94 protein-coding genes and 1 tRNA gene (2 of these 95 cut by a window edge) are annotated in these 115,343 nt (G+C 72.4%); 43 read left to right on the forward strand and 52 right to left on the reverse strand.

What is annotated here, in order from left to right; all coding sequences use genetic code 11:
• The 3 genes in view from AC54T1_RS00270 to AC54T1_RS00280 are tightly spaced (at most 26 nt apart) and all read left to right on the forward strand, a layout consistent with a single transcriptional unit that may run on beyond the window.
• On the forward strand, positions 1-644 hold the 3' portion of the coding sequence (locus tag AC54T1_RS00270) for a maleylpyruvate isomerase N-terminal domain-containing protein (protein WP_496910604.1). 88 nt of this gene lie to the left of the window's left edge; the window shows 644 of its 732 coding nt (coding positions 89-732); its start codon lies beyond the left edge, outside the window; its stop codon occupies positions 642-644.
• 26 nt (positions 645-670) lie between these two features.
• Positions 671-1,630, forward strand: a complete 960-nt coding sequence (locus tag AC54T1_RS00275; protein ID WP_496910605.1) for a zinc-binding dehydrogenase — start codon at positions 671-673, stop codon at positions 1,628-1,630.
• Positions 1,627-2,601, forward strand: a complete 975-nt coding sequence (locus tag AC54T1_RS00280; protein WP_484343331.1) for an alpha/beta hydrolase — start codon at positions 1,627-1,629, stop codon at positions 2,599-2,601. The genes AC54T1_RS00275 and AC54T1_RS00280 overlap by 4 nt, the downstream gene beginning before the upstream one ends.
• On the opposite strand, the gene AC54T1_RS00285 is transcribed toward AC54T1_RS00280, so the two are convergent.
• The 3 genes from AC54T1_RS00285 to AC54T1_RS00295 are packed head-to-tail and all read right to left on the reverse strand — an operon-like array spanning position 2,580 to position 6,600.
• Positions 2,580-2,915, reverse strand: a complete 336-nt coding sequence (locus AC54T1_RS00285) for an MTH1187 family thiamine-binding protein (protein WP_496910606.1) — start codon at positions 2,913-2,915, stop codon at positions 2,580-2,582. The genes AC54T1_RS00280 and AC54T1_RS00285 overlap by 22 nt on opposite strands.
• A gap of 55 nt (positions 2,916-2,970) precedes the next feature.
• Positions 2,971-3,621, reverse strand: a complete 651-nt coding sequence (locus tag AC54T1_RS00290; RefSeq protein WP_496910607.1) for an NAD(P)-dependent oxidoreductase — start codon at positions 3,619-3,621, stop codon at positions 2,971-2,973.
• Positions 3,622-3,663: 42 nt separating this feature from the next.
• Entirely contained in the window at positions 3,664-6,600 is a 2,937-nt protein-coding gene (locus tag AC54T1_RS00295; protein WP_496910608.1) for an FAD-binding and (Fe-S)-binding domain-containing protein, read from the reverse strand.
• A gap of 108 nt (positions 6,601-6,708) precedes the next feature.
• Between AC54T1_RS00295 and AC54T1_RS00300 the strand changes: the two genes are divergently transcribed.
• The 9 genes from AC54T1_RS00300 to AC54T1_RS00340 all read left to right on the forward strand — a co-directional run bounded on the left by AC54T1_RS00300 (position 6,709) and on the right by AC54T1_RS00340 (position 19,396).
• Positions 6,709-7,953, forward strand: a complete 1,245-nt coding sequence (locus AC54T1_RS00300) for an SWIM zinc finger family protein (RefSeq protein WP_496910609.1) — start codon at positions 6,709-6,711, stop codon at positions 7,951-7,953.
• Positions 7,950-10,814 carry a hypothetical protein gene (locus tag AC54T1_RS00305; RefSeq protein ID WP_496910610.1) on the forward strand — a complete coding sequence of 955 codons (2,865 nt, stop codon included), beginning with the start codon at positions 7,950-7,952 and terminating at the stop codon, positions 10,812-10,814. The genes AC54T1_RS00300 and AC54T1_RS00305 overlap by 4 nt, the downstream gene beginning before the upstream one ends.
• Before the next feature lie 31 nt (positions 10,815-10,845).
• A complete protein-coding gene (gene pnuC, locus AC54T1_RS00310; protein ID WP_496910611.1) occupies positions 10,846-11,499 on the forward strand; it encodes a nicotinamide riboside transporter PnuC in 654 nt (217 codons plus the stop codon).
• Positions 11,496-12,590 carry an AAA family ATPase gene (locus AC54T1_RS00315; RefSeq protein ID WP_496910612.1) on the forward strand — a complete coding sequence of 365 codons (1,095 nt, stop codon included), beginning with the start codon at positions 11,496-11,498 and terminating at the stop codon, positions 12,588-12,590. Before pnuC ends, AC54T1_RS00315 begins: the two co-directional genes overlap by 4 nt.
• Positions 12,591-12,687: 97 nt before the next feature.
• A complete protein-coding gene (locus AC54T1_RS00320) occupies positions 12,688-14,355 on the forward strand; it encodes a MoxR family ATPase (protein ID WP_484343337.1) in 1,668 nt (555 codons plus the stop codon).
• On the forward strand, positions 14,352-15,362 hold the full coding sequence (locus AC54T1_RS00325) for a hypothetical protein (protein WP_496910613.1): 1,011 nt from the start codon (positions 14,352-14,354) through the stop codon (positions 15,360-15,362). Before AC54T1_RS00320 ends, AC54T1_RS00325 begins: the two co-directional genes overlap by 4 nt.
• Entirely contained in the window at positions 15,359-17,125 is a 1,767-nt protein-coding gene (locus AC54T1_RS00330) for a hypothetical protein (RefSeq protein ID WP_496910614.1), read from the forward strand. The genes AC54T1_RS00325 and AC54T1_RS00330 overlap by 4 nt, the downstream gene beginning before the upstream one ends.
• Complete coding sequence (locus AC54T1_RS00335) at positions 17,122-17,799, forward strand: hypothetical protein (RefSeq protein ID WP_496910615.1); 678 nt, start codon at positions 17,122-17,124, stop codon at positions 17,797-17,799. Before AC54T1_RS00330 ends, AC54T1_RS00335 begins: the two co-directional genes overlap by 4 nt.
• Positions 17,792-19,396: an AMP-binding protein gene (locus AC54T1_RS00340; RefSeq protein ID WP_496910616.1), complete on the forward strand. Its 1,605-nt coding sequence runs from the start codon at positions 17,792-17,794 to the stop codon at positions 19,394-19,396. The genes AC54T1_RS00335 and AC54T1_RS00340 overlap by 8 nt, the downstream gene beginning before the upstream one ends.
• A gap of 60 nt (positions 19,397-19,456) precedes the next feature.
• Here the strand turns inward: AC54T1_RS00340 and AC54T1_RS00345 are convergent, their stop codons facing one another.
• Positions 19,457-19,726, reverse strand: coding sequence for a hypothetical protein (locus tag AC54T1_RS00345; protein WP_496910617.1), 270 nt, complete (start codon positions 19,724-19,726; stop codon positions 19,457-19,459).
• 191 nt (positions 19,727-19,917) lie between these two features.
• Between AC54T1_RS00345 and AC54T1_RS00350 the strand changes: the two genes are divergently transcribed.
• From AC54T1_RS00350 to AC54T1_RS00365, 4 genes are all read left to right on the forward strand, one after another.
• A complete protein-coding gene (locus AC54T1_RS00350; protein WP_484343343.1) occupies positions 19,918-20,727 on the forward strand; it encodes an ABC transporter ATP-binding protein in 810 nt (269 codons plus the stop codon).
• A complete protein-coding gene (locus AC54T1_RS00355) occupies positions 20,727-23,318 on the forward strand; it encodes an ABC transporter permease (protein ID WP_496910618.1) in 2,592 nt (863 codons plus the stop codon). The genes AC54T1_RS00350 and AC54T1_RS00355 overlap by 1 nt, the downstream gene beginning before the upstream one ends.
• Positions 23,319-23,589: 271 nt before the next feature.
• Positions 23,590-24,402, forward strand: a complete 813-nt coding sequence (locus AC54T1_RS00360; RefSeq protein ID WP_496910619.1) for an ABC transporter ATP-binding protein — start codon at positions 23,590-23,592, stop codon at positions 24,400-24,402.
• Positions 24,402-26,990 (forward strand): ABC transporter permease, encoded by a 2,589-nt coding sequence (locus AC54T1_RS00365; RefSeq protein WP_496910620.1) that lies wholly within the window; start codon positions 24,402-24,404, stop codon positions 26,988-26,990. The genes AC54T1_RS00360 and AC54T1_RS00365 overlap by 1 nt, the downstream gene beginning before the upstream one ends.
• 89 nt (positions 26,991-27,079) lie before the next feature.
• Here AC54T1_RS00365 and AC54T1_RS00370 read toward each other — a convergent pair whose 3' ends face one another.
• Entirely contained in the window at positions 27,080-27,520 is a 441-nt protein-coding gene (locus AC54T1_RS00370; protein ID WP_484343347.1) for an OsmC family peroxiredoxin, read from the reverse strand.
• A 109-nt stretch (positions 27,521-27,629) separates the two neighbouring features.
• On the opposite strand from AC54T1_RS00370, the gene AC54T1_RS00375 reads away from it, so the two are divergent.
• Positions 27,630-28,148, forward strand: coding sequence for a DUF3806 domain-containing protein (locus AC54T1_RS00375; protein ID WP_484343348.1), 519 nt, complete (start codon positions 27,630-27,632; stop codon positions 28,146-28,148).
• A gap of 71 nt (positions 28,149-28,219) precedes the next feature.
• Here the strand turns inward: AC54T1_RS00375 and AC54T1_RS00380 are convergent, their stop codons facing one another.
• Positions 28,220-29,542, reverse strand: a complete 1,323-nt coding sequence (locus AC54T1_RS00380) for a hypothetical protein (RefSeq protein ID WP_496910621.1) — start codon at positions 29,540-29,542, stop codon at positions 28,220-28,222.
• A 36-nt stretch (positions 29,543-29,578) separates the two neighbouring features.
• The gene (locus AC54T1_RS00385; RefSeq protein WP_496910622.1) at positions 29,579-30,148 is read right to left on the reverse strand and encodes an RNA polymerase sigma factor; all 570 of its coding nucleotides are present in this window, start codon (positions 30,146-30,148) and stop codon (positions 29,579-29,581) included.
• Between the two features lie 220 nt (positions 30,149-30,368).
• Between AC54T1_RS00385 and AC54T1_RS00390 the strand changes: the two genes are divergently transcribed.
• Complete coding sequence (locus AC54T1_RS00390) at positions 30,369-31,547, forward strand: MFS transporter (RefSeq protein WP_484344227.1); 1,179 nt, start codon at positions 30,369-30,371, stop codon at positions 31,545-31,547.
• A 30-nt stretch (positions 31,548-31,577) separates the two neighbouring features.
• On the opposite strand, the gene AC54T1_RS00395 is transcribed toward AC54T1_RS00390, so the two are convergent.
• Positions 31,578-31,871: a hypothetical protein gene (locus tag AC54T1_RS00395; RefSeq protein WP_484343351.1), complete on the reverse strand. Its 294-nt coding sequence runs from the start codon at positions 31,869-31,871 to the stop codon at positions 31,578-31,580.
• A 182-nt stretch (positions 31,872-32,053) separates the two neighbouring features.
• Between AC54T1_RS00395 and AC54T1_RS00400 the strand changes: the two genes are divergently transcribed.
• Positions 32,054-33,034, forward strand: a complete 981-nt coding sequence (locus AC54T1_RS00400; protein WP_484343352.1) for a TIGR03557 family F420-dependent LLM class oxidoreductase — start codon at positions 32,054-32,056, stop codon at positions 33,032-33,034.
• Positions 33,035-33,065: 31 nt separating this feature from the next.
• On the opposite strand, the gene AC54T1_RS00405 is transcribed toward AC54T1_RS00400, so the two are convergent.
• From AC54T1_RS00405 to AC54T1_RS00415, 3 genes are read right to left on the reverse strand one after another with little or no spacing between them, the layout of a single operon-like run.
• Positions 33,066-35,336, reverse strand: coding sequence for a GNAT family N-acetyltransferase (locus AC54T1_RS00405; protein WP_496910623.1), 2,271 nt, complete (start codon positions 35,334-35,336; stop codon positions 33,066-33,068).
• On the reverse strand, positions 35,333-36,232 hold the full coding sequence (locus AC54T1_RS00410) for a hypothetical protein (protein ID WP_496910624.1): 900 nt from the start codon (positions 36,230-36,232) through the stop codon (positions 35,333-35,335). The genes AC54T1_RS00405 and AC54T1_RS00410 overlap by 4 nt, the downstream gene beginning before the upstream one ends.
• Complete coding sequence (locus AC54T1_RS00415; RefSeq protein WP_496910625.1) at positions 36,232-37,941, reverse strand: phenylacetate--CoA ligase family protein; 1,710 nt, start codon at positions 37,939-37,941, stop codon at positions 36,232-36,234. Before AC54T1_RS00415 ends, AC54T1_RS00410 begins: the two co-directional genes overlap by 1 nt.
• A 99-nt stretch (positions 37,942-38,040) precedes the next feature.
• Between AC54T1_RS00415 and AC54T1_RS00420 the strand changes: the two genes are divergently transcribed.
• The 4 genes from AC54T1_RS00420 (at position 38,041) to dapA (ending at position 44,855) form a co-directional block, all read left to right on the forward strand.
• Entirely contained in the window at positions 38,041-39,105 is a 1,065-nt protein-coding gene (locus AC54T1_RS00420; protein WP_496910626.1) for a LacI family DNA-binding transcriptional regulator, read from the forward strand.
• Between the two features lie 125 nt (positions 39,106-39,230).
• The gene (locus AC54T1_RS00425) at positions 39,231-43,169 is read left to right on the forward strand and encodes a glycoside hydrolase (RefSeq protein ID WP_496910627.1); all 3,939 of its coding nucleotides are present in this window, start codon (positions 39,231-39,233) and stop codon (positions 43,167-43,169) included.
• A gap of 151 nt (positions 43,170-43,320) precedes the next feature.
• A complete protein-coding gene (locus AC54T1_RS00430; RefSeq protein ID WP_484343358.1) occupies positions 43,321-43,830 on the forward strand; it encodes a mycothiol transferase in 510 nt (169 codons plus the stop codon).
• Positions 43,831-43,958: 128 nt separating this feature from the next.
• Positions 43,959-44,855 (forward strand): 4-hydroxy-tetrahydrodipicolinate synthase, encoded by an 897-nt coding sequence (dapA, locus tag AC54T1_RS00435; RefSeq protein ID WP_496910628.1) that lies wholly within the window; start codon positions 43,959-43,961, stop codon positions 44,853-44,855.
• A gap of 1 nt (position 44,856) precedes the next feature.
• Here dapA and AC54T1_RS00440 read toward each other — a convergent pair whose 3' ends face one another.
• The 6 genes from AC54T1_RS00440 to tmk form a co-directional block, all read right to left on the reverse strand.
• Positions 44,857-45,219: a VOC family protein gene (locus tag AC54T1_RS00440; protein ID WP_496910629.1), complete on the reverse strand. Its 363-nt coding sequence runs from the start codon at positions 45,217-45,219 to the stop codon at positions 44,857-44,859.
• Between the two features lie 324 nt (positions 45,220-45,543).
• Positions 45,544-46,011 (reverse strand): hypothetical protein, encoded by a 468-nt coding sequence (locus AC54T1_RS00445; RefSeq protein ID WP_496910630.1) that lies wholly within the window; start codon positions 46,009-46,011, stop codon positions 45,544-45,546.
• A 704-nt stretch (positions 46,012-46,715) separates the two neighbouring features.
• A tRNA-Thr gene (locus AC54T1_RS00450) sits at positions 46,716-46,791 on the reverse strand.
• Between the two features lie 112 nt (positions 46,792-46,903).
• On the reverse strand, positions 46,904-48,550 hold the full coding sequence (locus AC54T1_RS00455; protein WP_496910631.1) for an alpha/beta hydrolase: 1,647 nt from the start codon (positions 48,548-48,550) through the stop codon (positions 46,904-46,906).
• A gap of 57 nt (positions 48,551-48,607) precedes the next feature.
• A complete protein-coding gene (locus tag AC54T1_RS00460) occupies positions 48,608-49,744 on the reverse strand; it encodes a DNA polymerase III subunit delta' (protein ID WP_496910632.1) in 1,137 nt (378 codons plus the stop codon).
• Positions 49,741-50,388 (reverse strand): dTMP kinase, encoded by a 648-nt coding sequence (gene tmk, locus AC54T1_RS00465; RefSeq protein WP_496910633.1) that lies wholly within the window; start codon positions 50,386-50,388, stop codon positions 49,741-49,743. The genes AC54T1_RS00460 and tmk overlap by 4 nt, the downstream gene beginning before the upstream one ends.
• Before the next feature lie 53 nt (positions 50,389-50,441).
• On the opposite strand from tmk, the gene AC54T1_RS00470 reads away from it, so the two are divergent.
• Positions 50,442-51,155 carry an HAD-IA family hydrolase gene (locus tag AC54T1_RS00470; RefSeq protein ID WP_484343366.1) on the forward strand — a complete coding sequence of 238 codons (714 nt, stop codon included), beginning with the start codon at positions 50,442-50,444 and terminating at the stop codon, positions 51,153-51,155.
• A gap of 62 nt (positions 51,156-51,217) precedes the next feature.
• Positions 51,218-51,442, forward strand: a complete 225-nt coding sequence (locus tag AC54T1_RS00475; RefSeq protein WP_484343367.1) for a hypothetical protein — start codon at positions 51,218-51,220, stop codon at positions 51,440-51,442.
• 15 nt (positions 51,443-51,457) lie between these two features.
• Here the strand turns inward: AC54T1_RS00475 and AC54T1_RS00480 are convergent, their stop codons facing one another.
• The 5 genes from AC54T1_RS00480 to AC54T1_RS00500 all read right to left on the reverse strand — a co-directional run bounded on the left by AC54T1_RS00480 (position 51,458) and on the right by AC54T1_RS00500 (position 58,127).
• A complete protein-coding gene (locus AC54T1_RS00480) occupies positions 51,458-52,540 on the reverse strand; it encodes a Gfo/Idh/MocA family protein (RefSeq protein WP_484343368.1) in 1,083 nt (360 codons plus the stop codon).
• Positions 52,537-53,547: a Gfo/Idh/MocA family protein gene (locus tag AC54T1_RS00485; protein ID WP_484344228.1), complete on the reverse strand. Its 1,011-nt coding sequence runs from the start codon at positions 53,545-53,547 to the stop codon at positions 52,537-52,539. Before AC54T1_RS00485 ends, AC54T1_RS00480 begins: the two co-directional genes overlap by 4 nt.
• A gap of 171 nt (positions 53,548-53,718) precedes the next feature.
• The gene (gene topA, locus AC54T1_RS00490) at positions 53,719-56,532 is read right to left on the reverse strand and encodes a type I DNA topoisomerase (protein WP_484343369.1); all 2,814 of its coding nucleotides are present in this window, start codon (positions 56,530-56,532) and stop codon (positions 53,719-53,721) included.
• A gap of 139 nt (positions 56,533-56,671) precedes the next feature.
• A complete protein-coding gene (locus tag AC54T1_RS00495; protein WP_496910634.1) occupies positions 56,672-57,607 on the reverse strand; it encodes a phosphatase PAP2 family protein in 936 nt (311 codons plus the stop codon).
• Positions 57,608-57,653: 46 nt separating this feature from the next.
• Entirely contained in the window at positions 57,654-58,127 is a 474-nt protein-coding gene (locus AC54T1_RS00500; protein ID WP_496910635.1) for a DUF2867 domain-containing protein, read from the reverse strand.
• A gap of 68 nt (positions 58,128-58,195) precedes the next feature.
• Between AC54T1_RS00500 and AC54T1_RS00505 the strand changes: the two genes are divergently transcribed.
• Complete coding sequence (locus tag AC54T1_RS00505; RefSeq protein ID WP_496910636.1) at positions 58,196-58,780, forward strand: TetR/AcrR family transcriptional regulator; 585 nt, start codon at positions 58,196-58,198, stop codon at positions 58,778-58,780.
• Here the strand turns inward: AC54T1_RS00505 and AC54T1_RS00510 are convergent.
• The 4 genes from AC54T1_RS00510 to AC54T1_RS00525 all read right to left on the reverse strand — a co-directional run bounded on the left by AC54T1_RS00510 (position 58,767) and on the right by AC54T1_RS00525 (position 64,003).
• Positions 58,767-60,326 (reverse strand): DUF7059 domain-containing protein, encoded by a 1,560-nt coding sequence (locus tag AC54T1_RS00510; protein WP_496910637.1) that lies wholly within the window; start codon positions 60,324-60,326, stop codon positions 58,767-58,769. The genes AC54T1_RS00505 and AC54T1_RS00510 overlap by 14 nt on opposite strands.
• A gap of 72 nt (positions 60,327-60,398) precedes the next feature.
• Complete coding sequence (locus AC54T1_RS00515) at positions 60,399-60,824, reverse strand: hypothetical protein (RefSeq protein ID WP_484343374.1); 426 nt, start codon at positions 60,822-60,824, stop codon at positions 60,399-60,401.
• Between the two features lie 78 nt (positions 60,825-60,902).
• The gene (locus AC54T1_RS00520; protein WP_496910638.1) at positions 60,903-61,637 is read right to left on the reverse strand and encodes an endonuclease/exonuclease/phosphatase family protein; all 735 of its coding nucleotides are present in this window, start codon (positions 61,635-61,637) and stop codon (positions 60,903-60,905) included.
• A gap of 68 nt (positions 61,638-61,705) precedes the next feature.
• Positions 61,706-64,003: a sodium-translocating pyrophosphatase gene (locus tag AC54T1_RS00525; RefSeq protein ID WP_496910639.1), complete on the reverse strand. Its 2,298-nt coding sequence runs from the start codon at positions 64,001-64,003 to the stop codon at positions 61,706-61,708.
• A gap of 172 nt (positions 64,004-64,175) precedes the next feature.
• Between AC54T1_RS00525 and AC54T1_RS00530 the strand changes: the two genes are divergently transcribed.
• Together AC54T1_RS00530 and AC54T1_RS00535 are read left to right on the forward strand one after the other, a co-directional pair.
• On the forward strand, positions 64,176-64,718 hold the full coding sequence (locus AC54T1_RS00530) for a sigma-70 family RNA polymerase sigma factor (protein ID WP_496910640.1): 543 nt from the start codon (positions 64,176-64,178) through the stop codon (positions 64,716-64,718).
• Positions 64,715-65,878 carry a hypothetical protein gene (locus AC54T1_RS00535; protein WP_496910641.1) on the forward strand — a complete coding sequence of 388 codons (1,164 nt, stop codon included), beginning with the start codon at positions 64,715-64,717 and terminating at the stop codon, positions 65,876-65,878. Before AC54T1_RS00530 ends, AC54T1_RS00535 begins: the two co-directional genes overlap by 4 nt.
• On the opposite strand, the gene AC54T1_RS00540 is transcribed toward AC54T1_RS00535, so the two are convergent.
• The 5 genes from AC54T1_RS00540 to AC54T1_RS00560 form a co-directional block, all read right to left on the reverse strand.
• Entirely contained in the window at positions 65,821-66,585 is a 765-nt protein-coding gene (locus tag AC54T1_RS00540) for an anaerobic ribonucleoside-triphosphate reductase activating protein (protein ID WP_496910642.1), read from the reverse strand. The two genes, AC54T1_RS00535 and AC54T1_RS00540, sit on opposite strands and share 58 nt — an antisense overlap.
• Entirely contained in the window at positions 66,582-68,471 is a 1,890-nt protein-coding gene (locus tag AC54T1_RS00545) for a ribonucleoside triphosphate reductase (protein WP_496910643.1), read from the reverse strand. Before AC54T1_RS00545 ends, AC54T1_RS00540 begins: the two co-directional genes overlap by 4 nt.
• A 98-nt stretch (positions 68,472-68,569) precedes the next feature.
• Positions 68,570-69,802, reverse strand: coding sequence for a galactokinase (gene galK, locus AC54T1_RS00550; RefSeq protein WP_496910644.1), 1,233 nt, complete (start codon positions 69,800-69,802; stop codon positions 68,570-68,572).
• Positions 69,799-71,010 carry a galactose-1-phosphate uridylyltransferase gene (gene galT, locus AC54T1_RS00555; RefSeq protein ID WP_484343380.1) on the reverse strand — a complete coding sequence of 404 codons (1,212 nt, stop codon included), beginning with the start codon at positions 71,008-71,010 and terminating at the stop codon, positions 69,799-69,801. The genes galK and galT overlap by 4 nt, the downstream gene beginning before the upstream one ends.
• A gap of 22 nt (positions 71,011-71,032) precedes the next feature.
• Positions 71,033-73,279, reverse strand: coding sequence for an alpha-galactosidase (locus AC54T1_RS00560; protein WP_496910645.1), 2,247 nt, complete (start codon positions 73,277-73,279; stop codon positions 71,033-71,035).
• 88 nt (positions 73,280-73,367) lie between these two features.
• Between AC54T1_RS00560 and AC54T1_RS00565 the strand changes: the two genes are divergently transcribed.
• The 3 genes from AC54T1_RS00565 (at position 73,368) to AC54T1_RS00575 (ending at position 80,060) form a co-directional block, all read left to right on the forward strand.
• Positions 73,368-74,540, forward strand: coding sequence for an ROK family transcriptional regulator (locus AC54T1_RS00565; protein WP_496910646.1), 1,173 nt, complete (start codon positions 73,368-73,370; stop codon positions 74,538-74,540).
• 73 nt (positions 74,541-74,613) lie between these two features.
• On the forward strand, positions 74,614-77,103 hold the full coding sequence (locus AC54T1_RS00570) for a DEAD/DEAH box helicase (protein ID WP_496910647.1): 2,490 nt from the start codon (positions 74,614-74,616) through the stop codon (positions 77,101-77,103).
• 83 nt (positions 77,104-77,186) lie between these two features.
• A complete protein-coding gene (locus tag AC54T1_RS00575) occupies positions 77,187-80,060 on the forward strand; it encodes a putative bifunctional diguanylate cyclase/phosphodiesterase (protein WP_496910648.1) in 2,874 nt (957 codons plus the stop codon).
• A gap of 73 nt (positions 80,061-80,133) precedes the next feature.
• Here the strand turns inward: AC54T1_RS00575 and AC54T1_RS00580 are convergent, their stop codons facing one another.
• The 15 genes from AC54T1_RS00580 to AC54T1_RS00650 form a co-directional block, all read right to left on the reverse strand.
• Positions 80,134-81,423 carry an aspartate aminotransferase type Ic gene (locus tag AC54T1_RS00580; protein ID WP_496910649.1) on the reverse strand — a complete coding sequence of 430 codons (1,290 nt, stop codon included), beginning with the start codon at positions 81,421-81,423 and terminating at the stop codon, positions 80,134-80,136.
• Positions 81,424-81,646: 223 nt separating this feature from the next.
• Positions 81,647-81,820 (reverse strand): CsbD family protein, encoded by a 174-nt coding sequence (locus AC54T1_RS00585; protein ID WP_484344229.1) that lies wholly within the window; start codon positions 81,818-81,820, stop codon positions 81,647-81,649.
• Between the two features lie 230 nt (positions 81,821-82,050).
• Positions 82,051-82,404 carry an Rv3654c family TadE-like protein gene (locus AC54T1_RS00590; RefSeq protein ID WP_496910650.1) on the reverse strand — a complete coding sequence of 118 codons (354 nt, stop codon included), beginning with the start codon at positions 82,402-82,404 and terminating at the stop codon, positions 82,051-82,053.
• Complete coding sequence (locus AC54T1_RS00595) at positions 82,401-82,817, reverse strand: TadE family type IV pilus minor pilin (RefSeq protein WP_496910651.1); 417 nt, start codon at positions 82,815-82,817, stop codon at positions 82,401-82,403. Before AC54T1_RS00595 ends, AC54T1_RS00590 begins: the two co-directional genes overlap by 4 nt.
• On the reverse strand, positions 82,817-83,041 hold the full coding sequence (locus tag AC54T1_RS00600) for a DUF4244 domain-containing protein (protein ID WP_484343388.1): 225 nt from the start codon (positions 83,039-83,041) through the stop codon (positions 82,817-82,819). Before AC54T1_RS00600 ends, AC54T1_RS00595 begins: the two co-directional genes overlap by 1 nt.
• Positions 83,042-83,243: 202 nt before the next feature.
• Entirely contained in the window at positions 83,244-83,849 is a 606-nt protein-coding gene (locus AC54T1_RS00605) for a type II secretion system F family protein (RefSeq protein ID WP_496910652.1), read from the reverse strand.
• On the reverse strand, positions 83,846-84,574 hold the full coding sequence (locus AC54T1_RS00610; protein ID WP_496910653.1) for a hypothetical protein: 729 nt from the start codon (positions 84,572-84,574) through the stop codon (positions 83,846-83,848). Before AC54T1_RS00610 ends, AC54T1_RS00605 begins: the two co-directional genes overlap by 4 nt.
• A gap of 16 nt (positions 84,575-84,590) precedes the next feature.
• Positions 84,591-85,757, reverse strand: a complete 1,167-nt coding sequence (locus AC54T1_RS00615; protein WP_484343391.1) for a TadA family conjugal transfer-associated ATPase — start codon at positions 85,755-85,757, stop codon at positions 84,591-84,593.
• Positions 85,754-86,566 carry a septum site-determining protein Ssd gene (gene ssd / locus AC54T1_RS00620; RefSeq protein WP_496910654.1) on the reverse strand — a complete coding sequence of 271 codons (813 nt, stop codon included), beginning with the start codon at positions 86,564-86,566 and terminating at the stop codon, positions 85,754-85,756. The genes AC54T1_RS00615 and ssd overlap by 4 nt, the downstream gene beginning before the upstream one ends.
• A gap of 168 nt (positions 86,567-86,734) precedes the next feature.
• Positions 86,735-87,421: an ABC transporter ATP-binding protein gene (locus AC54T1_RS00625; protein WP_496910655.1), complete on the reverse strand. Its 687-nt coding sequence runs from the start codon at positions 87,419-87,421 to the stop codon at positions 86,735-86,737.
• Positions 87,418-88,356, reverse strand: coding sequence for an oligopeptide/dipeptide ABC transporter ATP-binding protein (locus tag AC54T1_RS00630; RefSeq protein WP_496910656.1), 939 nt, complete (start codon positions 88,354-88,356; stop codon positions 87,418-87,420). The genes AC54T1_RS00625 and AC54T1_RS00630 overlap by 4 nt, the downstream gene beginning before the upstream one ends.
• Positions 88,353-89,174, reverse strand: a complete 822-nt coding sequence (locus AC54T1_RS00635) for an ABC transporter permease (protein ID WP_484343400.1) — start codon at positions 89,172-89,174, stop codon at positions 88,353-88,355. The genes AC54T1_RS00630 and AC54T1_RS00635 overlap by 4 nt, the downstream gene beginning before the upstream one ends.
• Positions 89,167-90,240: an ABC transporter permease gene (locus tag AC54T1_RS00640; protein ID WP_496910657.1), complete on the reverse strand. Its 1,074-nt coding sequence runs from the start codon at positions 90,238-90,240 to the stop codon at positions 89,167-89,169. The genes AC54T1_RS00635 and AC54T1_RS00640 overlap by 8 nt, the downstream gene beginning before the upstream one ends.
• On the reverse strand, positions 90,237-91,874 hold the full coding sequence (locus AC54T1_RS00645) for an ABC transporter substrate-binding protein (RefSeq protein ID WP_496910658.1): 1,638 nt from the start codon (positions 91,872-91,874) through the stop codon (positions 90,237-90,239). The genes AC54T1_RS00640 and AC54T1_RS00645 overlap by 4 nt, the downstream gene beginning before the upstream one ends.
• Positions 91,875-92,024: 150 nt before the next feature.
• The gene (locus AC54T1_RS00650; RefSeq protein WP_496910659.1) at positions 92,025-93,572 is read right to left on the reverse strand and encodes a GAF domain-containing protein; all 1,548 of its coding nucleotides are present in this window, start codon (positions 93,570-93,572) and stop codon (positions 92,025-92,027) included.
• Positions 93,573-93,717: 145 nt separating this feature from the next.
• On the opposite strand from AC54T1_RS00650, the gene AC54T1_RS00655 reads away from it, so the two are divergent.
• Positions 93,718-94,545: an HAD family hydrolase gene (locus AC54T1_RS00655; RefSeq protein WP_496910660.1), complete on the forward strand. Its 828-nt coding sequence runs from the start codon at positions 93,718-93,720 to the stop codon at positions 94,543-94,545.
• A 33-nt stretch (positions 94,546-94,578) separates the two neighbouring features.
• Here AC54T1_RS00655 and AC54T1_RS00660 read toward each other — a convergent pair whose 3' ends face one another.
• Positions 94,579-95,733 carry a glycosyltransferase gene (locus AC54T1_RS00660; protein ID WP_496910661.1) on the reverse strand — a complete coding sequence of 385 codons (1,155 nt, stop codon included), beginning with the start codon at positions 95,731-95,733 and terminating at the stop codon, positions 94,579-94,581.
• A 485-nt stretch (positions 95,734-96,218) separates the two neighbouring features.
• Here AC54T1_RS00660 and AC54T1_RS00665 point away from each other — a divergent pair, with 485 nt between their 5' ends.
• Positions 96,219-97,616 (forward strand): NAD-dependent malic enzyme, encoded by a 1,398-nt coding sequence (locus tag AC54T1_RS00665; RefSeq protein WP_496910662.1) that lies wholly within the window; start codon positions 96,219-96,221, stop codon positions 97,614-97,616.
• A gap of 3 nt (positions 97,617-97,619) precedes the next feature.
• On the opposite strand, the gene AC54T1_RS00670 is transcribed toward AC54T1_RS00665, so the two are convergent.
• Positions 97,620-98,702 (reverse strand): NADH:flavin oxidoreductase/NADH oxidase, encoded by a 1,083-nt coding sequence (locus AC54T1_RS00670; RefSeq protein ID WP_496910663.1) that lies wholly within the window; start codon positions 98,700-98,702, stop codon positions 97,620-97,622.
• 159 nt (positions 98,703-98,861) lie between these two features.
• Between AC54T1_RS00670 and AC54T1_RS00675 the strand changes: the two genes are divergently transcribed.
• The 7 genes from AC54T1_RS00675 (at position 98,862) to AC54T1_RS00705 (ending at position 108,508) form a co-directional block, all read left to right on the forward strand.
• Positions 98,862-99,695 carry a formate/nitrite transporter family protein gene (locus AC54T1_RS00675; RefSeq protein WP_484343408.1) on the forward strand — a complete coding sequence of 278 codons (834 nt, stop codon included), beginning with the start codon at positions 98,862-98,864 and terminating at the stop codon, positions 99,693-99,695.
• Between the two features lie 64 nt (positions 99,696-99,759).
• The gene (gene acs, locus AC54T1_RS00680; protein ID WP_484343409.1) at positions 99,760-101,754 is read left to right on the forward strand and encodes an acetate--CoA ligase; all 1,995 of its coding nucleotides are present in this window, start codon (positions 99,760-99,762) and stop codon (positions 101,752-101,754) included.
• A gap of 7 nt (positions 101,755-101,761) precedes the next feature.
• A complete protein-coding gene (locus AC54T1_RS00685; protein ID WP_496910664.1) occupies positions 101,762-102,655 on the forward strand; it encodes a hypothetical protein in 894 nt (297 codons plus the stop codon).
• Between the two features lie 87 nt (positions 102,656-102,742).
• Complete coding sequence (locus AC54T1_RS00690) at positions 102,743-104,143, forward strand: outer membrane protein assembly factor BamB family protein (protein WP_496910665.1); 1,401 nt, start codon at positions 102,743-102,745, stop codon at positions 104,141-104,143.
• Positions 104,144-104,188: 45 nt separating this feature from the next.
• A complete protein-coding gene (mshD, locus tag AC54T1_RS00695) occupies positions 104,189-105,112 on the forward strand; it encodes a mycothiol synthase (protein ID WP_496910666.1) in 924 nt (307 codons plus the stop codon).
• Between the two features lie 73 nt (positions 105,113-105,185).
• The gene (locus tag AC54T1_RS00700) at positions 105,186-107,480 is read left to right on the forward strand and encodes an RNA degradosome polyphosphate kinase (RefSeq protein WP_484343413.1); all 2,295 of its coding nucleotides are present in this window, start codon (positions 105,186-105,188) and stop codon (positions 107,478-107,480) included.
• Positions 107,477-108,508, forward strand: a complete 1,032-nt coding sequence (locus AC54T1_RS00705; protein ID WP_496910667.1) for an NUDIX domain-containing protein — start codon at positions 107,477-107,479, stop codon at positions 108,506-108,508. Before AC54T1_RS00700 ends, AC54T1_RS00705 begins: the two co-directional genes overlap by 4 nt.
• A 79-nt stretch (positions 108,509-108,587) precedes the next feature.
• On the opposite strand, the gene AC54T1_RS00710 is transcribed toward AC54T1_RS00705, so the two are convergent.
• The 3 genes from AC54T1_RS00710 to AC54T1_RS00720 all read right to left on the reverse strand — a co-directional run bounded on the left by AC54T1_RS00710 (position 108,588) and on the right by AC54T1_RS00720 (position 111,200).
• Positions 108,588-109,592 (reverse strand): inorganic phosphate transporter, encoded by a 1,005-nt coding sequence (locus tag AC54T1_RS00710; RefSeq protein WP_484343415.1) that lies wholly within the window; start codon positions 109,590-109,592, stop codon positions 108,588-108,590.
• A 6-nt stretch (positions 109,593-109,598) separates the two neighbouring features.
• A complete protein-coding gene (locus AC54T1_RS00715) occupies positions 109,599-110,219 on the reverse strand; it encodes a DUF47 domain-containing protein (protein ID WP_484343416.1) in 621 nt (206 codons plus the stop codon).
• Positions 110,220-110,600: 381 nt separating this feature from the next.
• Complete coding sequence (locus AC54T1_RS00720) at positions 110,601-111,200, reverse strand: hypothetical protein (protein WP_484344230.1); 600 nt, start codon at positions 111,198-111,200, stop codon at positions 110,601-110,603.
• Positions 111,201-111,369: 169 nt separating this feature from the next.
• Between AC54T1_RS00720 and AC54T1_RS00725 the strand changes: the two genes are divergently transcribed.
• The 3 genes from AC54T1_RS00725 to AC54T1_RS00735 all read left to right on the forward strand — a co-directional run bounded on the left by AC54T1_RS00725 (position 111,370) and on the right by AC54T1_RS00735 (position 115,091).
• A complete protein-coding gene (locus AC54T1_RS00725; RefSeq protein ID WP_496910668.1) occupies positions 111,370-112,851 on the forward strand; it encodes a sugar porter family MFS transporter in 1,482 nt (493 codons plus the stop codon).
• A 144-nt stretch (positions 112,852-112,995) separates the two neighbouring features.
• Complete coding sequence (locus tag AC54T1_RS00730) at positions 112,996-113,466, forward strand: MarR family winged helix-turn-helix transcriptional regulator (protein WP_496910669.1); 471 nt, start codon at positions 112,996-112,998, stop codon at positions 113,464-113,466.
• Complete coding sequence (locus tag AC54T1_RS00735; protein WP_484343419.1) at positions 113,466-115,091, forward strand: MDR family MFS transporter; 1,626 nt, start codon at positions 113,466-113,468, stop codon at positions 115,089-115,091. The genes AC54T1_RS00730 and AC54T1_RS00735 overlap by 1 nt, the downstream gene beginning before the upstream one ends.
• Before the next feature lie 90 nt (positions 115,092-115,181).
• Here AC54T1_RS00735 and AC54T1_RS00740 read toward each other — a convergent pair whose 3' ends face one another.
• Positions 115,182-115,343, reverse strand: the final stretch of a protein-coding gene (locus AC54T1_RS00740; protein ID WP_496910670.1) for an NUDIX domain-containing protein. The gene runs 381 nt beyond the window's last position; 162 of the gene's 543 nt are visible here — the last part of the coding sequence; the start codon falls outside the window, past its right edge; it ends in the stop codon at positions 115,182-115,184.

Consider the following 115,343-nt stretch of genomic DNA (forward strand, 5'->3'; position numbering starts at 1 on the left):
TGCTCGGCACCCGGGACCACCCCAGCAGCTGCGCGGGCTGGACCAACGGGGAGCTCGTCGCGCACCTCGCCCGGGCGATGTCGGCCCTCGCCGCGTGCACGCCCGCCCCGACCGGCACGGCCCCGTTCACCCTCGCGGAGTACCTCGGGACGTACCCCGAGCGCGCGCAGGACATCGCGGAGTCGACGCGCGCGCTCGCCGTCGAGCTCGCGGACTCCCCCCTGGACGAGGTCACCGCGACCGCGACCGCCGCACTCGCCCGCCTCGCCGACCTCGGCCGCGACAGCACGCTCGTCGTCCAGGCCCGGCGCGCACCGATCTCCCTGCGGGACATGGCCGTGTCCCGGCTCATCGAGCTCGTCGTGCACGCCCGCGACCTCGCGGACTCCCTCGCCCCGGTCACCGCCACGACGGGCGCGTACGACCCGGTCGACCGGGCCGCCCAGGCGATCGTCGCCGACGAGCTCCTGCGGATCGTCGTCATGCGGGGTGGTGGCGACCTCGAGGTGCGCGACGCGCCGCTGTGGATCCGGCTCGCGACGGGGCGCACCCCGTACGACGTCGACGACCTCGCCCGCGCGTTGACGACCACGTACACCGCCGGCGGCGTCCCCGACCTCGGCCGGATGCTTCCCCTGCTGTAGGCCCCGGCCGGGCGTACGTTAGGCAGATGTTCGCCGCCTACGCCGACCACCTGGACGCCCAGCAGCCCCTCGCCGGTCTCGCGACCGGCGACCGACCCGAACCGGAACGACGCGAGCACTGGACCACGGTCACCGTGCACGCCGCGAGCCTCAACCACCACGACCTGTGGTCGCTGCGGGGCGTGGGGCTGCGCGCGGAGCAGCTGCCGATGATCCTCGGCACCGATGCGGCGGGCGTCACCGACGACGGACGCGAGGTCGTCGTGCACGCCGTCGTCGGGGCTGACGGGCACGGCGTGGGGCCGACCGAGACGCGGACCCTGCTCACCGAGAAGTACCCGGGCACGCTCGCGGAGCGGACGTCCGTGCCGACGCACAACCTTGTCGACAAGCCCGCCGAGCTGTCCTTCGAGGAGGCCGCGTGCCTGCCCACCGCGTGGCTCACGGCGTACCGGATGCTCTTCCGCTCGGCCGCTCTGCGCCCGGGGCAGAGCGTCCTCGTGCAGGGCGCGGGCGGCGGGCTCGCGACCGCGGCGATCACGCTCGCAGCGGCTGCGGGGCTCGAGGTGTTCGCGACGTCCCGGTCCGCGTTCAAGCGCGAGAGAGCCCTCGCGCTCGGGGCTGCGGCTGCCGTCGAGCCGGGCGGCCGGCTCCCCCGGCGGGTCGACGCCGTCGTCGAGTCCGTGGGTGCGGCCACGTGGTCGCACTCGGTGCGTTCCGTGCGTCCCGGCGGGACGATCGTCGTGGCCGGCGCCACGACCGGCGACCCCTCTGCCATGGAGATCAGCCGGGTCTTCTTCAACGAGATCACCGTGTGCGGGGCGACCATGGGCTCGCGGGACGAGCTCGTGGACCTCCTCGCGTTCCTCGCACGCACCGACGTGCGGCCGGTCATCGACTCCACGTACACCTTGGCGCACGCACCAGCGGCCTTCGCGCGCCTCGCCTCGGGTGAGCACGTCGGCAAGATCGTCCTGCGCCCGTGACCGCAGCCGCGCGGTGGCGCGAGGACGTCCTCGGCCCCGGGTACGAGGCCTGCGACCTCGAGCTGGAGCCCGACGAGGAGGGCGACGTCTGCGCGACCCTCGTCCGGTACGCCCCGCGCGGCACGCCCCGGACGGCCCGGGCCGTGCTGTACATCCACGGCTGGTCCGACTACTTCTTCCAGACCGAGACGGCGGAGTTCTGGCACGAGCAGGGTGTCGCGTTCTACGCGCTCGACCTGCGCAAGTACGGCCGGAGCCTGCGCCCGTGGCAGACGCCCGGGTACACGAGCACCCTGCGGACGTACGACGAGGACCTCGAGGCCGCGCTCGCCGGCATCCGCGCAGGCCAGGGGCACCACACGCGCGTCATGCTCATGGCCCACTCGACCGGTGGGCTCATCGCGTCCCTGTGGGCGGACCGCCACCCGGGCCGCACGTCAGGCCTCGTGCTCAACAGCCCGTGGCTCGAGCTCCAGGGGTCCGCCGTCCTGCGCACCGTCTCCGCGCCGGCCATCACCCGGATCGCCCGCTTCCAGCCGAAGACCCCGCTGCCCAACATCGACCCGGGGTTCTACGGCCGGACGTTCCGCAAGGTCGACGGCGGCGAGTGGGACACCATCGACGCCTGGCACCCGCAGCCCTCGTTCCCCGTGCGCGCGGGATGGCTCAGCGCCGTCATGGAGGGCCACGCCCAGGTCGCCCACGGCCTGCACGTCCGGCAACCGGTGATCGTCCTCGCCTCGTCCCGCAGCCTCATCTCCCCGTTGTGGAGCGAGGACATGCGCGCCGCTGACATCGTGCTCGACGTCGAGCTCACGGCCCGGCGCGCGGTGCAGCTCGGTCCGACCGTGACGGTCTGCAGGATCGCCCGCGGCATGCACGACCTCGCTCTCTCCCCGAAGCCGGTCCGGGCGCGCTACTACGCGGCGATCCTCCGCTGGGTGCTGGCCTACGGCTGGTCCGACGCCTGATCGACCGCACGGTCACCGGCGACGCCGGCCAGCTGTGCCTCGACGCGCTCCACCTTGCCGTCGAGCTCCCCCGTGCGCCCGGGGCGGATGTCTGCCTTGAGCACGAGCGACACCCGGTGTCCTCCGGCTCCCACCGCTTCCGTCGCGCGCTTGATGACGTCCATGCACTCGTCCCACTCACCCTCGATCGTGGTGAACATGGAGTCGGTGCGGTTCGGCAGCCCGGACTCCCGGACGATACGGACGGCCTCGGCGACGGGCCCGGTGACGGACTCGCCCGCACCGAGCGGGGCGACGGAGAAGGCGAAGAGCACGACGTACCTCGGTTCTGTGGGAGTGGTGTGTCTGCAGGTCTCGTCGCCGGGGATCTCAGAGCGCGTTGAGCGCGTCCTCGATCGGCGTCGGCCCGGAGTTGAACTCGATGAACTTCCGGATGGTGCCGGGCTTGCGGATGCAGGCGGCCGCGACCGCCGCGACGTCGGCACGCGGCACCTCGCCGGTCTCGAGGTCCGCGCCGACCTCGATGCGCCCGGTGCCGGGGTCGAGTGTGAGGGCGCTCGGCCCGAGGATCGTCCAGTCGAGGTCGGACTGGCGCAGGTACTCGTCGGCGGCAGCCTTCGCCTCCGCGTACGCGAAGAACGAGTTGTCCTCCGGCACCCCGTGGTCGGTGCGCGCCCCCTTGTACGACACCTGGATGTAGCGCCGGACCTTCGCGTCGCGCGCCGCGTCGATCGCGCGGATGGCTGCGTCGCGGTCGACGGCGTAGGTGCGTTCCGAGCTGCCGCCACCCGCCCCCGCGGTCCACACCACGACGTCGTGCATCTCGAGGATGTCCATGAGGGCCCGCGTGTCGAGGTGCTCGATGTCGGCGACGACGGGGCGGGCGCCCGTCGCGGCGACCTCGGCCTCGTGCTCGGGGTTGCGGAACACGGACGTGACCTCGTGGCCGTCGGCGACGAGGATCGGCGCGAGGAGCAGCGCGACCTTTCCGTGCCCTCCCAGGATGGCGATGCGTGACATGGTCCCTCTTTCGCTCGGCGTGCGGCGGGCCGCTCGGTCCGGCTACAGCCTCTCCGCGATCAGCTCCGCGAGCGCCTTGCCCTTGACGCCGGCGAGGTCGTCGGCCTGGGTGCGGCAGGAGAAGCCGTCGGCGAGGAAGATGTCGCCGTCCTCAGCCTCTCTCAGGGCGGGCAGGAGCGCATTCTCGGCGACCTTGACGGACACGTCGTAGTGGCCCTTCTCCATACCGAAGTTCCCGGCGAGCCCGCAGCACCCGGCGAGCGTGCGGATCTGCGCCCCGGCCCCGCGCAGGAGCGCCTCGTCCGTCCTGTACCCCATGACGGAGTAGTGGTGGCAGTGCGGCTGCACGACGGCGGTGACGTCGCTGAGGTCCGGCATCGCCCAGCCCGAGTCCGCGGCAGGCGCGGTGAGGGGGTCCGTGAGGAGCTCGGCGAGCGTCCGGGTCGCCGTCGAGACGGCCTGGGCCCGGGGGTCGTCGGGGAAGAGGTCGGTGAGGTCGGAGCGCAGGACCGCGGTGCAGGACGGCTCGAGCCCGACGATGGGGATGCCGTTGACCGCGAACGGGCCGAGCACCCCGAGGAGGCCGGAGAGCTTCTTCTTGGCTCCGTCGAGCTGGCCGGTGCTGATCCACGTGAGTCCGCAGCAGGCCTCGTCCTCCGGGACGACGACGTCGTACCCGGCGGCGAGCAGCACCTTCACGGCGGCCTCGGGGACCGTGGGCGCCAGGGTGTCGCTGAAGGAGTCGGTCCACAGGACGACCTTGGGCTTGCGCGCGGCAGTCTCGCCGGTCGACGTGCCCCCCGCGGCGAGAGAGCGACCCTCCCGCTTCCACCACGTCCGGAACGGGACCTCGGCGAACGCGGGGATCGAGCGGCGGGTGTCCATGCCACCGAGGGCGAGGACGGTCTTCGCGAGCGGCCTGATGCTCAGGGCGAGGTTCGCGAGCTTCGGCACGTAGCTGGCCAGGCGCGCCCAGCGCGGCAACCAGCCCAGGGCGTAGTGGTTCATCGGCCGCAGGCGGCCCTTGTACGTGCGGTGCAGGACCTCGGCCTTGTACTGGGCCATGTCGACGCCGGCCGGGCAGTCGCTCGAGCACGCCTTGCAGCTCAGGCACAGGTCGAGCGCCTCGTGCACTGCGGGCGAGCGCCAGCCACCGGTGACGAGCGTGCCGTTCGCCATCTCCTGCAGGGCACGCGCCCGGCCGCGCGTCGAGTCCTTCTCGTCCTTCGTCGCGAGGTACGACGGGCACATGAACCCGCCCGCCGCGGTGGAGTCCGCGCGGCACTTCCCGACGCCGACGCAGCGGTGTGCGGCCTTGGTGAAGTCGCCGTCGTCGTGCACGAAGCTGAAGCCGGTCGTGGCGAGGATCGGCTTGGCCTGCGGGCGGCGCAGGTGCGCGTCGACCGCGTCGGGGCGGACGAGGACGCCGGGGTTGAGCAGGTCGCGGGGGTCGAACAGTGCCTTGAACTGCTCGAACACGCTGATGGCCTCGGCCGAGTACATGGCGGGCAGGAGCTCGGAGCGGGCGCGCCCGTCGCCGTGCTCCCCGGACAGCGAGCCGCCGTACTTGCCGACGAGCGCCGCGGCGTCGGTCATGAACCGGCGCAGGATGTCGCCCGACTCCTCGAGGGGGATGTCGATGCGCAGGTGGACGCAGCCGTCGCCGAAGTGACCGTAGGGCAGGCCGTCGACGCCGTACTGCGCCATGAGTGCGTCGAGGTCGCGCAGGTAGGGGCCGAGCTTCGCGGGCGGGACCGCGGAGTCCTCCCAGCCGGGCCACGCCTGGTCGCCCGACGCCGTGCGGCCGGCGAGGCCGGCGCCGTCGGCCCGGATCTGCCACATCGCGGTGGCCTCGGGGCCCGCGGGCAGGATGCGGCTCGCGGCAGTGCCGGAGTCCGCGACGATCGCACGCGCGTTGTCGAGGGCCTCGGCCTGCGTCGCGCCGCCGACCTCGACCATGAGCCACCCGCCGCCCGGCGGGAGGGCGGGGACGGAGTCGGCCCCCTTGGCTCGGCGGACGACGTCGACGAGGCGCGCGTCGAGGCCCTCGACGGCGAGCGGGCTGTGCGCGAGGAGGGCGGGGACGGCGTCGGCGGCCGCGGGCATGTCGGGGTAGCCGAGCACGACGAGGGTGGGGGCGCCGGCGATGGGCACGAGGTTGACGGTCGCGCCGAGGATCGACATGACGGTGCCCTCGGTGCCGACGAGGGCCTTCGCCAGGTCGGTGCCGTTCTCCGGCAGCAGGTGCTCGAGCGAGTACCCGGACACCTGGCGGCCGAAGCGGCCGAGCTCGGTGCGCAGGAGGGAGAGGTTCGCGGAGACGAGCTCGCCCAGGCCGGGGATGCGGTCGACGCCCTGCCCGTCCGCGCCGGCGAGGAAGCGACGCCCGGTGCCGTCGACGACGTCGAGCTCGACGACGTTGTCCGACGTCCGCCCGTAGGCCACGGCGTGCGGGCCGCACGCGTTGTTGCCGATCATCCCGCCGAGGGTCGCGCGGTTCTGCGTCGACGGGTCGGGGCCGAAGCGCAGGCCGTGCGGCGCGGCGGCCTTCTGCAGCGAGGACATGATGACGCCCGGGTCGACGCGCGCGGTGCGGGCCTCGGGGTCGATGTGGTGGATGGTGTGCACGTGCCGGGAGAAGTCGATGACGACGCCGGGCCCGATCGAGTTGCCGGCGCACGAGGTTCCCGCGCCACGCGTGGTGAGCGGGACGCCCGCCTCGCGTGTGACGGTGATGGCCGCGAGCGCGTCGTCGACGTCCTTGGGGCGCACGACGACCTGCGGCACGACCCGGTAGTTCGACGCGTCGGACGAGTACTCGCCGCGGGTGAGCGCGGAGTCGGAGACGTCACCGTCCACCGCAGCGCGCAGGGCGGCGACGAGGTCCGCGCGGGACGCGTCGTCGCTGCGGCTCGTGGTCGCTCCCGCGGGGGGGCGGCCATCGGGCCCGGTGATCTCGACATCCACAGCGTTGGTCACGACGGACATTCTCCCACCGCGGGGCGGTGCCCAGCGTGTGATGTCCCCGGACGACGTCGGGGGCGACATATCGCTCAACCCGCCAACGCCGCGTGCCGATGACGAGGTGTGCCCGACACCACCGTGACGTACGCCTACGCCGCCCGCTCAGGCGCCCTGACGGAGGACGGCAGCACCCGCCTCGGCCTCGCGACCACCGGCCCGGAGGCGTTCCTCACAGGCACGGTGGAGCGCGGTGACGTGCTCGCAGCCAGCCTGCTCCGCATCGGCGAGATCGCCGGCACCCGGTTCTACTCCTTCCTCACCCAGAAGGAGCTCGCTCTCCTGGCCGACCCGATCATCTCGACCGGTGACGGTGTCACCCGCTTCGAGAGCCTCTCCGCATGCTGCGGGGTGGCAGCCCGCCTCGACCTCCTCCCGGGGTCGATGGAGCTCGACACCGAGCGGCCCGGGACGACGAACGTCGACGTGGGGCCGCACCTGCGGCAGCTGCTCACCCAGGTGAGGCGACGCGAACCTGTAGCCCTCGCCGTCGGTCCGGGCGGCCTGGACGTGCGGACGCTCGACGGCCAGGTGTTCGAGCGGACCGTGGCCCTGCCCGAGCGGTGGGTGCGGTCCCTCGCCGAGCTCCAGGTCCTCGCGAGCCGCATGACCCCGCAGTTCTCGCTGGACGTCCGCCAGGCGCGGGCGTTCCTCGCGGGACTCCCCCGGTCGACCTCACCGCGGACCGGCTTCTGGCTGCACCGCGTCCCGGGCGGACTGCGGCTCGGTGCGGCACGGCGCCCGGGTGCCGTCGCAGTCGGTGGCCCGGAGCGGCTGCGGGTGCTCGAGGGCCTCGTGCGGCACGCGAGCGCCCTCCGGGTCTACGCGCCCGAGCAGACCGACGGACCGGCGGTGACGTGGTGGGAGCTGGACCTGCCGGGCGGGCGGTTCGGCCTCGGTCTCAGCCCCCTGAGCGCCCGGGGGTTCTCGGGCGAGGGTGCCCTGCTCGCCGGTCTCGCCGCCGACGAGCCCCAGGCGCACCTCGCCGCGCAGGGGTCGCTCGGCTACGACCTCGCCGAGGGGCGCTTCTTCACCCGCACCCTGCCGTTCGCCCGAGACGTGCTGCAGAGCAACCCGCGGCTCGCGAAGGCTCGTCGTCTCGTCGCCGACGGACGCGTGCGCCAGGACGGCGACCGCCTCCTCGTCGGGGGCTCACGCACGGAGCACGTCGTCGAGATCTCCGCCGACGGGACCGGCGACCGGTGCACCTGCGCCTGGTACGCCGACCACCGTGGGAGCCGGGGACCGTGCGCTCACGTGCTCGCGGGACGCATCGTCACCCGCCCGACCGACCCGGAGGACCACGCATGACGGACCCGACCCTCGTCGCGGCCGCAGACGCCGCGATGGCCGATCCCCACGTGCTGCCCCGGCTCACCGCCCTCGCCGCGGCGGTCCGGACCCTGGACCGGGACGCCGTCCTGCAGGCTGTCCGCGCCGTCCCCGCGAAGGAGCGTCCGGCCCTCGGGCACGGCTTCGAGCTGTGGTCCCAGGAGTGGTTCCGGAAGGAGGCCGCCGAGCGCGCCGACGCCTTCGCGGTGTACGCCTTCGCCGTCGTCGGGATCGCTGCGCGTCCCGCCGATGCCGCCCGCCTCGTGGGCGCCGGTGACCGGTGGTCACCCGTGAGCCGGGTCGAGCGTGCGAGGCAGGTCGCCGAGCTCGTGCGGGACCGTGGGCGTCCGTGGCTCACCCGGTTCGTCGGGTCGGCGCTCGGGAACCGGAACCGCGACGCGCGCCTCACCTGGCACCTCGCCCGGATGCTCGCGCACGACGGTCTCATCGACACCCCGACCCACCAGAACTACCGCTCGGACGTCCTGTGGGCCCATCCGTGGCGGGACCTGCCCGGCCTGGTCGCCGACGACCGCGCGTTACGGGACGCGATCGACGACCTCCTCACGACCCCCGACGTGGGCCACGCACTCGGCGCGACGTCCTCGCGCGACCTCCAGCCGGGCACCCGCCGCCGGTCGGGCACCGCGCCTGCGCGCAGCGTGCACACGGACGAGGACTGGGCGGGCCTCCTCGGCGCGTGGGGCGTCGACGACCCGGCCCGGCGTCGCGGTCTCATCGACGCGTGCCTGGCTGCGCTGTCGGGTGGCGTCCTCGACCGCGACGCGTCCGGCTTCCGCGCGATCCACGCGCGCCTCGGGCTCACGCTCGAGGAGGTCGCCGGCAGACAGAGCGCTTATACGTCCCTGCTGCTCGCGCCCGGGACCGCGACCGTGGCGCTGGCCCGCGACCAGCTGCACCGGCTGCTCGCCGCCGGCCTGCTCGACGCCGACATGCTCCTCGACGTCACGCCCGACGTCCTCGCCCGGCAGGAGAAGGTCGTCGTCCGTGAGCACCTCGCGCTGCTCACGGCCGCGCTCGCGGGAGGTGCGACCGACCCGGGTTCGTGCGCTCGCGCCGTCGCCGCCGGGCTCGACGCGGACCGCACGGACCTCGCCCTGCTCGGCGCGCGGCTCCTGCGACGCTGCCTCACGGCCGCGCCCGCCGTCCAGGGAGAGCTCGCGAGCGCCGTCGCGGCGGTCGTCCCCGACCCGACACCCGAGCTCCGCGACGCGCTCGGGCCGCTGGCGCCCATGCCCTGGTCCCCCATGGAGGAGAGCGAGCGACGCCCGCCCGCGCCGCTGCCCGTCGACCTCCCCGAAGCCGGCCAGGTCGAGCCGGTGCGCACCCTCGACGAGCTGCGGGTCCTGCTCGACGAGATGCACGTCGTCCCGACGACGGCGCTCCACGTCGAGCGTGCGCTCGACGGACTCGTCCGGCTGCGGACCGACCGGGGGACGGCGCAGGCCCTGCTCGACGAGCTGTGGCGTCGGCCCCGCGGTGTCCCACCCCTGGAGAACGTCCTGCGGGCGTGGGCGGGTCACGACGTCCCCGTCCCGTCGAGCACCGTGACCCGGAGCGGTCGCGTGCTCGACCCCGCCCAGGCCCCGCCCGGGGCGGAGCTCGTCGAGCACCGCAGCACCACGACCGGATTCCCCCACCCGGAGACCGGGATCGTCAGGAAACCGATCGAGGCCGTCGTCTGGGAGTGGCGGCTCCGGCTGCCCGCGTGGACGCCGCGGCACCTCCTGGCGTCGCGGCTCGACGAGATCGCACGACGACACCTGCAGCGCCCCCCGGGTCCGCTCCTCGCCACCCCGACGCACGACGACGGGACGCTCACCGCGGACGTGCTCATCGCCCGGCTGGCCGAGCGGGCCGCCGCAGGACTCAGCGCGGAGCCGCACGACCTCGGCACCGCCCTGCTGCGCCTGCGTCCCGAGGACCGCGGCGTGCTCCGCGACGCACGCGTCCTCGACCCCGCGGACGCCGAGCGCCTCGCACTGCTCGACGCCCCGACGACCTGGCGCCGCTCAGTGGTCGCCCCTGCCGCCAGGTTCTCGCCAGGGGTGGGACCGAAGATCTCGCTCTGGCAGGCGGCGGGCTCCCCCACGGGCTCACCCGACGACCCGGTCCGGGCGTGGCTCGACTCGGACCAGCTGGGGCCCATGTGGTGGGACCTCGCAGGCGACCTCTCGGACCGCCGCGAGAACGACCTGCTGAGCATCAGGCTGTGGGCGGCGACGCTGCCCTCACAGCCCGAGGTGCTCGCTGCGCACCTGCAACGTGCCATCGCGGACAGCATCGACCACGCGGACCTCGACGTCTCGGTGGCGATGCAGCTGCTCGGGGCATACCGGTGCCCGCTCGGGGTCCCCGCCGTCCACGCGCTCGTCGTCGGTGGCGCCTCCCGGTCCGACCACGGGCGCGCCGCCGCCGCGGAAGCGCTCGCCGCGGCAGCCAGCGCCGGCCTTGTCCCGGCGACGACGCTCGCCGAGGCCGTGCGTGCGGCACTCGACCCCGCTGCCGCGCCGCACGCGACGGACGGGTTCGTCGTCGAGGTCAGGCCGAAGGCGAACCGGGTGGTCCGCACGCTCGCGGACGCAGCGAGGATCGACGACATGACAGGGCGCGTCGTGCTCGACGCGCTCGTGCCGGAGCTCGCATGGCTGGCCGACCTCCGCGGCGGCGTGGCCTTCGTCGAGCTCGGCGCGCAGCTCGCTGAACGGTTCCGGGCTCGTGTGGAGCTGCCCCCGTCGCTCGCCGCCCTGGCCGCAGGACGGGCACGCTCGCGGACCGCTCAGGAGGCCCGTCGTCTCGCCGCTGCGGGTGGCGGCTGAGGAGCGGTGAAGGTCTGGGATCCTTGTCGCCATGTCGGTCGAGGAGATCATCGGGTTCGTCACGGGTGCACTGTGCGTGTGGTTGGCGGTGCGCCAGAACGTGTGGACGTTCCCCATCGGGATCGTCAACAACGCCGTGTACGTCGTGCTGTTCGGGTCCTCGGGGCTGTACGCGGGCGCCGGCCTGCAGGTGGTCTACCTCGTGCTCGGGGCGCTCGGGTGGTACTGGTGGTTGCGGGGTGGGACCGACGGCGGCGCGTTGGTGCCACGTGAAACGCCGCGGTGGGTGTGGCCTGCCGGGGCGGCGCTCGCGGTCGTTCTGGCGCTCGTGCTCGTCGGGGTGCTCGCGACGTGGACCGACTCGTCCGCTCCTGTCATGGACTCCCTCACGACGTCCCTGAGCCTCGTCGCGCAGCTCATGCTCAACCGCAAGTGGATCGGGACGTGGTGGGTCTGGATCACGGCAGACGTCCTCTTCGTCGGCATGTACGTCTCGCTCGGCCTCTACCTCACCGCCGCGCTGTACGTCGGGTTCATCGGGCTGTGCGCGCTGGGGCTGCGGGACTGGCGGCGGGACATGCGGGCCACCGTCCCCGGCGACGTCCCGGCCGACGCGGCTCCCGCCGAGCCGCAACCGGCAGCCGCGCACGCAGAGCCGGCGCACGCAGAGCCGGACGCCCGGTGACGCGGTTCTCCCACGGCCTCGTCATCGGCAAGTTCTACCCGGTGCACGCCGGCCACCTCAACCTCGTGCGCACCGCCCTGTCGCGGTGCGAGAACGTCACGGTCCAGGTGCTGTACGCCTCCCAGGAGTCGATCCCCGCCGGGCTGCGCGCGCAGTGGTTGCGCGACGAGCTGCCCGGCGCGCACGTCGTCACGGGGCTCGACGACGCCCCGGTCGACTACGCGAGCGACGCCGCCTGGGACACGCACATCCGCACGATGCAGGACCTGCTCGCCGCGCAGCCCGGCACCGACCGCGCCGGCCAGACGTTCGGTCCGGTGGACGCGGTGTTCACGTCGGACACGTACGGCGCCGAGATGGAGCGCCGGTTCGGCGCGACCTGGGTCCAGGTGGACCCAGGGCGCGCCGCGGTGAGCGTGTCCGGGTCCGCGATCCGCGCCGATCCCGGGGCCCACTGGTGGGCCCTGCCCCCGGCGGTCCGGGCGTGGTTCGCCCGACGCGTCGTCGTGCTGGGCGCGGAGTCGACGGGCACGACGACGCTCGCTGAGGACCTCCAGGCGCACTACGGGCTCCCACCGGTGCCCGAGTACGGGCGGGAGTGGTCCGAGATCCGGCCCGGCGGTCTCGAGGCGCCCTGGCACACGGCGGAGTTCGACCTCATCGCCCGCGAGCAGTGCCGCACCGAGGACGCCGCCGCTGCACGCACCCCGGTCCCGCTCGTCGTCGCGGACACCGACGCCTTCGCGACGACGCTCTGGCACGAGCGGTACATGGGTGCGCCGTCGGCGAGCGTCCAAGCGGTCGCCGCCGCGCGCGTCCCTGATCTCTACCTGCTCACCGGCGACGAGATCCCGTTCGTCCAGGACGGGCTGCGCGACGGCGAGCACATCCGGCACGCGATGCAGGAGCGGTTCCGGGAGGCCCTGGCGGCACAGACGGCGGACGGTGCCCCGTGGGTCGAGCTGCGCGGCTCGCGGGAGGAGCGCCTCGCGGCGGCCGTGGCGCTCGTGGACCCGCTGCTCGCGCAGCCGCGGTGGGTGGCCGATCCCATGGACCAGCGCGGGCAGGACGCCGTCGTCGTCGCTCGCTGACGAGGTCAGCCGGTACCCGCCCCGTCCCGGTCCCGCGTCCGCCACGACGTGTCCGTGCTCCGCTGCCCGCGCACCCGGAAGTGGCACACTCGGGCACGTGACCCCGAGCATCGCTGACGACCCCGGACACCCGCACGACACCGCCCGTCCAGCGCGCGACCACGCGTCGCTCGGGCACGTCTCGGACGCACCGACCCGCCCGCACCCCCGCGCCGACGCGTACGGGCCGGGCGCCGACCCGTTCGACCTCGACGTCGCGGACCTCTTCCCCGGCGGAGCCAGCACGAGCGGGCAGGGCCCGGCCCCGCAGGTCGACCTCGCGGAGAAGCTCCGCCAGGCGTACTTCTGGGTGGTCAACCACGCGATCATCTCCCCCCACTACGACGTCGAGTTCTCCGCCGGACCGGGAACGCCCGAGACGAGCTACGCCCTCGGCGACTCCAAGGCGCGCCTCACGCTGCCGTCCGACCAGTCGTACTCGAGCTTCGTCCTCCTGCCCCTGCTCACCTTCGCGGTGCGCGGTCGCTGCCTGCTCGTCGGCGGCCCGGGCCGCGGGAAGACCGCGAGTGCCGTCCTCATGGGTGTGCTCGCCGGGTACCCCGTCAAGGACGTGCGCCGCGCGATGCAGCACGGTCACCCGCAGCTGACCGTCAGCGACCTGTTCGGCACCCCGCTGCCCAAGGACCTCGTCCAGGCGGGCTCGCTGGCCGAGGTCGACGTCGCGTGGCGTTCCTGGCTGGGCATGCGGGTGAAGATCATCGACGAGTACAACCGCATCCCCACCCGCACCCAGTCGGCGCTGCTCACCGTGCTCGCGGACGGGTACGTCGAGGTGTTCGACCAGTTCTACGAGACGGGCGAGTCCGCGTGGTACCTCACCGCGAACGACGACGCCGGCGGCGGCACCTACCAGGTGGTCGAGGCCCTCAAGGACCGCATCGACGTCGTCGTGCACGCACTGCCCTTCAACAACCGGTTCCTCGGTGAGCTCGTCGAGCGCGCCGAGCAGGGCATCCGCCCGGAGCAGGCCGTCCCCGAGGGGATCGTGTTCGACGACGCGGAGCACGAGCGCCTGCACCGCGAGATCCAGACCGTACGGATCGACGCGCCCGTGCGCCGTCGCCTCGAGTTCTTCGCGAGCCAGCTCGAGCTCCTCGAGGGCTCGGCGTGGCAGTTCGAGTACCGCACCAAGGACACCGCGCGCCTCGCGGGAATCGACCCCCACCTGCTGGCCCGCAACGACTCCGGTCGCGACCGGCTGAGCGACATCGGCTCCCAGACCCTCAACGGCCTGTCCGTGCGGGCACTGCAGTCGCTCGTCGCGTACGCGAAGGCCATGGCGTACTTCCGGGGGCGCCCGGTCGTCGGGCTCGACGACCTGCGTGCCGTCCTGCCGTTCGTGCTGCACGACAAGCTCGTGCCCGACCAGCAGTCCCCCGTGTTCGACGACCCGGCCCGCGAGCCGTTGCGGTCCGACCGCGTCTCGTGGATCCGCGCGATGTTCGACGACGCGTGCAGCCAGTACGACTCCTACGGGCTGGACGCGTCCGACCCCGTGGGCGACGTGCTCGCCGAGGTCTCAGCGGGCCTCGACGGGCTCGCCGAGGACGTCGTCCTGTCCCGGATGGCCCGGATCGAGGGGATCCTCGACGGCTGGGAGGACGGCCGCAAGCTCTACGGGCACCTCTACGAGGACGCCCTCGTGCTCAAGTACGCCCACCAGCGCTACACCAACTACCTGTCCTGGTTGCGATGGAACCAGTGACCAGCGACCCAGCCGTCGCGAACCGGGGCGAGCCGTGCGCCGGTCAGCAGGGCGCGTGGCAGGCCCAGCTCGCCACGCAGCGGGAGACGTTCAACGCCTCCCTCGGTCGTGCGCGCGCCTCCGGTGCCCCGCGCGACGTCCTCGAACGCGCCCTCCGGGAGCTCGGACCCACCGTGACCGCACTCGCGGCGTCACTGCCCGCGCCGGCGCTCGACGAGGTCTGCCGTGCTCTCGTGGACGTCGTCGGGGACCTCGCCGTCCGCCGCCTCTGGCACGACCGGTCCGCCGAGCGGCGCGTCGTCCTCGAGGTCCTCCCCCTGCTCCCCGAGCCGCTCGCCCGGTCTCCGCGGGCGACCCTCGCGCTCGTCGTCAGCGGTGCGTCGCGCATCGGCCGGGGCGCCGATCTCGCCGCGTGGGGCCGGCGTCTCGCGGCCGCCTGCCCGCACCTGGACAGCGACGACGCGCTGCGGGCCGCGGGGACCGTGGCAGCGTGGCGCTCCGGCCTCGTGCGGGCACGACGCGCCGCCCTCGCGGTCGCCCCCGGCGTGCCCGACGCCGCCCTGGCGCACCTGCTCGATCTCACCCGTTCGGAGGTCAGCCCGCGGGACGCCCTCGCAGCGAACACCGCCGACCCCTTCACGTGGCCCGGCGCGCCGGGATCGGGCACCGTCGCGCGCTACGGAGCGTTCCGGGGGTTCGGCGGCTCCTGGGTCGCCCCGGCGGTCGTCACGGGTGTCGTCCCCGCGCAGACCCCGACGTGGGCCGTCGAGGCGGACGGCAGCCGCTGGCTCGTGCTCGCTGACGCCCACGGGCACGCGGTGCTGCGAGACCCTGGAACGACGCCGCAGTCACTCCCGTCCCGCGGGGTCGACGTCGCCAGCACCACGCAGGTCCTGCGGATGCTCGAGTGGGAGGACGAGATCACCGGGCTCGCCTCGGTGGGACGCGCCACGCTCGTCAGCCGAGCCACGTCGTTCCACCTCGACCTCGTCCTCGTGCCCGCATGACGGGTCTCGACGCCAGAGGTGCCCGCACGACGGGGCTCGACGCGCTGCGCGACCGATGGCTCGCCGCGTGGCCTGACGCGCTCGCCGCCTGGGGGCGCTTCACGCGGCTGCACCCACCGGCGCTGCGGGACGCCGGCGAGCAACCCACCGGCGTGGGAAGCTTCGCGTGGTTCAGCCTGGGCGCGGTCGAGGTGAACATCGACGTCCTGCTCGCCGAGAAGCACCACCTCACCGACCACGCCGTGGCGGTCCTCGCGCACGAGATCGGCCACCACGTGCTCTCCCCGGGAGACCTCCTCACCGCGGGCCGGCTCACGGCCCAGGCCCGGCTCGGTCTCCTCGACCGTGACGACGCGATCCCCCTCGTGACGAACCTGTGGTCGGACCTCCTCATCAACGACCGCCTCCAGTCCAGGGCCGGCGTCGACATGGTCGCGGTGTGGCGCGCCCTCGGACCGCCCGCACGGGACGACGCCGTCATGCGTCTCGTGCTGCGCGCCGACGAGATCCTCTGGTCGGTCCCGGCCGGTGAGCTCAGCGGTCCCGGACCGCACGACGAGGGCCAGGCGCAGCTGCTCGCCCGGCTCGTGCGGACGTACGCCGACGACCCGGTCGGCGGCGTCGGCGGGTTCGCGATGCTCGTCCGGTCCCTCCTGCGGGCACCCGGCGCAGAGCCGCGCGGCACGGACGGGCGACGCGGCAACGGCACGTGGTGCGACCAGCACGAGAGCCCCGGCACCGCGATCCCCGGGCTCGCCACCGACCCCGGTGCGACCCGCGCACCGCAGCACCCCGCGCTCGACCGCCGCGTCGTGGGGGACCTCGGCGAGACGAGCGGGAGCAGCACCACCGACGCACCGCCGCAGGACCAGGCGGGTCCGCAGTCGACGAGCAACTCCCTCAGCCCGGCCGACTACGCGGCAGCGCTGCAGGCGCTCGGCGCGGTGGCCGACCCGCGGGACGCGGCGATCGCCTGGTACCGCGAGCACGCCGCACAGCACCTCGTGCCGTTCCCCGTCCGCCGTCAGCAGCGGGCACCCGAGCCCCTCCTCGGTGGGCACGACGTGTGGGACACGGGCGACGACCTCGCCGACGTCGACTGGACCGCGACGACGCTCGCCTCACCCGTCGTCATCCCCGGCATGACGACCCGTCGGCGCCACTACGAGACCGAGTCGGCGGCCGACGTCGCCCTCCTGCCCGTGGACCTCGACCTCTACCTCGACTCCTCGGGGTCCATGCCCGACCCGCGACGCGACGGTGCCCCCGTCGCCCTCGCCGGGGCGATCCTCGCCCTGTCCGCGCTGCGCACCGGCGCCCGCGTCCAGGCCACGACATGGAGCGGCCCGCACCAGATCGCCGGGACCGAGGGGTTCACACATGACACCGACGCGGTCCTCGGCGCGATCGTCGCGCACTTCGGAGGAGGCACCTCCTTCCCCGTGCAGCTGCTCGAGCGCACACACCTCGAGACGCCCGGCGGACGGCCGTGCCACGTGGCTGTCATCTCGGACGACGGCGTCGTGACGATGTTCACCGACGGGCACGGGAAGCTCCCCGAGGACTACGACGCGCACGCCACCGTCGCCGCGCGCGCCGTGCGCGCCGCCGGGGGTGGCGGGACCCTCGTGCTCAACACCCGCTCCCCCGCGCGGTACGCCGCGATGGCCCCGGGGTACGACGTGTACGGAGTGAGCAGCTGGGACGAGATGATCACCTTCGCGCGCGACTTCGCGCGCCGGTTGTGGGGACAGGACGCATGACGACAGGACGGCACTCCCAGGACGGTCTCCTCGACCCGGCACGCGGCACGCAGCCCGGCCCGCCGCTGCGCGACGTCATGCAACGCCTCACCCTCGCTCCGGCGGACTGCGTCCCCGCGCCCGGGTCCGTGCGCCCCGCGGCGGCACCGGCGATCGTGGCCGACGCCGCGGCCATGATCGCGCCGGGAGCGACGCTCAGCCGCGGGGACCTGCGGTACCTGCGTGCGTTCTTCATCGAGACCGACCCGGCGGTCGCCGACCTCCGGGCCCGCTCGGCCGCGCTCACGTCGTGGGTGCTGCTCGACCCGGCGGTGCACGCCGCCCATGACGGCTCCGGCGTGCCGTACGTCGCGCCGGAGCAGCGCGCGAGGTGGGCCGTGTCAGCCGTGTACACGATCGGGTCCGCCCTCGCCCCTGCGCTCGACCCGCACGCGTGGCCGACGACGACCGCGACCCGGGAGGAAGCCGCCCGCGGGATCCTGCGGGCCGTCGGCCTGCACCCCGCCGGCGAGACCGCCGCCGCCGCCGACGCGCGCTGGCAGACCGTGAGCACCGCGATCCAACGCCACGTCCTGGCCCAGATGGCCGAGGAGGCCCGCCGCTCGGCCGAGCTCGCCGAGCAGCTGCGGCAGCAGCGGGCACGGGAGGCCGCGGCACAGGTGAGCAATGTCTGAGCCGTCGCCAGCACCCGCGGCGCCGGCACAGCCCGGAGCATCAGCACAGAACGGGGCGTCAGCACAGCCCGGAGCGTCAGCACAGGGGGCCGACGAGGCCGCCCTCCCTCGTGGCGTTCCGGACCCGGCGCTCACCGAGTACGCGCCCCGGGCGTCCGTCGCTCTCACGCCCGGCGAACGGTGGCCGACCCTCTCACCGGCCGGGCACGCTCGTCTCGGGGAGGTCACGCACCACCCGCGCGCGCCCGACTGGGTCCACGAGTGCGGGGACCGCCTCACCACGGACGACCTCGTCGAGCTCCAGCGGATCGCCGAGCGGCTCGGGGCGGGCGAGCACCTGCCCCGCTCCGCCCCGGCGTCAGGCCCGGATGCGCCGCGCGCCCCGCACGCACCGGAACCGGGTTGGCTGCCCGCGTTCCTCGACCGGGTCCAGCGCACGGTGCCCCGGTACCGGGCGCTCGCCCGGCGCGACGGGCCGGTGCCCGCGGAGCTCGCCGCGTTCCGGCCGGTCACCCGCGCCGACCTCATGTCCGACGTCGCGTCCTTCGTCCCGGTCGACGTCCCGCTCGAGCGGGCGTTCGAGGGGTCAAGCTCCGGCAGCAGCGGCGCCTCCCTCGTCGTTCCCCTGCACCCCCTGTCCACGGCGACGGAGGTGGTGCTGTTCCGGCAGATGGCGGCGCGCGTCGGTGTCCGCTGGGAGCCGGTGCCCGACCGGCTCGGCCTCGTCAACGTCGTCGACCAACGGGCTGCCTTCACCTATGCGTCGGCCCTCACCGCGCACTCCGAGGCGCTCATGGCACGCATCAACCTGCACCCGACCGCGTGGCGGGACCCCGCGGACCGCTCGGCCTTCCTCGGGCGGACGAACCCGCAGGTCATCAGCACGGCGCCGACCGCGCTGCTCAGCCTGCTGGCCCTGCCGGGCCTCGACCTCAGCCCGCTCGTCGTGTTCTCCGGCGCGGCGCACCTCACGCCCGCCGCGCGCGCGGGCGCGGTGGACCGGTGGAGCGTGCCGGTCATCGACGTGTACGGGACCCGCGAGGCGGGGCTCCTCGCGTGGGACCCCACCGGCGCCGACGGTCCGGGAGCACCGACGGAGCACCTCGTCCTGCCGCGGCGCCTCCACGTCGAGGTCCTCGACGACGCAGGCGAACCCACGCCGGACGGCGAGCGCGGCGAGGTCGTCGTCACGGTCGACGACAACCCCTACCTGCCGCTCGTGCGCTACCGCACCGGCGACCAGGCGGCGCTGCGCCGTGACCAGCAGCCGGACGGCACCTGGACGACGACGCTGCTCGGTCTCGAGGGCCGCTCGCCGGTGCGGTACCGCACGAGCACGGGCGCGTGGGTGCCGTCCGTCGACGCGACCCAGCTGCTCCAGGCCTACGGCCTCGCCGCCTGGCACCTGCACCAGGACAGCGCGGGGAGCGTGCACCTCGCCGGTCTCCCCGCGACGGGAGCCGCGACGGACGTCGTCGCGGCAGCGTCCGCCCTGCAGCGCCTCCTGGGGCGCGACGTCACGCACACGGTCGTCGCCGACCCGCACGAGCTCGCCGCCGGCTCCAAGCGCCGGTTCACGAGCGATCTCGACACCTGAGCCGAGCACGAGCCCGCTGCCGCACCCCGGGCCGTGGGCGGCCCGCGCATCCGCCAGCCGTCAGAGCCCTGAGTCGGGCCCCGTCAGCCACTCGACCAGCCGTCCGCGTGCCCGTGGCGTGAGGCGGCCGCCCCAGAGGCGGTCGAGGACGACCGTCATCTCGTCGACCGCGGCCTCCACACCTCGGCGGGCGCCCCACGCGTCGCCGAGCGCGTCCGCGAGCGGGTCGTAGAGGTCGACCGGGGTCTGCGGGGGGTCACCCTGGCCCCAGTATTCGTTGAACCTCCGGCGAAACGCGGCGCGCTGCGGGTCGTTCTCGGCGCTCGTCACCGGCACATCCTCTCAGGTGGTCCGGGGGAAAACCTCAGGGTGCGTTCAGGGGACTCCCCTATCGCCACAGACCGGGCGATCCGACCAGGATGGACATAGCGGCGGAGCGCACCGGATGTCCGGCTTCCGACAGTCGTACGCCACTCCGCTTCCTCACACATCCCGCACCTGCCTCCAGAGATGAGTTCCCCATGTCCAGTTCCTCCGCATCTGCACCCTCCGTGACGAGGGCCGCGGCCACCGGCCGGGGCACCACTCCCGCCGGAGGCGCCATCGCCACCGCCCGCGGCCTCGTCAAGACGTACGGCAAGGGCTCGACCGCCGTCCAGGCGCTCGCCGGCGTCGACGTCGACTTCGCTCGCGGTGAGTTCACCGCGATCATGGGCCCCTCGGGCTCCGGCAAGTCGACCCTCATGCACTGCATGGCCGGCCTGGACACCCCGACATCCGGTGAGGTCGTCGTCGACGGCCTCACGGTGAGCAGCATGAACCAGAGCCAGCTCACCAAGTTGCGCCGCACCCAGCTCGGGTTCATCTTCCAGGCCTTCAACCTCGTCCCGACGCTCACCGCCGCCGAGAACATCACGCTCCCGCTCGACATCGCCCGCAAGCCCGTCGACCGCGCCCACTTCGACACCGTCGTCCAGGCCGTCGGGCTCGGCAACCGCCTCACCCACCGCCCCGGCGAGCTCTCCGGCGGACAGCAGCAACGCGTCGCGTGCGCCCGCGCCCTCGTCTCACGACCCTCCGTCGTCTTCGCGGACGAGCCCACCGGAAACCTCGACTCCACCGCCTCGCGGGAGGTCCTCACCTTCCTCCGCCGCTCGGTCGACGAGCTCGGCCAGAGCGTCGTCATGGTCACCCACGACCCGGTCGCCGCCTCGTACGCACACCGCGTCCTGTTCCTCGCGGACGGACGCATCGTCGCCGAGGTCCTGCACCCGACGCCGGAGTCGGTCCTCGAGGTCCTCACCGGTCTCACACGCAAGGCGGCCCTCTGATGCTCAAGGTCGCCCTGCGCAACGTGCGCGCGCACCTCGTGCGCCTCACCCTCTCCATCCTCGCCGTCGTCCTCGGGGTGTCTTTCGTCGCCGGGACCTTGTCGCTCCGCGAGATGCTCACGACGACCTTCGACGGCATCGTCGACGCCGGCAACACCGGTGACGTCTACGTCCGCGGCATCGACCAGGCCGCAGCCGGCGACCAGGACGGCGCCGCAGGCGCCGAGACCCGGGCACCGATCCCTGCAGAGCTTGCCGCCGTGGCCGCGAAGGTCGACGGCGTCGAGCACGCCGCCGCCGACTACTCCGGCCCCGTGGTGCTCGTCGGGTCCGACGACACGGCGGTCGTCAGCAGCAGCGGCGCGCCGAGTCGCGCCCTCGCCTTCGACGAGGCCGACCCGACCTACGCGATCACCGACGGCACAGCCCCCACCGGGCCGACCGAGTTCGCCCTCGAGGCCGCCACGGCGGAATCCTCCGGGCTGACGATCGGCGACACCACGACGATCGTGCTCGGCGGTGTCCTCACGGACGCCACGTTCACCGGCACGGTGGACCTCGGCGACTCGACGACGGGCTCCACGCTCGTCTACCTGGACGAGGCGACCGCAGCGGCGACGTTCGCACCGGAGGGCCTCGTCGAGACCCTCACGATCTACGCCGAGGACGGCACCGACCCGGTCGCTCTCGCGAGCGCGGTCGAGGCCGCGACCGCCACGAGCCCGGGCGGCGGCTCAGCTCTCGACGTCCTCACGGGCGACACCCTCCGCGCCGAGGCAGGTGAGCAGATCCGGTCCCAGATCGGCTTCATCGAGACCTTCCTGCTCGTCTTCGCGGGGATCTCGCTGTTCGTCGGTGGGTTCATCATCTCCAACACGTTCGCCATGACGGTTCGGCAGCGGCAGCGGGAGTTCGCGCTCCTACGGGCCGTCGGCGCCTCGCCGCGCCAGGTGTTCGCCTCGATCCTCGTCCAGGCCGGCGCCGTCGGCGCACTGGGCGGCGCCCTCGGCATCCTCGGCGGGCTCGGCATCGTCACCGGCCTCAAGGGCCTCTTCACCACCATGGGGATGGAGCTCACGGGGTCCATCCCCGTCACCTCCACCATGGTCGTCGTCTCGCTCGTCGTCGGTATCGGCGTGAGCATCGCGTCGGCGGCCCTGCCCGCGCGGCGGGCGGCGCTCGTCGCCCCGGTGGAGGCCATGCGTGACGACAGCCCGGGTCAGTCGGCATCCCTGCGACTGCGCGGCATCGTCGGTCTCGTGCTCCTCGGAGGCGGGACGGGAGCGGTGGTGGCCTCGCTCGCACAGGCCGCAGCCGACGAGGACGCCCGCACAGGCTCGCTCTTCGGTCTCGGCGCCGTCGGTGTCGTCATCGGCGTGCTGCTGCTCGCGCCGGTCCTGGCGAGCGCGGCGATGCGGGTCATGGCAGCTCCGTTCGTCGCCGCCGTCCGGCCGCTCGGTTCGCTGGCCCGGGGCAACGTCATCCGTAACCCACGACGGACGGCGAGCACCGCGAGCGCCCTCATGATCGGCATGGCGCTGGTCGGTGGAGCATCCGTCGCGGCAGCCTCGATGCAGGCCTCCGTGCGCGGGGTCGTGGAGACCGAGGTCCTCGCCGACGTGCTCGTCCAGTCCGCGACGTTCACGGTGCCCTCCGGCGCGGTGGAGGACGTCACCCGGCTCCCTGCGGTCGACGCGGTCGACGCGATGACCGGGGGCACGGCGTTCGTGGCCGACTCGGGGACTCCCGCCGGCGAGGCGGGTGACTCGCACATGATCGTCGGGATGCCTGCCGACGCCTTCGGCGGGACCTTCACCACCAAGGCGTTGTCCGGCGACATCGGGAGCCTGGACACGGGCTCGGTGGCCGTCCGCAAGGCCGAGGCGGACGAGAACGGCTGGAAGGTCGGCGACGAGCTGACCCTGAGCACGCCGGCCGGAGAGGTCACCCTCCCTGTCGGGGCCGTCGTCAACTCCCAGGCACTCACCGGGGCCGTCGTCATCCCGGACGACGAGATCACGGCGATCCAGCCTGATGCGGCAGAGCACGTCGAGATGCTGCTGGTCTCCGGCGCCGCCGGTGTGAGCCTCACCGAGCTGCAGGACGCAGTCACCGACGCCGTGGGCCCGTACAAGGTCCTCACGGTCCTCGACACGGAGGAGTTCGTCGACCAGCTCGCCGGCCAGGTGGACCAGCTGCTCGTGATCCTCTACGCCCTGCTCGGACTGTCGATCGTCATCGCGATCCTCGGCATCGTCAACACCCTGGCCCTGTCCGTCATCGAGCGGACCCGGGAGATCGGGCTCATGCGCGCGGTGGGCCTCGGCCGGGCCCAGCTGGCAGGGACGATCACCATCGAATCGGTGCTCACCGCGGTGTTCGGCACCGTCGTGGGACTCGGGGTCGGTGTCCTCCTCGCAGCCGGGATCCCGACCGTCTTCGCGAGCTCGGGCATCTCCACCCTCCTCATCCCCTGGGACAGGCTGGGTCTCATGCTCGTGATCGCTGTGGTGGTGGGCGCGCTCGCGGCCGCGTGGCCCGCGATCCGCGCGGCCCGCCTGCCGGTCCTGGAGGCCGTCACGGTCGACTGACCCCCACCCCACACACGGTGTCAGACCCTGGTGCACGGACACGTGCACCAGGGTCTGACACCGTAGGGCCCCGACGCTCATCGTGCGCACACCCTCCCAGGGCGGTCGGGGGACAACCTCAGGGTGAGTTCAGGGGGGTCCCCTATCGCCACGGACCTCACGGTGCGGCCAGTATGGAATCAACGACGCGGCACGGCTGCCGGTCTCCGGACGAGCAGCAGCCCCGCGCACCTTTCCAGCTCTACGCCGCTCCCGAGAGATGAGTTCGCCGATGTCCGCTTCCTCCGCTCCCGTCCGTTCTGGCCCAGGTGCCGGTGCGGCACCAGTCGGCGCTCCCGGCGACGCCACGGGCGCCATCGCGACAGCCCGCGGGCTCGTCAAGACCTACGGCAAGGGTTCGACAGCGGTCCACGCCCTGGCGAGCGTCGACGTCGACTTCGAGCGCGGCAGATTCACCGCGATCATGGGCCCCTCGGGCTCCGGCAAGTCCACGCTCATGCACTGCATGGCCGGCCTGGACACCCCGACGTCAGGCACGGTCGTCGTCGACGGGCTCACCGTGAGCAGCATGAACCAGCGCCAGCTCACCAAGCTGCGCCGCACCCAGCTCGGGTTCATCTTCCAGGCCTTCAACCTCGTCCCGACGCTCACCGCCGCCGAGAACATCACCCTGCCGCTCGACATCGCCCGCAAGCCCGTCGACCGCGCCCACCTCGACGCCGTCGTCCAGGCCGTCGGGCTCGGCAACCGCCTCACCCACCGCCCCGGCGAGCTCTCCGGCGGACAGCAGCAACGCGTCGCGTGCGCCCGCGCCCTCGTCTCACGACCCTCCGTCGTCTTCGCCGACGAGCCCACCGGCAACCTCGACTCGACATCGTCGCGCCAGGTCCTGTCGTTCCTGCGCAGCTCCGTCGACGACCTCGGCCAGAGCGTCGTCATGGTCACCCACGACCCGGTCGCCGCGTCCTACGCGCACCGCGTCCTGTTCCTCGCAGACGGCCGGATCGTCGACGAGATCACCGAGCCCACGCCGGACGCGATCCTCCAGGTCCTCGGCAGCCTGACCCGCGAGGTGGCCGTCTGATGCTCAAGGTCGCCCTGCGCAACGTGCGCGCGCACCTCGTTCGTCTTGCCCTGTCCATCCTCGCCGTCGTCCTCGGCGTGTCCTTCGTCGCGGGGACCTTCGCGCTGCGCGAGATGCTCTCCACGACGTTCGACGGGATCGTCGACGCCGGCTACGCCGGAGACGTGTACATCCGCGGCGCCGACGAGGCCGCCCAGCTCACCTCGGCCGGCGCGGCACCCGGGGAGGTCCGGACTCTCGTCCCGGCCGACCTCGCCGCGACCGTCGCCGAGGTCGACGGAGTCCGGCATGCGTTCGCCGACTACACCGGGCCCGTCGTGCTCGTCGGTGCCGACGACACCGCTGTCGTCTCGGGCGCCGGATCCCCGAGCTTCGCCCTCGCCTTCGACGCTGCGGACCCCAGCTACACCCTGGCTGACGGCGCCGCGCCCACGGCCTCCGACGAGTTCGTCCTCGAGGCCGTGACCGCCGAGAGCTCCGGCCTCGAGATCGGCGACACGACGACGATCGTCCTCGGAGGGACGCTCCAGGAGGCCACGTTCACCGGGATCGTCGACCTCGGCGCCTCGATGGCTGGTGCGACGATCGTCTTCCTCGACCAGGCGACCGCCGCCGCGACGTTCGCGCCCGAAGGGCTCGTCGCCAACATCGTCGTCTACGGCGAGGACGGCACCGACCCGTCGGCTCTCACGAGAGCGGTCGAGGCCGCGACTGCCGGCACGGCGAGCGCCGTGCCCGTCGAGGTCCTCAGCGGCGACACGCTCCGCGCCGAGGCGGGCGCCGACGTCGAGTCCCAGCTCGGCTTCATCGAGACGTTCCTGCTCATCTTCGCGGGGATCTCGCTGTTCGTCGGCGGGTTCATCATCTCCAACACGTTCGCCATGACCGTCCGGCAGCGGCAGCGGGAGTTCGCGCTCCTGCGTGCGGTCGGTGCGTCCCCCGGTCAGGTGTTCGCATCGATCCTCGTGCAGGCCGCTGTCGTCGGTGCACTCGGCGGAGTCATCGGCATCGGGGGCGGGCTCGGGCTCGTCACGGTTGTCAAAGCGCTCTTCGAGTCGATGGGCATGGACCTCGCCGGGGACGTGCCGCTCACCACCGAGATGGTCGTCATCTCGCTCGTCGTCGGGATCGTCGTCAGTGTCGCGTCAGCGGCAGTGCCGGCCCGCAGGGCCGCGCTCATCGCGCCGGTCGAGGCGATGCGCGACGACACTCCCGACCAGGCTGCCTCCCTGCGCCTCCGCGGGATCGCCGGCCTCGCGCTCCTCGGTGGTGGGACGGGAGCGGTCGTGGCCGCGGTCGCTCAGGCCGCGGCCGACGCCGACGCCGGGACCGGCTCGCTCCTCGGGTACGGCGCGGTCGGCGTCGTCATCGGCGTGCTGCTGCTCTCCCCCGTGCTCGCCCGCGCGGTGCTCGGCGTCATGGCAGCGCCCTTCGTCGTCGCGCTGCGACCGCTGGGGATGCTCGCTCGCGGGAACGTCACGCGCAACCCCCGGCGCACCGCCAGCACGGCGAGCGCACTGATGATCGGCATGGCGCTCGTCGGCGGGGCGTCCGTCCTCGCGGCCTCGACGCAGGCCTCCATGCGGTCCGTCGTCGAGACGGAGGCGCTCTCCGACCTCCTCGTGCAGTCGGCGACGTTCACGATCCCGTCGGGCGCCGTCGATGCCGTCTCCGAGCTCCCCGAGGTCGGCCTCGTCGACTCCATGACGGGTGGCATGGCGTTCATCACCGACGACGAGACGCCCGCTGGCGACCAGGGCGAGTCCCTGTTCGTGCTGGGCATGCCTGCCGAGTCGTTCGGGCGCAGCTTCACCACCGAGGCGCTCTCCGGCAGCCTCGACAGCCTGGCCACCGGTGCGGTGGCCGTGAACAAGGCGGACGCCGAGGCACGTGGCTGGGCCGTCGGCGACGAGCTGACGTTCCGCACCGAGGCCGGGGAGCTCACGCTCCCGGTCGGCGCGATCATCAGCTCCCCCGCCCTGTCGGTGCCCGTCGTCATGCCCGCGGACCAGGTGCCGACGATCCAGCCGGACGTCGCCGAGCACGTCGAGACGCTCATGGTCTCGGCTGCCGGCGGAGTCAGCGTGGCCGAGCTGCAGGATGCCGTCACCGAGGCCGTCGGGCCGTACAAGATCCTCACGGTGCTCGACAAGGAGGAGTTCGTCAGCCAGCTCGCCAGCCAGGTGGACCAGATCCTCGTGATCCTCTACGCCCTGCTCGGCCTGTCGATCGTCATCGCGATCCTCGGCATCGTCAACACCCTCGCCCTGTCCGTCATCGAGCGGACCCGGGAGATCGGGCTCATGCGTGCCGTCGGGCTGGGCAGGATGCAGCTCGCCGGGACGATCACGATCGAGTCGGTCCTCACCGCGGTCTTCGGAACGGTCGTCGGGCTCACGGTGGGTGTGCTCCTCGCCGCAGGGATGCCGACGGTGTTCGCGAGCGCTGGGTTCACGACGCTCGTGGTGCCGTGGAGCCAGCTGGGGATCATGCTCGCGATCGCCGTCGTGGTCGGCGTCCTTGCCGCCGTGTGGCCCGCGGTCCGGGCGGCGCGCCTGCCGGTCCTCCAGGCCGTCACGATCGACTGACCCACCGCCCGCACGGTGCCAGGCTCTCCGGGCACGTCGTCGTGCACCAGAGCCTGACACCGTGCGGGCGTCACCTCTCTAGCGGGGCCTCACCTCTCGAGCGCGGCGTCCAGCGTGATGGTCGTGCCCGTGAGCGCCTTCGACACGGGGCACGTCGCCTTCGCGTTCTCCGCAGCCTCGAGGAACCCGGCCTCGTCGAGGCCCTCGACCTCGCCGCGGACCGTGAGCGCGATGCTCGTGATGTGGAAGCCACCCGCGGGATCCGGCTCGAGCGTCACGTCGGCGCCGACCTCGAGGGCGACCGGCGTACCGCCCGCCTCACCGATGACCGCGGAGAGCTGCATCGCGTAGCAGGACGAGTGCGCCGCAGCGATGAGCTCCTCGGGGCTCGTCGTCCCCCCGGCGTCGTCCGCGGCACGCTTGGGGAACGACACGTCGTACGTGCCGACCTTGGAGCTCGACAGCTCGACCTGGCCGCCACCGTCCTGGAGGGTGCCGTTCCAGGCGGTCCGAGCGGTACGAGTAGGCATGGAGTCCTCTTTCCGTGGGTTCGGGGCGTGACCTCACCACCGTAGCCGCACGAGGGTGAAGTGTCGCGATTCGGCTAAGCGGCTCGACCGCGTGGCCGATGAGGAGCGCATGAAGCTGCCGCTGCGCACGCCGAGCGGTGGACCGGTCGACCCGACCGTCGCCACCGGTCGCCCCGCTGCGTCGACCGACGAGCACGTCGAGCTCCGTGTCCCCTCGCCCGTCGAGCTCGTGTGGATGGAGGAGCTGCGGCTCCACCTGCGCGCACCCGACGTCGACATCACGTCGCTGCACGTCATCTCCGAGCTGTTCGACACGTACGCCAGCGCGTGGCACGCCGCCGAGGAGGGCAACCGGTGGAACCCCAACCACGTCATCACGGCCCTCGGCATCGCCCTGGGTGACGTCCTCGTCGCCCGCTCGATGAGCGCGCACTGGATGGTCGCGGCGGACAACCGGATCACGACGGTGGCCGTGCGGGACGACCTGTGCCGTGGCACGGTCTTCCCCGTCGACGCCGTCGCCCGGCGCTGGATCGCCGGTGAGCGCGACTGGATGACGACGTTCATCGACCAGACACGCGTGACGCTGCAGCGCACGATGTCCCGCCGGGTCGCCGAACGCGCCTGACGCACGTCAGGCGCGGCGCAGCGGGCGGGAGCCCTGAAGGAGCGCCGGCTCTCCCCACCGAGCGGGTCGCGTCAGCGGACCGACGAGAAGTCGAGGTGCGCGTCCGCGACCGCGACGACGGTCCACGAGCTGCCGTCGTCCGAGGTCAGCTCGTAGCTCGGAAGCAGCACGCTCGCCCCGTCCGGCATCGTGTGCATGCCGAGCGTGAGGGTCGCACCCGTGATGGTCACGAGGTCGACCGGCCACGCGAACGTCCCACCCGGTGCCGGCGGCACGGGGGGCGTCGCAGGAGCACCGTCCTCGAGCGGCTCCGGCCCGACGAGCGTGCTGCTCGACGCCGAACCGTCGGCAGGCTCGACCATCCCGCCCACGTCGTTGCGTGCGTACGCGGTGATGCCGCCCGCGCCGAAGCGCGGATCGCCCAGGCGTGCGACGGCGTCCTGCGGGCTCACGAGGTCGTACTCACCGAGGTCCACCGGGGAGGCGAGCTGGCCGTAGGCGGTAGCGATCCCGTCTGCGGTGACCATGACCTCCCAGGTGAGGGGGGTCTGCTGCCCGTCGACGAGCCGGACGGCCCGGACGACGGTGGCGGCGATGTCGTAGCCGGCGTCGACGCTGATCTCGTACCCCGCCGGGTCGACGCCGAGCGTGGTCATGAGGTCGACGAGCTCCGCCGTCGCGACATCGTCGGGCGGGGCGGCCGACGCACCCTCCGCCCACGGGTCGAGGGTCGTGTCGGTGAAGGAGAACGACCCGAGGGAGTCGGCGGTGAGGTCGACGAACGCCCCGGTCCAGTCCGCGGGTCCGACGTGCCACTGGCCGTAGAGCGGTGTCGGGGTGTCGGTCAGCCCGAACGCCGCGGCGACACGCGCCGCCGCCTCCGCGGAGGAGAGCGCCTGGCCGTCGAACGCCCATGCGCGAGCGGACGCTGCCTGCGTGGACAGCCCTGCCGAGTCGAACACGGTGCGGCCGCCGTACCAGGCCATGTCCGCCATGCTTGCTCCCGCGTCCGGGCCGGCGAGGTGCCGCTCGTCCGCGGCCCCCGGCTGCGCTGCTCCGGACGCGATCTCGTCCTCCGGTCCTGGCCGGTCGGGGCTCTGCTCGCCCGCAGCGACGGTCGGCTCGGCTTCCTGGTTCCCCACCGCGTAGCCACCGAGACCGATCGCGAGCACACCGGCCGACGCCGCGGCGACCTGCAACCACCGGGCCGGACGCCGACGTCCGGTGAGCGGCACGACAGCCGCGGGAGCGTGCTCGGACGCATCGATGCGCGCCCGGACGCGCGCGAGGTCAGGGTCGACGTCGCGCGCGGGGTCGGCGCCCGCCAACCGGTCGAAGGCGCTCTCCTCCCCGGGCGTCACGGGGCGGGACGCGGCTGGGTCGGTGCTGCTCATGAGAACCTCCGGGGTGTCAGGTGGGGTGGGTGTCCACTACCGGGTCTGTGTCGTCACCCCGTGCGGTCTTGCTGCTGGCGGCGCCACGTCCACGCGACGCTCGTCGTCGACCGGTGCCCGCCATGCGTCCTCCAGCCGGCTGCGTGCCCGCGACAGGGCCGCGTCGGCCCCGCCCCGCGAGATCCCGAGCGCGCCCGCGAGCTCTTCACCCCGCAGCCCCTCCCACGCAGCGAGGAGGAGGATCTGCTGGTCACGCGGGCGGAGGGTCGCGAACGCCCTGCGGACGTCGAGGTCCTCGATGACCACGTGCTCCGTGACCTCCGGCGCCGCCTCCTCCGGGACCTCCTCGACCGGCACGGGCCGACCCTTGCGGTGATGGTTCGCCACGACGAACCCCGCCGTCCGGTAGAGCCACTGCAGCTCGAATCCCTCGGGCACCTCCTCGCGTCGGCGCCAGGCGACGACGAACACCTCGGCCGTGAGGTCGTCGGCGTCGTCGCGGGCCGCACGGCGGACGACGAACCGGAAGACGGCTCCTGCGTGCGCGCGGAAGAGGTCGTCGAACCACGCCTTCTCCCTGGCCGGCGTCCCGGTGCTCAGCGTCATCGTCGGCTCCCCGCATCGGTGGCTGCCGGGGCAACCAGGAGCACGCCGAGGGCCATTCCTCGTCGTGCTGCATCTCACGTCGTGTCACTGCTCTGTGTGCCGGGCACGCCCGATCTTGCACCCGCCCGGTGGCGTACCCTGACGAGTCGTCGTCGCCCTGGAAGGACCCATCATTCCTGACCCTTCCCGGGCGCTGCGCAGCCCCGCAGCGGCGGGCCTGCTGCTCGCCGCCGTCCTCGTCTACGCGCTCAACCTCCGTGGACCGTTCGTGGCGCTCGCGCCCATCGTCGACGAGGTCGCCCGCGGGCTCGACGTCACCCGCGAGACCGTCGGGCTCCTCACCGGCATCCCGGTGCTGTGCTTCGCGCTCGTCGCCCCGTTGGCGTCCCTCCTGGCGGGCAGGGTGGGGCTCGAGAAGGCGATCTCGTTGTCGTTGGCCGTCGTGTTCCTCGGGACCGTCGTGCGTTCCTCCGGCGGGTTCGGGACGGCCGTCGCGGGCACGATCCTCATCGGTGCCGCCATCACCGTGGGGAACATCTGCGTGCCGGCCCTCGTGCGGCGCGACTTCCCGCAGTCGGCGGGCATCGTCACCGGCCTGTACACGGCAGCCCTCAATCTCGGCTGCGTCCTGACCACGCTCCTCACCGCGCCGCTCGCCGATGCGCTGGGGTGGCGCTGGGCTCTCGCGTCGTGGGCGACGCTCATGGTCGTCGCCGCTCTCGTGTGGCGGCGGGCGACCGCCGGCCGCCCTGTCACGACCGTCCCGCTCCTCGCGGGAGCCCTCCCGGGCACGGCGCCCTCCGTGGCGACGTGGCGCAGGCCCGTCGCGTGGTTCCTCACCCTGGCCTTCTGCGGACAGTCGTTCTCGTACTACTCCATGACGACCTGGCTCCCGTCGGTCCTGGCGGACCTGCGGGACATGACAGCGGGCGGGGCAGGGGGCGCCGCATCGCTCTTCCAGCTCGGAGGGGTCGTCGGCGGGGTGGGGGTCCCGCTGCTCGTCGCCCGCCGCGTCTCGTTGCGTGCCGTGTTCGCCACGATGTCGGCCCTGTGGCTCACGCTCCCGCTGGGACTCCTCCTCGCCCCCGGCCTCTGGCCGGTGTGGGCGTTCGCGGCGGGGATCTCTCAGGGCGGGAACTTCACCGTGATCTTCACGCTGATCGTCCACCACAGCCGGGGACAGACGGAGGCACGGCGGATGTCGGCGATGGTGCAGACCATCGGCTACTCGGCGGCGGCTGCGGGACCGTTCGCCCTCGGGGCGGTACACACAGCGTCAGGTGGCTGGACGGTCCCGCTGCTCGTGGTGCTCGGTGCGCTCGTGCTCATGACCACGGCCGGCCTCCTCGCGGCGTCGGTGCCACGAGCAGCCGCGCCGCAGGGGGCGGCGCCAGCCTGAGTCCCGCCGGCTGTTCGACGGGAGCCCAGGTCAGAGCGGGTTGACGTCGGTGACCGCGATCTTGCTCACCTTGATGCCGCCACCCTGCTTCATGACGTCCTCGAGGGTCGACACGAAGGCGCCGAGCTCCTTCTTGGACGGGGCGAGCGCCTCGACGTTGACCCGGACGCGGACGGCCGGCTCCTTGGCGGAGGTGTCCCGGGAGGCGTCGACGAACCGCCCCTGGTCGCCGAACCCCGACTGGGCCTTGAGCTTGAGGCGGTTGAGCACCCGCTGGACATTGTCCTCGGGCGTGGTGATTCGGAACGTGACAGTCGATTGCATATCCGAAATTTTACTCTCTCCGCCACCGGAGGCCGACCCATCCACAGACTTTCGCCCTCCCCTTCACCCTCCATCGGGTTACTACGGTGTAAACCCGACATTTCCCCTACGTGTTGTTGACCGGAGGGCCGCGTCTTCCCGCGGATGCGAGCGGCGACGACGACGAAGGTGACGATCGTGGGATGACACGATTCGGATACACCCTCATGACCGAGCAGTCCGGCCCGAAGGCACTCGTCGAGTACGGCGTGGCGGCCGAGCGCGTGGGCTTCGACTTCGAGGTGTCGAGCGACCACTACTCGCCCTGGCTCGCCGCGCAGGGGCACGGGGCGTACGCATGGAGCGTGCTCGGAGCAGTCGCCCACGCCACCGAGCGCGTGGAGCTCATGACCTTCGTCACCTGCCCGACCATGCGGTACCACCCGGCGGTCGTCGCCCAGAAGGCTGCGACGCTCGGCCTCCTGTCCGACGGACGGTTCCTGCTCGGGCTCGGCTCGGGCGAGAACCTCAACGAGCACGTCGTCGGGGAGCGCTGGCCCGCGGTGGACGAGCGCCACGAGATGCTCGTCGAGGCGCTGCACATCATCTCCGACCTCTTCACCGGGAAGGTCACGGACTTCCGCGGAGCGCACTTCCAGGTGGACTCCGCCCGCGTCTGGGACGTGCCCGAGACCCCCGTGGAGATCGGCGTCGCCGTGTCGGGCGAGAAGTCCGTCGCCGCGTTCGCGCCGATCGCCGACCACCTCATCACCACGGAGCCGGACGCCGACCTGCTCGCGCGCTGGGACGCGGTGCGGAGGGAGGAGTCGCTGCCAGCGTCCCGGAAGATCGCCCAGATCCCGGTGTGCTGGGACCCGGACCGCGACGCCGCCGTGGCCCGCGCGCACGAGCAGTTCCGCTGGTCCGGGCTCGGCTGGGGCGCCAACGCCAACCTCCCGACGCCCGAGGCGTTCGCCGGTGCGACGGCGTTCGTCCGCCCGGAGGACGTCGCCGCGTCCGTCCCGTGCGGACCGGACCTCGACGCGATCGTCGAGGCCGCGCTGCCCTACCTCGAGGCCGGTTTCACCGACATCGCCGTCGTCCAGGTGGGCGACGAGGGCCAGCAGCGGTTCCTCGACGAGGCAGCGGGTCCCCTGCTGGAGAAGCTGCGCGCAGCCGCGTGACGCTGCCAGACGGCCCGCGGGACGCCACGGCCTAGGGGTCGACGAGCCGCGGGGACCGGGCGACCGTCCCCTGCGCACCGCCGGCGCTGAAGACCGCGAGCGGGACCTCGTGCGTACCGAGCGCCAGCCCCTGGACGAGGCCGTGCCGCGCGTCGGGCGAGTCGATGACCTCGGAGTGGGGCGAGACGACGACCCCGGAGCGGTGGCCGTGCAGCCAGAGCCGCTGGAGCGCCCGACCCGCCTCGAGGACCGCTGCGGGAGGCAGACCCAGGTCGGGCTTTCCCGGCACAGCAGCATCGCGCTCTCCCGGCAGCAGGGACCGGTCGGCGACGAGGACGAGGTGGTGCGGCGCCACCGCGCGGCGCCTGCCCGCCCAGCGTCTGCCCACCGAGCGTCTGCCCGGTCGGCCCTCGTCGAGCCCGGAGGGAGACCCGGGCCTGCTGCGCAGGAGGAGCTCGGCCCCGAGCGCGACCAACGAGGTGGCGGCGAGCGCCGGCCCGCGCAGCACGCCACGGGTGAGCGGTGCGAGCGCCCGGGCGAGCGGTGCGGGGATCCCGAGCATGACGTCGGTCATCCCGTCCCGGCGGTACCCGGGGTGCGTGGGGCTCAGCCGGAGCCAGGCGAGCAGCTCCGCAGAGACGTCACGGTGCGCTGCGGTGTACGCGAACCCGCGCGCCACGAGGCGTCGCATCGTCGCGTCGTCGACCTCGCGCAGGGCGAGCCAGTCCGGCAGGGCGGCCCCGGTCCGGGCGTCGTCGCCCCAGATCTCGGGACCGCGGCCGAGGGTGCCGCGGTGCACGCGGCGGTCGCGGACGTCGTCGGGCGTGAAGCGCGTGGCGGGCACGTCGGACGTCACCCGGGGAACGACGTCGAGCTCGAGGACCGGCCCGGCGGACGCTGCGTGCGCGGTGGCCAGGGCCGGCTGCGGGCGGACGGCGAGCGTCCACCCGTCGTCGGCGACGACGACGGCGAGCGACTCGGTCCACGCCCCGAGCCCGAGGAGGAGGTCGCGGCCCGTCGGGTCGCCCGCCGGGAGCGTCCGGCCCGGCGCGACGGCGACCTCCACGGTGCTCCCCACGACGCGGGGCAGCCACGGCTGGGCGTTGTGCGCGGACGGGGCACGGCCCGCCGCGCGGAGGTATCGGTCGAGGTCCGCGCGGCTCGGCGCACCGGACCTGACCGTGGCCGCGTCGTGCGGGCCGGGTTCCCGGACGGGACGGCGATAGAAGGTGTACCCGTGCAGCTCTTGCCCGCCGACCCGCTCGAACTGGCGCGCGGACGCCGGGTTGTCCCGCCCGACGTAGGTGCTGCGCAGGCGCGCGTACCCGCCCTCGGCGAGGTTCGCGTGGAGCTGCCGGGTGAGCAGGGTGAGCAGGCCACGGCCCTGGTGGTCCGGGTCCGTGCCCTGGACGATGAGGATCGCGTCCTTCCGGTACCTGCCACGGGTAGCCAGGAGCTCGAGCTGGCGCACCCACGACAGGCGCCCTCCGACGTGCTGCACGAACGGCGTGATGTCCGGGACGACGAGCACGAACGCGAGCGCGTCGCCGGTCGCGGCATCGCGAGCGAGCAGCAAGAGCTTCTCGTCGAGCAGGAACGACAGGCCGTCCGTCGCGGCCGCCATCTCCTCGGCGGTGATCTGCGTGTAGTAGGGCAGCTGGGCGAAGGACCGGTTGAGCAGCGCGCGCAGCTCGGGGACGAGCGCCCGCACACGCGAGCGCCGCCCGTACTCCAGCTCGACGCCCGCAGCCGACCACTCGGCCGCGGTGGGTGGCTCGACCGGTGCGTCAGCCGGGACGTCGACGACCCACGTGTCGGCCTCGCCCCAGCGGACGAACCCGAGCGACTCGTACACGCCCGGCACCCAGTCCGGGTTCCACGCGGAGTCCACGAAGCCGCGGTCGGCGAAGCCCGAGGTGATGACACCGCCTGCCTGGTTGGGCAGCAGGGACACCGGGCCGAAGAGCTGGTCGTAGCCGGCCGCGCGCCGCTCGAGCTCGTCGAGGAGCGCGCGGGCCGCGGCCTCGTCGGCGAACTCCGTCGCCCCGAACAGCAGCGACCGCGCCCCGAGGCGGGCGTCGAGGCGGGTGTCCGTGTGCACGGTCGTCCGGCCGACGACGGTCCCGGAGTCGTCCCGGACGAGCAGCAGGTGCACCGGACCGGGGTGCGGGCTGGTGCCGCGCCACCACGACTCGACGGTGGCGGCGAGCAACGGGACGCCGAGGTTCTGGGGGTGCAGGCGCCGGGGCAGGTCGCAGAACTCCTGGAGGTCGGCCCGGGAGACGACGGGCGTGACCCTCACGCGACGTCGCCGAGCTGGCGGGGCGGTCCGTCGGCGAGGTGGATGCGGATGAACCCGCCGTTGCCGTTGCGCGTTCCGCGCACGATCCACTCCATGAGGCGGCGGTGCTCGGGGAACCGGGCGAACGCCAGGAGGTCGTCGCGCGTGTCGAAGAACGCGAGGGTGCCGAGGGTGAACGGCGCCTGCCAGTAGATCGTGTGCCACACGAACCCGGGCATCCGCTGCATCTTGGCGACCATGGGGAACCACTCCTGGGACTGGATCGCCCACGAGTGCAGGCCGCGGTACCGGGTCGCACCGATGAAGGTGGCGCCACCGTCCGCAGGGGTCCGCACGGCTCCAGCCGCCACGGACCGAGCTGTGCCGCCAGCGTCGACCTCTCGCGCGCGGCTAGGACGGGGGCGGGCACGCCCCAGCACCGCGCGTGCCTGGTCCCGGTAGAACCGGATCGTGCTGGGACCGGTCGGCAGGTCCGACGCCGTCGCCGGCCCACGACTCCCCACGACGAGCGGTGGCGTCCGGCCAGCACGCTCCTCCCGGTCGAGCGCGGCGAAGCGGTCGTTGACCGCCATCGTCGGCCCCTCCGCTCGCCACACGCCGTTGGTGTAGCCCTGCTCCTGCGCCTCGAGGACGCGGATGCGCGCGGGCGCGAGGTGGGCTGCTCCCGCGAGGAACACCTCGACGTCAGCGCGCGTGGCGAAGTAGCCGAGCACCGCCCGGACCGTCCCGGGACCGCGACCGACGCGGACGGCGCGGTCCCACCGGTGCCCACTGGCACGCCGCACGGCGGTACGGACCGCGCGCTGCCACTCCCGCGAGCCACCGGCACGCTCGACGACGACCATGGCATCGGCCCGGCCCTGGACGGGAGCCCGCGAGAAGTCGGTGGTGAACATCAGGCCACCGTGCCGGTCTCCCGCGCCGTGCCGGACTCCCGCTCCGGGCCGGTCACGTGCGCCTCCCGGGCGGGGGCGTCCGGGTCACCGCCCCGGTCGTCGGCGTCGACGAGGTAGACGTTCTTGATCTTCTGCTGCCCGCCGACGAACGGCCCGCACCGGTAGTCGTGCACCTCGACGCGCACGTCGGAGGCCGTCGGGTCCTCCTCGAGCGACTGCTTGATGTCCCTCGAGACGGTCGCCAGGTGCGTGAGGACCCCGGCGGCGGAAAGGCGGGCAAGCTCGCCGCGGTCGTCGGCGTCGAGCACGGCGCCGGCGCGGAGCTCGAGGTGGATGACGGGGCGCTGCTCGTGCTCGCCGATCTCCACGAGCGACAGCTTGAACGACTCGATCGCGGCAGCGTGCGGGTTGTCGAGGTAGAGGCCGTTCTCGACGTCGAGCGGGTAGAGGTTGGCACCCATGTAGGAGATCGTCGAGTCCTTGCGGCCGAACAGCAGGACGAACGGGAGCTTCATGCGCTGCACCGCGAACGCGCGCTCGAACGCGAACGTCAGGCGGGACTGCCCACCGCCCGCCTGCCGGCACACAGCCTCGCGCATCTCGTCGAAGGACAAGATCCGCGCCTCGTCACCGATGCTGTAGCGGAGCTTGGGGCTCATGATGTCGGCGGAGTTGAGGGTGACGAGGAGCTCGCCGTCGTCCGTCGTCTCGAGGTAGGTCTCGAGCGGGTTGTACTGGAAGATCATCGGCGTGCGGCTCTCGTCGTCGCCCAGGACCTCGCGGCGCAGCGCGGCGTTGCTCACCAGGGCGCGGCGCAGGAACACCGAGAGGTCGCTCTCCCCCGCCATCCCGATGGTGAGGTCGGAGGCGCCGTAGCCGGAGTACACGCGACCGAACCGCTCCTCGAGGTAGTCGCGCAGCCCCTCGGTGAGAGCTTCTCCACCGACGAACCCGTTGAGGTCGTAGGAGTCCCAGTCGAGGCCCTCCGCGTCGAGGCGGTCCCGCAGGTGCTTGAGGAACGGCGGGTACGCGCACACGAGGTAGACGTAGCCGGGACCGAAGTGGCGCAGCGTGTCGACGATCTTGTCGATGTCCGGGCCGGTGTTCTTCACCATCCCGATCTTCGACATCGCGATGCCCGTGTTCGTCCCCGTCGCCCACGCCCCCATCGAGAACGCGTTGATGGCGAAGAGCTTCTTCGTGCCGAACAGCAGGGTGATGTACCCCGCGACGTTCTTGTGCACGGTGTTAAGCTCACGCTTGGAACGCATCCAGTTGTACGGCGTGCCGGACGACCCGCTCGACTCGTCGACGACCGTCCCGATCGTCTCGATGCGCCCGTCCCAGCACCGCGCCGCCTCCGGGTACCGGTCGACGTAGTCCGCCTTCGAGGTGGGCCGGTAGTTGGTGAGGTCCCACCAGCGGAACCGGAAACCGTCCTCCTCGATGTAGCGCCGGTACGCGGGCACGTCGAGGTAGGCGTGCTGGCAGATCATCCACGCGTTGAGCCGCGCGAACCGCTCCATCGCCGGGTGGTAGTTGCGCGCCGTGAACCGCCACAGCGCCGGGTGGACCCGGTACAGGCGGTAGACGACCGTGACGGCGAAGGTCGCCAGCCGCAGGGCGGCCTGGCGCAGGGCGCTCGTGCGGGGGCGCTCGTCGGGCTGCGCGAGCGGGGCGGGCCGGCCGGGGTTCGCTGAGGTGGTCACTCGCGGCACACTAGCCAGGAACGGCCCGTGCCGACAGGGCAGGACGCTCGTTCGACATGGGGAGAACACCCCGCTATCGCCCGCAACTATCATCGGTCCATGAGCTCTGGAGGCGACCAGCAGGCCGCCGCGCGCCCGGTCCGCCGCGGTCGCCCGCGGTCGGGACCCTCGATGGCCGACGTCGCGGCGCTCGCCGGGGTGTCCTCCCAGACGGTGTCGCGGGTCTCGACGGGCTCGCAGACCGTCAAGCCCGACACCCGCCGTCGGGTGCTCGCAGCCATGGAGGAGCTCGGCTACTCGCCCAACTCGGCGGCACGCGCCCTGCGATACGCCCACTTCGACGCGATCGGCGTCATCGCGCACCGGCTCGCGCGCACGGGTGAGTCCCGGACGTTCGAGGCCGTCGTGGACGCGGCGCGGCGCGAGGGCAACACCGTGAGCCTCGTCGACGTGCAGAGCCCGTCGTCGGACGACATGAGCGCCGCGGTCGCCCGGCTCACCCACCAGGCGATCGACGGGCTCATCATCATCCGTGCGGAGACCGGGAGCCCGGAGACCCTGTCCCTGCCGGCGAGGATGCCGGTCGTCGTCTCCGACTCCCGGTTCGTCGGTCGCCATCCCGCGGTGGCCACCGACCAGACCGAGGGCACGCGCGCCGCCGTGCAGCACCTCCTCGACCTCGGTCACCGCACGGTGCACCACCTGGCGGGGCCTGCGGACTCCTACCCGGCGCAGATGCGCCTCGAGGCCTGGCGGGCGTGCCTCGTGGACGCAGGGCGGCCCGTGCCGGAGCCGTACCTCGGCGACTGGTCCGCGACGTCCGGGTACCACCAGGGCCTGCGCATCGCTCGCGACCCGGGGATCACGGCGGTGTTCAGCGCGAACGACGAGATGGCCGTCGGGCTGTGCCGCGCGCTGCACGAGAACGACCTGGCGGTGCCGGACCAGATCTCCGTCGTCGGGTTCGACGACATCCCGTTGGCCGAGTACCTGTGGCCCCCGCTGACGACCGTCTCCCAGGACTTCACGCAGATCGGCGCGACTCTCGTCCAGCTCCTGCTCGAGCAGATCAGGTCCGGCGAGGTCCTCACCGGCACGCGCCGGCTCGTGCCCGTGGAGCTCGTGGTGCGCGCGAGCACCGCACCTCCGCGACCGCGCGCCTGAGCGGGTCGTCCAGCAACCACGGCGCGACTGACCCTTGACAATGTTTACGTAAACATCAGAGGATCCTCAGGAGCCCTCCGCACGCGACGAGGGTGAACGTCCCATCCAATGGCGGAAGGTTGACAATGAACGACCCCCAATCCTGGCGACGGAGGACCACGGCTGCCGGCGCAGTCGTCGCACTCTGCGCGACAGGTGTCCTCACCCAGATCCCCCGGGCCCCCGAGGCCTCCGCAGCACCCGCGCTCCCCGCACCTGTCGTCGTCACCCCGAACCCGGCCTACGCCGGTCCGGAGTTCGAGGGCTGGGGCACGAGCCTCGTCTGGTTCGCCAACGCGACCGGCGACTACCCCGAGGAGATCCGCGAGGAGCTCTACCAGCTCGTGTTCGGCGAGGAGGGCCTCAACCTCAACGTCGCGCGCTACAACATCGGTGGCGGCAACGCGAGCGACGTCCCCGATTACCTGCGCCCCGGTGGTGCGGTCGAGGGCTGGTGGGCACCTGACCTCGACGCGTCCGACGGCGTGACCTCGAACTACGACGACCGCGCCGCCTACCTCGACTCCTGGGACGCCGAGGACCCGGCCTCGTACAACTGGGACGCCGACGCCACGCAACGCTGGTGGGTCGAGAAGCTCGCCGAGAGCAAGGACGACATGGTCTGGGAGGCCTTCAGCAACTCCCCGCCCTACTTCATGACGACCTCCGGCTTCGTCACCGGGTCCATGGACAAGCGCTCGGACCAGCTCCTCGCGACCGGTGACGCCCCGCAGAAGTTCGTCTCCTACCTCACGAACGTCACGGAGCACATCGAGGACGAGTACGGCATCGAGTTCAAGACCGTCGACCCGTTCAACGAGCCGTGCAACGGCTACTGGGGCACCCCCGCGCTCGGCCCCGACGGCTGGCCCGTCGGCGGCGGCACCACGCAGGAGGGGGCGCAGATCTGCCCCGGGCCTGACGCCAACGACCAGCAGAACGTCATCAACCTCCTCGCCGAGCGCCTCGAGACCTCGACGACCGACGCGATCATCTCCGCGAACGACGAGACCAACCCCGCGCAGTTCGTCAACGCGTGGCGGCAGTACGACGCGCAGACCCGCGCGAACGTCGGACAGATCAACGTCCACACGTACGGCACCAACGGGCGCCTCCAGGCCCGCGATATCGCCAAGACCGCAGGCAAGGACCTGTGGATGAGCGAGGTCGGTGGAGACTTCGTCGGCACCGGCTTCGACCCCGTCACCATCACCGGCGGCCTCGGCATGGCGCAGCGCATGACGGACGACCTCCGCGAGCTCGAGCCCACCGCCTGGGTGTTCTGGCAGGAGGTCGAGGACTACTACAACATGGAGAAGGTGGAGAACCTCAACTGGGGTTCCGTCTTCATCGACTTCGACTGCAACGAGCCCGGCATGGTCGGGTACTCCGAGCGTCGTCTCGCGGACGCCGGGTGGACCGAGGGCGAGCCCATGCCCGCCGAGGCCGAGTGCAAGATCGTCACGAACTCGAAGTACAACACCGCGCGCAACTACACGCAGTTCATCCGCCCCGGTGACCACGTCATCCCGACGAACAACAACCAGTCGACGGCTGCGGTCAAGGCAGACGACTCGGGCGCGACCGTCGTGCACATCAACGACACCACCGCCGCGCGCTCGCTGACGCTCGACCTGTCGAAGTTCGCGACCATCGCCCCCGGTGCGACCGTCACCCCGGTCGTCACGACCGAGGACCCGAGCGTCGAGGACGCCGGGACGAACGCTCTCGTCGAGGGCACGCCCGTCGCGATCCCCGCTGGCGCCACCTCTGTCACGCTCGACGTCCCGGCCAGGTCTGTGACGACGTTCGTCATCGACGGCGTCTCCGGTGTCGCCGAGGACGCGTTCCCCGTCGAGGACGGCGGTTCCTACCAGCTCGTCGGCACCGGCTCCGGCCGAGCGCTGACGGCCGGCGCGGACACGCTCACCATCAACGACCTCGCCACGACCAGCGACGCGGTCGCCGGTCAGATGTGGACGTTCCACGAGGTCCCGCAGATCGAGGGCAACCACGAGCGCCGGTTCGTCCTCACGACGACCGACGGTCGCGTCCTCGCCGCCACCGCGGCAGGCACCGACTACCGCACCATGAGCGTCGCGGACGCCATGGCCGACCCCGAGGCGTGGTGGACGTTCAACACCACCGACGGCGCGACCTGGTCGCTCGTCAACGGCTCGCTCGCCCTGGCGCTCGAGATCGGTGGACAGGCCACGGCCGACGGATCCCCCGTCGGCGTCTACGGCTCCAGCGGCGGTGCGCACCAGCGCTGGACCGTCCGTGACACCGCGATCGTCTCGGTGCCCGACGTCCCGGTGAGCACCATCGCCGGTGTCGAGCCGACCCTGCCGTCCGCCGTCGTGCCGCAGTACCGGCACGGCGCCGGTGTGGCCGCCCCCGTCACCTGGGACACGGTCGACCCGGCCGTGTGGGACACCACTGGTTCTGTGACCGTCCTCGGTCAGGGCACCGACGTGTTCGGCAACACCTTCGAGGCTCGGGCGATCGTCGACGTCGGCGGCTTCGTGTCGAGCGACCCGGTCTCCCTCACGACGTACGTGGGGATCACGCTGGAGTCCGTGGTCGACGCCGCGCCCGAGGTCGTCCCCGCCCAGATCGGGGCGTCGAGCCAGCGGTTCGACGCGACCGTCGAGTGGGACTTCACCGGTCTCACGGACGACTCGTTCGCGGACGTCGGGGTCGTCACGATCCCGGGTTCTGCGGCATCGAACGACCCGGCCGGCGACCCCGTGCCGGCGACCCTCTCGGTGATCGTCACCCCGGTGACCGACGTGAACATCGCACCCGAGGTCTCGGACGCCGTCGCGTCGTCGACCGAGGGCACGTACGGCATCGACCGCACGTACAACCTCGCCCTGTCCGACAAGGGCTGGTCGAACTGGGTCTCCGCCAACAAGCCCACCACGAGCACCCTGACGTACACGTTCGCCGAACCGCGCGACATCAACAGCGTGCGGACGCACTTCTACAAGGACGGCACCACGTCCTGGGCGCAGACCATGACCGTCGACTACCTCGACGGCACGGAGTGGGTGTCGGTCCCCGACCCCGCGCTCACCGTCGACGCACCGGCGGACGGCTCCGCGCCGATCGTCGACATCGACCTCGGGGTCACGACGACGAGCGTGCGCGTGACGCTCAACGCGTTCCCGAACACCCACATGATCGTCTCCGAGGTGGAGATCTTCGCCGACGGACCGTCCGTCGCCGAGGTCGCCGACCTCGCGGCGCTGCGGGTCGACGGCGTCGCCCTCGAGGGCTTCACCGGTGACGTGACCGACTACGCGGTGACCGTCGATGGTTCCCGCTACCCGGTCATCAGCGCGGTCCCCGTCGACTCCGACGCCACCGTGGAGATCACGCAGGCGAGCGACGAGACCGCCGGCCTGGCCACCCTCACGGTGACCGCGGCCGACCGCGCGACGACCCGCACCTACACGGTGGACGTCACCCGACGCGCCGTCGTGTCGGCAGTCGCCATCACCGGTGACGTGCGCGAGGGGCAGACGGTGACGGCCACGACCGTGACCGACCCCGCCGACGCGGACGTCAGCTACGTGTGGACGCTCACGGACCCGACCGCGGACGTCGCTGCGGCAGCCGTCGTGTCGGAGACGGACAGCTACGCGGTGACTGCAGCCGACGTGGGCAAGGAGCTCACGGTCACCGCCGTCGCGACCGCGGCCGGGTTCGAGGACTCTGTCGCCGTGGCGAGCGCACCTGTCGTCGTGCAGGCCGCTCCGGTCATCCCCGAGCCGACGGACCCGGTCGACCCGGGCACGCCCGGCGGACCGACGGATCCGGCACAGCCCGGCGGGCCGTCGGCCCCGGCCGGACCTGGTTCGGGTTCCGGGACCAGCAACGGCTCCGGCGGGACGACGGCCGACGACGGCTGGCTCGCCACCACCGGCAGCCAGGTGATCCCGGTCGCCCTGCTGGCACTGCTCCTCGTCGGAGCCGGCGCGGCACTCCTGGCGCACCACCGCCGCATCAGCGAGGGCTGACCCCAGCCCCTGGCACACGATGACGAGACAGGCCGTCCCCTCACGAGGGGGACGGCCTGTTCCCGTTGCGCCCGCTCCTGCCTGTGCCAGTGTGGACGGGACGAGCCCGGCGACGTGTCGTCCTCGCCAGCACCCGACGACGGAGGCACCCGTGAACGCTCTCGACATCCTCACCGACGGCTTCACCCGCGTGCGGGACAGCCTGCTGCACGCTGCGCACGACCTGTCCCCCGAGCAGCTCGAGACCCGCATCGAGGAGGGCGCCAACACGATCGGGTGGCTCCTGTGGCACACGTCCCGCGTCCAGGACGCGCAGATGGCTGATCTCGCCGGCTCCGCGGAGGTCTGGACGTCAGCCGGCTGGGCGGACAGCTTCGGCCTGGCACTCGACCCGTCCGACACGGGCTACGGCCACATTCCCGAGCAGGTCGCCGCCGTCCGGGGCGTCACGGCGGACCAGCTCGTCGAGTACCACGAGGCCACCCTCGCGCGGACCCGCGAGATCCTCGACGAGCTGAGCGAGGGCGACCTCGACCGTGTGGTCGACCGCTCCTACGACCCACCCGTCACCCTCGCCGTGCGACTCGTGAGCATCCTCGCCGACGACCTCGAGCACGTCGGCCAGGCGGCATACGTCCGCGGGCTGATCGAACGGCGCTGACCGTCACGAAACGGGGCACCCGTTGGTGAATGCGCAGCCACACCCGCTCTGGCGGGTTATGTCCGCGTATCCTCGGATGCCATGAGGATCGCTGGCGAGCTGTCTGCGACGCACGAAGGAAGGTCGCCATGAGCGCCGGCACGAACTCTCCCCGAGGCGTCCTCCTGCCGATCGTCACCCCCTTCGTGGACGGCACGCTCGATCACGCATCCCTGACGCGCCTCCTCGACCGGTACGCCTCCTCGGGGATCGGTGGCCTCGTGCTCGCCGGCACCACCGGAGAGTCACCCGTGCTCGCCGGCCATGAGGTCGACGACCTCGTCCGCCTCGTGGCGGACCACGTGAGCGGTGCGCTCCCCATCTACCTCGGCATCGCCGGGAACGACACCCGTTCGGTCGCGCGGCAGGTCGAGGCTCACGCCTCTCTCCCTGTCGACGGGTATCTCGTCACCGCGCCCTACTACAACCGACCGTCGCAGTCCGGGCTCGCGGCGCACTTCGGCGCGGTGTGCGAGGCCACCGACCGGCCGGTCATCGTCTACAACATCCCGTATCGCACGGGCGTCAACGTCGAGAACACGACTCTCCTGGCGTTGGCGGACCAGCACGCCAACATCGTCGGGGTCAAGGACTCGTCCGGGGATACCAAGCAGAGCTTCGAGCTCATCCGTGAGGGCGCGGGCCGTCTGGCTGTCCTCACGGGCGAGGACCACATGTTCTACGCATGCGTCGCGCTCGGTGGCGCTGGCGGGATACTCGCCGCGGCGCACGTCGTCCCAGAACGGTTCGTCTCGGTGTTCACCGGGCTCACCTCAGGCCGCCGGGACGAGGCGCTCGCCACGTGGAACGAGCTCGCCCCATGGATTCCGCTCCTCTTCGGCGAACCCAACCCCGTCCCGCTCAAAGCCTGGCTCGCCGAGCAGGGTCTGATCTCCTCGCCCGAGTGCCGTTACCCGCTGACCCCGGCCACGCCCCGGCTGCTCGCATCGCTGCGCGCACAGCTGCCGCTGGACCCGGTGGGCTGAGTCAGCGCCCGGTGATCCGCAGGTAGTAGCCGTCAGGGTCCAGCACTCGGAGGTCCGCCTGACCCCAGTGGCGCTCGGTGACATCCGTATCCAGAGGCCAACCGCGTTCGACCAGATGCTGCCTCTCTGCCAGGAGGTCATCCACCTCGAGAATGAGCTCCACACCCGAGGGAGGGCGGCGTACCGAAGGGTCGACGCGTTCTCCGGTGCTGGCAAGGCTGATCACGACGGTGTCTCTGCGAACCGTCACGAAGTCGAACTCCGGCCGGGCGTCATGCTCGACGTCGAAGCCAAGACAATCGCGGTAGAAGTCGACCGAGCCGTCAAGGTGGGTGCAGAAGAGTTCGAACCGTGAAGACATCATGCGCAAACGGCCTCCTGCATCGATGGGTGGTCTTTTCGGGGGCACTGGGTACCACCATGGGCACCAGGCTCCCGAGGGAACTTCCGGGGGCCGTTTCGGCCCACACAAGCCCCCTCCAACGCAAGAGTGCCCCCACCTTCAGGACGCTCTCCGAGACCTTCTCACTCATCTCCCCCACACGAGGAACTACACCTCGTCGTCGAGGTCGTCCGGGTCGTCGTCGTAGACATCGCCATCCGCGGCTTCGTCGATGGCGCTCGCAGCCGGAGCCTCCTCGTCACCGCCGGCCCACGGCAGCATTCCGACCGCGGGAAGGCCCCGAATCTAGCCGTCTTCGTCTGGCCGCAGCGGCCATACGTCGAGACGGTAGAACTCGAATGGGGGCTCGCCCTCTTCGGGGCCGGTGCTGTCTGGGTCGACATCCCGCCCTCGGGCAGCGACCCGTAGCACAAGCGGCCCGGGACCAGGTGAGATGTCACCTGTCCCTGGGCCGTCCAGCATGCTCCGCACGCCGAACTCCGCCGGAGGGTTTCTCAGGACGACTTGTGCGACGTCGTCCCACTCGTCGACGTTAAGCGGTCCGGGCTCTTGGCCGCTGTGGTAGTCCAGAGAGACGGCGCCCATGAAGACACCTGTCCGCAACCAGGCTGCGTCGCCGTTGGGTCCGACGGTCACGAGGCCGTTCTCGCTCCAGGTGAAGTCGGGCGACTCCTCGGACATCATGCCCTCTGCTAGGCCGAGATAAACCATGTGGTGAAAGGCCTCGGGATTGATCCTGCCGGTCCGGTTCACTCGCTCTCCTTCGCTCGGCATGCCCCAATTGACACTAGCGCAGCGAGGGTCACCATCACCGTCTCATTCGCAGGCGGTCGTTTTCATGCTTGCGCGTTGTCGCTCGATATGCGCTCTGAACTGCGAGAACAGGACGCCGGACGCGTCGGCGCCATCCGTTGATTCTCGTTCGATCGCGTTGATTCCGGTGGGTAAGCGGCGGGTCCCACAGTCGCCCTTTGCGGACTCCCTGCGGACTAGGCCCAACCACCTGCAGGCGCCCAGCCTTTCGGCACGGAGCGCCCGTCCTTGTGCCCACAGACGCGGGATCCCGGCGTCGATCACGTCCACCCTGGGCAACCTCGGCAGCACGCTCTACCAGAAGGGCAAGGACGTCATCCAGGGCTTCCTCAACGGGGCCGGGTCCTCTCCTGTCCACGGAGAAGGACGCCTTGATCTTCCCAGGGATGCCCGAGAAGAACGAGGTGATCGCACCCCAGTTCGTGACGATGAGCCCGAGGGGGTGTAGGACCAGACGGTCAGCATCGCAGCTGGGCACTCGTCGTCGAAGATCACCGAGCGCCACTACGTGCAGGTGCGGGAACTCGCCCCGGACTACCGCGTCGTCCTCGAGCGGTTCTCCGAGTGAAGCGGTGGGTTTCCGGTGGGTGAGCCGCCCGGAAACGACTGCAGGCCAGACCCTTTGTGGGTCTGACCTGCGGTGATGGAGCCGCCTATCAGAATCGAACTGATGACCTTCTCATTACGAGTGAGACGCTCTACCGACTGAGCTAAGGCGGCCGGTCGTCACGCGGACTGCGGCGTGCGCCGCGGACCTGTGTGAAGAACCGCGCTCACTCTACATAGCCGGAGGCCCAGTCACCAAAGCGGGTGCCGGACGCGCGTGCTGGGCTCAGCAGACGAGCCCGTCCGGCGGGACGATGTCGTCGACGAAGTACTCGTCCACGGCGTTGAGGATGCAGTCGTTCGACATGCCGTACGCCGTGTGGCCCTCCCCCTCGTAGGTGACGAGGACGGCGGACTCGAGCTGGTCCGCGAGACCCTGGGCCCACACGTACGGGGTGGCCGGGTCGTTCGTCGTCCCGATGACGACGATGGGCGCCGCACCGGGGGCGGAGAGGTCGAAGTCCTGCACGACCGCCGGGAACGGCCAGGTCGCGCAGGTGAGGCCTCCGTACCCGAAGAACGACCCCATGGTGGGGGCGGCCGCCGTGATCTCGGCGGCCTCGGCGTCCATCGTCGCCCGGTCGGTGGACCCGCGGGAGTCGAGGCAGTTGATCGCCCGGAAGGCCTCCCCCTGGTTGTCCGCGTACGTGCCGTCGTCGTTGCGACCGTTGTAGTCGTCCGCGCTGTCGAGCAGCTCGGACCCGTCACCGGCGAACGCGGACTCGAGAGCGGTCGTGAGCGTCCCCCACAGCTGCTGCGAGTACAGCGGCTGGGCGATCCCGTAGAAGCCCGCCGTCTGCGTGAGCTCCCGCCCGTCCGGGTCGTCCGTGGGCAGCGGTGACGTGAGCAGTCCGTCGAGGAACGCCTGGATCTGCGCCATGCCCTCGTCGACCGTCCCCTTCACCGGGCAGCCCGCGTCCGTCTGGCAGTCCTCGACGTACGCACGCAGCGCGTTCTCGAACCCCACCGCCTGCTGCAGGCTCTGCTCGTGCGGCGTCAGACGCAGGTCGATGGCCCCGTCGAGAACCATCTTCCCGACCTTCTCGGGGTAGAGGCCGGCGTACGTCGCCCCCAGCTGCGTGCCGTAGGAGTACCCGAGGTAGTTGAGCTGGGGGTCTCCGACGACGTACCGGATGACGTCCATGTCCCGTGCAGCGCTCTGCGTGTCGACCTCACCGAGGATGACGCCCGTGTTGGCGAGGCACTTCTCGCCGAACTCCGTGGCGTCGGCCTCGATCTCGGCGAGGCCCGCGTCGTCGAGCGGGTAGGTCTTGGCGTTCGCCTCGTCCTTCTCCTCGTCCGTCAGGCACGTCACCGGGTTCGAGTCACCCACCCCGCGGGGGTCGAAGCCCAGGACGTCGTAGTTGTCGATGAGCGGCGCGCCCCAGATGAGCGGCACGTAGGTGACGAACTCCACGCCCGACCCTCCCGGGCCGCCCGGGTTGAGCAGGACCGTGCCCATGGGGTCGTTCGTGGAGAGGTGGCGCTTCGCAGCGAGGGGGAAGGACCCGGCGGACGGGTTGTCCCAGTCGATCGGCACGGTGATGTCCGCGCACTCGAAGCTGCCGCACTTCTCCCACGCGACGTCCTGCTCGTAGAACGGCAGAAGATCGTCCGGGATGTCCTCGTCCGGCCGCGGGCGGTCGCGCGGGTCGTCGGCGCTCGGTTCGTCCGTGGGCTCGGCGGTGACCTCGATGTTCGTCCGCGACTTCGGTGCCGGGTCTGAGCCGCACGCGGCGAGCAGGAGCGACGCGCCCGCGACGGCGGCCATGACCTGCATGGCGCGCGTACGCCCGCCGGCCCCGGACCGGGGTGACCCGCGCCCCACGGATGCGTCGTCGGGTGGCGTCAGGGCGTTCTCGGGTCGGGTCACAGGTCAAAACTAACGAATGAACCTGACAAATGAGAACGTGAACCCGGTCCGGGCGCGTCACCCCTGGGGGCGCAGCGCGATGGCCATCGCCTCGAGCGCGAGCACCGGTGAGACGTTCCCGGCGAGGCGGGTGCGTGCCACGCCGATCGCGTCCATGCGCCGCACGGTCTGCTCCGGGGTCGACTCCTCCGCGAGCGTCCGCACCGACTCCGCGAGCTCGGTGTTGACGAGGTCGACCTCCGCGCCGAGCTGCACGACGAGGACGTCCCGGTACAGGGACAGCAGGTCGATCATCGCGCGGTCGAGCACGTCGCGTTGGCGGCGCGTGGCGCGGCGCTTCTGGTCGTCCTCCATCTGCTTGACCTGGGAGCGCAACGAGGGCGGCAGGTTCTGTCCCGCCTCCGCGCCGAGCGACCGCAGCAGCTCCGCCTTCTCCGTGGCGTCCCGCTCCTCGGTCGCGGCCTTCGCCTCCGCCTGGGCGACCTCGACGAGCTCGCCGGCGGCGATCACGGCGTCCGGCACGCCCCGGATGCGGCGCGCGATCGCCAGGACCGACGAGCGCCGGTCCCGGGCGCCCGCATCGCGTGCCAGACGCCGCGCCAGACCGATGTGCGACTGTGCGGCGCGTGCGCTGGCGAGCGCGACGGCGGGCTCCACCCCGTCGCGGGACTCGAGCAGCGCGGCCACGGCCTCGACGGGCGGGACGCGCAACGACACCCCGCGGCACCGCGAGCGGATCGTCACCATGACGTCCTGCGGGCTCGGCGCGCACAGCAACCACACGGTGCGGGGCGGTGGCTCCTCGATCGCCTTGAGCAGGACGTTCGTCGTCCGCTCGGCCATGCGGTCGGCGTCCTCGACGATGATCGTCCGCCAGCGGCCCTGCGAGGGAGACCTGGAGGCGAGGGTGATGAGGTCGCGGACCTCGTCGATCGCGATCGTCACCTTCTCCGTCGCCACGACCGTGAGGTCCGCGTGGGTCCCGCGCAGGGTCGTCGTGCACGCCTGGCACACGCCGCAGCCGCCCGTCTCGCACTGCAGGGCCGCCGCGAACGCGCGCGCGGCGTTGGACCTCCCCGATCCCGGCGGACCGGTGAGCAGCCACGCGTGGGTCATCGCGGCCGGGTCCTCGATCGCGCCGCGGAGCGTCGCCACGGCGTCCTCCTGCCCGACGACGTCGTCCCAGACGCTCACGTGGCGCTCCCGGCCGGAAGCTCCAGACGCCGGGCGACCGCCGCACGGACGCGCGCCTGGACGTCGTCGAGCGGCAGTCCGGCGTCGAGCACGACCCAGCGCCCGGGATCCTCCGCCGCACGGTCGAGGAACGCCTGCCGCGTCCGGCGGTGGAACTCGTCGCCCGCCCGCTCCAGGCGGTCCGGGGAGCCGGTCAGCCGGCTCGACGCCGCGACGGGGTCGAGGTCGAGCAGGAAGGTCACGTGGGGCATGAGCCCCTGCGTCGCCCAGCGGGAGAGCTCCTCGACCTCCGCTGCCCCGAGGGAACGCCCGCCCGCCTGGTACGCCACGGAGGAGTCGAGGTACCGGTCGGTGATGACGACGGCGCCGCGCTCGAGGGCGGGCCGGACGGTCTGGGCCACGTGCTGCGCGCGGTCCGCCGCATAGATGAGAGCCTCCGCGCGGGGGTCCATGTCCCCGCCGTGCAGGACCGCCTGTCGGAGCACCTGACCGAGCTCCGTGCCCCCGGGCTCGCGCGTGAGGACGACCTCGCGTCCCGTCAGGCCGTGCAGCCAGTCCCCGAGGAGGCGCGCCTGGCTCGTCTTGCCGACACCGTCGCCGCCCTCGAAGGAGATGAAGTAGCCGCTGGGGGTGGGGTCGCTCACGATGCCACCCTAACCGGGCCCGTCCACACAGGGTTCACGCATAGGCTGGTCGGGTGGTGACACCAGGTGAGGCCTTCAGCGACCGCACGTTCGACGCCGTCCTGCTCGACATGGACGGGACGCTCATCAGCTCGATCGAGGCGGTGGACCGCAGCTGGTCCCTGTGGGCCGGCGAGCACGGGTTCGACCCCGAGACGTTCCAGATCCCGCACGGCACACCCGCGCGGGACATCGTCTCCGGGCTCCTGCCGCCGGAGGACGTCGACACCGCCCTCGCCCGGATCACGGCCATCGAGCTCGCGGACACCGGGGGCGTCGTCGTCCTCGACGGGGTCCGTGAGCTCCTCGAGACTCTCCCCCCGAGCCGCTTCGCGATCGTCACCTCCTGCACCCGGGACCTCGCCGTCACCCGCCTCGCGGCGACCGGGATGGACCAGCCGCTCGTCGTCGTCACCGCCGACGACGTCGCGCACGGCAAGCCGGACCCCGAGCCGTTCCTCCTCGGCGCATCCCGCCTCGGCGTGGACCCGGAGCGCTGCCTCGTCGTGGAGGACGCCCCGGCGGGACTCGCCGCGGGCCGCGCCGCCGGGTGCACGACGCTCGCCGTCGGCGGCACCCACGACCTGGCGGACCTCGATGCCGACGCGCACACCGACGGGCTCGGCAGCGTCCAGATCATCGCGTGCCCGGACGGCTCCCTCGCCGTCCTCGACGCCCCCGCCGTGCGGGAGACCGCCGCGGCCGGCGGCACGAGCAGGGAGGTCTGATCGTGTTCGGACGACGCCGCCCGAAGCCCACGACGGCGACGCCTGCGGGCAGGACGCGGGGCATGCGCATGACCGAGAAGCTCCTGCCGATCTTCGGCCCCGCCCAGGTGGGCAGCAGCACCGCCCCCGTGCGCCCGCCCAGCGAGGCAGAGGTGAACCGCGACGCGACGCTGCGCACCGAGCTCACCCGGGTCGTCGGGCCGGACGGACGCAGCTATGTCGTGTCCGCCCCCGCTGACGGGACACGGCCAGCACCACGCGCGCCGCACGACACGACCGACGCCTGACGGGGCGGGCCGCGGCTAGGGGCTGGGCCGCTCGTCCGGGTAGACGACCCCGAGCTGGGCACGGACGTCGTCCATGAGCACCATGAGCTCGAGCGTCTGGTCGAGCGTCATGCGGGGGCTCTCGGTGAGCCCCTGCGAGATGCACCGCGCCACTTCCGCCGCCTCGTACTGCTTGCCCCCGCCGAGGAGGGCGCCCGCGGCGTCGCGCGGCCGACCGTCGTACTCCTGGGTGGAGCCGTCTGCCCGCCGGAGCGTGAAGGTCGTCGGCAGGTAGTAGTCCGGTGCGATGTCGATGCGCCCGGTGGACCCGATGATGTGCGCGCTCGCGGGCGACGTCGCACGGACCGACGTGGTGAGCGTCGAGAGCGCCTCCTGCCCGTACCGCAGGACGATCGTCTCGTGGACGTCGACGCCCGTCGGGGCGAGCAGACCCGTGGCCCGGACCTCGTCGGGCACCCCGAGGACGTCCACCGCGAAGGCCAGCGGGTAGATCCCGAGGTCGAGCAGGGCGCCCCCGGCCAGGTCCGGGTTGAACAGCCGGTGCTCGGGGTCGTAGTCGACCTGCACGTTGAACCCCGCACGCACCTCGCGGACCTCACCGATGTCGCCGCGCGCGATGATCTCCCGGATGACGGCGACGTGCGGCAGGTGCCGCGTCATCATCGCCTCCATGCAGAACACGCCCGCGGCCCGCGCGGCGTCGACGACCTGGCGGGCCTCGGCGGTGTTGCGCGTGAACGCCTTCTCGACGAGCACGTGCTTGCCGGCGCCGATCGCGAGCAGCGCGTGGTCGCAGTGGTGGGAGTGCGGCGTCGCGATGTAGACAGCATCGACGTCCGGGTCGGCGACGAGCTCCTCGTAGGAGCCGTACGCCCGCTCGATCCCGTGCTTCGCAGCGAACTTCACGGCCTTGGCCACGTCCCGCGAACCAGCGGCGATGACCTCGCCCGCCGTGTAGCGCGCGACCTCGTCGGCGAACGACCCGCCGATGTACCCGGCCCCGAGGACCCCCCAACGGATCGCGGGAGCCTCCAGCGGGTCGGGGACCGCCTCGGTGACCGCAGCGAAGGATGACGGCGCGAGTGGTGTAGAGGTCATGGTGCGGTGCTCTCCCCGGGGTAGGTCAGGCCGATCTGCCGACGGACCTCGTCCATCGTGCGCATGACGTCGAGTGTGCCCTGCCACGTCATGCGCGGGGACTCCATCTCACCCGCGGTGATGCGCCGCGCGACCTCTGCTGCCTCGAACTCCAGCCCCTTGACCGCGGGACGCTCGTAGCTCGTCACGGACCCGTCGGAACGGATCACCCGGAACGCAGAAGGGGCATAGAACGCGCCGTCCACCTCGATGCGGCCGGCAGTGCCCGAGATCGACGCGGTGGTCGGCGTCCGGGACCACAGCGTCGTGTGCAGCAGCGCATGGACGTCGTCGGGGTACTCGAGGACCATCGAGACCTGGCCGTCGACGCCCGTCTCCGTGAGCTGTCCGAGAGCCGTGATCGAGGTCGGGACACCCAGGATGTCGTGCGCGAACGACACGGGATACACGCCGAGGTCCAGCAGGGCGCCGCCCGCGAGGTCGGGGTTGAACAACCGGTGCTCCGGGTCGGCGGCGAACGCCTGCCCGTGGTCGGCGACGAGGGAGACGACGTCGCCGATCTCGCCACGGGCCAGCACCGCGCGCAGCGCCGCGACGTGCGGCAGGAACCGCGTCCACATGGCCTCCATGACGAACACGCCCTGCTCGCGGGCCGCGTCGAAGATCTCCTGCGCCTCCCCGGTGCTGCGCGCGAAGGACTTCTCGACGAGCACGTGCTTGCCGGCCGCGACGGCGAGCAGCGCGTGGTCGCGGTGGTGCGAGTGAGGCGTCGCGACGTACACCGCGTCGACGTCCGGGTCCGCCACGAGGTCCTCGTAGGAGCCGTGCAGCCGCGCGGCAGCGGCGTCGGCCCCGAGGTTGGCCTCCGCGAACGCGCGGGCCTTCTCGGGGTCACGTGATCCGACAGCCACGACGCGCGACGACGTCGCGGTGGTGACGGCCCGCCCGAACGTTCCCGCGATGCCGCCGGCACCGAGGATCCCCCACCGGATCGCCGGAGCGTCCATCGGCGACGCGGCGCTCCCGGTGATGTCCTGGAAGGGAGCCGTCTGCGTGGTGGAGACGGACGCGGACGCCGAGGCGACCGACGGGTTCTGCGCGATCAGGGCGGCGTTGCTCTCTGTCATGCCCCAACGCTAGCGGAGGACCCCCGGCGAGGCCGCGGGCCGGACTGCGTGTCAGGCGGCCGGCGGCTTCTTGGCTGCGGCCTTCTTCGCCGGCGCCTTCTTCGCAGGGGCCTTCTTGGCCGGCGCCTTCTTCGCGGTCGCCCGCGTCGTCGTGCGCTTCACGGGGCCCTTGGCCCGCTTCTCCGCGAGGAGCTCGACCGCCTGCTCGTGCGTGATGCCCTCGATGGTCACGTCCTTGGGCAGCGTCCGGTTGGTCGCGCCGTCGGTGACGTACGCCCCGAAGCGGCCCTCCTTGATGACGATCGGCTTCCCCGACGTCGGGTCCTCGCCGAGCTCCTTGAGCGGCGGCGCCGCGGTCGCACCGCGACCACGCTTGGGCTGGGCGTAGATCTCGAGCGCCTCGTCGAGCGTGACGGTGAACATCGCCTCCTCGCTCGGGAGGGTGCGGGAGTCCGTGCCCCGCTTGAGGTACGGCCCGTACCGCCCGTTCTGCGCCGTGATCTCGACGCCGGTCTCCGGGTCGGTGCCCACCACGCGCGGGAGGGACAGGAGCATGAGGGCGTCGTCGAGCGTCACCGTCTGCACGGACATCGTCTTGAGCAGGGACGCGGTCCGCGGCTTCGGCAACGCGGCCTTCGCCCGCTTGAGCGCGGCCGCCGAGAGCCCTTCCTCGAACGTCGGCTCGGGGAGCAGCTCCGTGACGTACGGCCCGTACCGACCCGCCTTGGCCACGATGGTCGTGCCCGTCGCCGGGTCCTGGCCGAGGACGGTGTCCCCGTCGCCCTGCGTCTCGAGGAGCTCGCGCGCCTTCGCGACCGTGAGCTCGTCCGGCGCGACCTCGTCGGGCACGGACGCGCGCGGCGGGTTCTCGCCCTCCGCGACCTCGGCCGCCGTGTCCTCGATGTACGGGCCGTATCGCCCGACGCGCAGCGTGATGCCCTCACCGATCGGCACGGAGTTGATGTCCCGCGCGTCGATGTCGCCGAGGTGCTCGACGAGGGAGCGCAGGCCCGCGTTGGCCGGCGCGCCGTCACCGGCACCCTCCGCACCGAAGTAGAACCGCGTGAGCCACTCGACGCGCTCGGTGTCACCGGCCGCGATCGCGTCGAGGTCGGCCTCCATCGCAGCGGTGAAGTCGTAGTCGACGAGCGTGCCGAAGTGCTCCTCGAGGAGCCGGATGACGGCGAACGCCAACCAGCTCGGCACGAGCGCCTGCCCCCGGGACAGGACGTAGCCACGGTCCTGGATGACGGAGATCGTCGACGCGTACGTCGAGGGACGGCCGATGCCCCGCTCCTCGAGCGCCTTGACGAGGCTCGCCTCGGTGTAGCGCGGGGGCGCGGACGTCGAGTGACCGTCTGCGGCGAGGTCCCGGGACGTCAGGGCGTCGCCCTGGGCCATCTGCGGGAGCCGGACGTCGCCGTCGGACTTCTTCGCCTTCGGGGCGCCGTCGGTGTCCGTGTCGTAGCGCTCGGTGTCGCGGCCCTCCTCGTACGCGGCGAGGAAGCCGCGGAAGGTGATGACCGTGCCGGACGCCGCGAACACGGCGTCGGGCCGGGAACCGTCCGCGGTCGCGGTGCCGGTCACGCCCAGCCGCACCGACGCCGTCGATCCGCGGGCGTCGCCCATCTGCGAGGCGACCGTGCGCTTCCAGATGAGCTCGTAGAGCTTGAACTGGTCGCCGCTGATCTCGCGCGAGACCTGCGCCGGTGTCCGGAACGAGTCCCCGGCGGGACGGATGGCCTCGTGCGCCTCCTGCGCGCCCTTGTTCTTCGAGGCGTAGACGCGCGGGGCGTCCGGCACGAACTCCGGCCCGTACAGCTCCGCAGCCTGGCGCCGGGCGGCGTCCGTCGCCTGGGTGGACAGCGACGGGGAGTCCGTCCGCATGTACGTGATGTAGCCGTTCTCGTACAGCGTCTGGGCGGTGCGCATCGCCTGCCGCGAGGACATGCGCAGCTTGCGCGACGCCTCCTGCTGGAGGGTCGACGTCGTGAACGGAGCGGCGGGGCGGCGCGTGTACGGCTTGGTCTCGAGGCTGCGGACCTCGGCCGGCTGGTCGCTCAGTGCGGCGACGAGCGACGTCGCCGCGGCCTCGTCGAGGTGCACGACGCCCTTCGACGACTTCAGGCGCCCGGAGTCGTCGAAGTCGCGTCCGGTCGCGACCCGCTGGCCGTCCACCTGGACGAGCTTCGCGGAGAACCACTCCCCGGCGTCGTCCCCGGCGACCGTGGTGAACTCACCCGCGACGTCCCAGTAGCTGGCGGGCACGAATGCCATGCGCTCGCGCTCACGCTCCACGACGAGGCGCGTCGCGACGGACTGGACGCGCCCGGCGGACAGGCCCTGGCGGACCTTGCGCCACAGCACGGGCGACACCTCGTAGCCGTACAGGCGGTCGAGGATGCGGCGGGTCTCCTGGGCGTCGACGAGGCGGTCGTCGAGCTCGCGGGTGTTCTCGAGGGCGCGCTGGATCGCTTCCTTGGTGATCTCGTGGAAGACCATGCGCTTGACCGGGACCTTGGGCTTGAGCTCCTGGAGGAGGTGCCAGGCGATGGCCTCGCCCTCCCGGTCCTCGTCGGTCGCGAGGTAGAGCTCGTCGGCGTTCTTCAACGCACGCTTGAGCTCGGCGACCTTCTTCTTCTTGTCCGCGTAGACCTCGTAGTAGGGCTCGAACCCGCCCTCGACGTTCACGGCGAACTTCCCGAAGGGCCCCTTCTTCATCTCCGCCGGCATCTCGGACGGCTGGGGCAGGTCGCGGATGTGCCCGACGCTCGCCTCGACCTCGTAGTCGTCGCCGAGGTATCCGGCGATCGTGCGCGCCTTGGCGGGCGACTCCACGATGACGAGCTTGCGACCAGCGGACATTCAGAGCCTGCTTCCAGAACGACGGTGCGGAACGGGTCAGGGCGGACGACGATGGGCCGCACGCCACGAGCACGGGCTTTTCGAGGCCCGGTTTTGCAGCCTACGGCTTCCCGGCGGGGGCGTCACACCGGGCGGGGCGTCAGCGGGGACGGGCGACAGCCTGCCGCAGGGCGAGGAGCAGAGCGAACACGAAGGCTGTCGTGGCGACGACACCGCACGCCCCACCGACGTACGCGACGACCTCGGCGGTGCGGGACACCGACTCCGAACCAGACAGCACGGGCGCGGTCTGCCGGATCGCCCACGCGGCGGCGGCACCGGCGACGACGGCGCACATCGTCAGGACGAGCACCGCCCAGGCCGTCCCGGTGGCCCGCGGCCCGACCGCTGCGCGTTCCGCATCCGCCGCCACGTCAGCGGGGTCGAGCGCGGAGGGCAGCGAGACGCCGCACACGAGCGCCCCCCAGAACAGCACGACGAGCAGGGCTGCGATGACGTCGCTCGGACGGTGCCACTGCCCGACGAGCGTCGAGATGCCCGTCGCCGCGGTGTACGCCGCCCCGAGGACGGCGACCGCCGGCCGGGCGCGGCGGGGCACGGCGAGCACGAGGGCGATCGACACGGACCCGGCGACGGTCGTGTGCCCGCTGGGCAAGCTGTTGCTCAGGGAGTCCACACCGAGGTCCGGACGGTCGAGGACCCACTTCTTGAGCACCTGGGTGGAGATGTTCGCGCCACCGATGAGCACGGCGACCTGCGCGGCGAGCTGCCACCGTCGGCGCACGAGGGCGATGCCGCCGGCGATGACGACGCCGAGGACGACGAAGCCCACCGAGACCATGTCGAGGACCGACTCGGCGATCCCCCACAGCGTGTTCTGGCCGCGGGTGGCGCCCTCGAAGGCGAGCTCCTCGAGGCGCTGCCCGCGCACGTCCGCGACGAGGGTGCCCCACACGAGCACGAATCCGACGACGGCGACGGCACCGAGCACCACCGCCCATACGCGTCGGCCGCGCGAGACCCGGCGGTCTGCGTGGTCGGCCACGAGCAGCGTGGGGCGGGGGTCGGAGTTCACGGGTCCAAGGTATGCCAGACGTGTGTGGATTCGCTGGAGACCGTGTCTAGGACGTGGGCGGGCGCCCCTCCATCCGGCCGGCAGCGGCTCGGAGCATCGCGTGGAGCACCGGGCTGTGCAGGAGGCGTACCGGCGCGAGATACAGGCGACCGCGCCGCCCGTGAACACTGACGGCGGTGGTCACCCGCACGAGCCGGGCAGCCGCGTCGACACCCACACCCACGCGGAAGTCGAGATGGTTGTCCGGCGTGACGATGACCGCCTCCTCGCCGTGCACGTCGTCGACCCGGAAGACGTCGGCACGGGCCCGCGGGACGCCGACGAGCGGCGCGAGGAGCTGCCGGAGGCCGAGCGCGATCCGGACCCACGCGGGCGCTCGCCGCACCGAGAAGTTCTCGCGCGCCCAGGCCACCGGGTCGGTCACCGCCCCGGGGGGAACTGCCGTGATGGCCATCTCGGCGAAGTCGGGACGGGGGATCCCGTCGAAGGCCCTGCTGACGTACGTCGGCTGATGTGTCATCCCGGCTCCCCACCTCGAGCGGACCCATACGGTGCCGTATGGCGCAATCCAGACGGTACCGTATGGTCATGCCGCCCGTCACTCGCCACGATGCGTCCCGCTGGGTCGACGCTGCGTACGACACCTTCACCCGGGACGGCCTCGACGCCGTACGCGTCGAGCCCCTCGCCCGCGCGATGGGGACGAGCAAGGGGTCCTTCTACTGGCACTTCACCGACCGGCAGGCACTCCTCACTGCCGTGCTCGAGCGCTGGGCCGCCGAGACGGAGCGGATCATCGAAGGGATCGAGGCCGCACCCGGGACAGGCCGGGACCGCTTCGCCCTGCTGTCCCGCGCCGTGTCCCGGCGGACCTCGCCGCGCCGCGGCGAGATGCTCCTCTACACCCAGACGGACCACCCCGGGGTGGTCGACGTCCTGCGCCGGGTCACCGCTCGGCGCCTGGCGGTCACCGCCTCCATCCTCGAAGAGGTCGGGTATCCGCCGCAGGACGCCCGGACACGCGCGACCCTCGCGCTCGCCACGGTGCTGGGCGTGCAGCAGCTGGCAGATGCCACGGGGGACGTCGTCGCTGACACCGGTGTGGATGGGCGAGCACTGCTCGAGGTCAGCCTCGAGATGATCCTCGGCGCGAACGGCGCTACGGAGCGCTGACGAGGAACCCGTCACGGACCAGACCGCGGACCGCTGGCAGCAGCTCGGCGGCGAGGTCGTCGGCCGGGACAGCCAGGAGCCCGGCGATCGCTCCGAGCAGCTGGCCGACGGTCAGCTCGCCGTCGCACGCCCCGACGAGCGCAGCGAGACCGGTCGAGGAGTGCACCCCGCGCCCCAGACCGTCGCCCTGCCGGATGAGCACGACGTCCGGGTCGCTCGCCCCGGGCGTGTAGAACCGCTCCTCCGTGACGTCGTCCGCGACGACGAGCCGCTCGTCGGCGAGCTGCGCGTCCGAGCGGGCAGCGCACCAGTCGTGCGCCGCGAGGCTCGCAGCGAGGTGCCCACCCAGCGGCTGCCGGACCGAGCCGGTGTGCTCCTCGAGACGGCGCAGCGTCGGTCGGCCGTCGAGCGGCCGGCGCAGGGTGACGATGCCGAACCCGACACCCTCGACGTCGCGCGACGCGAAGTCGTCGAGCCACGCGGCGTACGCGGCCACCCACGCGTCAGGCTCACGTTCCGGCGTCGTACCGCCGTCGCGGATCCACGTCTCCGCGTACTCCGCCGGATCCTGGACCTCCCGCTGGATGACCCAGCCGTCGAGTCCCGCCTCGTCGAGCCACGACCCCACGCGCTCCGTCCACGGCTCGCCGCGGCGGTGCTCCCAGTTGCCGAGGAGCTGCGCGACGCCACCGGGCGCGAGCACGCTGCCCACGCCCGTGACGAGGTCCCGGACGAGGTCGTCGCCCGCACGGCCGCCGTCGCGGTACTCGTACGTGGGGATGCCCGCGCCGCCCCCGGCGCGGCGCGGGGTGATGACGAAGGGCGGGTTGGACACGACGAGGTCGAACTCCTCGCCCTCGACCGGCTCGAGCATGGATCCCAGCCGCAGGTCCAGCGTGGCACCGTCGAGCGCCGCGTTGAACGCGGCGAACCGCAGCGCCCGGGCGGAGATGTCGGTCCCGACGACGTGCCGCGCGTGGCGCGCGGCGTGCAGGGCCTGCACGCCGCAGCCCGTCCCGAGATCGAGCACGCGCTCCCGGGGGGTCCGCATGGTCACCTGCGCGAGAGTCGTCGACGCGCCACCGGCGCCGAGGACGTGGTCCGCCGCGAGACGGGTGCCTGTCGCGAGCTCCCCGAGGTCGGAGGCAAGCCACCAGTTCACCGGCCCGGCGGCGTCGTCGGCGGAGTAGGGACGCAGGTCCATGAGGGGCGCCACGTCGTCGTCCGCGCCCGCGCCCGCGCGGTCCACGAGCCCCAGCGCGACAGCGCCGTCGGCTCCGAGGGTGGGGAGGGCGGCGTCGAGCTCGGCGGCGCGCACGGGACGGCCGAGGACGAACGCGCGGGTGAGGACGGCCACCGGCTCCGGTCGCTGCGTCGCTCGCAGGGCGGGGAGCGCCTGCTCACGGTGCAGCGCCGCCGACGCGAGCGTGCCCAGGAGCTCCTCGACACCGCTCACCGTGAACACTGCGGACCGCAGGTCCTCGCGGAGCGCGTCCACGAGTCGGGGATCGGTGGTGGGGCCAGGGCGCTGCGAGGGGACGGTCATGACTCCATGATCGCGCAGGAGGCCGCCCCGCACGGCGGGACGGCCTCCTTGTGCAGCGTGATGACGCGAGCGTCAGGCCTCGCAGTTCTCGGCCATGAACTCGTCGACCCGCTCGCCGGCCTCGGTGACCTCGTCGGAGTCGATCTCCTCCGTGGCGGCGAGGAACTTCTCCTGGTCGTCCGGGTTGGTGATGTCGAGGTCGGAGATCTGGTCGATCATCGAGCCGAGAGCGTCGGTGAGCGTCTCCCAGTCGTCCTTGATGTCGCTGGGCGGGTCGACCGCCTCGATCTGGTCCTGAACGTCCGCGAGAGCCGTCTTGTAGCCCTCCTCGTCCGAGGGGTCGATGTCATCCATGAACGTCATGTTCTGGATCTCGTCGGCGTCCGTGCAGAACTTGTCGACGTCGCCGCCACCGCTGCAACCAGCGAGAAGACCTGCGAGGAGGACAGCGACGCCGGACGTCGCGAGGACGGGAAAACGCTTCGTGTGAGTGGTCATGGAGTCATAGTGGTGGGCGGGCACGAGGCCCCGCAACCGGATCGGTGGTGGACCTCTCCCCATGCACCGGTCGCAAGATCACCCGCCGACGCCCCGCTGCGCCGCGACACGGAGGTCGGCGACGACCGGGAAGTGGTCGCTCCCACGGTGCGCCGCGGGAGTGCCGAGGGTCTCGACCCGATCGACCGCGACACCCGACCCCACGAGCACCCCGTCGATCCGCCGGCGCGGCCTCGCGACGGAGAAGGTGCGGTCCGCGGAACCGGCGGCGGCATCACGCAGGAGAGGTGCGAACCCCGCCCAGCTGGGTCCGTCCGGCGGCTCGTTGAGGTCACCGACGACGACGCACCGCCCGGGCCCCGCCGCCCGCACGATGCCGGTGAGTGCGGCGACGTGGTCCGCGCGCTCCCTGGCGTCGAGGCCGAGGTGCACGCTGATGACGACCACGTCACCGAGGTCGACGAGCGCGTAGCCGCGCCGCGTCGGCCACACGAGCCGCGCGCGCCGGTACCACCACTTCCACGGCAGGGGTCGCCCCGCGACGCGCACAGCACGTGCCGCGACCTGCGGCGTGACGAGGAGCGCGGTGGTGAACGCTCCGAACGGGCCTCCACCCGCCACGAGGCAGACCATGCCGACGTCCTCGGCGAAGCGGCGCATCCGGCGTCGCCCGGTGAGCCTGCGCGGCGGCTCCTGGATCGCGACGACGTCCGCACCGGACTCGCGCACGACCTCCAGCACCGCGGACCGGTCGATCGACAGTCCCTTGATGTTGTAGCTGAGCACCCGGAGCTGCTCGTCGTCGTCGCTCATGGCCGCCACGGTAGGTGGCGCCCGTGCGACCTGCTCGTCGACATGCCTCGGACGAGCGGGTCGCACGGCTAGAGCTGGGCGTGCGCCTCGAGCGGCTTCTCGTCGAGCGACTGGGCGTCGAGCTTCGCGACGCGGAGCCGGGAGGCGACGATCGCGCCGAACGCGATGGCCGTGGCGAGGACCGCGACGCCGATGCGCAGGGCGTGGTTCGCGTCGTCGGGCACGCTCATCGCGACGATCGCGGGGGCGATGAGCAGCGCGACGAGGTTCATCACCTTGATGAGGGGGTTGATGGCCGGTCCCGCGGTGTCCTTGAACGGGTCGCCGACGGTGTCCCCGATGATGACGGCCTCGTGGGCGAGCGACCCCTTGCCGCCGTAGTGGCCGTCCTCGATGATCTTCTTCGCGTTGTCCCACGACCCGCCGGAGTTCGCGAGGAACACGGCCATGAGGACACCGGCGCCGATGGCCCCGGCGAGGAACCCGGCGAGGGGACCCACGCCGAGCCCGAACCCCACCGCGATCGGGGCGAACGCCGCGAGGAGGCCGGGCGTCGCGAGCTCCCGCAGGGAGTCCCGCGTGCAGATGTCCACGACCCTGCCGTACTCGGGGCGCTCGTCGTACGTCATGATCCCGGGGTGCTCGCGGAACTGGCGGCGCACCTCGAAGACGATCGCGCCGGCGGCGCGCGTCACGGCGTCGATGGCCAGGCCGGAGAAGAGGAAGACGGTCGCCGCCCCGAGGATCACCCCGACGAGCGTCACCGGCGAGGTGATGTCGTAGGAGAGCATCGCGTCGACGATGCCGTTGGCCCCCGCGTCGTCGATGTCCGCGATCGCGGTGGTCACGGCGTCGCGGTAGGAGCCGAACAGTGCCGTCGCGGCGAGGACGGCCGTGGCGATCGCGATGCCCTTGGTGATCGCCTTCGTCGTGTTGCCGACGGCGTCGAGGTCCGTGAGCACCTGCGCACCGTCCTCGTCGACGTCGCCGGACATCTCTGCGATGCCCTGCGCGTTGTCGGAGACGGGGCCGAAGGTGTCCATCGCGACGATGACACCGACGGTGGTGAGGAGCCCGCAACCGGCGAGCGCGACGAGGTAGAGCGACAGGCCGATGGATCCGCCGGCGAGGAGGAACACACCGCAGATCGCGGCGGCGATGATCCCCGCGGTGTAGACGGCGGACTCGAAGCCGACACCGATGCCGGAGAGCACGACGGTCGCGGCACCCGTGCGGGAGGTCGCGGCGACGTGCAGGGTGGGCTTCGAGGTGGTGCCCGTGAAGTAGCCGGTGACCCAGAGGATGACGCCCGCGAGGACGACGCCGATGAGCACGGCGAGGCTGGCCAGGACCCGCGGGTCGCTCGTGACGCCGGTGAGGTCGACGGTGCCGGGAGCGTCCGCGAAGGAGGACGGCAGGTACGCGAACGCGGCGACGGCCGCGAGGCCTGCGCCGACGACGGCGGAGAGGTAGAAACCGCGGTAGATGGCCCGGAGCCCGCTCTCGGTGCCGCGGACCCGGGTGGTGAGGATGCCGAGCACGGCGACGAAGGCGCCGATCGCGGTGACGACGAGCGGGAAGACGAGCCCCTCCTCCCCCATGGCAGCCTTGCCGAGGATGAGCGCCGCGACGAGCATGACGGCGTAGGACTCGAAGAGGTCGGCGGCCATCCCGGCGCAGTCACCCACGTTGTCGCCGACGTTGTCCGCGATGGTCGCGGCGTTGCGGGGGTCGTCCTCCGGGATGCCCTGCTCGACCTTGCCGACGAGGTCGGCGCCGACGTCGGCGGCCTTGGTGAAGATGCCGCCGCCGACCCGCATGAACATCGCGAGGAGCGCGGCACCGAACCCGAAGCCTTCGAGGACCGCGGGCGCGTCGCCCCGGTAGAGCAGGACGACACCGGCGGCACCCAGCAGCCCCAGCCCGACGACGCACATGCCCACGACACCGCCGGTCCGGATCGCGATCCGCGCCCCCGCCGCACGGGCCCCGGGGTGCATGGCGGAGGCGGCCACCCGCAGGTTCGCCCGCGTCGCGAGCCACATGCCGAGGTAACCGATGGCAGCGGAGAAGGACGCGCCGACGAGGAACGCGATGGAGCGGCCGACGCGGATCCCCGTGTCGCCGGGCAGGAGGAACAGCAGGGCGAACACGACGACGGCGAACAGCGCGAGGGTGCGGAACTGCCGGTTGAGGTACGCGGACGCGCCCTCCTGGATGGCGCGGGCGATCTCCTGCATCTTGGGAGTCCCGTCGTCCGCCGCGAGGACCTGCCTGCGCAGGACGATCGCGACGACGAGGCAAACGAGCCCGATGACGGCGATCACGGCGACGATGGTGACGCTGGCAGTCCCGAGCTCGAGCATCCGTCCTCCTTGACGAGTGCGCGCGTGTGACGCGGCTCACATGCGCGACGATGCCGGGCAGTCTACGCACGAAACCCGGCATAGCGCACCGTTGCTCGACGCGACGCAGACCCAACGATCTGACCTCCCCGGCCGTCATGTTGAGTAGGAGCACACAGACGGGAAGGTTCACATGGCTGACTGGGAGGCCGCGCTAGACGCGCTGGTCCGCACGCGTCAACGGGCGCTCATCGGGTACGCGTACCTGCTGAGCGGCAGCACGCGAGAGGCCGAGGACCTCGTGCAGGACGCGCTGGTGAAGATCTACGCACGCAAGCACCTGCCCTCGGCTGACGACGCCGAGGCGTACGTCCGCCGGGCGATCCTCACCATCCACCTCGACGGCTACCGGCGACGACGACGGTGGTCCGGCATCAGACACCTCGTCGGGATCGCCGACCGGCAGGAGAGCACGGACCACGCCACGGGCGACGAGGTCGACGTCGCCGTCGCACTCGACAGCCTCACGCCCCGCCAGCGGGCCTGCATCGTGCTGCGGTACTACGAGGACCTCACCGTGCCGCAGATCGCCGAGCAGCTCGGATGCGCTGCCGGGACCGTCAAGCGCCACCTGTTCGACGCGCACGCCGTGCTCCAGGAGCGGCTCGGGCCACTCGACGACACGAGCACCTCCCCCACCCCCCTCACCCCCCTCACCCCGAGGAGCACGCGATGACCCACGACCTGCACCGCTCTCTGCGCGCCCTCGCCGACGCAGGAGCTGCTGACACCGTGCCGCACGAGATCCTCATTGACCAGGTCCGGTACCGCGCCGGACGAGCACGTCGTCGACGCCCCGTCATCATCGCCGGCCTCACCACCGCCAGCGTTCTCACGGCAGGAGCCGCCGCTGCCGTCGGCATCACCTACCTCACACAGCGCGACCACCCGGCGATCCCCGACCGGATCCCGAGCGTCGGGCGCACCGCGCCCCTGCCGGTCAACCCGCTCGCCCAGCAGTGCGGAGACATGGCCAGCGACCCGGGCGACAGCATCGTCTCCGACTTGTGGCTCACCGCCCCCGACCTCTACCAGGCCCCAGAGACCGCTGGTGAGATCGCGATCGACGCCGCCGGCACCGACAGCGCGGTCCTGCCCGTCAGCATCGAGAACACCTCGGCGGCGGACGTCGCCTTCACCGTCGAGGAGAACGTCGCCATCTCCCTCGTGCAGGACGGCTTCATCGTCGCCGTCGCGGACCCCGGGGCCAGCGACCCGACCACGTTCACCCTCCCCGGGGGCGACGCTGTCGGGCTACCCACCGACGGGCTCGTGTGGTGCGACCCCAGCGAGCAGGGGCAGCCGGGCGAGTACGAGGCGCTCGGCAGCGTGCTCGTCACGCTCGACGACCGGCCCGGGGAGCCGGTGACCGTCATCGGCGGGCCGTGGTTCGTCGTCGTCCCTGATGCTGGCACGGCGGACGGGGACGACGTCGCTGCCAGCCCGGACACGACCGGCGACGCCGCCGATGAGGGCACGTCGGACGCGACGCCGGTCGAGGCCTGGCCCGTGCCGGTCGACGAGATGACCGCGTTCGCTGGCACCCACGGCACGATGAGCGTGGTGTGGCTGGCAGCGTCGGAAGACTCGGATGACCCCGGGCTCGATGCCGCCGTCGCCGACCTCGCGGCCCTCGGGTACACGGCGACCGGGACTCCGCTCATGTGTCAGGACCCCGCGTACGACGCCTTCGACATCCCCCGGGTGGCCGGAGGCGGCGGCTGGGGGGTCGGGCTCTTCTTCGCGACCCGCGCCGAGGCCGACAGGTGGGTCGAGCTCTACGACGGGACCGTTCGGGGGGTCGTCGACGGCGACGTGTTCTGCCACTTCTCCTGATCCTCCACGGCGACGGTGCGTCGGTGCTCTCGGAGCCGTGCGACGAACTCGGACGGCGCACCGTCCGGCCGGGCCTCCTGGAGGACGAGGTCCGTCACGCCGAGGGCGACGAGCTCCTGCCGCATGCGCAGGATGTCGCTGTCGGTGAGCACGGTGGGGTCGACCGTCGTACGGACCTGGACGGGGACGTCGGTGTCGAGCAGGAGCCGCAGCGAGCGGAACGGTGCGGCCGCGCTGCCACGTACGCCGGTGATGTCCTCGTACCTGGCGGCGGGCGCCTTGATGTCGAAGCCCACCCAGTCGACGAGACCGACGACGTCCGCCAACCGCCTCGGGTACGCACCTCCCGTGTGCAGCCCGACGCCGAACCCCATCTCGCGCACGTCCCGCATGGCATCCGCCAGGCCGGACTGGCGGGTGGGCTCGCCGCCGGAGAACACGACGCCGTCGAGCAGCCCGCGCCGGGCGTCGAGCAGCTCGAGGACGTCCGTCCACGGGACGGTCCCCGGTGCCCGCGGGTCGATGATCGCCGAGTTGTGGCAGTAGGTGCAGCGCCACGGGCACCCTTGGAGGAACACCGTCGCGACGAGCCTGCCCGGCCAGTCGCAGCTCGAGAACGTCTCCACGCCGGCGATGTCCACGGCGCGCGCCGGTCGCACCCGCCGGACCGGATCGGCTGCCCTGGTCGGCCGGACCGCGGTCGTCATGCCGGCCCCTGCTCGGCGGCGGCGAGCGCCGCGTGCCCGGACGACGCACGCTCCGTGGGCACCGCTGACGTCCACGCCCACGCCTCCTCGAACATCCGCCGCTCGGCGTGCTCGCCCTTCTTGCCGATGTTGAACGAGCTCACGGGACGGTGGTATCCCATGACGCGCGTCCACACCTCGCACTCCTGCGGCGGGGCGTCCGGGTGCAGGTCGGCGCAGCGCGGGCACGTCGGGTGCTCGCCGGCGAGGTAGCCGTGGCGCGGGCAGATCGAGAACGTCGGGGTGATGGTGATGTACGGCAGCCGGAACGACGTCAGTGCGCGGCGGACGAGCTCGCGGCAGGCGTCACCGGAGGACACCCGCTCGGACATGTAGAGGTGCAGCACGGTGCCCCCCGTGTACTGGCGCTGCAGGTCGTCCTGGCGCACGAGCGCCTCGAACGGGTCGGCCGTGAAACCCACCGGGAGCTGCGAGGAGTTCGTGTAGTAGGGGTTCTCCTCGGTGCCGGCCTGGAGGATCCCGGGCATGCGGGCGCGGTCCTCCTTGGCGAACCGGTACGTCGCGCCCTCGGCGGGCGTCGCCTCGAGGTTGTACAGGTGCCCCGTCGCCTCCTGGTACTCGACCATCCGGGCGCGCACGTGGTCGAGCAGCCGCATGGCCATCGCGTGCCCGCCGGGAGTCGTGATGTCCTCGCTCGTGCCGGCCGCATCAGCCGTGAAGTTGCGCACCATCTCGTTGAGACCGTTGACGCCGATCGTCGAGAAGTGGTTGTCGAGGCTGCCGAGGTACCGCCGGGTGTAGGGGAACAGCCCCTCGTCCATGTAGTGCTGGACGACCACGCGCTTGATCTCGAGGGAGTCGCGGGCGAGGTCCATGAGCCGGTCCAGGGCCGCGAGCAGCCCGGCCTCGTCCCCCCGGTGCAGGTAGCCCAGACGGGCACAGTTCACGGTGACGACGCCGATCGAGCCGGTCTGCTCCGCCGAGCCGAACAGTCCGTTGCCGCGCTTGAGCAGCTCACGGAGGTCGAGCTGCAGCCGGCAGCACATGGAGCGCACCATGCCCGGCTCCAGGTCGGAGCTGAGGAAGTTCTGGAAGTACGGCAGCCCGTACTTCGCGGTCATCTCGAACAGCAGGGCGGCGTTCTGCGACTCCCACGGGAAGTCCTCGGTGATGTTGTACGTCGGGATCGGGAACGTGAAGACCCGTCCGGCCGCGTCCCCGGCGGTCATCACCTCGATGTAGGCACGGTTGATGAGGTCCATCTCGGCCTGCAGGTCCCCGTACGTGAAGGGCATGACGGTGCCGTCGACGAGCGGGGACGTGTCCCGCAGGTCCGCCGGGCAGGTCCAGTCGAAGGTGAGGTTGGTGAACGGCGTCTGGGTGCCCCAGCGGGACGGGACGTTGAGGTTGTAGACGAGCTCCTGGATGCACTGGTGCACCTGCTCGTAGCTCAGACCGTCCTTGCGGACGAAGGGCGCCATGTACGTGTCGAACGAGCTGAACGCCTGGGCACCCGCCCACTCGTTCTGCATCGTCCCGAGGAAGTTGACGACCTGACCGACGGCTGAGGACAGGTGGCGCGGCGGGTCCGACTCGACCTTCCCGGGGACCCCGTTGAACCCTTGCTCGAGGAGCATCCGCAGCGACCACCCCGCGCAGTACCCGCCGAAGACGTCGAGGTCGTGGATGTGCAGGTCACCGGAGCGGTGCGCCTCGCCGACCTCCGCGGGGTAGACCTCGGAGAGCCAGTAGTTGGCCGTGACCTTGCCGGCGGTGCTGAGGATGAGACCGCCCAGCGAGTACCCCTGGTTGGCGTTGGCGTTGACCCGCCAGTCGGTGCGGTCCAGGTACTCGCGCATCGTTGAGCGGACGTCGACATCGACCATCGTGAACCCCTACATCTTGGCGAACCGCGACCACTCGGCCACTAGATGTAGATCTTTGTCGCCCTGGAGCCTGGTCCGGCGGGACGAAGGTCCCTGCGTCAGCCCGCGGGAGCCCCCGCGACCGCCACGAGGAACGCCGGAGCGGCCAGGCCCTCGGCCGCGAAGGCCTCGGTGACGTCGCCGGCGACCTGCTCGAGCTCGTCGGCACGCACGAGCGCGATGGCCGACCCGCCGAACCCGCCACCGACCATCCGCCCGCCGAGGGCTCCGGCCGCGGTCGCTGCCTCCACCGCGACGTCGAGCTCACGGCAGCTCACCTCGTAGTCGTCCCGCAGCGAGTCGTGCGCCGCACTGAGCACCGCGCCGACCTCGGCCGTGCGTCCGGCGTCGAGGAGCGCCTCGACCTCCCTGACGCGTGCGAGCTCCGTGACGACGTGGCGCACCCGGCGCACCACCGTATCGGGAGCCTGCCCGACGCCGTCCAGCGCCCCGGGCTCCCGCAGCCGGGCGACGGCCGCGTCGAGGTCCTCGACCTCGCGCAGCGTCCCGACACCGAGCACCCCCGCCGCCGCCTCGCACGTCGTCCGCCGTGCCGCGTACTGCCCGTCGACGAGCTGGTGCTCCGCGCGCGTGTCGATGACGAGGAGCGCGAGGCCCTCGGCCGCGAGGTCGAACGGGATGTGCCGCACGTCGAGGCTGCGACAGTCGAGCAGCAGCGCGTGCCCCTCCCGGGACCGCAACGATGCCGCCTGGTCCATCCCGCCCGTCGGCGCGCCGGCGATCTCGTTCTCCGCCCGGATGCACGCCGCGGCGAGGATCTTGCGGCCCTCGTCGGTACCGCCCGTGTCGATCCCCAGCCCGAGCACCGCGTCGAGACCGACAGCCACCGCGGACTCGAGCGCGGCGGAGGAGGACAACCCGGCGCCGTACGGGACGCACGAGGTCACCGCGGCATCGAAGCCACCGACCTCGTAGCCGGCCTCTCGCAGCGCCCACGCGACGCCGACGACGTAGGCGGACCACCCCGTGACGGTGCCCGGGGCGACGTCACGCAGCCGCCCCTCCCACGGGTGCGTCTCCTGGCCCGAGACGAGCCGGACGGTGTCGTCGTCCCGGCGACGCACCGCGACGTAGGTGCGGTGCGGCAGGGCGAACGGCAGGACGAGCCCGCCGTTGTAGTCGGTGTGCTCACCGATGAGGTTGGCGCGTCCCGGCGCGGACCACACGCCGTCGGGCTCGGCGCCGAACGCCTCGGCGAACGCGTCCCGCGCTCGACCCGTCCCGTCCTCGACGCTCCAGGCGTCGAGCCACTGCGGTGCGTGCTCGCTCATGAGGCGACCTCCACGAGGCGGTCGGCGATGCGTTCCGGCGTGGTGTCGCTGATCCACGCCCCCATCCCCGACTCTGACCCGGCGAGGTACTTGAGCTTGCCGGGGGCCCGGAGGATGGAGAAGAGCTGCAGGTGCAGCCGCAGGTCGTCGCGGCCCTCCCGGACCGGCGCCTGGTGCCACGCGGCGATGTAGGGCGCCCTCGTCGGGGACCCGTCCTCGCCCGCCGGGAAGAACCGGTCCATCCGGGCGAGGAGCTCGAGGTAGACGTCCGCGAGGTCGACCCGCTCGGCGTCGGTGAGCCCGGGGAGGTCCGCGACGTCACGCCGTGGGGCGAGGTGCACCTCGATGGGCCAGCGGGCGGCCGCCGGGACGTAGGCGACCCAGTGCTCGGACTCGAGGACGATGCGCCGCCCCGAGCGCAGCTCGGCGTCGAGGACGTCACGCAGCAGGTTGCGTCCGGTGCGCTCCCGGTGGGCGCGCGCCCGGCGGAGCATGATGTCGGTCTTCGGCGTGAGGTACGGGTAGGCGTAGATCTGCCCGTGCGGGTGCGTGAGCGTCACCCCGATCTCCTGGCCGCGGTTCTCGAAGCAGAACACCTGCTCGATGCCGTCGATCTGCGACAGCTCGGTGGTGCGGTCCGCCCACGCCTCGATGATCGTGCGCATCCGGCGCGGCCCGACCGTGGCGAGCGACTGGGTCGAGTCGGGCGAGAAGCAGATGACCTCGCAGCGCCCGACCGCCGGCCGGACCCGCCAGAGCTCCTCGCCGTCGAGCAGGGTGGCCTCGTCGACCGTCCCGGGGATGCGCATGAGCGACGGGAACCGGTTCTCGAACACGACGACGTCGTAGTCCTCCGCCGGGATCTCCCCGTCGGAGTAGGCGGCACCTGGTCGGGCGGGAGCGAGCGGGTTCGCGTCCGCCGGCGGCAGGAAGGTGCGGTTCATCCGGTGTGCGGCGTGCGGGACCCACTCCCCCGTGAGCACGTCGTAGCGCATCGTCGGTCCGGTCACCGGGCGCGTGACCTGCTGGCCGTGCTCGTCGGTCACCGCCACGGGGTCGTAGCGTCCCGGCAGGGGCCGCGGGTCGTCGAGGCGGCGGGTCGCGCCACCGGAGACGTACGGCTCGGAGTCGTCGAAGTAGAACAGCTCCCGCCCGTCCGCCAGGGTGGTGGCGGTCCGGCGGACGAGCGGGGTGTCGGTGGACGTCATGGGTGGACCTCTCGTGGCTGTCTCAGACCGCGGTGACGTGCAGGAGCACGAGGTGCTCGGGCCGCTGGATGGGGGCCTGCACGCCGACGCGCTCGAGGATGCGGCCGGAGAGCTGCAGCCCCTCGGACCACCACCGCGGGCCGAACCCGTGGCCGGAGCGACCGTCCTCGCCCGGGTCCATCGGCTGGACCCGGTACTGCTGGTCGGCGGCGAGCCCGGGCAGCCGCACCCGGCCCGGCGCGTGGTCCGGTGCGGTCGCGAGCTGCACGACGGCGTAGACGGCCTCGCGTGCGTCCGCCGCGACGACGCCGTGCACCCACAGTGCGCCATCGGGGTGGTCGGCGTGGACGACCGTGCCTGTGTGCAGCAGGTCGCGGTGGGCCTTGTGCGCCGCGATCCAGCGGGCGAGCGCCGCCCGGTCCTCCTCGCTCGCCGCGGCGAGGTCCCACTCGATGCCGAGGTGGCTGAAGAACGCGGTCCCGGCACGGAACGTGAGCGCCTGGTGGCGGCCGGTCGTGTGGCTGTGCGGGGAACCGATGTGGGACCCCATCATCTCCGGCGGGACGAGCAGGCCGGTGCCGGCCTCGATGCTCTGCCGCTCGAGCGCGTCGATCGTGTCGGAGGTCCAGATGCGTTCGGTGCGCTCGAGGATGCCGAGGTCGGCGCGCCCTCCGCCGCTCGAGCAGCTCTCGATCTCGAGCCCCGGGTGGCGGGCCTTGAGCTCGTCGATGAGGCGGTACAGGGCCTCGACCTGGTTGTGCACCCCGGCCTGGCCGGTCGGGGAGTGCCCGGCGTCGATGAGGTCGCGGTTGTGGTCCCACTTGATGTAGCTGATGGGGTACTCGGTGCAGATCGCGTCGATGCGCTCGAGGATGTAGTCGTACGCACCCTGGTGACCGAGGTCGAGCACCTGCTGCTTGCGCGACTCCGGCGGGAGCCGGTCGCCGGTCGCCATGATCCACTCCGGGTGCGCGCGGGCGAGGTCGGAGTCGGGGTTGACCATCTCGGGCTCGAACCACAGGCCGAACTCCATGCCGAGGCCACGGACGTGGTCGACGAGCGGGGTGAGCCCGTCGGGCCACACGTCCTCGTCCACGTACCAGTCGCCGAGGCCCGCGCGGTCGTCGCGGCGGTGCCGGAACCAGCCGTCGTCGAGGACGTAGCGCTCGACGCCGACGGCGGCGGCCGCGTCGGCGAGCGCCGTGAGCCGGGGGAGGTCGTGGTCGAAGTACACGGCCTCCCACACGTTGATGTGCACAGGGCGATCGCGACGACCGTTGGCCGTGCTCGGGTGGTGGGGGCGGGAGCGCAGGTAGGTGTGGAACCGACCCGACATGGCGTCGAGCCCCTCGCCGTAGGAGCCGAACACCCACGGGGACCGGTACGCGTCGCCGGGCTGGAGGATGATCTCGCCGGCCAGGAGGAGCTCGCCGGCGGCGAGGTGGCGAGCGCCGCCCTGGATGCGCTCGGCGGCGATGCGCGAGTTGCCGGACCACGCGACGTGCACTCCCCACACCTCGCCCGTCCGGTACCCGAACCCGCTGCGGCCGGCGATGACGAGGAGCGTCGCGTCGTGCCCACGGCCCTTGCGGACCTCGCGCAGGTGGGTGCCGTAGGTGAACGGCTTGCGCTGGGGGGACCGCTCGCGGATCCAGCGGCCCGTGAAGTCGAGGATCTCGTCGGCCTCGGTCGGCACGGGCAGCGAGAGGTCCATGCCGCCGAGCGTGTACTCGGGGCGGTCGCTGCCTGCTGCAGCCGTGTTCGTGAGGGTCGCGCGGGTGCGCACGACGCCCGCCGCGAGGAGCTCGACGTCGAGCTCGACGGCGAGCTGCGCGGAGGTGTCGACGGCGTGGACCGTGAGGCGCTGGGCGCCGGGCAGGAGGTCGTCGGGGGCCCCGGGAGCACCGTGCTCGAGGAGCGCGCGGGACGTCACCCGGAACGCGGTGGAGAAGTCGGTGCCGTGCCGGTGCCCGGTGACGCCCGGCGTCCCGGTCCAGCCGACGGACTGCTCGGGCAGCACGGCGAGGGGGACGACGGCGTCGATGGTCGAGTTGACGACCTGGGGGACGCTCGCACGGCGCAGGTCCTCGAGCTCGGCGAGGGGGACGTCGCCGAGGTCCGCGCCCCAGTGCAGGATGCGTGGGAGGAGCTCGCCGCTCACGTCGAGCACGAGGCTCACGCCCGAGGCGCGCAGGTGCAGGACGTCGGGCGTCTGGCTGGCGGGAGCGGAGTCGGTGGCTGGGTGGACGTCGGGCACTGCGTCGGGCACGGCTGCTCCTCGGGGGTCGGCGGCGCGCCCGGCGACTCCCGCGGCGCGACCCATTAGTTCTACGCCGAAAGTTAGTAGGGTGTCAATCATGACGAGCAGCCCGCGCGCGGACCTCACGTGGACGCCGCTGAGCGGCACCGCGCGCCGCATCGCGCTCGAGGTGCTCCTCGACGGCCCCGTGTCGCGGAGCGAGCTGAGCCGCCGCACCGGCCTCTCCGCGGGCAGCCTCACCCGGCTCACCAAGCCCCTCGTCGACGGTGGCCTGCTCGTCGAGGCAGCAGAGCCACCCACCCGCGGGAGCAGCGGGCCACGGCGGGGCCGGCCCACCCAGCCCCTCGCCGTCGTGCCCTCGTCGCACCACTTCATCGGCGTGAAGCTCACGGGCGACCACGCCTACGCCGCCCTCACCGACCTGCGCGCCGAGATCCTCACGTCGGCCGACGCCCCCCTCACCGACCACGACCCGGCGGCCGTCGTCGAGGTGGTGGCGTCCCTCGTCGCCGGCCTGCAGGCCGCGGCCGGCGCCGTGACCGTCACGGGCCTGGGAGTGAGCCTCGGCGGGCACGCCACCCGCACCGGCACCGTGACCCGCGCGGACTACCTCGGCTGGCAGGACCTCCCGCTCGCCCGGCTCCTCACCGAGCGCACCGGGCTCCCGTCCGTCGTCGAGAACGACGTCGTCGCCGTCACCGAGGCCACCCACTGGTTCGGCGAGGGACGCGGCTGCGACCGGTTCGCCCTCGTGACCGTCGGGGCCGGCATCGGGTACGGCCTCGTCGTGCACGGCGCGGCCGTCGTCAGCCCCGAGGCAGGGTTCAGCCTGCTCTCCCACTTCCCGCTCGCGCCCGGCGGACCGGTGGGCGACTGCGGCCACGTCGGCTGCGCGACGACGATGCTCACCATCGGCGCCCTCCTCGCGCGGGCCCGGACCGCCCTGGGCCGTGCCGTGGACTACGCCCAGCTCCTCGACCTGGCCGCGGCGGACCACGCCGCCGCCCGCTCCGTCGTCGACCCCGCCGGTCAGGCGCTCGGGGCCATGCTCGCGGCGGTCGCGAACCTCACGCTGCCCCAGCGCATCGTCCTCGGCGGCGAGGGCGTGCGCCTTGCCGAGGTCGCACGGGACGCGATGCTCGCGGGCCTCCATGCCGGGCGGGACACCCGGACCGCCGACCCCGAGATCGCACTCCAGAGCCCGGAGCTCGCGCTGTGGGCCCGCGGGGCGGCCGTCGTCGCGATCCAGTCGTTCGTCCTCGGTCGATGACCGAGGACGGCCCCCGTCATGGTCACGGCCCGGCCCTGCGGCCACGAACCAGTCGAGGTGGGAGGATCGTGGGGTGGCCCGAGTCGATGACCTCCTGGACGTCCTGCGGGCTGGTGGGCGGCGCGACGGACGGATCCTGCACGTCGAGCACCTCCCGGCGCGGGACGGCACCCGGGGCGACTGGCCCACGTGGGCGGACCCCTCGCTCGTCGCGGGGTACCGGGCGCTCGGCGTCGAACGCCCCTGGGTGCACCAGACCGAGGCCGCCGACGCCGCATGGTCGGGGAGGCACACGGTGCTCGCGACGTCCACGGGCTCCGGCAAGTCGCTCGCGTTCTGGCTGCCCGCGCTCACGAGCGTCCGCGGGGACCGTGCCCGCGAGACCTTCGACCCCGGCCGCATCGAGTCCACCCGCAACCGTGGCAGCGTCCTGTACCTCAGCCCCACCAAGGCGCTCGCCGCAGACCAGCTCGCCTCGGTGAACCGGCTCCTGCGGGCCTCCGCCGTCCGGGACGTGCAGGTGGACACGTGCGACGGCGACACCCCGTTCACCGCCCGCCGGTGGATCCAGGACCACGCCGACGTCGTGCTCACCAACCCCGACTACCTGCACTTCTCCATGCTGCCGGGACACGCGCGCTGGGCGCGGTTCCTGCGGTCGCTGCGGTTCGTCGTCGTCGACGAGGGGCACGCGTTCCGGGGCGTCTTCGGCGCGCACGTCTCGCTCGTCCTGCGCCGGCTGCAGCGGCTCGCCGTGCACTACGCGCCGCCCGGACCCGCGCCCGCCACCGGACCGACGTTCGTCGTCGCGTCCGCGACGACGGCGGAGCCCGCCACGAGCGCGGCGCGGCTCGTCGGCGTCGAGCCCGGCGACGTCGTCGCCGTGACCCGGGACGCGTCGCCCGCGGGACGCAAGACCTTCGTGCTGTGGGAGCCGCCGGAGATCCCCGCACCACCGGGCGGCGCACCCGGTGACGAGCCCGTGCCCGACGACGCCGACCCGGTCGACCTCGGCCCCGCCGGGACCGGACCGACCCTCGAGCGCCCCCGCCGGTCCGCGACGGCCGAAGCCGCGGATCTCCTCGCCGACCTCACGGCCCGTGGTGCTCGCACGCTGGCCTTCACCCGCTCGCGGCGCGGCGCGGAGTCTGTGGCTGCGACGACCCAGGACCACCTGCGCGCCGTCGACCCCTCGCTGCCCGGCCAGGTCGCCGCGTACCGCGGCGGATACCTGCCCGAGGAGCGCCGGGCCCTGGAGAGCGCGGTCCGCAGCGGCGAGATCCGGGCGCTCGCCACGACGAACGCGCTCGAGCTCGGCGTCGACATCTCCGGGCTCGACGCCGTCCTCGTCATCGGGTGGCCCGGTACCCGCGTCTCCCTGTGGCAGCAGGCCGGACGCGCCGGGCGCGCCGGCGCCGACGGCCTCGTGGCCTTCATCGCCCGCGAGGACCCCCTCGACACCTTCCTCGTGCACCACCCCGAGGCGATCTTCGACACGCCCATCGAGGCCACCGTCTTCGACCCCACGAACCCCTACGTCCTCGCCGGGCACCTCTGCGCCGCAGCGGCTGAGCTGCCGCTGCGCACGACCGACCTGCCCGCCTTCGGCGGCGCCGGCGCCGAACGCCTGCTCGACCAGCTCACCGAGCGGGGCACCCTGCGCCGCCGGAGCTCCGGCTGGTACTGGACGCACCACGAGAACGCCGCCGGCTTCACGAACATCCGCGGTGAGGGCGGCACCCCCGTCTCGGTCGTCGAGTCCGCCACGGGTCGTCTGCTGGGCACCGTGGACGCGGGAGCCGCCGACGGGTCGGTGCACGACGGTGCCGTGTACGTGCACCAGGGCGAGACGTTCGTCGTCGAGGAGTACGACCTGCAGGACCACGTCGCCCTCGTCACGCGCCAGGACGTCGGCCACGGCACGTGGTCGCGATCGGTGACGTCGATCGAGGTCGTCGAGCAGTCACGGTCGAGCACGTGGGGCGACCGGGCAGCGGACGGACGCGCGCACGTGGAGTGGGCGGCCGGCACGGTCGACGTCTCGCACCAGGTGGTGAGCTTCCAGCGCCGCCGGCTCCCCGGGCAGGAGGTCCTCGGCACCGAGCTCCTCGACCTCCCGGTGCGGACGCTGCGGACCGTCGCGGTCTGGTGGACCGTCTCGGCCGAGCTGCTCGCCGCGGCCGGGGTCGACGCGGAGGTCGCGCCCGGCGCGCTGCACGCGGCGGAGCACGCCTCCATCGGCCTGCTCCCGCTCCTCGCGACGTGCGACCGCTGGGACCTGGGCGGGGTCTCGACCGCACTGCACGTCGATACCGAGCGGGCTACGGTGTTCGTGTACGACGCCTTCCCCGGAGGGGCGGGGTTCGCGGAACGGGGGTACGCGATGGCCGAGGAGTGGCTGTACGCCACGCGTGACGCCATCGCGCGGTGCGCGTGCTCGCACGGCTGCCCGGGGTGCGTCCAGTCACCGAAGTGCGGGAACGGCAACCACCCGCTCGACAAGGCCGGTGCCGTCCGGCTGCTCGACACGGTCCTGTCCCACGCACCCCGCGGGCGCCGATGACGTCGGCCCCGCGATGTTCGGACGATCTCTCCCGGAGAACGGCTCAAGCCTCGCCCCGGTCTGCCGATAATCACCGGGGGGAGATGATGACGACACCGATGTGCGAGACCGCGGGCGCCACAGCAGCGCTGATACTGGGATACGTGCGCGCCCAGGCGGGTGAGCGCGCCGTCACCCGCCTGCTGACGACCGCGGGCATGGACGAGCGGCTCGTCGAGCTCGAGCACCCGACGAGCTGCATCACCTACGACGAGCGGCTGCGGCTGCTGGCTGCCATGGTCGAGGTGCTCGGCGATCCCGACGCCCCGCGCCGTGCCACGACGAACGCCGTGCAGGTCGCACGGGACATCGGCCTGACCATCGACAACCAGGCCAGCACGGCGATGCTCCGTGCCGCGACGACGCCCAGCGAGGTCATCCGTTCCCTCCCGTACGCGATGCCCGCCTTCACCACGACCGCAGACATGACTCTCGTCCGGGTCCGTCCGGCCGCAGCGACGGTCCGCCTCACGCAACGCCGCGGGTTCCCCGCGCACCCCCTCGACTGCCAGCTCGCCGAGGGTTCGCTCGCGGCCGTCCCGACGATCTTCGGCCTCCCCGCGGGCACCGTCCAGCACGACGAGTGCCAGGCGACGGGCGCACCCAGCTGCCTCTATGAGCTCAGCTGGGTGGTCGACGACCCGTCCTCCCCCGCCACCGAGGGACGCTCCACGACCCAGACCGAGCTCGGCGCGTTGCGCGCCCAGCTGCGCGACCTGCAGGTCGCCGCGTCGGAGCTCGTCGCGAGCGACGACGTCGAGACCGTCCTCGACCGCATCGTCGCGCGCGCAGCCACCGTCGTCCCGGCGTCCTACCTCCTCGTCGTCCGTGACGACGACGAGCCCACCGTCCGCTCCCGAGGTCTCGACGAGGAGCAGGTCGACGCACTCACCGCGGCCGTGCTCGCGTACGACGACCCCGGGCAGGAGGTCGTCGTCGTCGACATCGCTTCCGACCGGGCCATGCACGGTCACCTCGTCGCGGTCCGCACCCCCGGGAGGCCTGCCTCGGACGAGGACCGTGCGCTCCTCGAGGCGTACGCCCGCCATGCGGCAGCAGCGCTCGACATGCTCACAGCGTTGGAGACCAGCCGTCGGGAGACGACGCGCGCGACCGCACTGCTCACGCTCGCGAACGACCTCACGGCCGCACGCGACGACCAGGCCGCGGCCGAGGTCGTGGCCCGGGCCCTGCCCCGGATCGCCGGCGGCCGCAGCGCCACCGTGCTCCTGTGGGACGCGGCGGCCGGAGAGCTGCGACCCGTCGCCGGCCACGGGCACCGGGCCGACCAGCGCGACGCGCTGTACGGCTCGACGGTGCGCGCGGAAGACACTCCCGAGATCGTGCAGCTCCTCATGCACCGTGGACCCGTGATCATCGACGTGGACCAGGCGAGCGCAGGGCTCAAGGCGTACCTCACCGCCATCGGTTCCACGACGACGATCGCCGCACCGTTGCTCGCGGGTGACGTCCTCCTCGGGGTCGTGGCGGTCGGGTGGCCGTTCCGCGTCCCCGGGACCACCCGCCGAGAAGCAGTCGCACGCATCGTCGGGGTCGCCGACCAGGCGACGTCCGCGCTCCAGCGCACGCGGCTGCTCGCCACCGTCCAGTTCCAGGCCGACCACGACTCCATGACGGGGCTGCCGAACCGCGGCCTGTTCGCCCGCCTCCTCGAGGACGAGCTCGGCCGCGCCGACGACTCCGCCACGACGGCTGTGCTGTTCTGCGACCTCGACCGGTTCAAGCAGGTCAACGACCGGTTCGGCCACTCCGCCGGGGACGAGATGCTCCGGCAGGTCGCGGCGCGCCTGTGCGACGAGCTGTCCGCACGTGAAGTGGTCGCGCGCCTCAGCGGCGACGAGTTCGCGGTGATGCTTCCCCGCGTGGGCGACGAGGACCATGCGGTGGCCATCGCGCGACGTCTCGTCGACTGCCTCGACCAGCCGCTGCGCCTCGAGGGACGCGAGGTGCGCATCACGTCGAGCATCGGCGTCGCTCTGCACACAGGATTGGGCGGGCGCGCGGACCTCCTGCTCGCTGCGGCGAACGCCGCGGTCAACGAGGCCAAGCAACGTGGCCGGGACCAGGTGGCCGTCGACGGTCAGGCAGCGTCCGGGGCCGGTGCGCCGTCGTTCGAGGCCGAGCTGGGCCAGGCGATCAGCCGCGGGCAGATGCGGCTGCACTTCCAGCCCATCGTCGACGTGTCCACGCCGGGCGAGGGCGTCGTCGTGGGCGCGGAGGCGCTGCTGCGCTGGGAGCACCCGCGGCTCGGTCTCCTGCAGCCCGGAGCCTTCCTGCCGCTCGCAGAGGAGTCAGGGTTCATCACCGAGCTCGACCTCTGGGCGATCAGTGCCGCGTGCCGCGCCCTCGTCGACTGGCGACCAGCGGCCGGCAAGGGACAGGTCCCGGAACCGCTGCGGGTCGCGGTCAACCTCGCCGTCCCGACGCTCCTCGACAAGCGGCTGCTGCCGACGGTCCGGGCGGCCCTCACCGAGAACGGCCTCAGCTCGGACCAGCTTCACCTCGAGATCGTCGAGAGCCGGTCGCTCACCGACGCCGACGGCGTCATCGACCACCTCAACGAGCTGCGGCAGATGGGCCTGCGCATCTCGCTCGACGACTTCGGCACAGGGTTCTCCACGCTCGCCTGGCTGCACACCCTCCCGGTCGACCAGATCAAGATCGACCGCAGCTTCGTCAAGACCCTCACCGCCGGCGGCTCCGACGCCCTCGTCCGGGGCGTGCTCGCCCTCGCCCGAGAGCTCGGGATCGAGGTCGTCGCCGAGGGTGTCGAGGAGCCCCACCAGCTGTCCACCCTGCGCGCCGCGGGGTGCGGGATGGTCCAGGGATACCTGCTGGGCAAGCCCGAACCGAAGTTCGTCGCCCGGGTGCTGCCCGAGCCGCCGACGGACGCCTGACCTCCGCCCGGACCGTCACCGCCACTCTCCTGGAGCCGGCGAACCGCTCCCGGCTCCAGGAGAGAGCCGACCGCTACCGGGCGAGCCGGTGCTCGACGGCGGCGAGCAGCACGCACGTCGCCACGCCGTCCATCGAGGCGCGCACGTCCTCGAGGGACGGGAAGCTGGGCGCCAGGCGGATGTTCTGGTTCAACGGATCGTTGCCGTACGGGAACGCTGACCCGGCGCCGGTCAGTGCGATGCCGGCCGCCTTGGCGAGCTCGACGACGCGCTTCGCGGTCCCGGGCACGACGTCGAGGCTGACGAAGTACCCACCCTCCGGCGTCGTCCACGTCGCGACGTCCCGGCCGCCGAGACGCTCGGTGAGGATCTCGAGGACGAGCGCGAACTTCGGCGCGAGGATCGCCCGGTGCTTGGCCATGTGCGCCCGCACGCCCGCGGCGTCCCCGAAGAACCGCAGGTGACGGAGCTGGTTGACCTTGTCCGGTCCGATGCTCTTCTTGCCGTAGTGCGTGGTGTACCAGGCGATGTTCTCGCTCGACGCACCGAAGAAGCTCACGCCGCCCCCCGCGAAGGTGATCTTCGAGGTCGACGCGAGGACGAACGGACGGTCCGGGTTGCCCGCCGCGGCGGCCATGCCCAAGACGTCGAGGGCCGGGGCGCCGTGCTCGACGAGGGTGTGCACGGCGTAGGCGTTGTCCCAGAAGATGCGGAAGTCGGGCGCTGCGGTCGGCATGGACACGAGCTCGCGCGTGACCGCCTCGGAGTACACGGCACCCGTGGGGTTCGCGTACGTCGGCACGGTCCAGATGCCCTTGATGGCCGGGTCGTTCGCGACGAGCTCCCGCACGACGTCCATGTCCGGGCCGTCGGCGTGCAGCGGGACGGGGATCATCTCGATGCCGAAGGACTCGGTGATGGCGAAGTGCCGGTCGTAGCCCGGGCTCGGGGCGAGGAACTTCACCACCGGTTCACGCGACCACGGGCGCGGCGAGCCCACGGTGCCGTGCAGCAGGCAGAACACGACGAGGTCGTGCATGATCTCGAGGCTCGCGTTGTTGCCGGCGAGGAGGTTCTCCACCGGGACGTTGAGCAGCTCGCTGAAGATCTCGCGGAGCTCGGGCAGGCCGAGGAGGCCGCCGTAGTTGCGGGTGTCCGTACCCGCGCCGTCGCGGAAGTCGCCGTCGCCCGGGAGGGACAGCAGCCGGTTCGAGAGGTCGAGCTGCTCGGGGGCGGGCTTGCCACGCGTGAGGTCGAGCGTGAGGCCCCGCGCCTGGAGCTGCGCGTACTGGCTGCTCAGTCGCTCGTGCTCGGCGACGAGCTCGTCGACGCTCAGCGACTCGATCGCGGTGTGGGCAGACATCCTGGCAACCTCCGGGGGCGGCACGCGGTGGGTTCAGCGGAGCGGGTCGTGAAGCTGTTCATGGAGCTGGGCCGAGCGGTCCTGCGCGTCGACGTCCATGCCCGCCTCGAATCCTAGGGGACGAGGGCCCGGACCCGTCCGACGACAAGCCCCAGCACACGCGGACGGCCCTCCGCGCGTGGGGCGCGAAGGGCCGTGGTGGTGCGTGCGCCGTGGCGGGCGGTCAGTCGCGGAAGGCGTCCTTGACCTTCTCGCCGGCCTGCTTGAGGTCGGCCTTCGACTGGTCGCCCTTGCCCTCGGCCTCGAGGCGCTCGTTGTCGGTCGTCTTCCCGGTCGCTTCCTTCGCCTTGCCCTTGGCGTCGTCAGCGGCGTTGGAGATCTTGTCACCCAGGCTCATGAGGGTTCCTTCCGATCGGGGGGTCATGTCCTTCGACCGTACGGCGATCCGGGCGTGGGCGCATCAGGAGGACGTCCGGCCGGAGGGAACCCGCCACGTGGTCAGGGCAGCGCCCGCGGCGGCCGCATGCTCACCCGGCAGGGCGCGGACCGCGAGATTCCGCAGCGCGACGGCGACCGGCGAACGCACGTGGAACCCGGACCGCAACCACGGAGCCGGCACGGACGACCTCAGCCTGCTGCCGACGCGGGGCCGGCACGGGCCGTGGCCACCGCGGAGCGGCCGCCCGGAGCAGGGACCTGCACGCTCACGACGAACACCCCGTCCCCCGCGTCGGAGCAGGTGCTCACCGTCGCGTCGTTGCGCCCGGCGACCGCGCGCGCCCGGGCGCACGGGTCGTCGCTGCTGTGCATCTGCGCGCTCGCCGCGCCGATGGCCGCCAGGTCGGCCGCAGCTCGCGCGGTGCCGCGGGCGTTGCTCGACCCCGCCAGCGCGGCGACGACCGCAGCGAGGAGGCACACGACCGCGACGACCCCGAGCATGAGCACGGTCCCGCTGCCTGCGTCCCTCGCGTCCGGCCTCATCTCGCACCTCCGGCCACGTCCGCCACGGCGCTCTCGAGGTAGGCCGTCGCCTCCGCAGACGCCGAGAGCGGGCCGGCGCCGAACAGGCCCCCGCCCACCGGCGTCGTCACACGGACCGTCACCCATGGCTCGGCCCGGACGGTCGTGACCGTCCCGTCACCTCCTGCGAGCTGCTGGGCGATCTCGAGGACGCGTCCGTCCGACTCACCCGCAGCCGCTGCGCGCGCACCGGCACGAGCGGCGTCGGCTGCCCGCATCTGCGCGGTCCCGGCCATGGCGATGACGAGGACCGCGACGAGGACGAGGACCACCGCGGGGAGCGCCACCGCGAGCTCGGCGGTGACCGCCCCGCGATCGCCGCGCGGCACACACGTCGCACGCTCCGGCGACCCCCGGCGGTGGTCCGTGCGCATCAGCCGACGCTCAGTGCCGTGCTGATGAGTCCGCTGAGCAACCCACGGACCGTCTCGCTCTTGAGCACGGCGATGAGCAGTCCGGCGAACCCGACGGCGGCGATGGTCGCGATCGCATACTCGGCCGTCGCCATCCCGTCGTCCGCGCCGGAGCGCACCATCGCGACCGCGTGCCCCCACCGTCGTCGGATCCGGCTCGTGCGTGCTTCCCGTTGGCGTGTCATGAGCGTGCCTCTTCCTGTGTCGACCCGGCTGCCGGGGCGCGGTCGCCGTCGGTCCCGCCGGATGCACCGAGCGTGCGGCGGTGCGGCGACCCCGAGCCACCGGCACCGCACCCCGTGTGGACGTCCCGGGCACCGGGTGACCTGTGCGGGACGTGTTCAGTGCGCGCACCCGGCCGGGCGCCGCGCCGCACCGACACCGCGGTCATCCGAACAGGCCGGACCCGAGGGACACGAGCACGGGCACGAGGCCGATGAGCACGAACGCCGGGAGGAAGCACGTACCCAGCGGCAGCACGAGGTGGACGCCGAGGCGCGCGGCGGCGGTGCGCGCCCGAGCACGCGCCTCGTTCGTCACCTGGACACCTGCCACGCGAAGACCGTCCCGGGGCGCGGCGCCGTGGGTCCAGGCCGGCCGGAGCGCGTCGCACACGGGACGGAACCGGTCAGGGGCTGTCGCCCAGGCCCCGTCCCAGTCTGCTCCGAGGAGCAGGGCGGAGGCGACGGCCCGCAGTGCCGCACCGTCCTCGCCGCCGAGGGCGTGCCCGACGGCGGCGAGCGCCGGTGGAACCCCGCACCCGGCCCCGAGCGCAGCGCCGAGGAGGTCGAGCACGACGGCCAGCTGGACCGGCGGCGCACCGCCGGTCTGTCGCGCAGCGGCTCGGCCCGGGAGGCCGCGCCCGGTCCCGCGCAGCACGTGCAACCGGCGCCTTCCCGCCGTGCGCCACGGAGCGAGGGCGCACCACGCGAGAGCAGCGACGACGAGCCCGGCGCTCACGGCTGCGGCCAGGTTCTCGTCCACGGCGGTCACGCAGGGCTCCCCGCCACGCGCGCCCGGTCGGTGAGACGCGCGCTCCACGTCCGTCCCACGAGGAGGAGGACGAGCCCGGTCACCGGTGCGAGCGCTGTGAGGCCGCCGTCGAGCACGAGCCGGACGGGGTCTGCGCCGAGCGCGGAGCCGAGCGCCCCGCCGACGAGGGGCAACCACAGGAGCACGCGCGCCGTCGTCTGTGGCCCGGCCAGGGCTGCGTCCCGGTCGGCTTCCGCCTCGGCGGCGGCGACGAGGGTGGCGACGATCGACTCGAGCACAGCCGCGAGGGGTGCTCCCACCTCCGCGGCGAGACGGCAGGCCGCGACGACGGCCGCGGCCTGCCGCTGCGCCGCCTGCCCCGCGCGGGACCTGCGCCGCCCACCCACGACGGCGTCGAGGCGCGTCCCGCGGCGTGCGCGCGCCGCCGACGGCGCCGCCGACCCGAGGACACGCTCAGCGAGGTCCGTGGCGTCCGGGATGCCGTGCACGTCGACACGCACGTTGCCGAGCTCCCACGCGCGCTGCGGCGGCAGGCCGCTGCGCAGCAGGGCGGCGACCTGCGTGACGACGACCTCCATCGTCACCTCCGCACGTCCCCGGCCCCGGACCCGACGCGGTCCGCCCCACCGCGGGCCCTGCCTCCCGACGACGCGGACCCGGCCCGCGCGTGGGGCGAGGGCGAGGACCGCCAGGGCGACGAGGACCCCCGGCAGCGCAGACGTCACCACCGGGCCACCGCGCTCATCCGGTGGGTCCGAGCCGTTCGGCGAGCTGCTGCCAGTCCGCGTGCTCGGTGGGCGCCCCGATCCCGTCCCAGCGCAGGGCAGGGCGCACGACGAGCTGTCCCCGTTCGTCCCGTCGCACGACGGCGATCTCGCCGACGAACCGCCGCCGCTCGCCGTCCGCCGCGGCGACCCGACGCAGGTGCACGACGGCGTCGAGGGCGCTGAGCGCCTGAGCAGCGAGGCTCTCGCGGGACATCGCCGCGAGGGCGGCGAGCGCCTCGAGCCGCGCGGGCACGTCTGCTGCGGTGTTCGCATGGATCGTGGCGCAGCCTCCCGAGTGGCCGGTGTTGAGCGCGGTGAGGACGTCGCGGACCTCCGGGCCCCGGCACTCACCGAGCACGATCCGGTCGGGACGCATCCGCAGGGCGTTGCGCACGAGGTCGGCGAGGCTCACCTCTCCCGTGCCCTCGACGTTGGCGTGCCGCGCCGTGAGGTGCACGACGTGCGGGTGGGACGGCGCGAGCTCGCGCGCCTCCTCGATCGTGATGATCCGTTCGGCCGGGTCGACGAGGGACAGGAGGGTGGCGAGGAGCGTCGTCTTGCCCGTCCCGGTCGCGCCGGAGACGAGGATGCTCGCCCGCTCCCGGACGAGGGCACGCAGCACCGGCTCCCAGGCCGGAGGGACCATCCACGCCGCGACGAGCTCGGGCAGGGTGAACGCGCGGGACCGCATGGTCCGCAGGGAGATGACGGCCCCTTCCGTGCACAACGGCGCGAGGACGGCGTGCAGTCGGGTTCCGTCGGGCAACCGGGCGTCGACGGTGGGGCTCGCGTCGTCGAGCCGCTGCCCGCCCGACGCAGCGAGCCGGACAGCGAGATCACGTACCGCTCGCGGGTTGCCGAGCGAGAGCGGGACGCGCTCGAGCCCGCGTCCCGCATCGACCCAGACGTCGTCGGGCCCGTTGACGAGCACGTCGGTGACGGACTCGGAATCCAGCAGGTGCTGCAGGGGTCCGGCGCCGAGCAGCTGCGAGCGCACCTCCTGGATCATCTCCGCGAGCGCGGTGCTGCCGAGCACCGGTCCGCTGGAGCGTACGGCCGCGACGACCTCGTCCGTGGTCGGGGCGGTGCCGGTGCTGGCCAGTCGGCGCCGGACGGACGCGAGCATGCCGTCGTCGGTCATGAGGCGCGCCGTCGCGGCTCGCCCACGCCTGCTCCCACCGGCGGGCCCTGCCACATGCCGTTCCGTCCTCGCGCCACGTGGGATCTGCTCACGTCGAGCACGGCCCGTGCGGCTCTGCCGAGGTCACCGGCGCGGCCGCGGCCCGCATGCGCGCGCGGTCCTTCGCCGCGCTCGAGGCGCCCGGGCAGTGCTGGGTCGGTGCGCAGGTCCGCCCAGAGATCGACGCCGACGGCCCGGGCCACGTCGACGGGCGTGAGGCGCCCGCGGGCGGGTCCGCGCGTGACCAGCCCCACCGGCATGCTCGGAGCGGCGGCGAGCGCGGCGACCGCGCCCGCGACGGAGGTGAGGTCGCACCGCGCGACGACGGAGAGCAGCGCGCAGTGCGGCCCCCACCGAGGAACCTCGCCGCCCGGGATGTCGACGACGACGACGTCGGTCGCCGCAGCCAACGCGCGCAGGACGTCCTCGTGGACGGCGTCGGGCAGCGGTACCGGGCGGCGCCGGTCCGCACTGAGGACGGCGACACCCTGCCAGGCTGGCAGGAGCGCTCGCAGCTCGTCGCCGCTGACCTCCCCGCGCGCGGCGTGGAGGTCGGGCCAGCGCAACCCGGGTTCCTCCTCGATCCCCAGCAGCACGTCGGTGCCACTGCCGCACGGCGCGCAGTCGACGAGGACGACGCGCTCTCCCCCACGACGGGCCATCAGGGCGAGGGTCGCCGCGAGCACCGACGCGCCGGCCCCACCCCGTGCCCCGGTCACGCCGATCACCATGCCCCGCGCGGGGTCGTCCGGGCGTTCCTCGAACGGCATGGGGGTCCCTCTCTCCTCGGCAGGCGAGCGCCCATCGTCACGGCCTGTGCCGGACCGCGGATCCGCACCGCAGGCAGATGTGCGGGAACGGATGCTGTCCCTGCCTGTGGGGGACGTCGAAGGGCTGCGTACGGCGGTGCAGACCGTGCACGCCCGTGTACGGCCCGGCTATCGGCGGCGCGTCGGGCCCGGCACGGACGCCGCGTCGGAGGTCGTCCCGGGCGCCCGCAGCTCCAGCACCGAGCTGCAGCACGCCGCCACGAGGTCGGTGTCGTGGCTGACGAGCAGCACGCCCAGACCACCGGTCGCCTCGTCGAGGACGAGCCGGACGAGGGAAGCGGTCGTGGCCGCGTCGAGCATCGACGTGGCCTCGTCGCACACGAGGTAGCGCGGGCTCTGCGCGAGGGCGCGCGCCAGGCAGGCGCGTTGCAGCTGGCCGTCGCTGACCTGGTGGGGTCGTCGCTCGAGAAGGTCCGCGGTGAGCCCGACCCGCCGCGCAAGCCCGGCGACGTCCACGCGTCGGCGGGCGACGACCGCAGGCTCGACGATGATCGACCCGAGGGTCAGCCGGGGGTCGGTCGAGGTCCGTGGGGACTGGAAGAGCATCGCGACGAACCCGCGCACGGCGCGCGGGGTGCCGAAGCGGGTTCCCGGCGACGCGACGCCGTCGATCGTCACGGATCCCGACCGCGGCCGGTCGAGCCCGACGAGGACGCGCGCGAGGGTCGTCTTGCCGGTCCCGGACGGACCGGTGAGGCCGACGACCGACCCGGGCGCGACCGTGAGGCTGACCTTCTCCAGCACGTCCGGGCCCCGCCCGTACCCGGCGGTGACCTCCGTCGCTCGCAGGCTCATGAGACCTCCGTCCGGGTCCGGTACTGGCGGTCGCCGACGCTCACGAGCGTCGTCGGTCCGCCGGACTGTCGGCTCTCCGGTCGCCGCAGGTGGTAGACGCACTCGTCCGGCAGGTCGGTGAGCACGGGAGGGCTGCCGGGGATCGGGTGCAGCCCTCGGGTCGGCAGCGCGGCGAGCAGGTCCCGCGTGTAGTCGTGCAGCGGGTCCTCGAGGACCTCGTCGGCCGGCCCCGTCTCCATGATCCGGGACGCGTACATGACCGCGACCCGGTCCGCGACGTGGGTCCGGACCAACGACGCGAGGTCGTGCGTGATGAGCAGGACGGCGGCTCCTGCGTCTGCGCACCCGCGCAGCAGCGCCAGCACGTGGTCGGTGAGGGACCGGTCGAGGTTCGCCGTGGGCTCGTCCGCGACGATGACGTCCGGGTCCCCGGCGAGCGCTCCCGCGACGGCCACCCGCTGCGCCATGCCGCCCGAGAGCTCGTGCGGGAAGCAGTCCAGCGCTGCCGGGTCCAGGCCCGCACGCCGCGCGAGCTCCTCGGGGGTGTGCGCCGTGCCGAGCACGCGGATCGCCTCGGCGAGCTGGGACCGCGCCCTGCGGACGGGGGTGAGGTGGGTCGCCGCCGACTGCGACACGAGAGCCGCCCGGCGCCCACGAAAGGGCTCGCCGGCGAAGACGTCGATGACGCTGTCCGCGCGGCCCACCGTGATGGTGCCCGTGCGGCGGGCGCCCGCGGGGAGCATGTCCATGACCGCGGCGGCGAGGATGGACTTGCCGCACCCGGACTCCCCGACGAGGGCGGTGACGGTTCCCGGCGCCACGGCGAGGTCGACGTCGCTCGCCGCGTGGACCACCTGCCCGCTCGCCAGGGGCAGCCGGACGGTGAGGCCGGAGATCCGCAGACCGGCCAGGTCGAGCGAGGGAGCGGTGCTCATAGTCGTAGCTCCGACGGTTGGGGTGGCGAGAGGATCGTGCGCAGGGACGTCCCGGCGATGGCGCCGCACACCGTCGTCAGGACGAGCACCGCGGCCGGGAAGACGAGCGTCCACCACCCGCCGAGGAGCAACGAGCTGCGTGCCTCCTCCAGGAGCGTGCCGAGGCTCGCCTCGTGGGGTGGCAGACCGAACCCGAGGAACGACAGCGTCGACTCGTGCCACACGGCGTGCGGCATGAGCAGCACGACGGCGATGATCGCCTGCGGCGCGGCGGCGGGGACGAGGTGGCGCGTGATGATGTGCTGCCGGCCTGCGCCGGCGAGGACGGCGGCGTCGATGTAGTGCCGCTGGCGCAGGCTGAGGACCTCGGAGCGGATGATGCGCGCGACCTGAGTCCAGTGCGTGAGGGCGATCGACAGGACGATCGCGAGGAGGCTGCCGCGGAACATCGCGACGATGACGATCCCGAGGAGCAGGTGCGGCAGGGCGTTCACCGCATCGGTGGTGCGCATGACGATCCTGTCCAGCCACCCGCCGACGAGCCCTGCCGTCGTGCCGACGATCACGCCGATCACCGTGGCGAGGACTGCGCACACGAGTGCGACGAGCAGCGACGTGCGGATCGCGGAGGCGATCCGCACGAAGAGGTCCCGGCCGGCGGAATCGGTCCCGAAGAGATGGTCGAGGGACGGCGCGAGCCGGGCCTGCGAGTAGTCGGTCACGCGGTCGTCGACCCCGGCGATCCACGGCACGAGCGCCGCGTAGAGCGCGACGACGCACAGCAGCGCCGAGGCCACGAGCACGCGGCGCCTAGCCATCGGTGCTCACCCGGGGGTCGAGGAACGCCACGACGACGTCGGCGAGGAGCGAGCCGAGCAGGACGACGAGGGTGGTGCCCACCGTGAGCGCGGCGAGCAGCGCCATGTCGAGGTTGCTCGCCGACGTGACGATCGCACCGGCGATCCCCGGCCAGCTGAAGATCTCCTCGACGAGCACCGCGCCCACGACGAGCTCGGGCAGGCGGACCCCGACGACGTTGGTGAACGGCCCGAGCGAGGTGGGCAGGATGTGGCGACGGGTGATGAGCCGCCGGGGCAGGCCCCGCGCGACGGCGCCGGCGACGAAGTCCTCGCCGGAGGAGGTGACCACGGACTGGCGCACCGCGAGCAGCAGCCACGGGATCTGGGCCACGGCCAGCACGGACGCGGGCAGCACGATGTGCCGGGCGACCTGGCCGACGGTCGGGTCCGCACCGCCGCTGGTCAGTCCGGCGACGGGGAACCACCCGAGCCCGAGCGCGAGGACGGCGATGGCGCCGAGCGCCAGGACGAACGGTGGGGTCCCCTGGATGACGACGCACGCCCCCGTGAGCAGCCGGTCGAACCAGCTGCCGCTGCGGATCCCGGCGGCGACGCCCGCGAGGAGCGCCACGCTGATGGCCACCGCGAACGAGATCCCGACGACGAGGAGCGTCCACGGCAGCCGCTCACCGATGACCTGGGCGACGGGTTGCTGGAAGGACCGGGACATCCCGAGGTCGCCCGTGGCCACGCCCTGCACCCAGTGCCACCAGGTGAGGTACCACGGGTCCTCGAGGCCCAGCTGATCCGAGATGCGGGCCTTGTCCGCCTCGCTCGTCGTCATGTAGCGCGTGCCGAGGTACCCGACGAGCGGGCTGAAGGGTGACACGGACGCCACGGCGAAGAGCCCGGCGGAGACGAGGGCGACGACCGGGGCGATGAACAGCAGCCGGCGTCCGACCATGGCCGCGACGGCCCGGCGGCGCTCGGCGCGCCTGCCCGCCGCTGCCCGGACGGTCGTGGACCGGGAGCCTCGGGCTCGCCGACGACTGTCGTGGGCCGGTCTGCCGACGGTGGTCGTCATCTGCGTGTCCACGACTGCAGCGCCCACCAGGGTCCCCACGTGACCCCGTGCGCGTGCGGCTCGAGGACCTGGCCGGACATCGTCCAGCCGGAGTCGGTGGACACGTAGGTGTGGTCGAGGAAGACGAGGAACACGTACCCCGGGTCCTCGACGTAGGCGCTCTGGACGTCCCGGTACGCGGCGGCCCGCTCGTCGGCATCGAGACTGTGCCGGCCTGTCTCGAGGGCGGCGTCCACCGCGGGGTTGGAGTAGTCGCTCGCGTTGTTGTAGATGCTGCCCACGCCGGGAGTGGCGTAGACCGAGCTCAGCGCGTCGTACGCCTGGGTGTCGGGGTCGAACGGTTCGTCTCCCCCGCCGAGCAGGACCGCGTCGGTGCTGATGCGCGGGTCGATGCGGTCCCAGGACAGGGCTTCGAGGTTGACCTCGACACCGACGGCGAGGGCGTCGGACGCGAATGCCTGGGCGAGGTCCCGGCGCACGGTGTCGACGGAGTTGTACATGATCGTGAGCTCGGCGCGCTGGCCGTCCTTCTCGCGGATGCCGTCCGTGCCGACCGTCCACCCGGCGTCGGTGAGGATCTGCTCTGCTGCCCCTGGGTCGTGCTCGAAGGTCGCCGTGGGCTCGAACGCGTCGCCGTAGACCTCGGGGATCGGGGTGTAGGCGGGCCGTCCGTGCCCGCCCAGGATGTTGTCGATCATCGCCTGGCGGTCCACCGCGAGGTTGAGCGCCATCCGGACCGCGGGGTCGCCCGCGACAGCGTTGCCGGCCGGCAACGACACCCCGCGCCAGTCCGCCGACGTGTGCGCGGTGACCGTCGTGCCCTCCCGGTCGCTGAAGGTGTTGGCGAGGAGTGGCGGGAGGTTGGTCCCGTCGATCTCCCCGGAGCTCATCCGCTGGGCCCGCGTGTTGTCGTCCGCGACGTAGAGCAGCGTGAGCTCGGAGACCTCCGGCGCGCCGCCCCAGTAGTCCGGGTTGGCCTCGAGCACCGCGCGGTCGGGAGACAGGTCGACGAGCGTGTACGGGCCTGTGCCGACGGGCTCGGTGTTGAGGGAGGACTCGGCCGCCAGCCCGGGTTCCGCGAGGGCCTCGGACGGCACGATCCCGATGAGCAGCTTGGTGAGGAACGGCGCGTAGGGGTACGCGAGGCGGAACTCGACCGTGCTCGGATCGGTCGCCACGACCTCCGAGATCATGTCGTACGAGGTCACCGCCTCGGAGGCGGACGCCGGGTCGAGGATGGCCTCGTAGGTCGCCACGACGTCGGCTGCGTCGAACGTCGAGCCGTCGGAGAACGTCACCCCGGGACGGAGGGTGGCCGTCCAGACGGTCGCGTCCTCGTTGGCGACGGGCACGGCGGTGGCGAGCGCGGGCTCGAAGCCCGGCATGCCCTCGCCTCCGGTGAGGCGCACGAGCCCGTCGTACATCTTGGCGTCACCAGCCGCTCCGTACCCCGCCACGGGGTTGTACCCGCCGAGCTCGTAGCCGTCAGCGAGGACGAGGGCCGCCTCGTCCTCGCCCTGTGTCTCACCGCTGGGGGCGGAGCACGACGCAAGGAGCGCGACAGCGAGGAGGCCGACGGCCCACGCCCCTGGCGCCCCGGTCGTTGCCGTCGTGGTCCTGAGCGGGACTGCCATCGCGGTGCCCCCTCCGTCGACGCTGCCGGACGGCCCCACACTCACGGGCCGCGTCGTGTCATCGTGACATGGCTCATCCCGGTCTGCACCCTTTGCCCGTTTCGCACAGGGGCCCGGCTCGTCGCCTCCGCCCGACCCGGCGGTCCGCCCTCAGCCGAGGATGGCGCGCGTGGCGGCAGCCTGCTGGGTGAGCACTCCGCCGATGGCGACCTGGGTCTCGTTGACGCGCTCGACGACACCACGGATGTCCGCCAGCGCTGCGACGACCCGCTCGACCTGGTCCTGGATGGCGCGAACCTTGCGGTCCACCTCCGTCGTCGCCTCCGCGGTCTCGTTGGCGAGGTCCTTGACCTCCTTGGCGACGACCGCGAACCCCCGCCCGGCGTCCCCCGCACGAGCTGCCTCGATCGTCGCGTTGAGGGCGAGGAGGTTGGTCTGTGCGGCGATGCGCTGGATGACCTTGACCACCTCACCGATCTCCGCGCTCGACGCACCCAGCCCGGAGACCTCGACGTGGGCGTCCGCTGCGAGCCGCTCGCCGTCGAGCGCCACGGCACCCGCCGCCAGGACGTTGCGCTCCGCCTCGCCGATCGACGTGACGAGCTCCTCGGCAGCCGCCGCGAGCCGTGCTGACGCCTCGATCCGCTCGAGGGCCTGTCCGAGCAGGAAGGCGGTGTTGCGCAACGCGTCCTCACGACCCGGCGAGAGGGCCAGCGTCGTCGTCGCGAAGAAGTCCATGGTCCCCACGACCCGGCCGGAGACGAGGATCGGCAGGCAGACACCCGACCTGACGCCCGCGCGCCGCGCGACCGGCGCACGCACGCAGTCCGTCACCGTCCCGAGGTCAGGAGCGAACACCAGGTCCTTCGACCGCCACGCGCGGCCCGACAGCCCCACGCCCTCGACGAACGAGGCGGACCGGGTCACCGCGCGGAACTCCTCGCCCGCGTCCCCGGACTCCTGCACGAACCGTAGGGCGGTGTCTGCGGCGCTGATCGCCCAGTAGGACGCGTAGCTCCACCCGAAGCCGCTGCGGATCGTCTCGAGCGCATCACGCAGCGCGGTCTCGCGGTCGGTGGCGGCCGACAGCGCGCGCATCACGGCGGTGACCGCGGCGACGTCCTGACCCGCGTCGGCCTGCTGCTCCATGGTGGTCACGCGCTCGACGGCCTGGGAGACGAGGAGAGCGATGGACCGCAGGGTGTCGAGCCGCTGCTCCGACGGGACGAGCTCCTCCGTGGTGAAGAAGTCCATGGTCCCGGTGACGGCGCCGTCCTCGACGATCGGGAAGCAGATGCCGCTGCGGACCCCCACCCGCTGGGCGGCGGGTGCCCGGACGCAGTCGGTGAGCTCTCCGAGATCCGCGACGAACACGAGATCCTTCGCCTGCCACGCACGCCCGCTGAGGCCGACCCCCTCGGCGAACGACGCGGCGAGCGTGACCTCACGGAACTCCGCCCCGACGTCCCCGGACTCCTGGGAGAACCGCAGGACGCCGTCCTCGGGGACCACGTGCCAGGCCGAGCCGTACGCCCAGCCGAACTGCTCACGGACGGCGTCGAGCGCCGAGCGCACGGCGTCCTGCCTCGTCCGGGCGCCGGCCAGGGCGCGCAGGACGGCCGTGACGGCGCCCACGTCGGCCCGCGCCTCCGCGACGTCGGACTGCGCGGACGGTCGGCGGCGCGGCTTTCCCAGCATGGCGGGCTCCTGATCGTGGGGCGCGGTGTGCGCGGATGCGTCCGGCAGAGTTGAACATCGGTACTTGAGGCTTCAAGGTTGAGTGTGGGGCGCCTCCCGTTCCCGCGCATGGCGGGCGCACGTGCACTGCGTCACACCGCCACGCATGCGGCGTCCGGGCTACGCTCAGCGCGTGAACCCCGACCAGGCACACAGCCCCACGGCCGCGTTCTTCGACCTCGACAAGACGATCATCGCGACGTCGTCCGCCGCGGCGTTCTCCCGCCCCTTCTACGCAGGCGGGCTCATCACGCGCGGCGCGGTGCTGCGCAACGCCTACGCGCACTTCCTCTACATGGTCGGTAGCGCTGACGCCGACCAGACCGAGCGCATGCGCGCCCACCTCAGCTCGATGGTCACCGGGTGGCCCGTCGACCAGGTGACGTCGATCGTCGCCGAGACCCTCCACCAGTACATCGACCCGTACGTGTACTCCGAGGCCGTCGACCTCATCGAGGAGCACCACGCGGCCGGGCGCGACGTCGTCATCGTCTCCGCGTCGGGGTACGAGCTCGTCGAGCCGATCGCCGCGGTGCTCGGTGCCGACCACGCGATCGCCTCGCAGATGCAGGTCGAGGACGGCAGGTACACCGGCCTCATCGACTTCTACGCCTACGGGCAGAACAAGGCCACGGCCATCCGTGACCTCGCGGAGGAACGCGGGTACGACCTCGAGGGGTCCTACGCATACTCCGACTCGATCACGGACGCCCCGATGCTCGAGGTCGTCGGGCACGGGTTCGCCGTGAACCCCGACAAGACCCTGCGCCGGCTCGCCGCGGAGAAGGGGTGGGAGGTCCTGACGTTCGACCGGCCCATCGCCCTGAGCCGCCGGATCTCGCCACGCACGTCGGCCCTCACGGGCGCAGGTCTCCTCGCGATCGGGCTCGGCGCGTACCTCGCGTGGCGCGCGGTACGCGGCCGCACCCGCTGACGGGCTCCCGTCGCGAGGGCCGCCATCCGTCGGTCACGAGAGCGGTGTCCGGGCCAGGAGCTGGTCGATGTGGTCTGCTGCGGCGGCGGCACCGTCGACGTCGGCCAGGCGGGCACGCAGGTCGTGCGCCCTGCGGTGGAGCCACTCGTCGGAGAGCACCTGCCGCACCGCGGCCGAGAACGCTGTGCGTCCGACCTGGTGCGCAGTGACGCGGATCGCGTTGCCGAACTCCACGCAGTCGTCGATGTTCCACCGCTGCTCCATCTGCAGGCCCATCCCGACGAACGGCTTCCCGCTGAGGATCGCGGTCTGGACCGTCCCTTCCCCGCCGTGGATCACCGAAGCGTCGACGAGGTCGCCCATGCGATGGGCCGGGAGGAGCCCGCACACGTGGACGTGCGGGCCCAGCTCGGCGAGGTCGCCCGGTTCCAGATAGTGGGTCACCGGTGCGACGACCGTGACCGGCATCGCCGAGAGAGCTGCCAGGACACGGCGCACGAGGCGGCGGTTCCCGGAGCTGCCCATCGCGACGTACAGGACAGGCCGGCCGGCGGACCGTGCGGAGGCGACGGCGTCGAGGATGCTGGCAGGGACGTCCACGTCGAGCCGCGCGTAGACGGGCCCGACCAGCCGGTAGTCGTCGGGCAGCTCGTGGTCGCGGAGGAATCCGGACACGGACGCGACGAGGTTGAGATCGGCGTCGAGCGCCTCGATGGTCCGGCGCGGCAGGGTGATCCCGTACTCGCGCGCCACGACCCGGAACGCTCGGGGCTTGACGGTGATCCGCTCGGCGGCGGCGCGCAGGGCGCGTGCGGCGAGCACGTTCACCGCACGGTGCACGACGTGGTGGCCCGGCAGGAGCGGCAGAGTCGTCATCTGGCGGATGTGCGGCAGCGAGTAGGCGAAAGGCTTGACGTACACGAGCGGGACGCGGGCGATCCGCGCGGACAAGAGCTGGCTGAGCGTCGTGCCGATGACGACGACGTCGGCCCCGACCCGATCGATGAGCGCGAGCTCGTGGTCGACGCGCGTCCGGACGGTCGCCGTCGTGAACGGGTGCCGCACGCCCCTGCCCTGGTCGACCCTGATGAGCTGGTCGGCCTGCGCGTCGGTGAGCAGGGGCTCGAGCGGGTGGTACTCGAACCCGGCCGAGCGCACGAGGTGCGCGTAGCGGTGCGAGTACCCCATGAAGACGCACTCGTGCCGGTCACGCAGCGCCCGCGCGACCTCGATGGCGCGGGTCGTCTCAGCAAGGTTGAAGGTCTCAGGGGCGAACAGTGCGGTACCCAGGGCGACGGCACCTCCTCGTGAGGACGCTGGCGACGCGGGGACGGTGGCGACGCGGGGACGGTGGACCGACCCTACGGGAACCGCCGCCTCTCGTCGCTCACGGGGCCCGGAAGGGTGTGGACGGCACCGGGTTGGCGATCGGCAGACGCCGTCCCCCCTTCCCATATCCGCCGAGGAAGGGTAGAAAAGAAGGACAACAGCACACGGAGATCGGAACCCACGCGCGAACAGTCCACGTCACGGACATGTTGACCGGGCTGGCCCCGTAGCAACAACGATGATGCACGCCTGATACCCGATCTCCCGCTGGCGGACGGCGCCCCCTCACCGGGGTGCCGTCGGTGTGTCCGGCCGAGGCCGCCGCACGCCGCTAGTGTGGCGAGATGAACTCAGCGCCGAGCGTCTCCTCGTCGATCACGGTCCGACTCGAGGTCCAGGCCCGGCCCACGGCGGTGAGCGAGCTCACGACGTCGATCGAGCAGACCGGCGGCATCGTCACCGCGCTCGACGTCACGGCGTCGGGCCACGAGCGCATCACGGTGGACGTCACGTGCGCCACCCGCGGGGACGACCACGCGACGCAGATCGTCGACGGCCTGCGCGCCCTGCCCGGTGTGACCGTCGGTCCGGTGAGCGACCGCACCTTCCTGCTGCACCTGGGCGGCAAGCTGCAGATCGAGTCGAAGGTGCCCATCCGCAACCGCGACGACCTCTCGATGATCTACACGCCCGGCGTCGCCCGCGTCTGCGAGGCGATCGCCGCGAACCCTGCCGACGCGCGTCGGCTGACCATCAAGCGGAACACCATCGCGGTCGTCACCGACGGCACTGCCGTCCTCGGCCTCGGCGACATCGGACCGCTCGCCTCCCTGCCCGTCATGGAGGGCAAGGCGGCGCTGTTCAAGCGGTTCGCGGACATCGACGCGTTCCCCATCGCGCTCGACACGACGGACGTCGACGAGATCGTCGCGGCCGTCAAGGCCATCGCTCCCGTCTTCGCGGGGATCAACCTCGAGGACATCTCCGCCCCTCGGTGCTTCGAGATCGAGCGCCGGCTGCGCGCCGAGCTCGACATCCCGGTGTTCCACGACGACCAGCACGGCACCGCGATCGTCGCGCTGGCCGCGCTGACGAACGCGCTCAAGGTCGTCGGCAAGGAGCTCCCGACCGTACGGATCGTCCTGTCCGGAGCGGGCGCGGCCGGGACGGCGGTGCTCAAGCTGCTGCTCGCCGCCGGGGCGCAGGACGTCGTCGTCGCCGACATCGCCGGTGTCGTGTGCCGCGAGCGCACGAGCCTCGAGCCGTCGTTGCAGTGGATCAGCGACCACACGAACCCGCGCGGGGTGAGCGGGACCCTGCGGGACGCGATGGTCGGCGCGGACGTCTTCATCGGCGTCTCCGCGCCGGACGTCATCACCGGCGACGACGTCGCCCGGATGGCCGACGGCGCGATCGTCTTCGCGATGGCGAACCCACGGCCGGAGGTCGACCCGGACGAGGCCGCGAAGCACGCCGCGGTCGTCGGGACCGGGCGCAGCGACTTCGCGAACCAGATCAACAACGTGCTCGCCTTCCCCGGGGTGTTCCGCGGGCTGCTCGACGCCCGGTCGCACGAGGTGACCGACGACCTGCTCCTCGCCGCCGCGCGTGCGCTCGCGTCCGTCGTCCACGACGACGAGCTCAACGCGACGTACATCGTCCCGAGCGTGTTCAACCCCCAGGTGACGACGCTCGTCGCAGCAGCCGTCGAGGCCGCGGCCTCCGTGGTGCAGCCGGCCTGAGCGTTACTCCCAGGCCCCGCGGGCGTACTGGTCCGGCCAGCCCGCCTCGCGCCGCGGCACGCCGAGCTCGTGGGCGGCCCGCAGCGGCCACATCGGGTCGCGCAGCGCCGCGCGCGCGAGCATGACGGCGTCCGCGGACCCGTCGGCGAGCACGGACTCGGCGTGCGCGGGATCGGTGATGAGCCCGACCGCGCTGACCGGCAGACCGGACGCCTCGCGGATCTCCCGCGCAGCGGCGACCTGGTACCCGGGGCCGACGGCGATGTCCGCGGGCGCGGCACCCCCCGTCGAGACGTCCACGAGATCGACGCCGCGGGTGGCGAGCTCCTTCGCGACCTGCGCGACGTCGCCCACCTGCAGGCCGTCCTCGCGCCAGTCCGTCGCCGAGACGCGCACGAGCAGCGGCTTGTCCTGCGGCCACGCGGCCCGGACGGCGTCGACCGTCTCGAGCAGCAGGCGCGCCCGGTTCTCGAGCGACCCGCCGTAGGCGTCCGTGCGCGTGTTCGCCAGGGGCGTGAGGAACTCGTGCAGGAGGTATCCGTGGGCCGCGTGGATCTCGACGACGTCGAACCCGGCGCTCAGCGCGAGGCGGGCGGCGGCCGCGAACTGCTCGGGCACGGCCGCGATCTCCTCGGCCGTCATCTCGCGCGGCGGGCTGTACCCGGGGAACGCCTCGGCCGACGGGCCAACGGTCTCCCAGCCACCCTCGGCCACGGGGACCGTGCCCTGGGACGGCGCCCAGGGGCGGAACGTCGAGGCCTTGCGCCCGGCGTGGGCGAGCTGCGCGCCGATGACCGCCCCCTGCTCGTGGACGAACCGCACGACGGGCGCCCAGGCGTCGGCGTGCTCCTGGGACCACAGACCCGCGTCCTGCGGGGTGATGCGCCCCTCGGGCACGACCGCGACGGCCTCGGTCAGGAGGAGCCCGAACCCGCCCTGTGCACGTGCGCCGAGGTGGACGAGGTGCCAGTCGCCGGGCATCCCGTCGACCGAGGAGTACTGGCACATCGGCGCGAGCCACACCCGGTTGCGGATCGTCAGGGCGCGGAGCGTGAGCGGCTGGAAGAGCAGCGGTGAATCGGTCATGTCGTGGGCAACGACGCCCGGCGCCCCTCGATTCCCGGCGTCCATCCTCGGGACGCCGGGCAGGGATGCTCCGCCCCCCGCACGTTTGCACCCGCGGGGAGCCCTCGCGTCGGGCCGTTGGTCCCGCGAGCGTCCCGGAGGGCGCGGGATGCTTGGTCCGTGCTCACGATCCCGCAGACCCTCGCCGCCCAGCACGAGTCCGCCGTCGCCAAGGTGGCCGCGACCCGCCGTCCGCTCGCCTATGCCGTGCAGTCGATGCTCGCAGGCGCCTACATCGGGGTCGCGATCGTGCTCATGATCAGCGCCGCCGGACCGTTCCTGGCCGCGGGGTCGCCCGCCGCGAAGCTCGTCTCCGGTGCGGTGTTCGGCATCGCCCTCACGCTCGTCGTCGCCGCTGGCGGTGAGCTCGTCACGTCGAACATGATGACCCTCACGCAGGGTGCGCTCGCGGGCCGCATCACCTGGGTCGGCGGCGGCGTGACCCTCGCGTTCTGCTTCCTCGCCAACCTCGCCGGCGCATTCGTCTTCGCCGTCCTCGTGCACGTCTCAGGAGTCGCTGCTCCCGGCACCCCGGCCGGGGCGATGCTCACCTCGCTCCTGGAGCTCAAGGGTGGCCTGACGACCCCCGAGCTCTTCGCCCGGGCTGTCTTGTGCAACGTCCTCGTCTGCCTCGCGATCTGGTCCGCCGTGCGCCTCACGTCGGAGGTGGCGCGGCTCATCGTCATCTTCTGGTGCCTCCTGGCGTTCATCGCCTCCGGGTTCGAGCACGTCGTGGCGAACATGACGGTGTTCGGCCTCGGCCTCGTGGGCGGCCTCCCCGAGACCTCATGGCTGGAGCTCGCACGGAACATGGGGGTCGCCGGCCTCGGCAACCTCGTCGGTGGGATCGTCGTCGGGCTCGGGTACGCGGTGTCCGCCGGACCGCTGCGTGCGGACAGGTCTCCGGGCGAATCGGACGGCGCGCGCCAGCAGGTGTGGCGCGCGACACACTAGACTGCCGCCGGGGGCGACCACTCCCACCGCCCGCACCAGCGTCGATGCGCACCGGAGGTAGCTTGTGTCACAGGACAACCAGGGTCTCGAGAACCTTCTCCACGAGACGAGGACCTTCCCCCCGAGCCAGGAGTTCGCCGCCCAGGCCAACGCGACCCAGGCCCTGTACGACGCGGCCACCGGCGACCCCGTGGAGTTCTGGGCGGAGCAGGCCCGCTCGCTCCTGACCTGGCAGAAGCCGTTCACCGAGACGCTCGACTGGTCGGGGGCGCCCGTCGCGCGGTGGTTCGCGGACGGCACCCTCAACGCCGCCTACAACGCGGTGGACCGGCACGTCGTCGAAGGCCGGGGCGACCGCGTCGCCCTGCACTTCGAGGGGGAGCCCGGTGACACCCGGACCGTGACGTACTCCGACCTGCTGCGCGAGGTCTCCCGTGCCGCGAACGTCCTGTCGTCGCTCGGCGTCGAGCGCGGCGACCGCGTCGTCATCTACCTCCCGATGCTCGTCGAGTCCGTCGTGGCGATGCTCGCGTGCGCGCGCATCGGCGCCCCGCACTCCGTCGTCTTCGGCGGGTTCTCCGCCGACGCCCTGCGCAGCCGCATCCTCGACGCGGGGGCCAAGGTCGTCATCACGGCCGACGGGGGCTACCGCCGCGGAGCGCCGTCGGCGCTCAAGCCCGCCGTCGATGACGCGATCGCCCCCCAGGAGGGCGCTCCGGCGACGACGATCGAGCACGTGCTCGTCGTGCGCCGCACCGGTCAGGACGTCGCCTGGACCGACGGCCGGGACGTGTGGTGGGACGAGGCCATGTCCGCCGCCGACGTCGAGCACACGCCCGAGTGGGTGGACGCCGAGCACCCGCTGTTCATCCTCTACACCTCCGGCACCACGGGGAAGCCCAAGGGGATCCTCCACACCACGGGTGGGTACCTCACCCAGACGGCGTTCACCCACCGCAACGTCTTCGACCTCAAGCCGGAGACGGACGTCTACTGGTGCACCGCAGACATCGGATGGGTCACGGGGCACAGCTACGTCACCTACGGGCCGCTGCTCAACGGCGCCACCCAGGTCATCTACGAGGGCACGCCCGACTCCCCGCACAAGGGTCGCTGGTGGGAGATCGTCGAGAAGTACAAGGTCTCCATCCTCTACACGGCGCCCACGGCCATCCGCACGTGCATGAAGTGGGGCCGGGAGATCCCGGACCAGCACGACCTCACGTCGCTGCGGGTGCTGGGCTCTGTCGGAGAACCCATCAACCCCGAGGCATGGATGTGGTACCGCGAGGTCATCGGCGGAAACCGCACACCCATCGTCGACACGTGGTGGCAGACGGAGACCGGCGCGATCATGATCTCGCCGCTGCCGGGCGTCACGGCAGCGAAGCCGGGCTCGGCGCAGACCCCGCTGCCAGGGATCGCCGCAGACGTCGTCGACGACGAGGCACGGCCGGTGCCCGACGGCGGAGGCGGGTACCTCGTCCTCACGCAACCGTGGCCGTCGATGCTGCGCGGCATCTGGGGCGACCTCGAGCGGTTCAAGGACACCTACTGGTCGCGCTTCAAGGACATCTACTTCGCGGGGGATGGCGCGAAGAAGGACGAGGACGGCGACGTCTGGCTGCTCGGCCGGGTCGACGACGTCATGAACATCTCCGGCCACCGTCTCTCGACGGCGGAGATCGAGTCGGCGCTCGTCTCGCACCCGATCGTCGCGGAGGCTGCCGTCGTCGGGGCTGCGGACGAGATGACGGGCCAGGCCGTCGTCGCGTTCGTCATCCTCCGCTCGGAGTTCGCCGAGGACGCCGTCCAGGACGACGTCCAGGCCATGCTGCGCAACCACGTCGCGAAGGAGATCGGGCCGATCGCCAAGCCCAAGCGCATCCTCGTCGTGCCCGAGCTGCCCAAGACGCGCTCCGGCAAGATCATGCGCCGGTTGCTGCGCGACGTCGCGGAGAACCGGGTCGTCGGGGACGCGACGACCCTCGCGGACTCCTCGGTGATGGACCTCATCTCCAGCGGGCTGGCGAAGCCCTCGGCCGCGAGTGAAGGATGATGTCTGGATGACAGATCACTCCGTCGCGACGCCCACCGACCCGTCCGTCATCGACTCGCTCGCCCGCAAGGCTGTCGGGGCGGTGGACGAGACCGACTCGGAAGCGCGCTGGCGTGCCCTGTGGCGGCGTGTGCTGCCGCTCGAGCGATGGTTCTTCGTGAAGGACGCCTCGCCCGGTCTCCGGTCGGTGACGGTCACGGCCAACGGCAAGCCGGCCCTGCCCGTGTTCACCGACCTCGAGCGGGCCGTGGCGTTCGCCGAGGACGGGCGCGGGGGTGCCGACCAGGTGTTCGCCTCGCCGCCCTCGGAGATGCTCGGGGCTGCGGACCAGCTCGCGGCTGCTGGCGTCGAGATCCTGCTGTTCAACCCGAAGGACGCGGCGTTCGGCGCACCGCCGGCGGTCGTGCGGACCCTGGCCGAGGCGGTCATCGGGCCTGTGGGGGGCCCGGGCCGCACCAACGCGGCTGCGGGTGTCGTCACGGCGATCGACCGCCTCGCGTTCGATGCCCGTGCGCGCGCCGGTGACAGCTCCGCGCTGGGTGCACTGTGGAGCGCCGTGTTCGCGCTCGACCGCTGGTACTTCGTGCCACGCGGCGAGGGCGAGGCCATCCAGCCGTTCGCCGTCAAGATGGAGCAGGGGACCGCGGTCCTCGCCTTCACGACGCCGGCGCGCGCGCGGGCCTATGCCGAGCTCCGGGCGCTGGAAGATCCCGAGCGGATCCTCGCGATCCCGCCCGCGGCGGCCGTGCACGGGTTCGCGCACCCCTCCTCGGCGATCGCCGTCATCCACTTCGACACGCAGCACGGTGCGTTCTTCGCGCCGGTGGCGGACCTCACGTCGATGTACCGGGCAGCGACGGGGACGGACCTGCCCGAGGAGGCCGCAGAGCCGACGACCTGAGCCGCCCACCGATCACCCGGAACCGTCGAGGTCCTGGACGGTTCCGGGTGGTCCGCCCGGGTATGTCCCGTCCGCTACACTCCGACCGTGCCCGGACAGCCGTCGTTCCCCCCGCCCCCGCCTGCAGGTCCCGGCGCACCGCCCGGGCCGCCGGTGCACACCGCACGCCAGCAGCGGCCGGTGGTCGCGTGGGTCGTCGCGCTGGCACTGACGCTCGTCGCCGGTGTGCTGGCGACGCTGGCGCTCACCGGTGTCCTGGGCGGAGCGGACGTCACGGACGCCGCCGAGACCCGGCAGGACGACGAGCCGTCGGCCTCACCGTCCGCCCAGCCGTCCGCCCCACCGAGCGACACGTGGGCCCCTGCTGCACCCTGGACGCTGACGGCTGCGGACCTCGAGGAACAGGGCCTCGTCGTCGACGCGACGCACACGGTCCTGCTCCCCGAGGCTGCCGGCCCTCCCGTCGTCGACAGGGTCGTGCTGCTCGCGGTCTACGGGACCAACGCGATCGCCGCCCTCGTCGGCATCGACGCCGTGACGGGCGACCACCTCTGGAGCGAGAGCGTCCCGCAGTCCGACGGCCTCACCGGGTGCTCCGCGATGCTCGAGACCTTCGCGTGCACGGGCATGCGGAACACCGGCGAGTATGTCGTCGTCACGGTCGACCCGCGCACGGGCACGAGCGCGGACCTGTGGTCGGGCACAGCGATCGGAGCGCCACCGCTCCTCTCCTCCGAGCGGGTCCTCGTCCACGAAGCCGGCGGCATCACCCTGCTCGATCCGACCGGGAAGGTCCTGTGGGAGCGCGACGGGGATCCGGGAGTGAGCCTCACGGACGAGCACGTGCTCGTCGCGGGAGAGGGCTCGACGCTCACCGTGCTCGACGCCGCGGACGGCGCGGAGGCGTGGAGCGCCCCCAAAGAGGGTTCGGGCCATTTGTTACGCCTCCTGGCCGACGGAGCCGTGATCTCGCAGACGGCGGACACGACCGTCTGGCTGGACCCGGACGGCACGGAGCTCGTCAGGCATCCGGGCAGCAGGTCCACCGTGGTGTGGCCCGGTGAACCGTCGCCCGAGGTCCTCGTCGTGACCGACGGCTCGACCGCGCACGGCTACGCCACGTCCGACGGCGAGTCGCTCTGGTCGGCCGACGTCGCCACGGACGGCTCGCCGCGCCTCGTGGGCGACGCGGTCGTGTTCATGAGCGTCGACACGGTCGTGGCGCTCGACCTGGACGACGGCTCGGCACGCTGGTCCATGGATGTGCAGGCACCGGCCCGTGCGTCCAGCGACGGCACCTCCTACGTCGTCCAGGAGGGCGGCACGGTCCGGTCGTTGTCCCCGGAGGACGGATCGGTCCTGTGGTCGCTCGACGCTGCGGACGTCGGCATCGTCGACCTCGGACGCGTGACGAGCTTCGACGGGCTCGTCGCGCTCACCGGCGCCGACGCCGACGGCCTGCTTGTCGTGCACGTCGTGCGTCCCTGACGTCCGCGCGGCGGGGCACCGCTCGGACGTGATGGAATCGACGTCGTGGATGACTCCGAGATCGAGACCGTCAGCGGCCCCCTGTCCGAGCAGGACGCCGCGGCCGTGCGGCGCCTGGCACGTGCCGCCGAGCACGTCGACGGGGTCGCCCCCCTGTCCGAGCAACCCCTCCTGTGGCTGCAGGACGATGCCGCGGCGGTGGAGCACCTGCTCGTGCGGGCCGCCGACGACCTGGCCGGGTATGCCCAGCTCGATCTCGGTGCACCCGGCAACGTGAGCGCGGAGCTCCTCGTCCACCCCTTCGCGCGCCAGCACGGCGTCGGTTCGGCCCTGCTCGCCAGAGCACGCGCGCGAGCGGTGGCACGCCCGGGCACCGACGCGGCGCACCCGCTGGCCGTGTGGGCACACGGAGACCTGCCCGCTGCGCGGCGCCTGGCGGCGTCCGCCGGGCTCGAGGTCGTGCGCGAGCTGTGGCGGCTCACGCTCGACCTGCGCGGGTACGCACCGACGGGTCGCGGCCTGCCCGACGGCGTGACCGTACGGGCCTTCCGTCCCGGCGAGGACGAGGCGGACTGGGTGCGCGTCAACGCACGCGCCTTCGCCGACCACCCCGAGCAGGGACGGGTGAGCGTCGCCGACGTCCTCGCCCGCGAGCGCGAGGACTGGTTCGACCCCGAGGCGTTCTTCCTCGCCCACCGCGACGGCACCCTCGTCGGCTCGATCTGGCTCAAGGTCCCGGCCGAGCAGGAGGGCCCGGGGCGTGTGGGCGAGATCTACGTCGTCGGCGTCGACCCGGACGCCCAGGGCACCGGCCTCGGCTCGGCGCTCACGCGCGTCGGGCTCGACCACCTCGCCGCGACGGGCGTGACGACGGCGGAGCTCTACACCGACCGGTCCAACGAGGTCGCTGTGCGGACGTACACCTCCGCGGGATTCACGCGGGCCGCGGTGGACGTCCAGCTCGGCTGACCCCGCGAGACCTGACGCGGGCCGCGGCGGCGACCGGCACCCAAAGTTCACCGAGTGGTGTCACGATGAACCCATGACCGATTCGACGACAACGCCCCGTCCGCCCGGCGCGCCGGAGGTCCTCACGCGCTCCGGCGCGATCGACCCGGAGCTCGCGGAACACATCGCCGAGCACATCGCGGAGGAGCTCCTCCCCCGGACCCCGGTGCTCGAGGACATGCCACCGTTGCCGGACGACCGGTTCGGAGACCGCGAGCTCAGCTGGCTCGCCTTCAACGAGCGTGTCCTCGAGCTCGCGGAGGACGAGACCCAGCCGCTCCTGGCGCGCGTGCGATATCTCGCGATCTTCGCGTCGAACCTCGACGAGTTCTTCATGGTCCGGGTCGCCGGCCTCAAGCGACGCATCGCCACAGGACTGGCCGTCACCTCGGCCTCAGGGCGGACCCCCCGTCAGGTGCTCGAGGCCATCGGCGACCGGGCTCACGTCCTCATGGAACGCCACGCCCGCGCGTTCGCCGACGCGGTGCAGCCCGAGCTCGCTCACCAGGGCATCACGCTCGTGCGCTGGGAGGAGCTCTCGTCGCAGGAGCAGGACCGCCTGCACAAGTTCTTCCGCAAGCAGATCTTCCCGGTGCTCACCCCGCTCGCGGTGGACCCGGCCCACCCGTTCCCGTACATCTCCGGGCTGTCGCTCAACCTCTCGGTCCTCGTCCGCAACCCGGGCACCGGCAAGGAGCACTTCGCTCGCGTGAAGGTCCCGGCACTGCTGCCCCGCTTCATCGCCGTCGACGCCAAGGGACGGCCGAGCGCACCCAGCACGCAGGCGATGGACAAGGGCCCGACGTCGTTCGTGCCGCTCGAGGACATCATCTCCCACCACCTCGACCACCTGTTCCCCGGGATGGAGATCGTCGAGCACCACACGTTCCGGGTGACCCGCAACGAGGACGTCGAGGTCGAGGAGGACGACGCCGAGAACCTCCTCAAGGCCATGGAGAAGGAGCTGCTGCGGCGCCGGTTCGGTCCGCCTGTCCGGCTCGAGCTCGCCGAGGGCATCAGCCCACGCATCCGCGAGCTGCTGCTGCGCGAGCTCGGTGTCGTCGAGAGCGAGGTCTACACCCTGCCGGCGCCACTCGACCTCACCGGGCTCAACCTCATCGCCGACCTCGACCGCTCCGACCTGCACTACCCACGGTTCGTCCCGACCACCCACCGGCTCCTCGCCGAGGTGGAGAGCGCGAGCCCGGCAGACATCTTCGCGGCGATCCGCGAGCGTGACATCCTCCTGCACCACCCGTACGACTCGTTCTCCACGTCGGTGCAGACGTTCCTCGAGCAGGCCGCGGCAGACCCCAAGGTCCTCGCCATCAAGCAGACCCTCTACCGCACGTCGGGCGACTCGCCGATCGTCGACGCCCTCATCGACGCGGCCGACGCGGGGAAGCAGGTGCTCGCGCTCGTCGAGATCAAGGCGCGCTTCGACGAGCAGAACAACATCTCGTGGGCGCGCAAGCTCGAGCAGTCCGGCGTGCACGTCGTCTACGGGATCGTCGGGCTCAAGACGCACTGCAAGCTCTCCCTCGTCGTGCGCCAGGAACCTGACGGGCTGCGGCGCTACTGCCACGTCGGCACCGGCAACTACAACCCGAAGACCGCGAGGCTCTACACGGACCTGGGGCTCCTCACGTGCGACCCGGACGTCGGCCAGGACCTCACCCGTCTGTTCAACCAGCTCTCCGGCTACGCGCCGCAGTCGCGGTTCCACCGGCTCCTCGTCGCACCGCGGTCCGTGCGGTCCGGGCTCATCGAGCGCATCGACCGTGAGGCGGCGGCGGCCCGCGACGGCAAGCCGGCGTGGATCAAGATCAAGGTGAACTCCATGGTCGACGAGGCCACGATCGACGCGCTCTACCGGGCGTCGCAGCTCGGCGTGCCCGTCGACCTCGTCGTGCGCGGCATCTGCGCGCTGCGCGCCGGGGTGCCGGGGCTGAGCGAGACCATCCGGGTGCGGTCCGTCCTCGGGCGGTTCCTCGAGCACTCCCGCATCTTCGCGTTCGCGAACAGCTCCGGTCCTGCCATCGGTGAGGGACCTGAGAGCGGACCGGAGGTCTTCATCGGCTCCGCCGACCTCATGCACCGCAACCTCGACCGCCGGGTCGAGACCCTCGTCCGGCTCGCCGACGAGGGCCAGATCCGCGATCTCGTCGACCTCATCGACGAGACCATGTCCGACTCCGCCTCCACGTGGCACCTCAACCCCGACGGCACGTGGACGCGTCACCACCTCGGACCGGGCGGCGAGCCGCTGCTCGACACCCAGGAGGTCCTCATCTCCCGCCAGCGTCGCCGGATGAGCCTCGGCAGGTGAGCGACGCAACGATCAAAGGTGCCTACCGGGTCCGGGGATCGGCAGGTGTGAGCGCACACCCCAGCGAGCAGCCCTCGGTGATCGAGTCGGCCGGGGCGCTCGTCTGGCGCGTCCGCAAGGGCGCCCTGCAGGTCCGGCTCATCCATCGTCCCCGGTACGGCGACTGGTCGTGGCCCAAGGGGAAGCTCGATCCCGGGGAGACCCTGGCCGCCACGGCGGTCCGCGAGGTCGCGGAGGAGACCGGCTCGCAGGTCGTCCTCGGTGTCCCCCTGCCCGGGCTCCAGTACCTCACCCCCGACGGCCACGTGAAACGCGTCCACTACTGGGCTGCGACCGCCGCGTCCGAGGACGACCCGGCCCTCACCGCCCGGGCTCCCGTCGCGCCGGTCTCGCCGCAGGAGATCGACGACATGGGCTGGTTCGCCGCGGAGACCGCCCGGAAGAAGCTCACGCGCGCCGCCGACCGGGTCCCCCTCGACGCGCTCGTCGGGGAGTTCGAGCGTGGACGCCTGAGCACGACGGCGCTCGTCGTCGCGCGGCACGGCCGGTCCCTCCCCCGTACCGCGTGGGTCGGTCAGGAACCCGACCGGCCGCTGACGCCCATCGGCCACGCGCACGCGGCGGCCCTCGTCCCGGTGCTCGCGGCGTTCGGCGTCGTCACCGTCGTCACGAGCAGGTGGACCCGGTGCGCCGACACCATCCGCCCCTACGCCCGTGCCACGTCCGTGCAGTCGCTCTCGAGCGAGCACCTCGCGGAGGCTGCGCACGAGCGGTCCCCCGGCCGGGTCGCGGCCGTGGTCCGGCTGCTCCTCGAGTCCCAGTCGCCCGTCGTGCTGTGCACGCACCGTCCCGTGCTGCCGACGGTCCTCGACGTCCTCGGGCAGCACTCCCGTCGCCCGGTCGCCAGCGCGCTGCCGACCAAGGACCCGTTCCTCGAACCGGGCGAGGCCCTCGTCGCGCACGTGACGAACGGGCCGAAGGGGCCGCGCGTCGTCGGGGTGGAACGCATCCGTCCGCCGCTGTACTAGCGCCACGGACGGCGACGGCCGTCCGACCCGGGTGGGTCGGACGGCCGTCGTCGTGGCAGTGCCGGCTGACGCCGCCGGGTCAGCCGAGGAAGGGGTGGAGGACCCAGTACATGACGGCGGCGACCGCAGCCGCAGCGGGGATCGTGAGGACCCACGCGATGCCGATGCTCTTCGCCACTCCCCAGCGGACCGCGGACAACCGCTTCGTGGCGCCGACGCCCATGATCGCGGACGTGATCGTGTGCGTCGTGGAGACGGGCGCGTGGAGCGCGAACGCGTTGACGTAGAGCACGACCGCTGCGACCGACTCGGCGACGAAGCCGCGCGCCGGGTCGAGCTCGATGATCTTGCGCCCGAGGGTCCGCATGATGCGCCACCCGCCCGAGTACGTCCCCAGCGAGATCGCGGCAGCGGCTGCGAGCTTGACCCACAGCGGGATGCCCTCGTCGGCCGCCGCGAAGTCACCGATGATGAGCGCCATGAAGATCACGCCCATGGTCTTCTGTGCGTCCTGCAGGCCGTGGCCGAGGGCCATGGCGGCCGCCGACGCCGTCTGGGCGATGCGGAAGCGGCGCGTGGTCTTGCTCGGGGCGGCGTTGCGGAACAGCCACAGCACGCCGACCATGACGGCGAACGCCAGGCCGAACCCGACGAGCGGCGAGATGATCATCGGCAGGACGACCTTGTCGACGATCGCCGTGCCGTAGATCCCGAGGCCGCCAGCGAGCCCGGCACCGACGAGTCCCCCGATGAGGGCGTGGGTCGACGACGAGGGCAGGCCGAACCACCACGTGATCATGTTCCAGGTGATGGCCCCCACGAGGGCGCAGAGCACGACGACGAGCGCCGCATGCGGGGAGGCGTCGTCGAGGTTGACGATCTCCTTGGCGATGGTCTCCGCCACCTCCGTCCCCAGGAGCGCCCCGGCGAAGTTCATCACGGCGGCCATGATGAGCGCGGCGCGAGGGGTGAGTGCGCGCGTCGAGACCGAGGTGGCGATGGCGTTGGCGGCGTCGTGGAAACCGTTGGTGTAGTCGAAGCTCAGGGCGAGCGCGACGACGACGACGACGAGAGCGAGTTCCACCGGGACTCAGGACTCCTTGAGCGCGATGGTCTCGACCATGTTCGCGACAGTCTCGAACGCGTCCGCGGCGAGCTCCAGGGTCTCGACGACCTCCTTGAGCTTCATGAGCTGGATGGGGTCGGTGATCTCGTCGAACATCTGCGCGAGCAGCTTGCGGTGGATCTTGTCTGCCTGGTTCTCGAGGCTGTTGACCTGGACCCAGTACTCGGACAGGTCGCCCATCGACCGCAGGTGGGGCATCGCCTCCGCGGTGAGCTCGGCGCACCGCTGGAGCACCTGGATCTGGTCGGCGACCCGGGCGGGGAGCTCGTCGAGCTTGTAGAGCACGATGAGGTCGCCGGCCTCCTCCATGTAGTCCATGCAGTCGTCGAGCGCGGACGCCAGACCGTAGATGTCGTCCCGGTCGAAGGGGGTGACGAACGTCTGGTTGAGGCGCCGCATGATCGAGTGCGTGGCCTCGTCCGCCGCGTGCTCCGCGTCGACGAGCTTCTTGGCGATGAGCTTGCGGTCTGCCCGGTCCGCGCCGAGCAGCTCGCTGAGAAGGTTCGCTCCCGTCACAAGATGGCTCGCGGAAATGGCGAGAAGATCGAAGAAGGAGGTATCGCGCGGGGTGAGGCGCAGGCGCACAGCAGGCTCCGTTGGGGCGGGCGTGGTCGTCCGACAACGACGACGACGCGGCAGCATCTTGGCGATCGACTGATCAAATACAGAGTAGGGCAGCGGTTTGGTGAACACACAACTCGCGGGGTGTCGCGCAGGCGACACCGGCCGGACCGGCCCCGGGCACGCCACTGGATGCACCGCCACGGCGGGCCCAGAGGGGGGACGCCGGACCACAGAGCGCCTGTCGGCGCAAAGGCCGCTCGTAGCGGCTTAATGTGGAGCCCGGGGCTACCGTGGCCCGACGTCGCAGATGACTTTACGCGCCCCGACCGGGCCCTGCACAGTCGCTGTGGAGGGGTTCGCTCAGAGCGTGGCGCGGATCCCGGGGTCGCCTGCGGAGGGCTCTCAGTCGAGCTTCTCCGCGCGCCACAGCCCGGCGGCGTGCTCGAGCTCCTCGGCGGTGCGGACGAGCGACGCCGCTCCGCGCGTCATGCGGGTGGCGTGGCCGGCGTCCACGGTGTCCACGTGGTCGGCATCGAACGCGGCACCCGTCGCGAGGACCCGGCAGAACGCACCGGCGCGCTCGAGCGCGACAGCGAGGTCACCCTGGAAGACTCCGGAGAGGACGGCGTCGGCGACCGTCCGCACGTCCTCGGGTCCGGGCGGTGTGACGACACCCGCGACGACGTCGTGCACGGGCGCGGCGTCGAGCCCGAGCCGGTAGCGGTCGGCCACGGTGGTCGGGTCGCGACGTACCCACTCGCGCAGGACATAGAGCCGCCACAGCGCTCCGGGGAGCGTCTCGGCCGGGCTGTCCGCCCACAGACCCGCGACGACGTCGAGCCCCTCGGTCTCGACGAGGCGCACGAGCCGCTCGACGACGACGGAGTCCTCCGACGCCCGGGCGCGGTGCACGATCGCCGCCGCCGTGGTGTGGGCGATCTCCCCCCGCAGTGCCGGGTCGAGGTCGCCCGGGATCTCGTCGGCGTCACGTGGGTCGAGCATCGCCGGTCTGCGTGGGCGCGGCGTCCCGCGCCCGGAATTACCGTGATGTCCGTTGCCCGCGCCGAAGGAGTCGCTCATCGATACAGTGTGAAGGACCAGGGGCGTCCGACGCCACGCGTGTCGGATGGTGCCCGCCGAGCAGGCTGGACACGAGTGAGAGGCACCGCGCATGGATCCGACACAGCGCCCCGCAGGCGGACAGACCGGCCCTTCCGGCTCGCAGTCTGCAGAGGTCCGCACCGCTCATCGCAAGGCCATCGCCCTCGCCGTCGCCTCCGCCGTCGGCGGCTTCCTCTTCGGGTTTGACAGCTCCGTCATCAACGGTGCGGTCGATGCCATCGAGACGGACTTCGACCTCAGCGCCACCCTCACGGGCTTCTCCGTCGCGGTCGCGCTCCTCGGCTGCGCGCTCGGCGCCTGGTACGCAGGCCGGCTGGCGGACCGGTGGGGGCGGCCGAAGGTCATGCTCTTCGGCGCCATCCTCTTCCTCGTGTCCTCGATCGGCTCCGGCTTCGCCTTCGCGGTGTGGGACCTCATCCTGTGGCGCATCGTCGGCGGGCTCGGGATCGGCGTCGCCTCGGTCATCACCCCCGCGTACATCGCCGAGATCTCGCCGACCGCCATCCGCGGGCGGCTCGCGTCGCTGCAGCAGCTCGCCATCACCCTCGGCATCTTCGCGGCACTGCTCTCCGACCAGCTCCTGGCCTCCACGGCCGGCAGCGTGTCGGCCGGGACGCCGATCGCCCTCGGCGACAGCCTCTTCGGGCTCGAGGCATGGCGCTGGATGTTCCTCGTCGCCGTCATCCCCTCGGCGATCTATGCGTGGGTGGCCCTGACGGTCCCCGAGTCCCCCCGGTTCCTCGTCGCGGCCGGGAAGGTGGAGGAGGCGCGCCACGTGCTGCGCTCGGTCCTCGGTCCCGTCGACGTCGACGCGAGGATCGAGGCGATCCGCGACTCGGTCCGCGAGGCCGAGAAGCTTGAGAAGAGTGCGTCCCTGCGGGGCCCCCGGTTCGGTCTCCTCCCGATCGTCTGGGTCGGGATCCTGCTGTCCGTGTTCCAGCAGTTCGTCGGGATCAACGTCATCTTCTACTACTCCACGACGCTCTGGCGCTCGGTCGGGTTCGACGACTCCGACTCCTTCACGTTCTCGACGATCACAGCCGTGACCAACGTCGTCGTGACCTTCATCGCGATCGCGCTCGTCGACAAGATCGGGCGCAAGCCCCTGCTGCTCGCGGGCTCCGCCGGGATGACGCTGTCGCTCGCGACGATGGCGGTCGCGTTCACCCAGGCCACGGGCTCGGGTGACAACGTCTCGCTCCCCGACCCGTGGGGCCCGATCGCTCTCATCGCCGCGAACGTGTTCGTCGTCGCGTTCGGCGCGACGTGGGGCCCGGTCGTGTGGGTCCTCCTCGGCGAGATGTTCCCCAACCGCATCCGCGCCTCGGCACTGGCCCTCGCGGCGGCCGCGCAGTGGATCGCGAACTTCTTGATCACCGTGTCCTTCCCTCCGATGGCGGACGGGCTCGGCCTCGAGATCGTGTACGGCATGTACGGTGCGTTCGCTCTCCTGTCCTTCTTCTTCGTGCTGACCAAGGTCAAGGAGACGCACAACAAGGAGCTCGAGGACATGGACGAGCACAACCGGTAGCACGCTCGTCGGAACGGGTCACAGCGCCCGGTCGGTGCGGTTCGCCGCCTCGGCCGGGCGTCGTGCTGTGCGGGATCTCACGTCCGCAAGTGTTTGCATTCTGCAAGCAACCTCTTAGAGTGGATGGCTCACCCCAGGAGACCCGTGCCCCACTCTGACCTTCCCGTCCAGGACCTCGTCCGCGCGCTCGAGCAGCTCTCGCGCGCACAACGGGACATCGGCGCCCACCTGGCCCGCGACATGACCCTGCCACGCGCAGGGGTCGCCATCCTCCGCTACCTCAGCCGCACGGGGCCGGTGCAGACCAACTGCCTCGCGCAGCACCTGCGCGTCGACCTGTCCGTCGCGAGCCGTCAGGTGACCACCCTGGTGGACCTCGGACTCGTCGGCCGGACGGTCGACGACGACGACCGCCGCGCCCGCTCCATCGAGCTCACGCCGACCGGCCGCACCGCGGTCGAGGAGATCGAGCAACGCCTGACCACCACCCTCACCGAGACGTTCCACGCCTGGGGACCGGACGAGCTCCGCGAGGCGGTACGTCACGTCACCGCCCTCGCCAGCACGCTCGCTGGCACCACGACAACCACGCAGCAGCAGAAGGACCACCACTGATGACCACGCCCCACCCCTCGGCCGCGCCGGCCGTCGACGCCCACCTCCCGGGAGAACCCGAGGAGATGACCCACCGCAAGGTGCTCGAGGCGCTCTCCGGGATCCTCCTCGGGATGTTCGTCTCGATCCTCGCGACGTCCGTCGTGTCCTCCTCGCTCCCGCGCATCCTCTCGGACCTCGAGGGCGGCCAGTCCGCGTTCACGTGGGTCGTCACCGCGACGTTGCTCACGACGACGATCAGCACCCCGATCTGGGGCAAGCTCGCGGACATCGTCAACCGCAAGACCCTCATCCAGATCGCGCTCGTCATCACCGTGGTGTCCGCCGCGATCGCAGGGTTCGCCCACAACCCGGCCATCCTCATCACCGGTCGCGCCCTGCAGGGCATCGGCGCCGGCGGCCTCATGGCCCTCGCCACCGTCCTCATCGCCGACATCATCTCGCCGCGCGAGCGCGGCAAGTACATGGGGCTCATGGGAGCCATCATGGCCGTGGGCATGGTCGGCGGGCCGCTCCTCGGCGGCGTCCTCACGGACTCCGTGGGATGGCGCTGGAACTTCTTCGTCGGCATCCCCTTCGCCATCGCCGCGATCATCGTGCTGCAGCGCACGCTGCACCTGCCGAAGCTGCCACGGGTCCGGGTCCCGCTCGACTACTGGGGCGCGCTGCTGCTGTCCGTCGGGATCTCGGGCCTGCTCCTGTGGGTCACCTTCGCGGGCGGCACGTTCGACTGGGCGTCGTGGCAGACGGCCGCGATGGTCGGCGGATCCCTCGTCGCCCTCGGGCTCGCCGTGTGGGTGGAGAGCCGGGTCGAGGCGCCGATCATCCCGCTGACGCTGTTCAAGAACCGCACGCTCGTGCTCACCGTGATCGCGAGCGTGGCCGTGGGCGTGGCCCTGTTCGGCACCGCCGTGTTCCTCAGCCAGTACATGCAGGTCGCCCGCGGCAAGTCGGCGACGATGTCCGGGGTGCTGACGATCCCGATGATCGCCGGGCAGTTCATCGCCTCGACCGTCTCCGGTGCGCTCATCTCCCGCAGCGGCCGGTACAAGCGGTACATGGTCACGGGCGCGGTCCTGCTCACCGTCGGCCTCACGCTCATGGGCACCATCGACTACCACACGAACATGGCCCTCATCGGCATCTACCTCTTCCTCCTCGGTGCCGGCATGGGCATGCTCATGCAGAACCTCGTCCTCGCCGCGCAGAACACCCTCAGTCACCGCGAGGTGTCGACCGGGACGTCGACCGTCGCGTTCTTCCGGTCCCTCGGCGGCACGGTCGGCGTCGCGGTCCTCGGTGCCGTCCTCGGCAGCCGGATCGGCTCGGAGCTCGCGACCGGGTTCGCGGAGATCGGCATCGAGGGGACACCCTCGGGAGGTGGCAGCATCCCCAACGTCAACGAGCTCGAGGGCCCGGTGAAGCAGGTCGTCGAGGCCGCGTACGGCGCGGGGGTCGCGGACATCTTCCTCATCGCCGCGCCGCTGTCCGTCATCGCGCTCGTCGCCGTCCTCTTCCTCAAGGAGGTGCCGCTCAGCCACAAGTCCGGTGTGCAGCAGCAGCTCGAGGAGCTGCGGGCGAGCGGCGTCGCCGCCCCCGAGGCCGCGGCCGGCGCGGAGCGCTGAGCTCCTCCTGCCCGACGACGAGAGCCCCGCTGGTCCCTGACGGACCCGCGGGGCTCTCGTGCGGAGCGGTGCGGCCGGAGGGCCAGCGCCTCAGCCCGTGGGCAGCCCGCCACGGCGCTGTGCGAGGGCGACGGCCGCGAGCGTCGCGGCGTCGGTGAGCCGTCCGTCGTCGACCATCGCCCACATGGCCTCCACGGAGAGCCACCGGCCCCGCGTGCCGGACCCGGTCGCTCCGCGCTCGGGATCACCCTG

The organism is Sanguibacter sp. Z41_6 (assembly GCF_059621145.1).

Bases quoted from the DNA above. Each gene is read 5' to 3' on its own strand.
- AC54T1_RS00275 (WP_496910605.1), top strand. From the start codon at position 671: ATGTTCGCCGCCTACGCCGACCACCTGGACGCCCAGCAGCCCCTCGCC.
- AC54T1_RS00290 (WP_496910607.1), bottom strand. From the start codon at position 3,621: ATGTCACGCATCGCCATCCTGGGAGGGCACGGAAAGGTCGCGCTGCTC.
- AC54T1_RS00305 (WP_496910610.1), top strand. From the start codon at position 7,950: ATGACGGACCCGACCCTCGTCGCGGCCGCAGACGCCGCGATGGCCGAT.
- pnuC (WP_496910611.1), top strand. From the start codon at position 10,846: ATGTCGGTCGAGGAGATCATCGGGTTCGTCACGGGTGCACTGTGCGTG.
- AC54T1_RS00330 (WP_496910614.1), top strand. From the start codon at position 15,359: ATGACGGGTCTCGACGCCAGAGGTGCCCGCACGACGGGGCTCGACGCG.
- AC54T1_RS00335 (WP_496910615.1), top strand. From the start codon at position 17,122: ATGACGACAGGACGGCACTCCCAGGACGGTCTCCTCGACCCGGCACGC.
- AC54T1_RS00340 (WP_496910616.1), top strand. From the start codon at position 17,792: ATGTCTGAGCCGTCGCCAGCACCCGCGGCGCCGGCACAGCCCGGAGCA.
- AC54T1_RS00350 (WP_484343343.1), top strand. From the start codon at position 19,918: ATGTCCAGTTCCTCCGCATCTGCACCCTCCGTGACGAGGGCCGCGGCC.
- AC54T1_RS00355 (WP_496910618.1), top strand. From the start codon at position 20,727: ATGCTCAAGGTCGCCCTGCGCAACGTGCGCGCGCACCTCGTGCGCCTC.
- AC54T1_RS00360 (WP_496910619.1), top strand. From the start codon at position 23,590: ATGTCCGCTTCCTCCGCTCCCGTCCGTTCTGGCCCAGGTGCCGGTGCG.
- AC54T1_RS00365 (WP_496910620.1), top strand. From the start codon at position 24,402: ATGCTCAAGGTCGCCCTGCGCAACGTGCGCGCGCACCTCGTTCGTCTT.
- AC54T1_RS00370 (WP_484343347.1), bottom strand. From the start codon at position 27,520: ATGCCTACTCGTACCGCTCGGACCGCCTGGAACGGCACCCTCCAGGAC.
- AC54T1_RS00375 (WP_484343348.1), top strand. From the start codon at position 27,630: ATGAAGCTGCCGCTGCGCACGCCGAGCGGTGGACCGGTCGACCCGACC.
- AC54T1_RS00380 (WP_496910621.1), bottom strand. From the start codon at position 29,542: ATGAGCAGCACCGACCCAGCCGCGTCCCGCCCCGTGACGCCCGGGGAG.
- AC54T1_RS00385 (WP_496910622.1), bottom strand. From the start codon at position 30,148: ATGACGCTGAGCACCGGGACGCCGGCCAGGGAGAAGGCGTGGTTCGAC.
- AC54T1_RS00395 (WP_484343351.1), bottom strand. From the start codon at position 31,871: ATGCAATCGACTGTCACGTTCCGAATCACCACGCCCGAGGACAATGTC.
- AC54T1_RS00400 (WP_484343352.1), top strand. From the start codon at position 32,054: ATGACACGATTCGGATACACCCTCATGACCGAGCAGTCCGGCCCGAAG.
- AC54T1_RS00410 (WP_496910624.1), bottom strand. From the start codon at position 36,232: ATGTTCACCACCGACTTCTCGCGGGCTCCCGTCCAGGGCCGGGCCGAT.
- AC54T1_RS00420 (WP_496910626.1), top strand. From the start codon at position 38,041: ATGAGCTCTGGAGGCGACCAGCAGGCCGCCGCGCGCCCGGTCCGCCGC.
- AC54T1_RS00425 (WP_496910627.1), top strand. From the start codon at position 39,231: ATGAACGACCCCCAATCCTGGCGACGGAGGACCACGGCTGCCGGCGCA.
- dapA (WP_496910628.1), top strand. From the start codon at position 43,959: ATGAGCGCCGGCACGAACTCTCCCCGAGGCGTCCTCCTGCCGATCGTC.
- AC54T1_RS00440 (WP_496910629.1), bottom strand. From the start codon at position 45,219: ATGATGTCTTCACGGTTCGAACTCTTCTGCACCCACCTTGACGGCTCG.
- AC54T1_RS00475 (WP_484343367.1), top strand. From the start codon at position 51,218: ATGCGCATGACCGAGAAGCTCCTGCCGATCTTCGGCCCCGCCCAGGTG.
- AC54T1_RS00480 (WP_484343368.1), bottom strand. From the start codon at position 52,540: ATGACCTCTACACCACTCGCGCCGTCATCCTTCGCTGCGGTCACCGAG.
- AC54T1_RS00485 (WP_484344228.1), bottom strand. From the start codon at position 53,547: ATGGACGCTCCGGCGATCCGGTGGGGGATCCTCGGTGCCGGCGGCATC.
- topA (WP_484343369.1), bottom strand. From the start codon at position 56,532: ATGTCCGCTGGTCGCAAGCTCGTCATCGTGGAGTCGCCCGCCAAGGCG.
- AC54T1_RS00500 (WP_496910635.1), bottom strand. From the start codon at position 58,127: ATGACACATCAGCCGACGTACGTCAGCAGGGCCTTCGACGGGATCCCC.
- AC54T1_RS00505 (WP_496910636.1), top strand. From the start codon at position 58,196: ATGCCGCCCGTCACTCGCCACGATGCGTCCCGCTGGGTCGACGCTGCG.
- AC54T1_RS00510 (WP_496910637.1), bottom strand. From the start codon at position 60,326: ATGACCGTCCCCTCGCAGCGCCCTGGCCCCACCACCGATCCCCGACTC.
- AC54T1_RS00515 (WP_484343374.1), bottom strand. From the start codon at position 60,824: ATGACCACTCACACGAAGCGTTTTCCCGTCCTCGCGACGTCCGGCGTC.
- AC54T1_RS00520 (WP_496910638.1), bottom strand. From the start codon at position 61,637: ATGAGCGACGACGACGAGCAGCTCCGGGTGCTCAGCTACAACATCAAG.
- AC54T1_RS00525 (WP_496910639.1), bottom strand. From the start codon at position 64,003: ATGCTCGAGCTCGGGACTGCCAGCGTCACCATCGTCGCCGTGATCGCC.
- AC54T1_RS00530 (WP_496910640.1), top strand. From the start codon at position 64,176: ATGGCTGACTGGGAGGCCGCGCTAGACGCGCTGGTCCGCACGCGTCAA.
- AC54T1_RS00535 (WP_496910641.1), top strand. From the start codon at position 64,715: ATGACCCACGACCTGCACCGCTCTCTGCGCGCCCTCGCCGACGCAGGA.
- AC54T1_RS00540 (WP_496910642.1), bottom strand. From the start codon at position 66,585: ATGACGACCGCGGTCCGGCCGACCAGGGCAGCCGATCCGGTCCGGCGG.
- AC54T1_RS00545 (WP_496910643.1), bottom strand. From the start codon at position 68,471: ATGGTCGATGTCGACGTCCGCTCAACGATGCGCGAGTACCTGGACCGC.
- galK (WP_496910644.1), bottom strand. From the start codon at position 69,802: ATGAGCGAGCACGCACCGCAGTGGCTCGACGCCTGGAGCGTCGAGGAC.
- galT (WP_484343380.1), bottom strand. From the start codon at position 71,010: ATGACGTCCACCGACACCCCGCTCGTCCGCCGGACCGCCACCACCCTG.
- AC54T1_RS00565 (WP_496910646.1), top strand. From the start codon at position 73,368: ATGACGAGCAGCCCGCGCGCGGACCTCACGTGGACGCCGCTGAGCGGC.
- AC54T1_RS00575 (WP_496910648.1), top strand. From the start codon at position 77,187: ATGATGACGACACCGATGTGCGAGACCGCGGGCGCCACAGCAGCGCTG.
- AC54T1_RS00580 (WP_496910649.1), bottom strand. From the start codon at position 81,423: ATGTCTGCCCACACCGCGATCGAGTCGCTGAGCGTCGACGAGCTCGTC.
- AC54T1_RS00585 (WP_484344229.1), bottom strand. From the start codon at position 81,820: ATGAGCCTGGGTGACAAGATCTCCAACGCCGCTGACGACGCCAAGGGC.
- AC54T1_RS00590 (WP_496910650.1), bottom strand. From the start codon at position 82,404: ATGAGGCCGGACGCGAGGGACGCAGGCAGCGGGACCGTGCTCATGCTC.
- AC54T1_RS00595 (WP_496910651.1), bottom strand. From the start codon at position 82,817: ATGCGCACGGACCACCGCCGGGGGTCGCCGGAGCGTGCGACGTGTGTG.
- AC54T1_RS00600 (WP_484343388.1), bottom strand. From the start codon at position 83,041: ATGACACGCCAACGGGAAGCACGCACGAGCCGGATCCGACGACGGTGG.
- AC54T1_RS00615 (WP_484343391.1), bottom strand. From the start codon at position 85,757: ATGACCGACGACGGCATGCTCGCGTCCGTCCGGCGCCGACTGGCCAGC.
- ssd (WP_496910654.1), bottom strand. From the start codon at position 86,566: ATGCCGTTCGAGGAACGCCCGGACGACCCCGCGCGGGGCATGGTGATC.
- AC54T1_RS00625 (WP_496910655.1), bottom strand. From the start codon at position 87,421: ATGAGCCTGCGAGCGACGGAGGTCACCGCCGGGTACGGGCGGGGCCCG.
- AC54T1_RS00630 (WP_496910656.1), bottom strand. From the start codon at position 88,356: ATGAGCACCGCTCCCTCGCTCGACCTGGCCGGTCTGCGGATCTCCGGC.
- AC54T1_RS00635 (WP_484343400.1), bottom strand. From the start codon at position 89,174: ATGGCTAGGCGCCGCGTGCTCGTGGCCTCGGCGCTGCTGTGCGTCGTC.
- AC54T1_RS00640 (WP_496910657.1), bottom strand. From the start codon at position 90,240: ATGACGACCACCGTCGGCAGACCGGCCCACGACAGTCGTCGGCGAGCC.
- AC54T1_RS00645 (WP_496910658.1), bottom strand. From the start codon at position 91,874: ATGGCAGTCCCGCTCAGGACCACGACGGCAACGACCGGGGCGCCAGGG.
- AC54T1_RS00650 (WP_496910659.1), bottom strand. From the start codon at position 93,572: ATGCTGGGAAAGCCGCGCCGCCGACCGTCCGCGCAGTCCGACGTCGCG.
- AC54T1_RS00655 (WP_496910660.1), top strand. From the start codon at position 93,718: ATGCGGCGTCCGGGCTACGCTCAGCGCGTGAACCCCGACCAGGCACAC.
- AC54T1_RS00660 (WP_496910661.1), bottom strand. From the start codon at position 95,733: ATGGGGTACTCGCACCGCTACGCGCACCTCGTGCGCTCGGCCGGGTTC.
- AC54T1_RS00665 (WP_496910662.1), top strand. From the start codon at position 96,219: ATGAACTCAGCGCCGAGCGTCTCCTCGTCGATCACGGTCCGACTCGAG.
- AC54T1_RS00670 (WP_496910663.1), bottom strand. From the start codon at position 98,702: ATGACCGATTCACCGCTGCTCTTCCAGCCGCTCACGCTCCGCGCCCTG.
- AC54T1_RS00685 (WP_496910664.1), top strand. From the start codon at position 101,762: ATGACAGATCACTCCGTCGCGACGCCCACCGACCCGTCCGTCATCGAC.
- AC54T1_RS00700 (WP_484343413.1), top strand. From the start codon at position 105,186: ATGACCGATTCGACGACAACGCCCCGTCCGCCCGGCGCGCCGGAGGTC.
- AC54T1_RS00720 (WP_484344230.1), bottom strand. From the start codon at position 111,200: ATGCTCGACCCACGTGACGCCGACGAGATCCCGGGCGACCTCGACCCG.
- AC54T1_RS00725 (WP_496910668.1), top strand. From the start codon at position 111,370: ATGGATCCGACACAGCGCCCCGCAGGCGGACAGACCGGCCCTTCCGGC.
- AC54T1_RS00735 (WP_484343419.1), top strand. From the start codon at position 113,466: ATGACCACGCCCCACCCCTCGGCCGCGCCGGCCGTCGACGCCCACCTC.